The following is a 115,343-nucleotide window of genomic DNA, read 5'->3' as shown; positions in this document are numbered from 1 at the left end:
ACCAGTTGGCCTATGCCATAGACAATGACCAATAATAAAGTGTAATAGGTAATTTGAAGGTGGTTAAACTTCAACTGTAGCAATACTGCGAAAGCGGTGATTACGATGCCCAGTAGCTTTTTGCCATTGAAAGCCAGGTGTACACCTGCCAGTAATAAAGGGACAATACCTATGGCCCAGATCTTGGCATTGTGTCCTGCCTCTAAACTCAAGAAATTAAAGGTGTTGAATGCAAAGGCCCAAGCCCCTATTATGGCAATATAAGGTCGAACTTTGAAACAGATGAGAAGCAAGTACATGGAGACCATTCCGAAGAAGAGGGCACTAATGGGATGTGGAAGCCCGAAGGTCAATACCTTGATTAAGAAATTGGTAATATCCCCTTTTGGGTCTAGGTGAATCAAATAGGCCGGCATTCCTCCAAACATTCGATTGGTCCAAAGTGCCTGTTGCCCGGTGCTATCCTTATAGTCCAATATTTCTTTGGCGGAACCTTCCCATTGAAGGATATCAGTTTGAAAAATCATCTTCCCTTCAAATACAATGGGGGAAAAATAGAGTACAACGATCAGGTAAAAGGAAGAAATCGCTAAAAAATGAGGCAATACATCTGCTTTAAAATCAAACTTCATGGTCTAATCGTCTGGAATTATGTAAGGTTTATATTCAATACGCAAATTAACAAAAAACACCGGATAATAGTAAATGCCTTTAGGTCTGCCTGAGGTTAAAGTTCAATAATTACAAAATTTAGACTTCGATAGAATCGATGGCCCGATATTTAATTAAGGATGGGTCGGTTCTGTAATTAGGATGTCGTGCCAAGTCAATGGTTTTCAATCTTGTTTGATTTATCAATTATTGAATAAAATTGGTCCCATTGTAAGATTTCGTAGTCCTTGCCTGCAATAAAAATATTTTCAGCCATGGATTGGCCCAAAACAGAGACAGGAATTCCCCTGTATTTTCGCAAGTTTCCTATTAAAAATGGTTTGAGTAGTGGGAAAACTTTTAAGACGATTGCCTGAGATATCCCATACCTATTGGTTGGAGTTAAAATCATAGAAGGTTGAAAGATGCTCAATCGGTCAAATGCCAAAGCCTTTAAAGCTGCTACCAACTCACCTTTTGCTCGTAAGTAGAATGAACTAGACTTTGGGTTTATACCCACGGATGCCAATAATTCAAAATGTCGGACGCCACTTTTTTTGCATGCCTTCGCAAACTCCAATACTGCTTCTTTATCGATCTTTAAAAACTCCTCTTTACTAATCTTACTTGGTTCTCCTACACCCAATGTACAGATTGCAATGTCATGACCAGGAATAAATTCTTGGTAGCTATCGGGTTTGCTTACATTTATTTTGTGTTGATAAACATTGTCTTTTTTGATGCCTGAAATGGGAGTTCGCCCAAGCAAGGTCAGTTGGTGTACATTGTTATTGGCCAACAGGGTCTTTAATGCTTCTGAACCTACCGCACCGCTAGCACCTAAAATGACAATCGAATTGGTGTTGGTATTGTCAGTCATGATTTACAAAGTAAAATTGGATCAATGATTTCTTTATTTAGCTATGAGCAATATAGTTATTTTAGAATAGGGAATTTAAGTCGGCCTTAGCCTAGAATACCTAAAAGATAGGTTTTGAATAATTGATTTGGCAATATAACTTTTTCATCTTCCCTAAGTAATTTGATAATGCTCTTTTACTAAACTGTATTTTTTGCTTACCCATTTTGTTTTCTTCTCAATATTTCTATTGATGACATGAGATTATTGGGTGTGGTCGCTTAGGAATAAAGTTCAAACAAGTACCTTATATAATTAGGCTTAGGCGTTTATATAATAAATCCTTCCAAAGGATCGTTGTCAGATTTAATTTATATTGAAGGAAATGAAAATCAAAGGCTTATTCTAGTTGACAAGGATTGGTTAAGATTGTATTAATTGATTATTCCTTGAAAAAACTTCCTGCTTATTGTCAGGTTTTGGTTCATTCGATAGCGCTAAAGTGTTTGCTAGACCTTTGTGACCATTGTTACTGTTGCCTAATTTGTTCTGCAGTACTTTTGGGTATAAATTAATGACATGTTAAAACAATACTTTCCCATATTACAGTGGCTACCGGGCTACAAAAAATCTTATCTTTCCGGAGATATAGGAGCAGGTTTGACGGTAGGTATCATGCTAATTCCTCAGGGGATGGCCTATGCAATGATTGCAGGTCTACCGCCTGTTTTTGGACTTTATGCTTCTTTGATCCCCCAGGTGGTCTATGCCATTATGGGTACTTCAAGGCAATTGGCCGTAGGTCCGGTAGCCATGGATTCTCTTTTGGTTGCTTCAGGCCTTGGGGCACTTGCCCTTTCAGGCATTGACGAATACATTGCCATGGCCATTTTCTTGGCCATTTTTATGGGACTTATACAGTTGGGGCTGGGCTTATTGCGTATGGGGTTTTTGGTGAATTTTTTGTCAAAACCTGTCATTAGTGGTTTTACCTCTGCAGCAGCCATTATCATAGGTTTGAGTCAATTGAAACATCTTTTAGGTACTGAAATTGAGGGAAGTAATCAAATTCATGTTTTATTAAAAAATGCCATAGCTACAGTTTCTGATACCAATTGGATTGCTTTGTCTATTGGTCTCTTGGCCATTGTGGTAATAAAATCTATCAAGCGTTTGAATAGCAGAATACCAGCTGCCTTGGTGGTGGTGGTATTGGGTGTGTTGACCATTTATTTTTTTAATTTAAATGAAGAGGGGGTTAAAATTGTTGGCGATGTCCCCAGTGGTTTGCCATCATTAAAGGTACCTGCGTTTGAAATTTCCAGAGTTTCTGAGCTCCTACCTATTGCCCTGACACTTGCATTGATCGCTTTTATGGAAGCCATATCTGTTGCCAAAGCCATCGAAGAGAAGCATACAGATTATAAGGTCGATTCCAATCAGGAGTTAATCGCCCTAGGGACAGCTAATATTTTAGGATCTTTTTTTCAATCCTATCCTACAACCGGTGGGTTTTCTAGGACGGCTGTCAATGATCAAGCCGGAGCGAAAACAGGCGTGGCACCGATGGTAAGTGCTTTGGTGGTCGGCTTAACGTTATTGTTCTTAACACCATTATTTTATTATTTGCCCAATGCGGTATTGGCCGCCATTATTATGGTGGCAGTTTTTGGGCTAATTGACTTCAATTACCCAATAGAGCTTTTCAAGAATAGAAGAGATGAGTTTTATCTCTTGCTTGCAACTTTTTTGATCACCCTTACTGTAGGAATTAAAGAAGGCATTCTGCTTGGGGTATTAATCTCATTATTGTTGTTGGTTTACAGAACCTCAAGACCACATATTGCAGTTTTGGGTAGAATTAGAAATACGGACTATTTTAAAAACATAGCCCGTTTTCCGGAAGATACCGAAACGTTTAGGGATATTCTAATTATTCGATTCGATGCTCAGTTGTATTTTGGAAATAGGGAGTATTTCAAAAAAGAATTGCAAAATCAGCTTGACCTTAAAGGAGAGGAAGTAAAATACATCATCCTGAATGCAGAGGCGATCAATTATATTGACAGTAGCGCCATTCATATGTTGCGTCAGATTATTCAGGAATTTAATAATAAAGGAATTAAGCTCTTGGTTGCTGGAGCTATCGGTCCTGCACGAGATATCTTTTATAGCAGTGGGCTGATTGAAGCTATTGGAAAGGATAATTTTTTCGTCAAGACCAATGAAGCATTAGAACATTGTAACCCTAAGCATCAAAAATCAGCCATTGAAAACAGGATATCTCTTCAATCTAAGACTTAACTCCGGATTAGGTCTTAGCATTCGAATTGAGGTGAAAATGCAAAGAAGGTTAGGCGATGTTGCATCTGAGCCTAATCTGCAGACAGAAATTTGTTAATGCTGCTTTAGAACTACATCATCTCATGAAACGAAGTAAATTTGCCAAAAAACACTGACTATAAGCGTTATAATGCATTGGTAAACTTGATTTTAATAAAGGTTAAAAATTCCTTTGGGATGGTGAATCAAACCATTTGTTATTTAAATAATACCCCAGAGAAAGCTCATGACTGTTGTTGGTATAATTGCTTTTGCTGTTAAGGTTGAAATCATAGGCATAACCCATTCTGAGTTCTTGGGTAATGAAAATATCCATTAGCAAGGCAAGGGCTTTCCTATTGCTTCCAATATCAGCAATTGCAGCTTTATTTTTTATGAATCCTGACCTGAAAGAAGTGCCTATCCAATAATTTTCTCTTAAAAGAAACATTGCATTTATGTCAAAACTTGTAGGGCCATTCAATTCCTCACGGATTAAAAGTGAAGGTTTAAGAGAAACTCCATCTGACAAGGGCAAGAGTGCTCCCAATTGATAATAAAAATGGTAATTATGGGTGGCAACTGCCAGGTTTTTCTTTTCAAGAATATTTTGCCCTACTAGATTATAAGCACTTAAACCTGTAAAAAACTGAGGTGTATGAAAAAATATACCAAGATTTAAATTGGGCGTGATGGCATTTATTTTACCTTGAGGTATGCCGGGATCACTGGGGTCATCAGGCAGGTATTGACTTGCATCTAGGCCATAAGAAGCAAAACCTGAACTAACCCCCAAGCTTAGATAGCTACTATAGGTCAATTGCACACTGTAGGAGTACGTAAGGAGTAAGTTCTGGATATTACTGGCTCCGAATTTGTCTGAATTAATTTGTATGCCGAAACCCATGGTTTGCTCCATATTTCCGATATCTGCGGCAACGGAAAAAGTTTGTGGAGCTCCTTCAAATCCACTAAACTGACTTCGGTAGGTAGCTTGTACAAAAGGGTCAATTTTGTATCCTGCATAGGCAGGATTAATGTGAAGAGGATTAAATACGTATTGGCTATACTGAGGAAGTTGTTGTGCTTGAGCAGAGGTTAATGCAAAGAGAACACTAACGGTTATAAGAATGCTATGTAAGGTTATTGGTTTCATATTTTATTTAATCACTTGTACCCAGCCCTTGTATTGTTTCTCTTTCTTATCAAAATTTACGCCTTTAACTTGATAATAATATGTCCCTGGCAATAAACCTTCAGCATACCAATCGTTTTGATAGTCAGTGGAAGAAAAAACGATGTCTCCCCATCGATTAAATATCACCAACTCTAGTCGTTCATACCTATGGGAGGCTCTAATTACAAAAGTTTCATTTTTACCATCTCCATCAGGTTTGATTACATTTGGGATAAATAGTGGAAGAATGGTTTTTACTTCAATAGAAGTGTTGTTTTCGGGTAATACATCTTGTCCGTCTGCACTTACCTCAGCTCTATTCCTGATCCTTCCATCAGCAATAGCCTTTACTGTTAGGGTGATGGTGAGGGTGGCACCCACTTCAAATTGGGGTACGTTCCAAACCAATATATCTTCTTCTTGAGAAAAACTAGGGGTAGAAAGTAACCCTTCAGCATTCAACACTGCTGATTCGTAAGCCAATTGTGCCGGTAAAAAGTCCACAATTCGAACATTGTCAGCGGGGTCAGGTCCGTTGTTGGTAACTATTATTTGGTATTCGAAAGAACTGCCATCATTGACTGTGGAATTAAAGGAGGTTTTTTCTATGGCCAAGTCAACCATCTTAGGCCTAACCTGTAACTCTTCACTTCGAATCGTTTGGTCGTAATTTTCTACCTTTATATTGACTTCATTGGTATAGTTTCCATCTATTGTTGGCATTACAGACAATCCCAACTCCACGGTTTCTCCATCGGTAAGATTACTTATTTCCCATGTGTTGGAAGTGCTTAATGAAGGTGTGGAAGAAAGAAGCATCAGCTCTTCAGGTAATAGTTCAGTTAGAATTATGTTTGATAAAGTGAAAGTACTGGTGTTTTTTAACTTAATGATATAATTTACTATATCACCCGGCAAAGCCTGTGTCCTATCAAGCGTTTTTTCTGCATCAATAGAAATTCCTATGATGGTTAAGGTAATATTGGCCTCACTGCAATTGTCAGGAACATCTTTTTGGCAAATGTTGTATCGAATAAAGTAATCTCCCGGCGGGATGTCTTCAGGGAGTTTTATTATACCTTCAGGGTCCAAATTGTAATCCAATGAAACAACATTCCCATCTTGATCAATAATGCTTAAAACGTTGATTTCTACATCTTCAGGGACGATCGGTTTATTTTTCAGGCTGTCATTCAATAAAATTGAAGGCAATGAATGGAACTCAAAGTTTATTAAGGGCCCGAAAACATCATTGTTAGCCATTATAGGTGCAGTGGCCACTTTAATGGTTATTTCATTGCTTATATGATCTCCACATATCTCATCGGAGACAGTTCTCCTAAAATTTGTGGTCTCAATAAGTGGGTTTGGAGAGTAATTCTTTTCTTTGGCATCCTCAATAATTTCCCAGTCTGATCCTACTGTTTTAGCTTCCCATATAAAAGTGAACTTTCCCGAAGCTCCTTGTGGTTCAGTACCAATGATTTCTTCTGGTATTTCCATCTGGTACAAAGACTGTTCACCGGAAATAGTATTATTGCTTACCTGAGAATAAACAAATACTTCTACTGCTAACCTTTCATCCGAAAGGCAAGTACCATTGGATTGGGTGGCATAATAAGTCATGCCGTTTTGTAGAACTGTCTCCTTAGGAAGTGTTTCTTCTCCAAGGGGGGAAGTATGCCATTGGATGTTTGTACCTTCAACTTCCAGAGCAGCCAAGGTGTACTCGCCTGGGCTGCAAAATTCCTGAACAGGCTCTCCTTTTGGGGCCTCAGGAACCTCAGTCAAATTTATAGTAACAACTGTGCTTTTTTCACCTGAGCATATCCCGGTAATTGTGTACTCAAAAGCATAGGTGCCGGTGGGCAGTTCCTCCGATGACCAAACGTTTTCAATTAAATTTCCACTATTGGTGATTTCTTCCCAGCTTCCATAATTGTCATATGGTCCGTTCAGATAATCAAATAAGTTTATAATTTCCCCTTTACAAATATCCACTTCCTGACCTGTTCCTGATTCAGGGTTTAAACTTGCAGCGTCAATAGTAAATTCAAGAGTTTTATTTACACAAGACTCCGGGTTGTTATCACTGATTCTAACATAGTATGTGCCGGAATTGGTTGACAAATTAAAGGAGGGGAAATCAAGACGAGAAGTATTACTTAATATGTTTTCAGGTGCCCCTTCTTTGTACCATTCAAATTGAAGAAAATCCAAATTTTTAACTAAAAGTGCCCCATCTTCTCCTTCGCAGAGATTTTCCGGAATGATTATAGGTAAATTTTCACCTTTTACTTGTACAGAAGTATTAGTTAAATTCCCACAGGCATCTTCCAATTGTAGCTTGTACCTACCGGACTCAAGCCCCTTAAATAAGGGGTCTTCTCCATTGTCAAGGACAAAAGGTAAGCCGTCTTTTTCAACAATTTTATAAGTTATGGGAAGGTAGCCATCTGCATTTACAGAGACCTCATAATTGTCTCCACTGCATTTAAATGTATTGATACTATTAAAGGTACTTTTCTCTTTGATTTCGAAGGTTTTTAATGTCTCTAAACAATAGGTGATTTGGGGCCTGTTGAGCATCATGTCTTCCCCCATTTTCCAGATGTTCAATGATTTTACTAACCTTAATGTTCCAGAATAATTTTGATTTATATTGGTAGCGCCATTGACCAATATCACTGCGTTTTCATTGGTCAATGGTTCCGAAGGGTTATACGTAATACCTGATTCGGGATGTACCCAGTTTCCGGATAATGGGTCAAGTTTCTGGATTCCGAATAAAGGAGATTGTCCATTGGTTGAATTGTCATCATGGTTTAAAAAAATATTGAATGCACCACAATTTTCAATGATGTCAATTTGGTTTTCTATTACCTCAATACCCTCAATCGTGACTTTGGTAAGGTGTGTAGTTTTGCAACTGGTATTAGATGTAAACTCATAATCTCCTTCGGGCAGGTTGTTCATGTAAAACCTTCTGGGATCCACATTGCTGATGTTGTTAGTAACATCTAAAGGCAAAGAACCACTAAAGGAAGATGGAGCTTTGGTTAATTCTACGGAAGTAAATTCAAAATCAAAGCTATTTAATTGGACTGAGCCCATGTCAGGACCACAACCTTTATAAACAGTAGCGCCAGGCCCACTTAATTTGTCCAATAGTTCTTTGGAGATGCTTGCAGAATGTCCACAGGCGTCTTCCAATGTAAATGCATAATTGCCGGTAGGAATAGGCATTTCTGTTGATCCGAAAAAAATATTTTCTTCGGTGAAAGGCCCCGGATATTGGGTGTTGAAAATTTCAGGGTCAAACCCATCGGGAAATTCAGTAAAATTTATAGTAAATGGAGCTGTGAAATTGGAAGGTTTAATGGAAAGTCTTCTTTTTCCACAAGATCCAGCACCCCATAATAAATCATTAGAAATTGTCAATTTTCTATTTATAGAATTACCCTCTAAAGTGGAAATTTGTCCGCAATTATCAGTAATTTTTAAATCATAAGTATATGCTTCGTCATAGAAGAACGGGAGTGTGTTGTAAAAAATGTTTTCTGACGGATCACCTGTACTGATCTCTATGTTAATTTCTTCGGTAGTTCCATCCGGTGTATAAACCAAATAAGTAACTTGTAGGGGGTAAGAAATATTAGCGCCGACGGACTTTACCAAGTGCCCAACATTAATTTCATTACAACTTTTGAGGGTGTTTTCAAACTGCTGAAAATTTTCATCAATGAAAAAGGTGGCTTTTTGAATCTCAAAGGATCGGGAAAGCCTATCTCCGCATTCATCCGTTACAATGATTGTATAAGCCCCTGCCAAAAGGTCTTCAAAAACAGGACTTTCTTGTGGATTCCTTTCTGAAGGGCCTAATAATTCAAACGATGCTGGAGCTCCTTCATTAACGACGACTTCTATATTACCCAATTCATTTTCGCACAGCGTATTTGAAATCACGGTGAAAGAAAGTGGGTTGAAAACAGAACTTAAAGTTTCCTCAATGGAAGTTTCTTGAGGATTATCATCAATTGTATAGTTTGCACTTATTTTATATAAGCCTTCACCAAGGCCTTCGAAGATCCCATTTTGGTTACTAGCTATAAGGTTTTCACTAGGAAGTTGAAATAAGCTGTAGACCAAATTCCCCGCATTGTCCACATTTTGAAGCAATGCTTTGATTTGACCATTTCCTGAACAAGATGGATCTTGTTTCTCAATTTCTAAACGGGGACTTGATTGTGCCATTAAATTGGCATGAAAACCAATACCTAGCAACAAAGAATAAATGAAGAGCACATTTTTAAAATGTGAAATGGTTATTTTAGTAATATTCATTAACACTGGTTTTACCTAGAAGTGTCATTTTGGACTTTATAATCTAATTATTTCAAATTAAACTGGTATTTACTTTTTGCAACAGGGTTAAACTGCATCAATAAAAACAGGTTAATTCATGTTTTGATTCAATGGGAAAGCATTAAATCGAGCTTCAGTTTCTTTGAAGCTCATACATTAACTGATAAGTATGAAGGCTTAATAAATGCGATTTATTTCTTATTTAATAATAACGAAAATAAATCGCATTTGGATTACACTGCTTTACTTTAAATATTTCTTTTCAACATTTATGTCAACACTATTGTTTTGCGAGTTGGTTGGACATTCATCAAAGTGTGTCAACAATTATAAGGCCAATAATAGTAAAAAATAGGGGGTGTTAAGCGAAAAAAGTTCACTTTAATTTAAAATTAGATAATATTGGCGTTAAATTGGGTTAATCTACAATATCTGTGTTAATATATCCGGATAGATTTGTTTTGTCTAAGGAATTAACGATTGCTTTTAATAAGGAAAGTACAAATTTGTCTTTTATTTTTGACTCAAGAAAGGTAGGTCCATAAATAGTTTGAGATCTCAGCAAAACTGTCATTATTTTGCCAAGAGTAACCGTGTCTTGGTCTTTTAATGAGGAAGGGTTTTGATAAAATCTTTCGGCTTCAGACTTCCAAGAGAGCCAATCAAAGAGGGGGACTAACCTTAATTTTAATACGGCGTCTAGTAATCTAACATGAATTCCGTTTAAACCGATACTACTTAATGTTGTGCTGCTTAAATCATGAATTCCATGAAATTTTTCAATTTTATAAAATCTCATTTCCATTTCTTGAATAAGATTTACCAAGGGCATTAGTTTCCTTCCATCAAGGCTGTTACAATGGTCAGAAAAGTTTCCAATAGGAATAAAAAGCGGAGTTTGGTCCTTTATCATTATTTAAATTGTTTGTAGTTTAAATGATAATTGTTTGATACTGTTTGATTTGAGTTTGTAAGTAACAACATTTTTTTGATCAATAAAATACCCTGATCAGGGTATTTTTGTATGTCAAATGCAACAATTTGCCTTTTCATAATGAAAAGCTAGGTTTTTTAATGATTTATATCAGAAAAACAACTTTTAATGAAGGAACGTATTCTTTTGGGGTATTAGATGTATATGCTTAAAAAAAATCTCTATTTTTGTTGATTCTAAACGAAAATGACATGTTCGATAATCTCAGTTTTAAATTAGATAGAGCTTTTAAGACCTTAAAAGGCACAGGAAAGATTACAGAAATTAATGTAGCTACCACTGTTAAGGAAATTCGGAGAGCACTGATCGATGCTGATGTAAATTATAAAGTGGCCAAAGAGGTTACTGACAAAATTAAAGAGGAGGCATTAGGAAGAGATGTGTTGATTGCTGTTTCCCCAGGCCAGTTGTTGGTTAAGATTACTCAGGAAGAGCTGACCAAGTTGATGGGAGGAGCCAAGGAGGAAATCAATCTTAAGGGAGATCCTTCTGTAGTGTTGATTTCCGGCTTGCAAGGTTCTGGTAAAACTACTTTTTCCGGAAAACTAGGGACTTATCTTAAAAAACAAGGTCGTCAAGTTTTATTGGTGGCCTGTGATATCTATCGTCCTGCTGCAATTGAACAATTAAAAACCCTAGGGGAGCAAATTGGGATAGAAGTTTATGCAGAGCCCGGTAATCAAAATGCCTTAGAAATTTCATCAAATGCCATTGAATACGCCAAGAAAACAGGTAAAAAGACTGTAATTGTGGATACAGCAGGCCGTTTGGCAGTGGATGAGGCCATGATGAATGAGATTTCTGCTTTGAAAGAAAGCTTGAATCCTTCAGAAACATTATTCGTAGTTGATTCAATGACCGGTCAGGATGCTGTCAATACTGCCAAAACCTTTGATGAGAGGTTGGACTTTGATGGTGTGGTACTTACCAAATTAGATGGTGACAGTAGGGGTGGTGCAGCTATTTCAATACGCCATGTTGTCAATAAACCCATTAAGTTTATTTCAACAGGTGAGAAAATGGAAAACCTTGACCTGTTTTACCCCGATCGTATGGCCCAAAGAATTTTGGGTATGGGGGATGTGGTTTCCTTGGTCGAAAAAGCTCAACAATCATTTGATGAAGATGAAGCCAAACGGCTTAATGCAAAAATTAGAAAAAATCAATTTGATTTTGATGACTTTCTTTCTCAACTTGATCAGATCAAAAAAATGGGAAATATCAAAGACCTTTTGGGTATGATTCCAGGCATGGGCAAAGCCATAAAAGGTTTAGATATTGATGACGAATCCTTTATTCCTATTGAAGCGATTATTCGAAGTATGACCCCGGATGAAAGAGGAAACCCCTCGATTATAGACGGAAGCCGAAGGAGAAGGATTGCTAAAGGAAGTGGGCGAACCATCCAAGAAGTCAATAATCTTATGAAGCAATTTGCTGATATGAGAAAAATGATGAAACAAATGAATAAAATGGGTGGTGCTCAAAAGGCACTGGGTGCCCTAGGAGGGAATATGAGAAGGAGGTAGATCTCCTAAAAAATATACACAATAAAAAAGGCTGAAAAATATTTTTTTTCAGCCTTTTTTATTTCACCAAATCTTCATTTTCAATGGTTAATAATGAAAAAAGCAGGGCCTAAGCCCTGCTTTTTTATATAGGTAAGCCGGAAAAGATTACTTTTTATAAGTAACAGATTTCACAGCATCAATTGTCCTTTTTACATTTGGAAGCGTTGCTTCAATATAGGTTGGGGAATAACTCAATGGCACGTCCATAGAATTTACACGTATAACAGGTGCATCAAGATAATCAAAAGCTTGTTTTTGGATGTTATAGGCAATATCTGAAGACAAGGCCGCAACAGGATTGGCTTCTTCCACAATTACACATCTGTTTGTTTTCTTTACAGAAGCAATAACGGTTGGGTAATCGATTGGTTTAACTGTTCTGAGATCTATAACCTCTGCATGAATATTGTCTTTTGCCAATTCATCAGCAGCTTGGATAGCTACCTTCATCATTTTACCAAAGGAAACAAGGGTAACATCATCTCCTTTTCTTTTGATTTCTGCAACCCCTAAAGGAAGTAAATATTCACTTTCTGGCACTTCACCCTTATCGCTATACATTACTTCTGACTCCATGAAAATAACCGGGTTGTTATCTCTAATGGAAGCTTTCAATAATCCTTTGGCATCATATGGGTTTGAAGGAACCACAACTTTTAATCCTGGGGTGTTAGCAAACCAATTTTCAAAATTGGATGAGTGGGTGGCGCCCAATTGTCCGGCATTTCCTGTTGGCCCTCGAAAAACGATGGGAACACTGTATTGGCCTCCCGACATGGCGAGCATTTTTGCTGCTGAATTTACCAATTGATCCATTGCTACCAATGAAAAATTAAATGTCATAAACTCTATTATAGGTCTAAGACCATTCATGGCAGCACCTACGCCTAATCCTGAAAATCCAAGTTCCGAAATAGGAGTGTCTAAAACACGGTCCGGCCCAAACTCGTCCAGCATTCCCTGGCTTGCTTTGTACGCACCGTTGTATTCAGCAACTTCTTCTCCCATAAGAAACACGTTTTTATCGCGTCTCATTTCTTCGGACATTGCATCCCGAACGGCATCTCTGAATTGTATTTCTTTCATTTATATACAAAATTTTCTATCCTCGTAAAAATAGAAAGGAATCTTTCAATTAACAAGTTTGGCATCTTTTAAAGGATGTTTTCTTATAATTAAAATTATCGGCCCACAAACTTTGGTAAATTCATAAGTAGCTAACACATTAATTGATAGGTAGGAGAGCGGGAAACAAAAAATAAAAAGTGCTGTTTTTTTATTTTTTTGGAATTTTAATTTTTCTTTCCACGATTTGAAAATTGAGGTTTGTTTTCCAATTTTAATTGTCTTTGCTTTGCTCTTTTAATGAAGATAAAAATTTATATGCTATGGTGAAAATAGCTTTGATTAGTGATACGCACAGTAGCCTTCCTGAAAATGCTATCAAATCTTTGGAAAAAGTAGACGAAATTTGGCATGCAGGGGATGTTGGAGATCCTGAGGTCTTGGAAAAATTGCCTGGAAAGCCACTTTTAAGGGCTGTTTTTGGGAATATAGATGACCCAAACCTTCAGAGAGAACTACCAGAAGAAATGTTTTTTATAAGTGGGGGAGTGAAAGTGTTTATGATACATATCGGTGGGAAACCACCTAGATATGCCAAAGGCGTGAAAGCTAAAATAAAAAAATACCAACCCCATTTGTTTGTATGTGGACATTCACATATATGTAAGGTGGTGCAAGACCAAGAATTGGGTGTGTTGTATATGAATCCAGGAGCTATAGGCAATCACGGATTTCATCAAATCAAAACCATGTTGACTTTTGAATTGGATCAAACTGTCAAAAATCTTAAGGTAATTGAATTTGGAAAAAGAGGAAGGATATAAAAAAACCCGATGTTTTTCGGGCTTCTTTATCTCTTTATTTGCTTGAAGAAAATTCTTTCTTAATTTCTTCTACATCTACATTTTTGAGGACAGGCTGAGCACTCAATAATTTGATTTTTTGTACCCTTGCATTCTGTGCCTGTCTTTTTCTTCTTAATTTTCTTTTTAAAGTAGTAACAGCCATTGTATTGTTTGTTTTTTGTTCTCGCTTGAAATGAAGGGCAAAGGTAAGTAAAATATTAATTAAATACAGAAATTAATTAAAGAAGTTGGGTTTTCCCCTCAAATTGCCCTGATAATATCCTCCAATATACTTTTTAATTTTTTAACTTTGGCCAAAATTCCAGAGGATGAGCAAACAAAAACCAGGAATACCTAAAGGTATGCGCGATTTTGGCCCCAATGAAATGGCCCGAAGAAACTATATATTTAATACCATACAAGCTACATTCAAATTATTTGGGTACCAGCAGTTGGAAACACCAACCATGGAAAACCTAAGTACCTTGACAGGCAAGTACGGGGATGAAGGGGACCAACTTTTGTTTAAAGTACTTAACAGTGGAGCTTTTTTAAAAAAGATAGATACAGAGACCTTTAATTCTGGGGAAAGCAAGGTGTTGCCAAAGATTTCAGAGAAAGGTTTGCGATATGACCTTACCGTACCCTTTGCAAGGTATGTGGTTATGAACCAAAATGAAATAACTTATCCCTTTAAGCGTTTTCAAATGCAGCCGGTATGGAGAGCTGACAGGCCTCAAAAAGGACGGTATAGGGAATTCTACCAATGTGATGCGGATGTGGTGGGTACTGATAGCCTTATATGTGAAACAGAAATCCTTTGCATGATCAAAAGGGTTTTTTTAGATTTTAAGCTTACAGATTATGACATCAAGATCAACAATAGAAAGATTCTTACCGGGATTGCTGAGGTGATTGGTGCCTCTGGAAAAGAGGCTGACTTATGCGTGGCCATTGATAAATTGGATAAAATAGGCTGGGAAAAGGTGAAAGTGGAATTGATAGAGCGAGACTTTTCTGAAGATGCCATTAAAAAATTATCACCGATCTTATCACAAAATGAGTATAACAATGCTGGTTGGTTGCTGTTTTTGAAAAATTATCTTGCAGAAAGTGAGATAGGTTTAAAAGGGATAAATGAGCTTGAAGAGGTGTTTTCTTATTTAGCTAAAATGGGAGAAAACCAAAACCATGTGGTTTTTGATCCTGTATTAGCCAGAGGGCTGTCTTATTATACCGGAGCGATATTTGAAGTGAAGGTCAATGGAGTTAGCATTGGATCCGTAAGTGGGGGAGGTAGATATGATGATCTTACCGGAGTTTTCGGCCTGAAAGGTGTCTCAGGTGTAGGTTTCTCCTTTGGAGTGGACAGGCTATATGATGTGCTCGAAGAGTTGGATCTTTTTCCTGATGATGAAGTGGAGCGAACACAAATAATGTTAGCCTATTTTGGTGAGAAAGAAAAAGAGGCCTGTTTAGGCATCCTGACGGCTTTGAGAAAAGAAGGGATTGCTGCTGAAATTTATCCTGATTTGGTGAAAATTAAAAAGCAGTTTAACTATGCAGGGAAAAAGGGGATTCCCTATGTTGGAGTATTGGGATCTGATGAATTGGAGAATAATACCATCAGCTTAAAAGACATGGCGAGTGGTGAGCAAGAAAGCCTAAGTCTCAATGAAATTGTTAAAAAAATTAAGAACGCTCAATAGACTGCTTACAATTAAAAGAAATCCTTTCCATCATTTTGATAGAGAAAGGTTTGTCATTAATAAGGAGATTTAAGTTATTATAAAAAAGGGAATTAATTAATATAGAAATAAAAAGGGAAGCATATGTTTGACATGATGAATATAATGAATAAGGTGAAGGAGGCTCAAGCCAAAATCAAGACCACCCAAGCTGAATTGGTACATTTGCAGGCTGAAGGTGAAGTGGGAGCCGGCATGGTTAAAGTGATTGTAAATGGTGAAAGGAGAGTGTTGGACATTGAAATTGATTCTACTTTGGTCAATGAAAAAGACAAAGATATGATGAAAGACCTTATTGTTGGGGCTACCAATAAGGCACTGGAAAATATAGATGTAAAAATCAAAGAAAAAATGAGTGCTGCAACTGCAGGTATGATGCCTAATATTCCGGGCATGGATTTTGGAAGCATGATGTAATGAAGGAGGCTGCTATTGTTATTTTAAATTACAATGGAGAAGCCATGCTGCGGAAGTATTTACCTCAGGTAAAAAGCAATAGTATTTATGATATTATTGTCGTAGATAATGGAAGCAATGATGCCTCCATTTCTTATCTTCAAAAAGAATTTCCTGAAATCAGGTTAATTTTACTTAGTGAAAACCACGGATACAGCAAAGGGTATAACCTGGGTTTAGCGCATTTAAAAGATACTTATTCTTATTATTTACTCCTCAACTCAGATGTGGAAGTTACAGGCGGATGGGATCAAACGCTTGTGGGTTATCTATTACAGAATCCGAAAGTGGCAGCCTGTCAACCCAAAGTGCTTTCTCTGGTCAAAAAAGGTTACTTTGACTATGCAGGTGCTGCAGGTGGCTTTTTAGATCAACTAGGCTATCCATTTTGTCGGGGAAGAATCCTTCATTTGCTGGAAGAGGATAAAGGGCAATACAATGATTCAATCGAATTAGACTGGGCCTCAGGGGCTTGTTTTTGTGTCAAATCATCAATTTTCCATGATTTTGGAGGTTTTAATCCGTTTTATTTTTCTCATATGGAGGAAATAGATTTGTGTTGGAGGATGAGAAATGAAGGGTATAAAATCCATCATTGTGGAGCAACCAAGGTGTATCACCTCGGTGGAGGTACTTTGTCTCAGGTAAACCCCTTGAAAACTTACCTTAATTTTAGAAATAGCCTTTATATGCTCAAAGGTAATTTGGAGCTGGATGGTTTTCTAAAAGTTTTCCTTTTGCGAATGATTCTGGATGTCGGGGCTTTAATGCATTTGCTGTTTACCAGGGGAGTATCCCATAGTTGGGCCATAGTAAGAGCCTATTGGGACTTCCTTACAAAAAGTGATGCATTGAAGAGTGGTCAATATAAAAAGGTAAAGCATCATAAATCAGCAAAGCCTCTTGCGGTTTACTCCATCATATGGTCTTATTATCTGAAAGGAAATAAAAAATACTCCGATCTGAATTAATCAAATAAAGCCGGGTTATTCATTCTCCTTAAATAAGTTCTTATTTTCATTAGCATCCCAAGCGTTACATACAGAATGATTGGGGATCCTAGGGTAATAAAAGAACTGTAGATAAAAAACAATCGAATGCTGTCGATAGGGAAATGAAGTTTTTCTCCTAATTTTGAGCAAACCCCGAAGGCTCGTTCTTGGAAGAATAGTTTTATATTTTCCATGTTAATGACCATTTTAGAGTTCTAAGAATTATAATTAAAGCAACTTATTGATAATAAATTGGTTAACCTATGAATATGGTAAAAAAATACATTGCCTTTTTTATCCTTTGTATGACAATTGCAAGTTATTCTTGTAATGTTGTACAAGTTAAAAAAAAAGCAGATAACCAAAAAATTTATTTAGACCCAAATAAATTAGAGCGTTTGGGTGATTCAGTAAGGTTTGATTTAACTGTTGTCCTTCCAAATGCCATGCTTTTAAGCAATGAAACCTATGCTTTATCTCCATATTTCAAGTATGATAAAGAAACGTATTTTTTTGAAAAAAAGTTAAAGGTAAAAGGGGATACACTTGATGTTTATTCAAGTGTGAAACTGACCGAAAGCTTTAGCATGCCTTTCGTCAAAGGAATGGAAAGCGGCAACTTGTATGCCAAAGGAGAGGTTTCAAATAATCAAGGGGCCAGCCAGTATGAAACCCAAGAAGTCCTTGTTTCAACAGGTATTATTACCACTGCCGCGCTATCCCAAATAGGACAGTACCGCGGTCAAGAACAGTATCCTGTATTGGGCTTATGGGTAGAGCCCTATCAAAAAGAGACCGTAGGCATGCTTTTTGAAAACAGTTTGTAAGATTTAAGAGATGCTTTTTCCTCTTACAGTGGAATACCATTTACCGCCAAGTTACCTTTTCTAAAGGTATTGGAAGGCCCGGGAGACTGGACCTATAAATTAAAGAAATTACAAGCCTTGCCCTCTTTTAATAAAGTTCAACGGGAGGTCTTGAATCCCTTCGTCCAAAAGGCAATTATGGCTCCCCGTAACGTTGAAAGCATTGCTGATCTTGAGCTGTCAATTTTGAGTAGAAGCATTCGCAAGGGGAGGGTTCCTGCAGATACCTTGTCTGAAAATGATTATATTCGGGCACTGGAAATGGAGCCGGGATGGAATGAGAAAGAAGAGATTCTAAGGGCCATGGTAGAAGTTTATCCAAGTGCCTTTTCCTTTAATAATCTAGGGGTAGTCTTTGCCAATAAGGCAAATAGAACCAGCAATACCAAGGATAAAAACCAGTTGCTGGAAAATGCGCTTTTTGCATTCAACCGGTCCAATGCTATTTTTGAGAATTCTTTTGCGGTTTATAATCTAGGAATTGTGTTTTGGTTATGGGAAGACAGATTTAGTGCCTACAATAGTTTTTATAGAGCTTATACCCTTACTGAGTTTGATGAAATCAAAAAAGTCCACCAAGCTGCTTTGGGTGCCGTTTCAATATTCAATGGAGATTATAGATTGGCTGTAATCCATTTGAACGATGCCGAAAAAAGCCCGGTCAATCTTTTTAATCAGGGACTAGCGAATGTTTTGTCGGGAGATTATTACAATGCTACGATACAATTTGAAAATAGTGCCATACAAAATATGAGCAATGGCTTTCCTTTTTATGGCCTAGCAATAATTGCTGCAAGAAATGGAGAGGAAACCAAGCTTTATGAAAACCTTAAAAAAGCCATTAGCCGAAACGAATTCTTAAAAGACCGGGCTGCAGCTGACTTTGAATTTGCTGCTTACCATGATAAAGAAGGATTCAAAGAAGTGCTTAGGTGAAAAGAAAAACATTAAAATGAAACAGATTGTTGGTGTAGACATTGGAGGATCGCATATTAGTGCAGGGCTTTTGGATAATCAAAGTTCCAGTATCTTGGATGAGAAGATTGCTAGAAATCCTGTGGATTCTTTAGGTACTATGGAAGAAATCTTAAATGCTTGGACGGACTGTATATCCTCTTTGAAAATCAAAAAGGAGGCTTACTTAGGCATTGCCATGCCGGCCCCATTCGATTATGATCAAGGTATATCCTTGATTTTAGATCAGGGGAAATACAGGGCTCTTTATCAGGTCAATCTAAAAGAAGCCCTTTCTGATAGACTAAACCTTCCCCTAAAAAATATCGCCTTTATTAACGATGCTGCAGCTTTCTTACAAGGAGAGGCTTTTGTAGCAGGCTGGCCCCAACAGGAAAAACTAATGGGAATCACTTTAGGTACCGGACTTGGAGGTTCCTATAAATTTGGTGATAAAGCTGAAGACGGTGCATTTTGGTCAGTTCCTTTTAAAGGGGGTATTGCAGAGGATTTAATTAGTACTTCGTTTTTTGTAAGGTGGGCAAAGAAAGCATTCGGTATTAAAGTGGATGGCCTGAAAGCCCTGCTGGCCATGCCGGAGATGAGACCTTCCACACTAAATGTTCTCAAAGAGTTTGGCCAAAATTTGGCAGAACTAATGCTTTTGCAAATGGAAGGAAAAGCAATTGATAAAGTTGTTATCGGAGGGAATATGGTCAAAGCCGGAGATTTGTTTTTGCCAGAAGTGAAACGGGTTTTGAATGCCAATAATGCCTATCCGGAAATTTTCATTAGCAAATTGGGAGAAAAAGCAGCCATGATAGGGGCCGCAAGTTTGTTTGAGAAAAAACAATAAAAAATCATTATCTTTTGAGCGTAATTTAGAAGAGCAATTTTTAATACTTTGTTTAATTATAGAATAGAATGAAAATAGAGAAAGATTTATCTAAAGCAGCTATTTTTAAAACAGTTGAAGGTTGGTTAGCAGCCGACGGGTTTCAGATTATAAACCAAGATGAAACCAGACCATGGGGTGGTTTTTTTGTCATCGATGAAGATCAAATCAGCAAGTTCAAGGAAAAGTTTTTTCCTGAAGTAAGCTTGTCACCTGAGCAATTGAAAAATAAATTAAGCCCTAAAATATTACTCGTTGGACCCGGGAAAAGATTATCTTGGCAATACCACCACAGAAGGGCAGAGATATGGAAGTTGGTAGAGGGTGAAGGTGGATTGATAACAAGCGAAAACGATACCGAAGGAGCGTTAGAAGAGATGGTTATAGGTGAAGTGCAACGCCTGAAGCAAGGTGAAAGACACAGGTTAGTAGGCTTAAACAACTGGGGAGTAGTGGCTGAAATATGGATGCATACTGATCCAGAAAACCCTTCAGATGAGGAAGATATTGTGCGTGTGCAAGACGACTTTTCCAGAAAATAAGAAGTAAATGGATTAGTAAAGTTTTAACCATGGTCAGAGATCCTAACTTGGATGATTATTAGAAGTAGATCTCATAAAAATGAAATTTGAATAAGCCATTTCGGATCCTGAGCAAAGGGACTGAATGGCTTTTTTACCTTCAGGGACCTTAATGGACTGAAATAAATCCATGTCAAGATTCTGTTATTGGATCAGGTAATAATTTTTATCAGCTGAGGTATGTTTTCCCCAGGTCTTTTAAACTGCTTCTAGAAAAGACGAAATGAGGATCCATTGGCTTAGTTTTTCTTCCTTTATAAACTTGACCTGTATTATAATAAGTGTCTTTACTTTTGCTTTTTTGATATGCTTGATAGAAATTAAGGGCCGAAAACAGTTGTTTTCAAGATAAAGGCTACGGCATTAAGTACTTTATCCTATATTTTGTAGCCTATTATTTAATTTGCATAGTAAACCCATAATAAACTTAGCCTGGATTTAAGGTTGGCCGAAATAGGCAAAGCCAGGTACTTAATTGATGCTTTGGTTTGATCCAATTTTTCCGAGGGCTAGTGAAAATGCATTCATAACTAGAAACTTGATAACTGGTTATTTCTACCAGCCAATAGTAGATAAAGGAGGCTTTGAATCAGATCGTATAGTCTTTTTTAGAAGATACACACAACTAAAAATATCAACAATACTATGACAAATACATTGGACTCCATTAGGCCCTCCACCAGGTATCAATCTTTGGATGTTTTACGAGGACTGACCTTGGCCTTGATGGTGATTGTAAATACACCCGGAGATGGCAGTACCAGTTTTGGTCCTTTAACCCACGCTGATTGGCATGGATTGACACTTACAGATTTGGTTTTTCCTTCATTTTTGTTTGTTGTGGGCAATGCCATGAGCTTTAGTCTCGGTAAATTCAAACAAAAGGGAAGCAATGCGTATTTTGCCAAGGTGTTAAAAAGAACGGTCTTAATCTTTATAATTGGTCTAATTTTAACAGCTTTTCCTTTCTTCAGGATCAACGACAGTGGAATGGTACCCTTTGATTTTGCGAGCATTAGAATCTTAGGTGTATTGCAGCGAATAGCCTTGTGTTATGGGCTTGCAGCTACCTTGATCTACTTCTTGAGTCCGAAAAAGATTTTAATTACTAGTGTTCTTGTCTTGCTTTCCTATTGGTTGGTTATGTTTCTTTTTGGCATTCCGGGTATGGATCCTTTTTCACTTGAAGGCAATGCAAGCGGGCGTTTGGATCTATGGCTTTTTTCTCCGGATAATTTGTATACGATGAATGGGGTACCTTTTGACCCGGAAGGTCTGTTAAGTACCTTTCCTGCAATGGTGAACGTCTTGTTAGGTTATTGGGTAGGTCTGCAGATTCAAAGAAGAGGAGGAGACCTCGAGACTGTACTTTGGTTGGCCATGTTTTCGGTAATTTTACTAGTTGTAGGTTACCTTTGGGATTATGGTTTCCCTATAAATAAGAAGATCTGGACAAGTTCTTTTACTCTCGTTACTGTCGGCTATTCCACACTAACCTTGGCGGTGTTAATGTTTGTTTTGGAGGTGCGGTCGATCAAAGGTTGGGCATATTTTTTTGAAGTCTTTGGCAAAAACCCCTTGGCCTTGTACATCCTATCCGGTGTCTTGGTGAGAACCTTGGGAATGATAAGGATTGAAGGTCAATCCGTACGAAATCTGGCCTATAAAAATCTATTTGAACCGGTTTTCCCTGAAGGTTGGGCCAGTTTATTGTTCTCCATTTCTTTTATGCTCATCATATGGCTGATTGGTTGGTGGATGGACAAGAACCGCTGGTATGTGAAGGTTTAGGTGATTTTATTAGCTCTAACTGGTCCAAGTTTAGCGAAGCGTAACTTAGGCCAGACATGGGGAAAGTTTTCAACTTTTCTTGAGCTGGGTATAGGTTGCTATCATAGCTAAAATTTAAGCAGAATATTCCTTGTTAATGATTGGGCTAAAGCCCCAGATTCGTGAAAACTACCGACATCCCCCAGCTAAAGCTAGGGGCTATTAAAAAAATGGTTTCATTATTTCAATTTCTGAATTCCACCCGAACCCATTGTTCAAAAAAAACAATTCAATAGGAATGGGCTTTAGCCCATTTATAAGATTGCATCGTAGAACCTGGCTTTAGCCAAAACATAGAGGACAGTAGGAGTTTTTAATATATCCCTTTCTCAAAGGGCTAAGGAGTTCTATTTGTTGAACGACACGTGCAAATGATTCGGCTAAAGCTCCAAAAAGGCGGCTAATTTACCATCCCCCAGCTAAAGCTGGGGGTTATTGAAAATAGGATTTCTTATACCTTTCCAAGAATCTAATCTGAACTCATTTCTCAAAGAAAACCATTCAATAGGAATGGGCTTTAGCCCATTTATAGATTAACAATGTAGCAGGTGGCTTTAGCCGAAATTTAGAGTTAAGAAGGTTCTTTTAATAATCTACCTTTCCATATAGATAGTTCTATTTGTTGATCCTTAGGTTGACTTCGACTACGCTCAGACACCGGACTACAATACCGTTGGCTTCGACAGGCTCAGCCAGCGGTGGTGAATAATTGAGATAAAAAAGTTTACAGATAAGTGTTCCTACCAAAAAACGTAGCTATTTAAATATGCGTCTTTTACCTTTCCAATGCCTCTCGGTCCCAGTTTGAGGTATTGGCTGCTGCTTCATAGGTCGTATTTAGAAAATCAAGTAGCATTTTGTCGGGGTCCGAGGCCGATTGAACATCTTCATACTTCAAGAAAAACTCACCCATTTCCGGGCTGTAAAATGCCTGTTCGGGCAATACCTTTTGCTTGGCATAAGCTTCATCTCCTGGATAAGCATACGCGTAATAAACAGGTATGGGGGAGTCTTTTGATCCCGGCCAAAAACCGGCACTACTTACCTCATGAGAATAGGCCTCCTGCATGACTTCCAATGGCATATTCGGAACTCCACCCTGATGTAATGGGGCGGTTCTTCCAGAAAATCGCGTTACAGCCAAATCAAAGGCACCCCAAAAAAGGTGTACTGGGCTGGATTTACCAATAAACCCACTTCGGAATTTATTGAATACACCATTTGACTTGAGCATGGCTTTCCAAAGTAGGTTGGCAGCATGTGGATTGTAAGGACTGATTGCCGTATTTGAGGTAAAGGGTATGGCCGGATCCATTTCGTTGGGTCGACCATGGATTTTGACATTTACCCCTATTTTAGCCAATTTCTCAAAGAGTTTGTGATAAAAATCAGCAACCGTACTTGTTGCTAAAGGGATATGTTGTGTCGGTGCATTGGCACATTTGATTTGTAGTTGGTGGTGTATAAAATCCAGCTCCAATTCAAAGGTGCCACCTTCAAAACAAATAGCATTGGTGGTATAACCTGCGGGAGAAATGTATAGGGTACAATGCCAAGAGTGATTTAACCAAGGCATGGCCTTTAAACGGATCTTTCCAATTATTTGAAGCCATTGATGCATGGTTTCAACAGTTTCCTGCATTGTTGCAAAATCTAATATCGGCCATTCAGTTGATAGGTGCTTACTCATGATTTTCAGGGTTAAATTGTTAGGGTAGGGAACAGCAATGATTCAATAGTTGTCATTTATTATAACAAAGTTGTCAACTAGAATTCAAAATACGGAAAATAAAAAACAATTCCATATTCTGTTTTTATCGATAACCTTTTGAATTTCAGTTCTCCCGGTATTAGAAATGATTGATTTTACAACCTAAGTTCATTGTATAATTCGGAATAATAAAAAATATCTTGATTGTATTTTTCAGGAACATTGCTGGTTATTAAAATGTGGTTTACTGTGTTGGAAAAATTTATTTATCCATAAATTGATGAGGTTTTATGATATAATACCAGTAAAATAGAATATATTATAAGTTTTTTTGTTTAATAAGCCATATTTTTATACATCCGAATAAATACTTCGATTTAAAAATCTTAATAAAATGGAAAACTTTTCTAGTTCAAATCAAAGTAGCAAAGGCCAATGCATTTCCATTTATTTTGTTTGCATTTCCTTGCTGTTAATGGATAGTACTCAGCTTAAGGCGATGGTTTTGAAAGTGAATTTAAGAAATGATTCCACGGGTCTGGAACAAATCGATACGATAAAAAAGACACCTAACTTTATTATCATATTCTGCGACAACTTGGGTTATGGGGACATTGAGCCTTTTGGCTCAAAAGTTATCCGTACTCCGGAATTAAATCGAATGGCCAAAGAAGGACGAAAATTTACTAATTTTTTGGTTACTGCTGGGGTTTGTACACCTTCCAGGGCTTCCATTATGACAGGTTGTTACGCTCAGCGGGTAGGCATGCATGTCAATCCCAGAGATGGTTTAGTATTAAGACCTATTTCACCTTATGGATTAAATCCTGAAGAAGTAACAATAGCCGAAGTACTAAAAAGTATTGGTTACAAAACAGGAATTATAGGGAAATGGCATTTAGGAGACCAACCTGAATTTTTGCCCACCAACCAGGGCTTTGATTATTTTTACGGGATACCCTATAGTGATGACATGACCCGAGAGGTAGGCTTGCGATTGGGGAAAAAGTTTAACGGTGAGAATTGGCCTCCATTGCCTGTGATGGAGAATGAGAAAGTAGTAATGGGAGGTGTTGATAGAAATTTACTGACAAAAGATTATACCGAGAAGGCTTTGGAATTCATAACTGAAAACCAAAATGAACCATTTTTTCTTTATTTGCCTCAGGCAATGCCCGGGAGCACGGCCACGCCTTTTGCTAGCGAGGCTTTCAAAGGGAAAAGTAAAGGAGGACCATGGGGCGACAGTGTGGAGGAGCTGGATTGGTCGGTGGGCCAAATAATGGATAAGTTAGCCGAGTTGGGTATAGAAGAAAATACCATGTTGGTTTTTACTTCAGACAATGGTGCACCAATGACTGAGGATCCAACAAGCATTATTAGGGGGACGAACCTTCCTTTGCAAGGACGTGGATACACAACCGCTGAGGGAGCCTTTAGAGTGCCTACAATTTTTTGGTGGCCGGGTACCATTCCTGAGGGAACGGTTAGTGAGGAAATGGCTACAACAATGGACTTTTTACCCACTTTTGCCCATCTGTCGCGGGCAGAGATTCCTCAGGATAGAATTATTGATGGAAAGAATATTCTTCCATTAATCTTAGGAAACAAAGGTGCCAAAACACCCCACGAGGTTTTTTACTATTATTATATGGATCAACTTCAAGCCATAAGATCTGGGGATTGGAAGTTATTTTTACCCTTAAAAGAATTTGTTCAACATCCTTACTTTAAAACCGGAGAAGAAAATAAACCCATTCTTATCGATGTGGTTAATGACGTTACCTCTTCAAAAAACCTGGCTATCGAAAACCCTGAGGTAGTAGATAGATTGACCGAATTGGCAGCCTTTGCCAAATATAATTTGGGCGATCGTAATAGGACAGGAGCTAACCAACGAAGGCCGGGAAGAATTACTAATCCGCTTCCAGTTATAATGAAGTGATTTGTCTAGGATCAATTCTAATTTCTTTTTAACGTAAAAGACACCTTCCTCTTTTTTGAATGTCACTTATACCAAAACAATTCTGTTGGAGCTTTTTCTATTCATTATGGATTTTTAGCAGGACTTGAAAACCACCGAGATGAGATGGTTTTAGGTATAGAAATTTTTTCTACGCAATTTATTGAATTACACTAATCGTTTATAGACCATTTTAATTGGGCGCTACATTTTTTTAAACCTAGAGTAGGTCTTTTTCAAAAATTCAGTTTTGAATTTGTCTTTCAGGAGAAATAGGTAATCTACTTTTGGTGTGTTGAAATCCAAGATTATTGGTTTGATTGTAAAATGCAAATTAATATAGTTTTGTTTGTAAATGAATTTTTATGGATTCTTTTGTAAATAAATATTAGAAGATGCATTAAAATTAAATCGAATAGTAACCATTCTATAAAATAGTACCTTAGATCTAGTAAAAAGTATTGGATTATCCTTTAGGGAATAATTAAATTTGGTATATAGATTATCGTAGTTCCAGTAGATGTCGCTTTTACTACAGATGATAAAATAATAATAAAAAAGCCGGAACTCATCCTACTGAGCTCCGGCGGTTAATTGATCCTATCCATTTATATCAATTCGCAATCTGAAAATGAATAGGAAATGCAGAAAAACTAAGTTTAATCCACGACCACTAAAGTATGAAAAAATTAATTTACAGGCCACTTACGAGATTATTAAGTTTCTTGTTTTTGGGGATCATGGCACCACTAATTTTTAATGGTCCCGGCTATGCCTCAGAAAGGGAAGGGGCATTAGCTAGTAAGTTCGAGAATCATATTAATAACGTGACATATGTTATTAATATAACAGGGAAGATTACTTCCCAGACTGATGGAATTGGTTTACCGGGAGTGAATATTCTGGTGAAAGGTACCTCTACAGGCACTGTCACAGATGTAGATGGTAATTATAAAATTACCGTACAAGATGAGGCAGAATCCTTAATCTTTTCGTCCATAGGGTTCATTACTCAAGAAGTTCCAATTCTGGGCAGAAGCCTTATTAATATTGCCTTGGAGGAGGATCTTCAAGGCTTGGATGAAGTGGTTGTAGTTGGATATGGTAGCAAGAAAAAAGTGAATTTAACTGGTTCAGTAGCCACAGTAACTAACGAAGCCTTAGAGAAACGGGCTGTTCCTAAATCATCCCTTGCTTTACAAGGGCAGATGAGTGGGATTTCAGTCAGGCAAAATTCGGGTAATCCCGGAAAAAATAGTGCATCTCTATTAATAAGAGGGCAAGGTACTTTTAGCTCAGCTGGAAATAGCCCTTTGGTTTTGGTCGACATGATTGAATCCTCCCTGGATGATGTAGACCCCAATGATATAGAAAGTATTTCCGTTTTAAAGGATGCTGCTTCTGCTGCAATATTTGGTTCCAAAGCTGCAAATGGTGTCGTTCTAATAGAAACCAAAAAAGGCAAATCAGGCACGCCAGTTTTTAGGTACAATGCCTATGTAAGTAGTCAGTCTCCTACGATGATTCCAGAGATGCTGAATTCATGGGAGTATGGAATGGCAGTAAATGAAAATACTCAAAACTTAGGTCAGCAGAGAAGGTATACTGATGATGAGATTGAATTGTTCAGGTCTGGCAATGATCCGGATTATCCCAATTTTGATCATATCGGACATTTATTTGGCTCAGGCCAAGGAACAGAAACCAAGCATGACTTATCTGTAAGTGGTGGTACTGCCGAAACCCAATACATGTTTTCTTTAGGTTATTATGACCAACAAGGGATCATAGCCAAGACTGACGCTGACCGGATTAACTTACGGCTTAATCTTGACAGCAAGCTCAATGATAAATTAAGCATTAGTGTCAAATTAGCAGGTAATAAAGCCAATTATAATGAACCTTCTGGGCCCTATGGAAGTGGAGGTATTGGAGGTATCATAGGAGGTGCCATGAGAAATTCCAATGCTATTCCAGGCTTTACTGCAGATGGGTTGTATGGAAGAAATGAAACTTCCCATCCTGAAGCAGACTTAAACAGTCAATCTTTCGTCTCCGGGGAGGAATCAAATATCTATACCAATGGAAGTATGATCTGGCAGATAACCAATGACCTGAAAATTACCGGACAGGCTGGATATACACAAGGTCATACCGAGAATAAAACCTTTATCGCGACCTACCCAATTACCTCAACTTATGGCATCCAGAGGAATAGTTTACGGACAAGTTGGAATCAAAGTACCGCATTGACCCTTCAGGCTTTTCTTGAATATACTAAAGTTATTGATGACCATTCCTTTCAGGTCCTTTTGGGACGGTCTGCTCAAGCCTACAGCTCCAAATATTTGGGTGCTTTTAGAGACGATTTCCCTAACAATCAAATCTACGAAATTGATGCTGGAGCAACGGTACGTGCTACCAACACTGGAGGAGCGGCAAGGAATACATTGTCTTCCTATTTTGGAAGGTTAAATTATGACTTTCAGGATAAATATCTGCTCGAGGCTAATTTCCGTTACGATGGGTCTTCAAGGTTTCCGGAAGAAAGTAGATGGGGATTGTTTCCTTCCTTTTCCGCTGGATGGAGGGTTGCCCAGGAAGAATTTTTTCAAAATGCCTTTCCTTGGGTAGCAGATTTCAAAGTTAGAGGTTCATGGGGGAAATTGGGTAACCAATCCATAGCCAATTACCCTTATCAAGACCTTATAGCCCTAGGGCAAAATTATCCCTTCGGAGGGTCACTATCTGCAGGGGGTGCAGTGACAACCATTGCAAACAAGCAAATTACCTGGGAGACAACCACCATGACCAATGTAGGTTTGGATTTGGCCTTGTTTGAAAATAGGCTTTCTTTTTCTGGAGAATATTTTATAAAGACAACCAATGATATTCTTTATCCTGTGTCAGTTTCCAGGTTATTGGGAGCCACTCCTTCGGAATCCAATGCAGCAAAAGTTGAGAATAAAGGTTGGGATTTTGATTTAAGTTATAGGAATTCTATTGGTGATTTCACCTTTGGAGCCTCTGCCATTTTCTCTGTGGTTAAAAATAAGGTATTAGAAATAGCCAACCTAGAGAGAGATATATCTAGAGGATTGTTTCTAGGTTATCCCATTGGGAGTAGGTATGGTTTTATGAGTGATGGGTTATTTGTAAGTGAGGCAGATGTTTCAAGTTATGCTACCCAACCTTTCTCCAATTTGGCCATTCCAGGAGGAATAAAATACAAAGACATCAGTGGACCGGATGGCGTGCCAGATGGTGTGGTCAATGCTACCTATGACAGAAGTGTAATAGGAAAACCTTTGCCATTAAGCACTTATGCGCTTATTCTGAATGGGGATTATAAGAATTTTGATTTTAATGTAATGTTTCAAGGTGAAGGAGGAAGAGATGCCTTTGTTACCCTTGGCCAATTCTTCTTCCCATTGGAAAACAACAGTAATGTACAAAGGGATTTCTACGAAAACCGATGGACGCAGGAAAACCCCGATCCCAATGCGGCTTACCCTACTATTATTGCTACCGCCTCGGGTTTTTACAATTCCAATCCGGTTGATTTCTGGAACCGAGATGCAACTTTCGTGAGGTTGAAAAATGTACAGCTGGGCTATACCTTACCTGAAGGTCTTATAGGGTCCACTTTCCTTGACAATGTGCGCTTTTATGTCACCGGAGAAAATCTTTTCACGATCACCAAATTTTATAAAGGTTGGGATCCTGAAATGCAGACAGGAGGAGCAGATTGGTTTTACCCCCTTATCAGGTCTTATGTGGTGGGTGTTAATGTAAGGTTTTAACTATAGATATTCAGATTATGAAAAGATATAAAAAATTAGGCTTGGTAAGTGTTTTGTCGATGCTGGCCTTATTCAGTCAAAGTGGTTGTCAGGATTGGTTAGATGAACAGCCTTTGGTTCAACTATCAGAAGGTAGTTTTTGGAACAGCCAAAGTGATGCCATGCTTGCGCTCACAGGTATTTACAATGGAAGTAATGTAGGCAATAATTCATACAATAATGAATTGCTGATTTTGTCCAGTGCCACAGATGATTCTAGCTATAAATTTGGTTCAGTTGGTAACATTTACAGTGGTTACCTAAGAGCAGCCGACAGCCAGGTAGTATTGGCTATATGGCAAAGGGCTTACAGGACGATTTTCAAGGCCAATTATTTTCTAGAGAATATTGGGCAGGTTGATATGGATCAAAACCTAAAGGCAGAATGGATCGCTGAAGCAAAATTTTTAAGGGCCTATGAATATTTTTACATGTCTATTCTCTACGGTGGAGTGCCATTAATTACAAATGTGATGACCATTGAGGAAGCCAATACCCAAACCCGAAACTCAAAGGCTGAAGTGGTAGATTTCGCCATACAGGAACTTACTGCTGCCGCGGCAGATCTCCCTGCCAGCAGACCGGAAAATGAAAAAGGCAGAATAGTCAAAGCCGCTCCACTCGGTATCAAAGGGAGGTTGCTGATGATTGATGAAAAATGGGCTGAGGCAATGGCTACCTATGAGGAGATTATTGATTTAGAGGTCCATGAAATAGACCCCAGGTACAAGACAATATTTGAAGAGGCAGGAGAAGGAAGTAGTGAAATAATACTTTCCACTAATTGTATCGCAGGGCTGTATGGGAATACGCACAACCAAAGAAATCATCACCCTGAATTTTATGGTGGCTATTCAGAAGTAAACCCTTACCAAGGAATGGTGGATGCATTCTTGATGACAGACGGTCTCCCTATAGAAGAGTCTCCTTTGTTTGATCCTGAAAATCCTTTTGATAACAGGGATCCGAGGCTTTATGCTAGTATTTTTCTTCCCGAATATACAGAATTTCGGGGGAGATTGTTTTTGTCACATCCGGATAATGCAGGAAACAATATTGCTGCTTTGCCGGGAGCGACAGGCTATGGCTGGAAGAAATATGTGACCGAGGACTATGCTGGTGATTTTGGTAATTCAGGAGATGACATCATTCTATTAAGGTATGCTGAGGTGCTATTAAGTTACCTGGAAGCCAAAATAGAAAATGGTGATGGGATAAGCCAAGACCTTCTAGACCTTACGATTAATCAAATCAGAGGAAGAGAAGCGGTAAGTATGCCAATAGTGACGGAGACTGATCCAGCAGCGCTTAGGGAAATTTTGAGAAGAGAGAGAAGGGTAGAGTTTTGTATTGAAAGAACCATTAGGTACATGGATATCAGAAGGTGGGGAATATTTGAAGAGGTAATGAACAAGCAGTTTTATGGAATGAAGCTAACAGATGATCCGGCCAACTATTCGGATTACGCTGTGGAAACTTCTGGGCCTATGAGTGGACACTATAAAGTAATCAATAAAACAGGAAGCATAACAGCAGACATGGCCCTGATCCCGATTCCATTATCAGAAATTGATATCAATTCGGCATTGGAACAAAATCCAGGTTACTAAAACTGTTTTCTTTAAAATAAACAATAACCACTGCAACAAATGAGAGAGGGATATATGCTTGATTTCATCACAGGAAATCAGGCAATATCCGCTCTCAATAGGAGGAGAATAGAAACTAAAACGATAATTAATAATCAAAATGGTCGATAAAAGAATAGTGCGTAGAAATTTTGTGAAAGAACTGTCTTTTGGAGGGCTTGGGTTGAGTTTATTGGGACAGCCAATGTTCTCAATTGCGAAAAACCTACCCAAAGAGGACTTAAAGGTAGGCTTGGTGGGCCTTTCGGTACACAGTGCCGCATTTTCAAAAATTCTTAACGACCCAAATAAGAAGAGTGATCTTAATGGTTGCAAGATGGTAGCCCTTTACCATCCACCAGGAAACCCCGATGTTGATTTCACACCTGAACAACTTAAGAGTTATCAAAAAGATGTGGAGGAGATGGGAGTTGCCATGGTTGATTCCATGGAGCAATTAATTGAGATGGTAGATGTTGTGATGATTGAAACCAATGATGGTCGTCCCCATATGAAGGAAGTCCTTCCAGCATTGAAAGCAGGAAAACCAGTTTTTGTAGATAAGCCCGTCGCCGAGGATTTACAGGGAGTGGTAGACATCTACAAAGAGGCTAAGAAGTATGGAGTGCCCATTTTTTCCTCCTCGGCCTTAAGGTACATGGAGAGTGCACAAAGTATCAATCCATCAGAAGTACTGAGCGCCCATACCTATAGCCCTGCATCATTGGAAAAAAGTCATACCGACTTGTTTTGGTATGGCATCCATGGGATAGAATACCTCTATACAGTAATGGGGCCGGGTTGTGTGGAAGTGCAGCAAGTTCAACATTCCCCAACAGAAGACCTTGTGATCGGACATTGGAAAGATGGAAGAGTGGGTGTGTTCCGAGGAATCAGAGAAGGAAAGCGTGATTTTGGGGGGACTGTTTTTAAAGAAAAGGAAATTGTGACGCTCGGGTCATTTACAGGTTACCGCTCACTTGTTGTGAAAGTTGTGGAATTTTTTCTGCAAAATAAATCTCCGGTTTCTGTAGAAGAAACCTTTGAAATCTATGCCTTTATGGAAGCGGCTCTGGAGAGTAAAAATAAAGGAGGGAAAAAAGTTAGCTTAGAAAAGGTATTAAAGAAAGCTTTAAAATAATCTATTAACTGTTTAATAAAGAGTGAATTATGAAAAAATTAAATGTTGGAATTATTGGTTACGGTTGGGTAGCCACAGCACACATTGCTGCAATTAATGCAGGGGAATTTGCACAGGTTTCTGCTATTTTTTCTTCCAGGAAACATGATGATGGTGAATTAAGCAAGACATGGGGAACGGACATTAAGTCTTATACGGATCTTGATGAAATGCTTAAAGATAGTAGTATAGACGCCGTTTCTATCTGTAGCTATACCTACCAACATACGGAACATGCATTGGCTGCAGCAAAGGCGGGCAAGCACATCATATTAGAAAAACCAATGGCTTTATCCTGGGAAGATTGCCAGGAAATTGAAAAAGCTGTGAAAGCTGCAGATGTCAAGTTCTGTATCTGTTTTGAATGCAGATGGTCCAACCAATTTATTTCCACAAAAGAAGTAGTAGACCAGGGATTGATTGGAGACATTCATTATGGTGAAATTGATTACTTACATGGCATAGGCCCTTGGTATGGACAATTTGAATGGAATGCTAAGAAGACTGGCGGAGGTAGCTCATTGCTCACAGCAGGCTGCCACGCTTTGGATTCCCTATTGATGTTTATGGGTTCTGATGTTGCTGAGGTCACCAGTTACGATACCAAAACCAAAAGTGAGATTTTTGAGCCTTATGAATATACCACTACAAGTGTTACTATTTTGAAGTTTGAAAGTGGGAAAATTGCCAAATGTGCAGCAAGTGTAGATTGTTTGCAGCCTTATTATTTTCATACGCACTTGTTCGGAAGTGAAGGTTCAATTTTGGACAATAAATTCCATTCAAACAAATTGAAATCTGATAAAACGAAGTGGAGCGAATTGTCCATGAAAATGTTGGACTCAGGTGATGTGGCAGACCATCCGTATCAATTACAGTTTGATACTTTTTTCAAATCCATAAATGAAGGGACTGACATGCCTTTGACAGGATTAAAAGAGGCCATGAAAACCCATGAAATTATTTTTGCCGCTGACAAGTCTGCCGCAACAGGGAAAAGTGTAAAGCTTTAATTGATGAATAAAATAGCTATGGCAATTGCAGCGCATCCAGACGATATTGAGTTCATGATGGCTGGTACATTGGTATTGTTAAAGAACGCGGGATATGAAATTCATTACATGAATTTATCTTCTGGCAACTGTGGTAGCACCGAAACAGACGCGACAACTACAGCCCAAATAAGATTGCTTGAAGCACAAAATTCCGCAAAAATTTTGGGTGCAGTGTTTCATCCGCCAATATGTGATGATTTTGAAATTTTGTATGAGGTCGAAACACTGAAAGAATTGACAGGAATTATTCGAAAAGTCAAGCCAAGTATTGTCCTTACCCATTCACCAATAGACTATATGGAGGACCATATGAATGCTTGCCGTTTGGCGGTAACCGCCGCATTTGTGAGAGGAGTGCCCAATTTTAAGGCTTCATTTCCTGCCGCTTCCAATTACAATTGCGCCGTATACCACTCCCTTCCTCATGGTCTATTGGATCCTTTTGGAGCCAAAGTTTGGCCAGGAATATTTATTGACACCACTTCTGTTCAAGCCATTAAAAGGGAGGCCCTGGACGCACATAAAAGTCAAAAAAACTGGTTGGAAGACAGTCAGAAAATGGACTCTTATATAGCTGCAATGGAGGATTTTTCTGTAGAAATAGGATCAATGTCTGAATCCTTTGCTCATGCTGAAGGATGGAGAAGAAGGACTCATTTTGGATTTTCGGAATCCGAATTTGATCCGCTTAAAAGTCTAGGTGATGCTTATTTGCCTTGTAAACAACCTATTAAAGTAAACAATTAAACTAGCTAATTAAAGATATGAGAAAGATAAGTTCAATAGCACCCAATTGGTGGGATTATACCACTTTGGATTTGGGTAGCAAAATTACAGACCAAATTGCAAATATGACTCCGGCCGATATGATAAAATTATCTCGGCCAGGTTTTAAAGTAGTCTTTTATGATACCATTGAGGAGTTTTATTTGGCTGAAGCCTTGGAATACATTACTACTTGGCAAAGAGCCACAGCTGATAATCCCGTTGGGCTTTGTGGGCCTATAGGGCCAACGGAACAATTGCCACTTGTGGCTAGACTGGTCAATGAATTGCAGATTTCCCTAAAACATGCCCATTTCTGGTCTATGGACGAATGGGTGATTGATGGAAAAGAGGTTTCTGCTGATCATTCCTTGTCCTTCAAAAAGGCATTTAATGACCTTTGTTATAGTAGGATAGACAAAAACTTAGCCATGCCAGAGGAGAACATCCATTTTCCCCAAGCTGATACGGCCAAATTTATAGAAAGTTGGAAACATGCCAAGTGCCTTATCATGCAAGGAGGACAGGGCGATGTCAAGCATTGGGCATTTAATGAACCTCCAAAAAGAGAAGGGGCTTATAAAGACAATCCACAATCGGTGGAAGAATATAAAAACCTTCCGACAAGGGTTTTGGATTTGCACCCAATCACCATTCAGCAAAATTCAAGGTTGCATTGTGGGGGAAATGTGCCTTTAATTCCAACTCAAGCTGTAACTGTTGGCCCTAAAGAAACTTGGGAAACAGATCAAGTGTCCATTTGGCATGCTGGGGCCCATGACAATCCTTTCGGCCAAAGATTAACCACATACATGATATCCAATAAAATACCAGATACTTCTGTGCCTATGTCTGTTTTGGCTGATCATCCCAATGTGCAATTTAATTTCTATGCACCGGGTTTAGGAACCTGCTCTGTAGAAATGCACTAAAGAGATTTACATTCTATTAGGTTGGAAAATTAAAATTGGTATTTAAAATAAACAATAAATGATATTATTGACAACTTCGAAAAACCCCAATCATGTGGCTCGTTACCTTTTCCTTTTGGTTAGCTTGCTTTATTTAGAAGCATGTTCTAGTAAAGGTGATTTTTCATTGGACGAAGGGGATAGAATTGCTATAGTGGGAAATTCATTGGCTGAGCGGTTTCAACATGATGGGTGGTTGGAAACTTATCTTCAAACAGCTAATCCGAGTAAAAAATTGGTTTTCAGGAATCTGGGTTATTCTGGAGATCAGGTACACTATAGGCCTCGCGCCCATGAAGGTTTTGGGGATAGCGATAGTCATTTGTCAAAGGTAAAAGCGAATGTGATTTTCTCATTTTTCGGATACAATGAATCCTTTGATAACCAACCTGATACTTTTAAGAACCAGCTTTCTCTATGGATCGATCATGTGCGCAAACAGAAATATGATTCGATAAACGTACCCAAAGTGGTGCTGTTTTCACCAATTGCTCATGAAGACTTGGGTTCTCCCAATTTCCCTGATGGTTCTGAAAACAATCCCCGCTTACAGGCCTATACCCAAGCAATGGCAGAAGTAGCGGAGGAGAAAGGGGTTTTCTTTGTGGATTTGTTTGCTGCCACAAATCAAATGTATGCATCCAACGAAGAACCTTTGACGATAAATGGTATTCATTTAAATGAAAAAGGTAACCATGAAGTGGGGAAATTCATAACTGAAACCCTAGAGGGTAGTACAAGTGAAGATAAAGTAGCATTGGACTCCATTAGGACAACAGTAAAAGACAAAAACTTGTATTGGTTTCACCGCTATCGGGCCATTAGTGGTAATGATGTTTGGGGCACACGCTCCATACAAGATGGAAATTATAAAACATTGCAAAGAGAGTTGGAAATGCTTGATGTAATGGCAGCCAACAGAGATGAGAAAATATGGGCAAGAGCCAATGGTGAAGATTTGGAAGTAGATGACAGCAATCTTCCGTCTCCAGTGATGGTGGGGACACATATTGTTCGAGATTTAACCTATATAGACCCTGAAGAAGCCATTGAAAGAATGACGGTGCCTGATGATTTAGAAGTAAATCTTTTTGCGGCAGAAGATGAATTTCCTGAAATCATTAACCCAGTAGCCCTGCAAGTGGATACCAAAGGCAATATTTGGGTAGCCTCCTGGTCTACCTATCCAAAATGGGAGCCGGGTAGAGAGATGAGCGACCGGTTGGCTTATCTTAGTGATGAAGATGGTGATGGCAAGGCAGATAAGGTGACTACTTTCGCTTATGTACCGCACCCGACGGGTTTTGAGTTTTGGAATGGAGGTGTAATTGTCATTTCTGCTCCGGATGTATGGTTTCTTAAGGACACCGATGGCGATGGTGTGGCAGATTATAAAGAAAGGCTTTTTGGTGGGCTTGGTTCTGATGATTCCCACCATACAGCAAACAACTTGATCTATGCACCCGATGGAAACATCTACTACCAAAGGGGAATTTTCATTCTTGAAAATATAGAAACGCCATACAGGAAAAGTGAAGAATCTGGAAGTCCTGGACTTTACCGTTTTAACCCCAGAACATCGGATTTCTCCTTCATGGTAGAAAATACGCCTAATGCCCATGGGATCAGCATTGATAAGTGGGGAAACCCACTCATTACGGATGGAACAACCGGTAAAGCTTTTCAGGTTTATTACAAAAGAACCGTGACCTCAACAACCGACACCAATGAATTTGATAAAAGGCCGTTGTTCAAGCAAACCATCCGCCCTATTACTTCCAATCAGATTTTGTCAAGTCAGCATTTTCCGGAGAAATACGATAATAATTTCTTGATATACAATGTAATAGGCTTTCAAGGAATCAAGCGCTACCAGTTGGAATACAAAGATTTGGGGGTTGTAGAAGGTGTGGAGGCAGGAGATTTGGTGTTCACAGGTAATGATCCAACTTTCCGTCCTTCTTCCGAAGCTACACCTAGAGTGGTTCCTGAAGGCTATACAGGAGACCCGAATTTCCGTCCTTCCGATGGGGTTATTGGAAAGGATGGGGCGCTATACTTTGGAGATTGGCACAATGCTGTCATCACTCATTCTCCTTATAATCTCAGGGACATAAATAGAGATCAGGCACATGGGCGGATTTATAGAATTACGGCGAAAAATAGACCCTTACAGGAGCCTGTAGCAATTTATGGGGAGCCAATCGAAAAGCTATTAGAATTATTTAAAAGCCCTGTGGATGGTATAAGGCATTCCGTAAGAGTTGAATTAAGTGGAAGAAATACCCAAGAAGTCATTGAAAAGGCGCAGCAATATGCCAAAACCCTAGATCCCCAAAGTAAAGAAGATGCCCTTCCTATGTTGGAGCTCTTGTGGCTTCACCAACAGCACAATGTGGTCAATAATGAATTGCTTAAAACAGTATTGAGATCTCCCGAAGAAAAAGCAAGGATTGCGGCCCAAAAAGTTGCTTGGTTTTGGAGCGATAGAGATTCTCATAGACAGGGAGGGACTACAGCAAATATTTCAGGTATGCAGTTTAGAACATTCTATGAGAAGTTCTGGGAAAATGCAAATGCTACTGATGTGGAAGCTGATCAGGAGGAAATGAAAGACCATGCCAATATGACAACTGCCAAGGAAGAAAATTCAAGTGAAAAACGCAAGTTGGCCTTAGTAAAAGAACCCATTGCCGAGCTAACCATTGTCGCCGAATTGCTGGCATTCGATGTTTCAGAGTTTACTGTGAAGGCAGGCCAACAGGTTGCGCTAACTGTAGACAATCAAGATTTAATGGAGCACAATATAATCATAGTAGAACCAGGGGCGGCTGATGAAATTGCCTCAATGGCCATTGCCTTAGGAGATGATGGGCCGGCCAAACAATACCTCCCAGAAAGTCCTAAAATAGTGGCAGCATCCAAGCTATTGAAAGGCAAATCTTCTGAAACATTGAAGTTTAAAGCACCAACAAAGCCAGGTGATTATCAATTTGTATGTACTTTTCCAGGACATGCGCCTGTGATGAGGGGCATCATGAGAGTATTGCCATAAACCATTGTTTTAAACTATTCCTTAAATTATTCTAAGGCATTAATTCCAAAAAGAAAAAATATACAATGGTAAACCGAAGAATTAGCATAGGTATAATAGGGCTTTCTGTGCACAGTGCTGATTTTACTGAGATTTGGAATGGGAAGAACTCCAGTTTAAATGGTCAAGTTGTGTCGATTTACCACCCTAAAGGTAACCCCGATGTTGAATTCCCCGAAAAACAGCTTCAAAATTTCGCTGAGAGGATTGAAAAGCAAGGAGTGTCCACGGTTAATTCAATAGAGGAAGTCATTGAAAGATCAGATGCTGTCATGCTGTTAACCAATGATGGAAGACCACATTTAGCACAAGTTCTCCCTATTTTAAAAGCTGGTAAGCCAGTTTATATTGACAAGCCCTTGGCTGAAAATTTGGAAAACGTCATGAAGATTTTTCATGAAGCTAAAAAATATGGCGTGAAAATATTTAGCTCTTCAGCACTGCGCTATGGAACCCAAAATGCCTCTATTAAGGAAGGGAGATATGTGGGAGAATTACTGGGAGCTCAGACCTTCGGCCCTGCTCCACTCCAAAAATCCCACGTCGATATGTACTGGGATGGTATTCATGGAATAGAATCGCTTTACAGTGTAATGGGGACCGGTTGTCAAACGGTCTCAAGGACTTCAAGCAACGGAACTGACCTTGTAGTAGGGAAATGGCCAGGGGAAAAGTTAGGTTACTTCCGGGGAATCCGAAAAGGAAAAGTTGGTTTCGGAGGGACAGTATTTGGTACAGACGGAATTAAATCAATTGGAAAATTTGAAGGTTATCAGAGGTTGGTTAGGGCCATAGATGACTTCATTACTACCGGTAAACTTCCGGTAGCCCCAGAGGAAACCATGGAAATTTATGCTTTCATGGAAGCGGCAGATGAAAGTAAAAGACAGGGTGGAAAGCCCATAAACATCAGTGAAACAATTAATAGAGTGAAAATTTAATTCAATCAAACGAAATAACCTTAGTAAATAAAAATAGTATGAAATTAAGTAGAATCAACAGGCTTTTTAACGAGAAATCTGGTAAATGTTTTGATGTGGCCATAGACCATGGCTTTTTCAGTGAATATACATTTTTGAGTGGGATAGAGAATATTTCAGAATCCGTCAAAGTTTTGATTGAGGCAGATCCTGATGCGATCCAATTGACGGTTGGTCAGGCGCATCATTTGCAGTCAGTTCCAGGAAAAAAGAAGCCTGCATTGGTCCTTAGGACAGATGTTGCCAATGTCTATGGCCTTGAATTACAAAAGGTTTTGTACAGCAGAATGATAGAAGAACCGGTTTTGCAAGCTGTAAAATTGGATGCGGCATGTGTGGTAGTCAACCTTTTTAATATCCCTGGAGCTCCTGAAGTTACAGATCATTGCATCCAGAATATCCTTAAACTAAAACCAATGTGTGATTATTATGGGATGCCACTTATGATAGAGCCTTTGGTTTTTCAGCCCAATAATAAAGCAGGTGGATACATGGTAGATGGCAATATTAAATTGATTACCCCCATGGTAAGACAGGCAGCTGAACTGGGAGCCGATTTAATCAAAGCAGATCCAACAGATTATGTGGAGGAATACCATAAAGTAATCGAGGTTGCCGGAGATGTGCCCGTTTTGGTAAGAGGTGGTGGCCGAGCTAGTGATGAGGAAATATTGGAAAGGACCTATCGATTAATGAAACAAGGGGCCAAAGGGATTGTTTACGGTAGAAATGTAGTGCAGCATGTAAATCCCGGCGGGATGACACGGGCCCTTATGGCCATTGTTCACGAAGATGCTACTCCTCAAGAAGTTGCTGGTTTTTTGAAGTCAAATTAAATAGATGAAAACTGTAAATGTAGGCATAATTGGAGGAGGCTTGATGGGTAGGGAGGTTGCAAGTGCACTTGGAAGGTGGTTTGTTCTCAATGATTACCCATTAAAAGTTGTTTTAAAGGCCGTTTGTGACATTAACGAAAAAGCATTGGAATGGTATGAACAGATACCGACCATCGATTTGCTAACCACCGATTACCAAGAATTGTTGGATGCTTCAAATGTGGATGTGGTCTATGTAGCCCTTCCACATCACCTGCACTTGGAGTATTACCTCAAGGTTTTGGAAGCAGGAAAGGATTTGTTTGCCGAAAAGCCATTTGGGATAGATCTAGAAGCTGCTGAGGTTATCAGAAATAAGATTGATGAAACGGGCTGTTTCGTTCGGTGCAGTTCAGAAATGCCTTTTTTTCCGGGTGGGCAGCGGGTAATAAAAGAAATATTGTCCGGAAGACTAGGTGAGATTATTGAAGTTAACGCTGGGTTTTACCACGCCAGTGACTTGGATCCACTTAAGCCAATAAACTGGAAACGCCAGTCTCAATATTGTGGTGAAATAGGTGTGATGGGCGATTTGGGAATGCATGTGATGCATATTCCTTTGAGAATGGGTTGGAAACCCACTAGGGTTTATGCCCAGCTTCAAAAGATCGTGAACAAAAGACCGGACGGGAAAGGGGGCTGGAGTGTTTGCGACACTTGGAACAATGCCCATCTTTCCTCTACAATTTCTATTAAAGGTGTAGAAGTGCCCATGATGTTGGAAATGAAAAGGTTGGCGCCTGGAGAAACAAACTCCTGGCACCTAGAAGTGCTAGGTACAGAAGGTGGTGTCAGGTACAGTACCAAAGATACCAAAGTGCTATGGACTTTCAACCGAGAGAAAGAGCAAGTTTGGCAACGGGTAGACCTGGGTTTTCAAGTGCCTTTTCCTACCATTACCGGAGGGATTTTTGAGCCTGGCTTTCCTGACTGTTTCATGCAAATGTTGGCAGCCTATTTTGCCGAAAGGGAAGGATTTCTAGATGGGAAATTGGGATGTGTAACACCTGAAGAAGCAATCATGAGTCATCAGGTTTTTGCGGCTGCATTAAAATCCCATGAAAATAAAGTAGCAGTTGTTATTTCTTAAACTTAGTAAGGTGAAAAAACAAAATTGTGATTGTAAACATTTCTATTATGCGGGCATTGATCTACTAAAATGATGATAGAAGGCAATAGGATTGGTATACTGGCTGGGGGAAATTGGATTTTGGATTTCATCAAAATGATTGATGTTTATCCAAATGAAAACGCCTTGGCTAACATTCTCAGTCAAAATACCGGCAATGGAGGTGCTCCTTTTAACGTGTTGAAGGCCATACGTAAAATGGAGTTTTCAATCCCCCTTGAAGGTGTTGGTGTGTTGGGTGATGACGAATATGGGGATGATATTTTGGGCCAATGTGAAAGCCTTGGACTTGAAACGAGACAAATAAAGCGCTTAAAAGGGGAGGATACTTCCTTTACCGATGTAATGACTGTTTCCTCAACCGGAAAACGAACTTTCTTTCACCACCGTGGAGCAAATGCCTTACTGGAAGAAAAACATTTTGATTTTGAGGTGTCCAATGCAAAATTTTTCCACTTGGGGTACTTGTTGTTGCTGGATAATTTAGATAAAATCCATTCGGATGGACTTTCCGGAGCGGCTAAAGTACTTAAGAAGGCGAAGGAAGCAGGAATGATTACATCTGCTGACATTGTTAGTGAACAATCGGATAGATATACAGAGGTAATACCACCTTCACTTCCTTATATTGATTGTCTTTTTATTAATGAACTTGAAGCACATAACCTTACAGGAATTCAACTAATGGATGGAGAAGGTAAATTTTTAATACCCAATGGTTTTAATGGAGCAAAAAAAATCCTAGACATGGGTGTTTTGAGTTGGGTAATAATCCATTTTCCTTATGGGGCCTTAGCCATGAATAAAGCAGGAGTTAAGCTTCTTCATCCGTGCGTAGAAATGCCTAAAGCCTTGGTGAAAGGAACAGTAGGTGCCGGAGATGCTTTTGCTGCAGGCGTATTAGCCGGGATGAATGAAGGCTGGGAGATGAAAGCTTCCCTTCAATTGGGGGTCACTGCCGCAGCTACAAGTCTTATGGATAATACTGCTACTGAAGCCATTTTGCCATGGCGAGAATGCCTTCAGTTTGGCGATAAATACGGTTATAAAAAATTGTAAATTTATTTAATAATGTAAAAATTGAAATCCCTATGGAAGAAGGAACTATTGATAATCAAGTAGAAAGAGGAGATGAAGTCAGGTCCAGGCTGCCTCTTTCCAAACGTTTAGGCTTTTGGAGCAATACCTTTATCCTATGGGGATTGGTGCTTACGGTTACCAGTTTGCTAGTGGGAGGCCTGGTAGGCACTCAGCTGGCATTCAAGGATGCAGTAATTGTAATAGCCATGGCAGGCCTTTTCAATAGTCTGGTAGCTATTCTTATTGGAATAATTGGAGCCAGAACAGGCTTCACTAGCGCAATGATTTTTAGGTATTCTTATGGAAATAAAGGGGTATTGCTTCCCAATTTTATTATTGCCATCACCACCGTAATATGGTTTGCAGTGATATTAAACCTTACAAGGGATTCTTTTGTCAGTATAATTGGCGTAAGCAGTGAGAATTCGGTGCTCTTCTATGGAATTACGCTATTAATGGCCATTTTATTCCTTCTTCCTGCTTACAAAACTATGAAATGGATCGCCTATGTGAATTATATGGCTGTACCTGCCATCGTGTTTATATTAATAGTTACAGTTTGGGGAGCCTTAGATGCAGGGGGAGGCTTAATGGCAATTATTGAAAAATCTCCCACAGCCACTGCTTCTTCATTGATTGTTTTTACCGCCGCTGCCGGGGGTTGGTTACATGCGAATACAGTAATTTCTGATTTTACCAGGTTCTATAAAAATGGAAAGCAGGCAGCCATAGGGTTGTTTTTGACCTATGGGATAATGATGGTTTTTCAATATATCGGTGCTACGCTGGGAGCACTTGCAACAGGAGAATGGAATATTTTTCTGATAATGGATGAATTTGGATTGTTAGAGATTTCATTTCTTGCAATTTTCCTTGGATCATGGTCCACCGCCATGGCTGCAATTTATTTCGGTGCCAATATGATGTCTGCTCCCCCTATGCCAAAGTATAAAACAGAAGAGAAAAATAGAAAGCTGGTGTTGCTAATATCATGGTGTATAGCTTTATTTTTTGCCTGGTATGGTCCTGATCAGATATTCAACTTCTTCCTTCAGTTTTTATCCTGGGTGCTAGGCCCCATCGCCATGACAGTAATCATTGATTATTGGCTTTTCCCCGAGAAAAGAAAGATCTATGAAAATCCTGAAGGGAATCCGGATATGGTCATCAACCCTGCAGCTTTTTTGGCTTGGATTGTAGGATTTTTGGTGGGCTATTTTAGTCAGGAGTTTTTCATTTCATTAATCAATGGAATGGTTACAACGGGAATAATTTATTATGCATGGATGCGTCTTGCCCTGAATCAAGGTCTTACACCTGAAACTCAATTAAAAAAATGGTTTTCCTGAAATAGCTAGGTAGGAATATCAATGGGAACCGGTTTACTAGAATTATATACAAGTCATAAACTTACATTTGTAAGGGACTGGCTTTGATGAAGAAGTTGCTATTTCATCTTTAATGTTAATGTAATCCAGTACTTAAGGTCGCGTTTTATAATTGAATGCTTAATAGGTTGTCTCATGTATTTCGGATTAAATAAATCATCCATGAAAAGGTTACTTGTTTATTTTATTATAGGATTTTTGTTGGGTCTTTCTGATTATTCTTTATCTTATCCACAAATGGGGTTAGACTATATGATTTCCAATAAATTGGGATCAAGCAGCACTGATCAAAAATCGAAAATAATTAATTTAGGCAATTCTGTTTCACTTGAGGTGGTATATATTCCAGAAGGTGAATTTCTAATGGGAAGCACACCGGAAGAAAAGGCCTGGGCCACAGGTCCTGAAGGAGGAGCAACTGCAGGTACAGAGCGAGAATCATATGAGGGGGGACATCCTCGACCCATGGAAGTGAAAAATCCATTCTGGATGGGCAGGACAGAAGTTTCAGTAGGCCAATTTCGGCAATTTATAAAAGAAAGTGGATACATTACTGATGCAGAAAAAGAGGGAGGCATGACTCAGGTATTTGATCCGGAGTGGAAAATATCAGGTTTAGCACCACCTCATCCATGGATTAAAGCAGGAGATAAAAGTTGGAGAGATCCAAATTTTGGATTTCCACTAAGGGAGGACTATCCGGTAGTCTGTGTGAGTTGGAATGATGCAAATGCTTTTGGAGAATGGTTGACAGAAAAGGAAAGAGCAGCTGGCAGACTTCCTGTGGGAATGGAATAACGGCTGCCCACTGAGGCAGAATGGGCCTATGCTTGTCGTGGGGGAATTGAAGAGAGTACTTATTATTGGTGGGGGAATGAGCTCAGAGATGGTGAGGGACGTTTAAATATTTCAAGTGTGGATTTTTTACCGGAGAAGAAATAAGACATGGCCTTTGGCTAAAGTGCCATGGAGTGATGGTTTTTCTTTCCTGTCTTCGGTAGATCATTTTGGTGAGAAAGGAAGAAATGGATTTGGCTTGGCAGACATGTTAGGAAATGTTTGGGAAATTGTCTTAGATCACTTTGATCCAAAAGGTGGGCATGAAGAGTTCTATTCCGTTCACCAAAATTATAAACCCGTTTGTCGTGGAGGTAATTATTACGATGTACCGGATAACGCCAGGTCTGCTGTTGGGCTAGGGCTTCAAAATAGGCGTTATTCAGACTCTAGAAATGGTTTTCGAATTTGTCTGGGTAAGATAATCGAACAATAAAATCCCATGGGATAATTTCTCAGGTTTTACTTTGTACAATAAACCATAAAGTGAAATAATTATTACTAGGCTATTTCTGACACCTTCACGGTTCTCTTAAATTGAGTTGGAGTCATGGATTTAAATTTTTTAAACTGCCTATTAAAATTAGCCAGGTTGTTGAACCCACTTTTATAAGCCACTTCCAAAATACTATGATTTTGTTCCATTAGCAATTTGCAGGCATGACCAACTCGAATTGAGTTTAAATACTCAACAAATGTAATCCGATATTGATCCTTAAAAAAAATGCAAAATGTGGAAACTGCCATGTTGGCAATAGATGCCACTTCGGCCAGGCTAATATCTCGATTAAAATTGTTTAGAATATAGTTTTTAATTTTTGAAACCATGTCTGTATCAGGTGGATCCAATTGAGCTACATATACCGGGCTAGCCAGTAATTCATACTCATCTGTATGTGCGAGGATATCAAATATAGATAGCAAATTAGATAACCTTTGGATCCCATTCATATTGATCATTTCTATGATCAGAGGATTGATTAACTCCTTTGTTGCGCCATGAAAGGACATTCCTTGTCTTGATAGCTTTTGAAAGTTTCTAAAAGGTTCCATTTCAGGAAGATTGAGAAATTCACCACCCAGAAAATCTTCTTTGAATTGGATGACAAGTGCATCGGCCTCTTCATTTGCCTGTCCGTTAACATAGATTGGATCATTTGACCACACATGAGGTAAATAGGGGCCGACTAAAACCAAATCTCCTGTTTGAAATTCACCGATATGGTCTCCCACCATTCTTTTTCCGGTACTTTTTAAAACCAACACCAATTCGTATTCGGGGTGATAATGCCATGGGCAAGGAATATATTGTCCTTTCTCTCTAAAAACGATAAAGGATTTGTCAAGATCCTGGGGTAATCTGATTTCTTTGCATTTCATGGTTAAGTGGTTATAGTATTAGGCTTTAATTTATAAAAATACAGTTGAATAAAAAAGGGCCATTGGAGGGAAAGGTTAATATCTCGTTTGATATAATTTTAATTCGTTCCTGATGTTAAATTCAAAATAATTGAGACCGGATAATTGACTGATAATGGTCCAAAGTAAAAGCATCCAAATAATGGTTTTTGAAAATAAATCTGTTCAATAATGAATACTTTATTTTTAGGATTGTCCTTGCCTGATGTAATAGGTGATTGGGTGAATTTTTTGTAGATAGGTTGCTTAGGTTTAGCTCATTTTCATGTCTTCCTGTTTGTTTACAAAAGCTTCGTTGTAGCAAAAGCCTTGATTGCAAAGCCACCAAAAAGAATACTCAAGTTATAAAATCAATCATGCACACCTTTTCATTATATGCCAAAAAGAGCACCTGAACTATGAGTCATTTCCACTTCACACCATAAACAGATGAATTCACGAATAATTAACTGCCATTCACGAATTCTAATTCGCGATTTATTCATTTAACAATACATTTGATTACAGTTATAAAGCGCCTAAACAATAGACTTTGAATGGGTTACGATGGTATTTGTTGTGGGCGGCGCTGTGTTACAATTTAATATAAAAAATGCAAACCCCATACTCAACAAAACTAACTAAATATGAAAAAGTTAAAAATCCTAACCTTTTTGCTACTGATTAGTAGTGTAGCAATAATTGAAAAAGCGAATGCTCAAACAGATAAAGATGGTACATTTTACACCCTGGCAGTAGATCCAACTTTTGGAGGCAAGGGTGTGATAGGTGCAACAGTCCCTCCCGTAGCCTTATATGTAGAACGAGGCATAGCCAACTACATGAGTTTTGGTGTAGCAGTTGGGGCAGATTTAAGAAAGCCGACCTTTACGGATGAAACTTGGATGGCTTTGGGCTTAACCCTAAGAGCTGTGGGCTATGCCTTTCAGGCAGTGGAAGAGTTTTCTGGTGAGGACATTAGTGTTGCAGGATTGGAACCCTATTTTGGCTTTACTTTTGGACAATACTGGCCAACTATTGGTCACAGTTATATAAACTATTTGAGTCATACCAAACTTGGAATTGTAATGGGAACAAGGTGGTACCCGGGTGATAAGAAGAATTTTGGGATCATGGCCGAATTTAGCTCTGCAGGAAATACCGGATGGGGTTCCGGAATCAATCTGGGGGTGACTTTCAGTCGATGATGAGGATTACCAAATTGAAATTATTATCTGCCCTACCATAGCGAGTTGTCTTGGTAGGGCTTAAACCTTGTATAGAATAGGTTTTTTTAGTTATTTTTTTTTTGTCTTGGGTTCACATAAATTTAAATTAATTGCCCTTACCTCTTATAAAAATGCTAGGTTAGTGATTAGCGAAGGGCTGATCGCAATAAAAATAGCTCTCTAATGGAATAAACCATTTTCCATCATCTTGCAGAAATAGGATTAAGATGAGTAGCCTGTTCGATTTTTTTCGAATGTGATAATCGAAAGTTGGAAGGAATAATTTTTATTGGTAACCCTAATTGATATTGGCAGGTTATTCACCCATTTATTCACCGTTTACTTGGTGGTTTGGGTAAGTAAAATAGGGGCTGCTTTGATTTTCAATAAAGCGCTATTATTGGTGTTGTTCTTTTTTCATCAAATGTGATGTTAGGGTTTATTTTTATAAGGTATTCATTGAAAATTGGATCAAGTAAAATGTTGAAAAATTTATTAAACCTAAATAATACTTAATTTGAAAATAGGTAAAATTATGGTGTAAATTTTAATTCATATAGGATTTGTAAAATGCTAATTATATGTTTGACTTATTTAAGAAATTAGGCAATTAAAGTTAAGGTTTTCAAGAAGAGGGATTTTACCCTTATTAGGGTTTTAGTAGTCGTTTCAGAATTCATTTTTAACAAAAAGTGAGGAGAGCTTATGGTAATTTTGGATTTTTCTTGTTTTTACTGGTACGATTAATTTTTTACTAAGAATAATTTAATTTTATCTTGTTTAGATTAATGAAGAATTATTTTTTAATGAAATTAATAAAAAAAAGAGGGTTTTATTTATGTATAAAATATTTGACTTCTTTGCCATTCATAAAAATTATAAAAACTTATTTTTTTAGTTTTGTCAGTATTATAAATTTTTATGATAACTTTTAATCGTGTTTTGAAAGAAATACCAGTTAATTTTTGAAATATGGTATAAAAATTAACGGAAAAATAACCTGCTTACTCTTCCTTTTTCCTTAGGCCTTCTCCGTGATGTTTGACTCGGAAAGATTTAATGGAATTCACAAACCAAAATTTAATGTTATGATAAAAATTCTTACCAAATTTAAAAAGCAAATTGATGCTTTTTCAAAAACTAATTTCCAGCCGGGCAAGGTTAAATTGCATGGGTTGGCTTTTAGTCTGATTGCGATGTTTGGACTCACTTTTATAGGTGTTTCAAACGCTCAGGCACAGAATGAGATCACCGTTACCGGTGTTGTAATGGACGCCGCTTCAAATGAAACATTACCTGGTGTAAATATTCTTTTGAAAGGTAGCGGTATCGGTACCATAACGGATATTGATGGTAGTTATACCATAAATGTACCCAATAGTGAAGCCGTTTTGGTGTATTCATTTATTGGTTTCTTGAACCAAGAAATTACCGTGGGAAACCAAACCACGATTGATGTTCGATTGGCCTCTAGTGCAACAGACTTAAACGAGGTTGTAGTAGTAGGTTATGGTACGCAGAAGAAAAGTGACCTTACAGGTGCCGTAACCCGCGTGGATGCAGCCACTTTTAAGAACCAACCATTGACTCAGGTTTCTGATATGTTGGCAGGAACAGTTGCCGGTTTTTATGGTAACCAAGGAACCTCCGCTTCCGGAGGTACTTCTTTAGAGGTTAGGGGGCCTACCTCTCTAACAGGGGGAACATCTCCATTGATCGTTGTTGATGGGGTGATCTTCTACGGTAGCCTTTCAGATATCAACCCAAATGATATCGAGTCAATTGATATCTTAAAAGATGCGAGTTCTGCTGCAGTTTTTGGATCTAAGGCAGCTTCAGGTGTAGTTATGATCACGACCATTAAAGGTAAATCCGGTGCTCCATCCATTAATTTCTCAGCCAAAACAGGAGTCAATACCTTTACAAACAAAGATTTCGGACCTAGAAATGCTGCACAATATGAGGAATTCAGAAGAGACTTCTTTAGAACTTTGGGTGTTGCTGATCGCCCTGATTATTACTGGGATGATCCTGCTAGTCTTTCAGATGGGGTTTCACTTGATCAATGGAGAAGTGCCAATGCAAATTCGAACTCTGACAACACGTTGGAATACTTGAACAGGCTTAATTTCTTCGATACTGAAATTGAACAATATTTAGCAGGAAACACCACCGATTGGTTGAATGAAGCCACCCGCAATGGCATCCGCCAAGATTATGACTTGAGTATCAGTGGAGGAAATGAAAATTTTCAATATTACTGGTCTTTAGGGTATGTAGACAATCAAAACTATCGGGTAGGGGATGACTTTAGCTCCATCAGATCCAGGCTAAACTTGGACTTTAAGGTAACCGATTGGTTAAATGTGGGTACGAACACGCAATTTTCCAATACAGACAATAGTTCAGTCCCAGCAAGTATGAACTTTAGTCGAATCAGTCCTTATAGTACGGTATATGATGAGGATGGTAGCCTAAGTTGGTATCCTCATGGCTATCCAATAATTCCAAACCCTTTGATCAATTCTACTTATCAAGAAAGATTAAATAAGACGACTGGGATTTTTGCATCCTTGTATGCCAATGTCAAATTGCCATTTGGTATTCAATATAAATTGTCTTACCAGCCAAGATTTAATTTCCAGAAAAACTATAACTTCTGGGGACCGGAAACACTTGAGGGTGGAAGAGACAGGTTAGATGGTTATGGTACCAGAACAGATTATTCCTTGAATGCCTGGATGATAGATAATATCTTAACTTGGAACAAAGAATTTGGAGAACATAATTTCAATGTGACCTTGCTTTATAATGCAGAGCAAACCAAAACTTTCAATTCTTATGGTGAAAACCAAACCTTTCAACCAAATCAGGCTTTAGGCTATAATGGTCTTCAGTTTGGCTCAAGACCTTTGGTAAATAACAATGATACTGAAGCCGGAGGAAATGCCTATATGGCAAGATTAAATTACACCTATAAAGACCGGTATTTGTTAACGACCTCCGTAAGAAGAGACGGTTACTCTGCCTTTGGAGCAGACAACAATGTGGCAACTTTCCCAGCCCTTGCATTAGGATGGATAGTTTCTGAAGAGCCATTCTTTCCTCAAAATACCGCCATCAGCCTATTGAAGCTTAGAGGTTCTTGGGGAGTTAACGGTAACAGAGACATAGGAATCTACTCTTCTTTGGCTCAAATTGGAACCAACTTGTACTATGATGGTACCAGCGTTCAACTTGGATTGTACAACAATACCTTGGCCAACCAAGGCTTACGATGGGAAAAAACGGAGTCTTATAACATCGGTTTGGATCTAGGCTTGTTAGAAAATAGAATTGATATTTCTGCAGAATTCTATGACATGACAACAACTGACTTGTTGATGAACAGGCAATTGCCTGAAATCACCGGTTTCTCTAGTATCACTGCCAACTTGGGTGAATTGAGAAATAAAGGTTTGGATATTACCATCAATACAGTTAATGTAAACCGGCCTAATATATTATGGAAATCCAACTTTGTTTTCTCATTGAACAGAAACAAAATTGTTAGACTGTTTGGTGATACTGAAGAGGTAATTATCGGTGGTGAAACTGTCACTAGAGAGGTTCCTGATTACACCAATCAATGGTTTCCTGGCCAGGCCATCGATGTGGTATGGGATTATAATGTACAAGGAGTTTGGCAATTGGATGAGGCCGATGAAGCAGCCGTTTACAATATGCAACCGGGTGATTATAAATCAGAAGATGTAAATGAAGATGGCGTTTATGATGCTTTGGTAGACAAGCAATTTATTGGGTACACCAGACCTCGGTATCGATTGGGTTTAAGAAATGATTTTACTTTCCTAAAGGATTTTACAGCCACCATTTTCTTAAGAGCTGATTTAGGTCATCAAAGGGAATTTACTTATGCAACGCATGAGTCTTCTACCTATGATCGAATCAATATCATGAACATTCCTTACTGGACTCCAACAAACGGAGAGACTGAATACGCGCGTACCTCTGAGGTTCATGGAGCTTATGGAGGAGGACTAAGAGTGTTTAAGCCTACAGGTTTTTTAAGGGTTCAGGATGTTTCTTTGTCCTATAACCTCCCTTCTTATATCGCAGAAAAGTTGCAAACAAAAGGTATAAGAGTGTTTGTATCTGCAAGAAACTTAGCGACGTTTACGAATTGGCCTGGATATGATCCTGAATCAGGAAATACCCCGATGCCAAAATCGTTTTCTGCAGGTATCAACCTTTCGCTTTAATGTTTAGTACCAAAAAGATTTAAATATTATGAAATATATAAAACAATATTTGTTCCTTTTTCTGGTAGGTTTACTAGCATTTTCCTGCTCAGAAGACTTATTAGAACAAAAACCAAAATCCTTTTTTGCACCCGAAAATGTTTTTATTGATCCATCAGGGTATGAAGCTGGGTTGGTGACCATGAGAAAAGCCCTTACAGAGGGTGTTACTGGTAGTCGTAGACATTATATGGTAGGTGAGTGGTCTTCTTCTGAAGCCGGAACGCCAACCTTTCAAATGGATTGGTTTCAAACTACACCTTTCTTTGACAGGTATTATACCTTCGTTCCACTTTTTTCTGAGTCTTTTGAATTTATCAAGAACGCCAATGTTGTGATTGGTAGAATTGATGATATCGAATGGGAAGATGAATCCACAAGAAATGCCATCTTGGCTGAAGGTTTATGGCACAGGGCCTTCTGGTATTATTGGTTGATCAACTCATACGGTGATGTTCCATTTGTAGGAGAAGAAGTAAGGGGTGTAAGGTTAGATTACCAGACACATAGCCGTTGGGCCATACTTGATAAAATTCAGGCGGATTTGGAATATGCTGTGCAATGGCTACCTGAGACAGCGGTCCCAGGCGCGATTACAAAAGGTGCCGGCAACCATTTGTTGACCAAGGTGTATCTTGCCAATTTGGAATTTGATAAAGCCATAGCATCTTCTTCAGCTGTAATCAATGGTAATTATGCTTTGGTTGAAGATAGATTTGGTTCTGAAGCCGATATTGCTGAGAAAAATGTGATCTGGGATCTTCACCGTCCTGAAAACAAAAATATTGGCGCAAATACAGAAACCATTTTAGCAATGGTGGATAGATTTGAAGCTCCTGCTGGTGCACAAACCGCCGGTTTGTATACCATGAGACATTTCCATGCCTCTTGGTGGCATTCTTCCATTCGTGATAGTCAAGGTTTAAGAGGTACTTTTGATAGTGGTCCAAGATATGATTCACTAGGAAGAGGCAACCCCGATATGATCTCTACTCCTTACGGATTTTATGAAATTTGGGAAGAAAATGGTTTTGATTATACCAATACTCCCGACCTCAGAAGAAGTGATGTCAACTGGGTCGATAAGCATGAATTGGTATATACCAATCCTGAATCTGTAGATTTTGGGAAGCCGATTAATCCCATGTACATGACTGCTCCACAGGATTCTGTTTATAAGCATTTCCCACTTATATTTTATAAAACCTATGCGCCACAACAATCTCCTACAGCTGTGCCTATGGGAGGAAACGGTGACTGGTATATTTATAGACTTGCTGAAACTTACTTGCTACGTGCAGAAGCTTACTATTGGAAAAACCAATTGGATGCTGCTGCTGCTGATATCAATGAAGTGAGAACAAGAGCCAATGCATTGCCAATTGATGCTTCTGATGTGACCATTGAATACATTTTTGATGAAAGAGCTCGTGAGCTTTTCTTGGAAACTCCACGTCATTCAGAATTGGTTCGGGTTTCTTATATCATGGCTTCTCAGAACATTGGAGGCTATAGCCTTGAGTCTTTTGCAGACAACAACTGGTGGTATGATAGAATTATGGAGAAAAACATCATGTATTCCATTAAGCCAATTGTGATTGGAAACACTCCTGCTATTGCACCTTTCCATGTGCTTTGGCCTATTGATAATAATGTAATCACAGCAAATACCTTAGGGACCATTAACCAAAATGAAGGTTATGTGGGTGCTGAAAACAACGTTGCTCCTTTGCAGGTTGTTGAATAATTAATTAATCCCTCTGTTTACCCAAACAGAGGGATTTTTTTCTTAAATTTTGATAAGTAATTGCCCTTTTGGTTCATGATGAAATTACTTGAAAATCAATTAATTTCTAGAATTTTAACAGGATAGGATTAGCCAAGTGAACTCAGGACTCAGTCTGTGCAAATCTAAGTTTAAGGGTAAATCTTATATTTACTATAAATGCCAATTTATATTGCAGTAGTTAAACTGAACGACATTTTCCTACTTTTTTTGCTTAAATAATAAAATTATAACTGCTTAATAATACTGAAATAGCTGTTTTTTTAATTTATATTCATTGACCATCAAATACGATTGTTACTAGTAATCAATAAGTCATGAAACATCTATCCCCAAAGTCCTCTTGCTTCATTTTTTTTGGAATAGCAATATTGCTATTTAATTACCCTTCTTACTCACAAAAATATTCCGGAACCTGGAAAGCAGGCGTAAAGAAAGTTGAAATCACTCCTGAAGGTTCCATCTGGATGGGTGGCTATGCTGCTAGAAAGAAACCTTCAGAGGGTGTCAGACATTCGGTATATGCCAAAGCCCTTGCCATCGAAGATCCTAATGGTAATCTTGCTGTTGTGGTGACCGCTGATTTGTTGGCTTTTAGGAAATTTTTATCTGATAAAATTAGAGATCAACTGAAAGCTAAATATGGTCTCACAAGAGAACAAATAATTCTCAACAGTTCGCATACACATACCGGACCGGAGACGGATCATCCAAGGTTTCAATTCCAACTGAGTAAAAAAGAACACAATAAAATTCAAAATTTTGCTGATCGAGTAGAGAGAGAAATTGTGGAACTGGTAGGACAGGCTTTAACTTCGCTTGAACCGGTTACCTTGTCTTCTGAAAATGGATTGACCCGATTTCAGGTCAACAGAAGAAATAACAAAGAAGCCCAAATAAATGCCCAAACTGAATTAAAAGGCCCCAACGATTATGCGGTGCCGGTGATTAAAGTAGAAGACCCTAAGGGGAATCTAAAGGCAATTCTTTTTGGCTATGCCTGCCATCCAACGGTTTTGTCGGATTATCAGATTTCCGGAGATTATGCAGGTTTTGCCCAGATTGAACTTGAGAAGCTTTATCCCGGGACTACAGCCTTGTTCTTCCAGGGAGCAGGAGCCGATCAAAATCCTTTGCCGAGAAGATCAGTTCCATTGGCTCAGCAGTATGGTAAAGAGCTGGCAGCAGCTGTAGAACGCGTTTTAAATGAAGACATGAATGTTTTGGAAGGAACACTATCAACGGCCTATTCAGAAATTGACCTGACCTTTGCTAAGGCTGTTCCCACCAAATCGGAACTGGAGGATATCATCAGTGGGGTAATTCCAGGTTATCCGGATTACTTAAAAGAATATGCGAAAATCTGGATATCTAGACTGGACAAAGGTGAAAAAATCAAAGACTCCTATCCTTACCCGGTTCAAGCATGGAAAATAGGCAATCAAGCAATTTTTGCTTTAGGAGGGGAGCTTCTTGTTGGGTATTCCCTGGAACTTAAAAAGATTTTTGGCCCGGATATAATTGTGATGGGCTATTCGAATGATGTGATGGGGTATATTCCCACAAAAATAGTGCTCTCAGAAGGTGGATACGAAGCAAACAGGTCTCCACTTTTCACCACCCAATGGGCAGCTTCAATTGAAGACAATATCCTTTCAGAAGCCACCAGACTTGCTGAAAGTATAGGCATTAAAACTGTTGAATATCCCCTAATAGCACCATGAGAAATAATACAGAAAATATAAATGGCCTTAAGTACCTTTCTATTTTGGTACTGTTAGTTGGCCTCATTTTTTACGCTTCTCATTTGTCGGCCCAGAATGCTTCGGCGCATTGGAAAGCCAATGTGGTAAAAGTAGACATTACCCCAAAAGTCCCTATGTGGATGGCCGGCTTTGCTTCCAGAACTGGGCCTTCTGATGGTACTATTCACCCGATATGGTCTAAAGCCCTTGTTATTCAGGATAAAGACAAGAATACTGCGGTCTTGATTACCAATGATCTATCCGGGATGCCCGGAGACATGAGCGGGCGAATCAAAGAGAAAATTAAAGCTCGGTATGCTCTACCTGAGAATGCTGTCCTGATGAATTTTTCCCATTCTCATTCCGGCCCTGTGCTCAAAGATTACTTGTACCATGTATATCCTTTGAGTGAAGGTGAAATTGAAAAGGTAAATACCTACTCGGATTGGCTAGAGGAGCAAATTGTCGATTTAGTGGGTAAAGCCTTGGAAGGATTAGTCCCTGCAAAGATCTCCTCGGAAAATGGAGTTACCAGGTTTCAGGTAAATCGAAGGAACAATAAAGAAGCGGAATTGGAGACCACTACCGCCGTCAATGGCCCCAATGATTATGCTGTACCGGTAATGAAAGTGACCGATTTGGAGGACAATATCATGGCCATTGTTTTTGGCTATGCCTGTCATGCTACCGTATTATCCGTCACGCAATGGTCCGGAGACTATCCGGGATTTGCACAAATAGCATTGGAAAAAATGTATCCCGGTGCTACGGCCATGTTTTTCCAAGGAGCCGGAGCCAACCAAAACCCATTGCCCAGACGGACGATTCCATTGGCACAAAAGTACGGTAAGGAATTGGCAGCGGCAGTAGAAAGCGTTTTAAATGAGGACATGAAACCCTTAGCTGCACAGTTAAAAACGGCTTATTCGGAAATAGCCCTGGATTTAAATGAGCCACCCTCTAATGAAGTCTTGGAGAAAATGATAAAGGAAAGCAGTGGGCATTACCAGCGCTGGGCTGTGATGATGCATGAAAAAGTTAAAAACAATACCGTTGAGCTTTCCTATCCTTACCCCATTCAAATTTGGAAATTGGGAGACCAATTGATGGTGGCACTGGGAGGTGAACCGGTTGTTGACTATGCTGTCAAGCTGAAAACCCAATATGGGAATGATTTATTTGTGCTCGGTTATTCAAATGATGTGATGGCTTATATTCCCTCAAGAACGGTACTTGAAGAAGGAGGCTATGAAGGAGCAACATCTCAAATAGCTTTTGGTCATCCGGGTACTTGGAAACCTACGCTTGAAACAAAAATATTCAAACGAATCAACCGGATGATGGCCGGGTTTTAAACACTGAATTCAATTCAAAGCAATTTCAAAGCCTAAACATGGTCAATAAAACAGCGAATAGAAGGGATTTTATAAAGCAGAGTACGCTTTTGGGCTTAGGTATGTATTTAAGCCCATTTACCCTCTCTTCAACGCCGCATAAATCGTTTGATTACCCGGATACTGAGCAGTTATTGGATTGGTCAGATTGGGAGAAGTACAGACATTCAGTCAGTCACCCTTGCCTTACAATTAAAGAAAACAACCTAGCGGCTGCTAAAGAAAATATAAAAGACCAAGAATGGGCCAAGGTTCATTTCGGCAGGATTCACGGTATTATAAAGAGTCATATTGATAAGATTACCCCTGAATTTCTTAATAGCATGGTGGAGGAAACGACCCCGGGGGATCCGCTTTGGACACCTTGCCCATCATGTAGGGACAAAGGCTTGCCTGTACACCCGCATGGACTGTGGAGTTGGGAGGTAGAAAAACCGGAAGAAATCCAATGTACTGAATGTCATGCAGTGTTCCCGAACAGTGACTATCCGGAAGAAATTGTTTTAACGACCAAATGGGGGAAATCCCAAAAGATTTCCTACTGTGGTGGAGATCCTTTTGTGATCTTTAGGTATAAAGAGGGCAGGCCTAGTTTTACAGCCAATATCAGATCCAGAAAAGTACAGTGGATAGCCGGATTTTGTAAGACTTTGGCAGAGGGTTATTTACTTACAGGAAATGTATCCTATGCTGCCAAATGTAGACAAATCCTCCTTAGGTTGGCCCAATGCTATCCGGAGTGGCTAATACATGTAGGCTATGGTGAATATGCAGACATGGATCCCAAAAAAGCAGCGCTCAATATGATGAACTTGCCTGAACCGGAATTGTGCCCACCTCCAAATGTGCCTGACAATGCCCTATGGACCGGTTTTTGGAGTGCAGGCAGGGCCAGTGGCGTTGGATTGGAATCTGATTTTGTGAAAAAAATTGTGACAGCATATGACCTCACCTGTGAAGCAAGAAAGTCTGATGGTACACCACTTTATAATGCACAAGACAAACATACGATAGAAAAAGACCTGCTTCTTGAAAGTACAATTTTGCTGGTTTGTGACAAGAAGTTAAACAATAAATCTGTTAGTAACCGAACGGCCGTAGCTCTGGTTGGGATGTGTGTAGGGCATCCGGGTTTGGTAAGGTTCGGTTTAGAAGGCTTTAACATGACCGTTGATGGTTGGTACTTGGCTGATGGTACCACCAGTGAATCCCCTTTTTATGGCTTGATGACCTTGGGAGGGATTTGGGACATGGCCCAAGCAGGACAAGGCTATTCAGACCCCGAGGGATATAAGGATAAGTCGGGTCAACGGATAGACGATTTAGACCTTTATCATGAAACCAATTACAAGCTGGTTTGGGAGGCCTTTTTCAAAGGCTTGCAAGGAGACCTAAAATATCCACCCTATGCTGACTCTTTTGAAAATACCACACTGGATGTGGCTTACGTAGAGTTAATGGTCGCCAATTATCCGGAGAAAAAGGAATACCTCGCCTTGTTAAAAGAACTTTGTGGGAATGAACTTATTTTGCATAGTGGATCACCTGTATTTAACAGCGAATTTACAGACAGTGAGGTAGAACCGGTATTGCGACTTCCTTATGACCTTACCAAACCCAATGGCGCTTTGTCATTCTCTATGTATTACAGGAATCCGGGGCTTAAGAATAAAAAAGAGGGGGTTTTAACATTCCCGGACTGGTGTCCTCCAAATTTACAAATAGGTCACCTAAGAACAGGGGAAGATGGAAGAGAAAGTTTATTGCTTTTGAGTGCCAGCCCTTGGGGAACCCATCATGAAAATGATAGTCTTAACCTGTACTATTGGAAAAAAGACACTGCTTTACTTTCAGATTTGGGATACCTATGGGATCACCCCCAGAAGCCCAATAATATCAGGGCCCTGGCGCACAATACGGTGCTCTTGGATGAGCAAAATCAAATAAAAAAAGGCAGGGGCGGTGAGGTTCTTGTATTCAAAACATTTCCTAATGTCAAGGTAATGGAAATGGCATCTACGGCTTATTCCCAGGCTTTGGTTTACAAGCGAACTTCTGTATTGGTAGATCATGGGAATGGGAATAGCTATGTGGTCGATTTCTTTAGGGTACAAGGGGGTGAAATTCAGGATTATGTTTTTCATGCATCCAGTAATGAGCTCACAATAAACGGTCTCTCTCCGGTGGCCAATGCCGGATTGGCACTCTATGATTTTGAGAACATCAAAACAAGTGATGGCAATGGAACCTGGAACAGCGAATGGAAAAATGAAAATGGACTTACGACCCGTGCCTGGTCGCTTGGGCAGGAGGGGGAAGAGATGTTTGTGGGCGATGGCTGGGGACAAAAGGATTGGAAAAATGCTGACATTGGTGCTACTTTACCCTATTTTGTAAGGCGGAAAAGAGGAGACAGGCTCCAGACTTTTGTTTCGGTATTTGAGGGTTTTGAAGAGGGTAAGTCGACAGTGAAAAGTGTGTCCCTTTTGGACAAAACAGGAGTTGTGATGGTAGAGACCCCTTTTGGAAGAGATTATATCATGTCCATGCATAATAAAGGAGAAATGAGCATAAAGCATATGGAGGGCAAGGAGAAAATTAGTGGTCATTTTGCTGCTGCGTCCGTCCGTAATGGTCAAATGATCTGGAAGGAAGTGCTGTCCTGATAAGGCTTTGGATTTGCTAAAAAATTAAGACTTAGTGATAACACTTGCGGCATGATTCAGTTGCCGATTCAATATTGAAAGTATGGCTTTTAAAAAAACAGTTTGAAAATATGAATAGAAGAAAATTCTTTTCCACCAGTGCAGTTTCTGTTTCAGGGATTGCGCTAAGTGCACATTTGACAGGATTTGCCGGTAAAGAAAAACCTGTCGAAGAGAATGACCTGATGAAAGAGGTTATGAAGTACAGGAAGATTGATTCCCATGCCCATGTATACTTTACCGAAGACAGCCCCGAGACACAGATTGGGTATGCAGATAGGCTAGGGATCGATAAAATGGTGATTTCAAGACCGATGAGACCGGGGAGTAAAGGGCTGCCTGAAGAATTTATTGCTTGCAATGATTTGATCCTTAAATCCATGAAGAAGTACCCTGACAGGTTTATTGGTCAGCCAACGATCAACCCTGCATTTCCAAAGCAGGCAATGGAAGAAATCGACAGGTGTATGGATCATGGGATGACGGGATTAAAATTGTACAATCATGTGAAAATAAGTGATCCATTGTTCTATCCTGTGATTGAGAAATACATAGACATGAAGATGATCATCTTGATGCATATGGGCATTGGGAAATCACGGGTTATTTTTGATGCCAGGGAGCCGGAAAATGTATCTACTCCTGATGATTTTGTAATTGCGGCCAAAAGGTATCCGGAAGCAATGTTCCAATTGGCACACCTTGCAGGTGGTGGAGATTGGTTGGATGCCTGTAAGGCTGTGGCGCCTTATCCCAATGTGTTTGTGGATGTATCAGGAAGTAACAATGAGGGAGACATTATTCCTTATGCCATGGAATATGTAGGAGAGGATCGGATTTTCTTTGGCTGTGACAATAGCTTTTTTCAAGGTGTGGGGCATATGATGGCTGCTGAGCTTACAGAGAGCCAACGGAAAAAGCTCTTTTTTGATAATTATAACAATGTACTTAAAAAGTCAGGAAACCATGTGGATAGATAGTAATGCATATATAGGCCACTGGCCCTTTCGTCAGGTAAGAAACAGCAGTTGTAAGGCCCTTATAGAGAGGATGGATGCCAATGGTATTGTTGCTTCTGTTTTAACCAATATCAATGGAATATTTTATAAGGACACCCAGGCTGCGAACAGGGAGACTTATGAGGAAATCAGTTCCAATAGGAAATGGGCCAAGCGATTGATACCTTTTGCAGTGATCAACCCAATTTATTCGGGCTGGGAAAGAGATTTGGAGGAAAGCAGTGGAAAGTTAGGCATGAAAGGGGTAAGAATTTTTCCAAAATACCACCGCTATAGCCCGGATCATCCCTCTTGTATAGCAATGGTGAAAAGGTGCAGGGACATGGGGTTACCAGTTGGCCTAACATTGAGAATGGTGGATAGTCGTCCAAGCTCCTGGTTGGACATTAGCAATGAGTGGAGGCTAAGTGATGTGATGCCCATTGTAAAGGCCGTACCTGATGCCAAGTTTATGGTGCTGAATTTGTCCGGTAGTACACATTTGGAAAAAGAGGATTTGGATTTGTTTAAGAAAGCGGATGTGTTTATGGATACTTCCGGAAGAAATGTCCTTGACTTGGCAGGATTGATGGAGACTTTTGGTAAGGAAAAGTTCGGTTTTGGTACGCATTCTCCTGTTCTGGACTACAAAACCGGAGCATTGAGGATTGCCTCTTTGCGCGAGGATGAAGTAGATGCAAAGACCAGAGAGGACTTGCAGTCAGGAAATATTAAAAGATTTTTAAGGATATAAGGTAGGGGTGATTTTGTCAGCATTGTTGCAGAAAAAAAAAGGCAACAATGCCGCCAAAATCAAGATCATTTAGATTTTCTTGACCACGGGCTTTACCCGTGGCTATAATCCTTTCAGCCCTTCAGGCTTCTTTGAGTCACTTTAATATTCAAGATTTTTTTCCAGGATTAATGTAGGTACTGCTGATTCCCGTAATGTCAATTGAGTAACCGGACCCTGAGCGGAGCGAAGGAGTAGTTCTAACGAATACGCTATCCTAAGGCTTCGACTCCGCTCAGCCACCGGTAAAGAAAATTCGTTTTAAAACCTCATTTCGCAACGCCCCCTTAATCAAAGAAGGATAAGCCTGTCACGACCTTATTCGGGAGGGGATTTACTAAAGACACGGAATCCTTTGAGGAATAGGATTCGTAAGTGTGATTTTGTCAGCATTGTTGCAGAAAAAAAGCAACAATACCGCCAAAATCAAGATCATTTAGATTTTCTTGACCACGGGCTTTACCCGTGGCTATAATCTTATCAGCCCTTCAGGCTTCTTTGAGTCACTTTAATATTCAAGATTTTTTTCCAGGATTAATGTAGGTACTGCTGATTCCCGTAATGTCAATTGAGTAACCGGACCCTGAGCGGAGCGAAGGAGTAGGTTTAACGAATACGCTACCCTAAGGCTTCGACTCCGCTCAGCCACCGGTAGATTGGAAGGCATTCAAAATTCAGGAACTGAAATCCTTTTAAAAAATAACATCAACCAATTACCTTTCAAAGTATACTAGGGCCAAAAAATTCCAAACTATTGCATGAAATCTTAAGGTTTTGGCATGATTATTAAATGATAGTAAGAGTAAAAAAACTTCTTATATCATGAAAAAACAAAACAAAGAATATTTGAAATCATTGGTAATTACCGGAGGAACCATCCTTGGCGCTTTTTTAGTGCGGAAAGGGCTAGAAGAACTGTATGAAAAAAAGACAGGTGAAGAAGCTCCAAAAAATCCTTATCCGGAAAACAATTCCCTAAAAGAAGCTTTACTATGGACCGTAGCCACAGGTGTTGTAGCAAGTGTAACAAAAGTTCTGCTTCGCTATACTTTTACAGCCGGTTCCGAAAAAGCGATAGAAAATTAGATTTGAGGATATAACCTTCTGCCGGGAATCGGTTAAAACTTTCTTGTTTTAGCAGGCCGGGCAAATAATTCCAATTCCCTTGGCTAGTTAAATTTGTGATCAAAGTATATTTTTTACCTTTGTTGAAACCCATTATTTTATGAGATACGAACCTGCCAAAGCATCCCTCTATATCAAAAATAGGGCAAAAGTTGCCAATAAATTGCCGTCCAATTCTTTAGCGGTTTTAAATTCCAACGATATCATGCCCACCAATGCAGATGGGACCATGAAATTTAGGCAAAACAATGACCTCTTATACCTTTGCGGAATCGATCAGGAAGAGACTATCTTGGTGATTTGTCCTGACTTTCCTGATCCGGCATTGAGGGAGGTACTTTTTATCAAACCTACCAGCGAGCATATTGCCATCTGGGAGGGACATAAATTCACCATGGAAGAAGCTGCTGCCCTTTCCGGTGTAAGCACCATTAAATGGACCACCGACTTTGACAGTATCTTCAATATTTTAATGAACCTTAGTAAGCATGTATTTCTAAATACCAATGAACACCTAAGGGCTGTAGTGGAGGTGGAAACCAGGACTGCGCGATTTATAAAAGAATGTAAGGCAAGGTATCCCCTGCACCAATACCATCGTTTGGCGCCCATGATGCACAAGTTCAGGGCGGTAAAAGAAACGGAAGAAATCGATCAGATTCAAAAGGCCTGTGACATCACAGAGGCAGGATTTCGTAGGGTACTGGAATTTGTTAAACCGGGAGTGCTTGAATACGAGATTGAGGCAGAATACCTGCATCAGTTTATCAAAAGTGGTAGCAGGGGTTTTGCTTATGAGCCTATCATCGGCTCAGGTAGGAACGCCTGTGTGCTGCATTACCTGGACAACAGTGTAACCTGCAAGGATGGAGATTTGATTCTTATGGATGTAGGGGCTGAATATGGCAATTACAATGCTGACATGACCAGAACTATTCCGGTCAATGGCCGCTTTACCAAACGACAAAGGCAGATATATGAAGCCGTATTGAGGGTGCAGCGACAAGCCATGACCATGCTAAGGCCGGGAATTGATATACAATCCTATCACAAAGAGATAGGCCTGATAATGGGAGGGGAACTCTTGAGTCTGGGTTTGATTGACCAAACAGATATAAAAAACCAGGATCCCAAAAACCCGGCCTATAAAAAATACTTTATGCATGGTACTTCTCATCATTTGGGACTCGACGTGCATGATGTAGGGACAATGTATGAACCGATTCAAGCGGGCATGGTCTTTACCGTGGAGCCGGGCATCTATGTGTTGGAAGAAGAAATAGGCATTAGGCTGGAAAACAATATTGTGATCAATGAGAAGGGCTTTACCGACCTGATGGGTAATATTCCAATTGAGCCTGATGAAATAGAAAGCCTAATGAATGAAAAATAATTTTTAATTCAACCTTACCGCTACATTTTTCATAGATGGACAATTCATTTAAAGCCGGCCTGAAAGAGACCGTTCTGGCCCTGATGGCTGAGAAAAAAGAAGACCTCAATGCCCAGTTACTTGCCCTGCAGGAAGCCTCCAATGCCGACACCAAAAGCAGTATGGGAGACAAATACGAGACGGGAAGGGAGAGCATCAACCAAAGCAGGGATTTATTAGAAAAGCAAAAGGTTCTCTTGGATCGGGATGAGAAAATAATAGCTCAGACTTCTGTGGATCCTACGGCTACCGTCAGCACCGGGGCCTTGGTTAAGGTTCAACTTGGCTGGCTATGGGTGGCGGTTTCCGTTGGTAAGGTAATGCATGAGGGGCAGGAAGTTCAGGTGGTTTCGGCTGATTCTCCCTTGGTAGCCGCACTGAAAGGAAAAAGGGTAGGAGATAAAGTAGCCTTTAGAGGTAGGTCCACGGAGATTCTGGAAGTGGTTTAACGTATTGTATCGTTTAAATAAACCCTTGAAGGCTTTGAAGCCTTCATTTTCAACTCCACTTTCAATTGATTACAATTCTTTTCAGGAACTAATTGAAGAACTGTTAGAGAAGAACGACTATAAGACTGCAATGTTAATGAAACAAAACTACGGACTCTTGATGTCTTTTGAACCTAAGGAAACTGTTCAATGCCATCATTTCAATATTGATATTTGGCAAGAAAATTTCAGGAGCGAAATGTTTTCAATTTATCCAGAGCGGAAAATATAACTAACCCTTTAAATTGATGGAACTCTTCATTACCCATCTCCAACTGTTGGAATCTCGCAAAGGCGCAAAGGTTTTAAAAACCCCTCTTAGCGACTCTGCGTCCCTGCGAGGAAATTTTTACCGGTATTATAACCCTTGACCTAAGGTAGAACAAGGCTAAGAAAAACTGAAAATTACAATAGGTGCTTATCTATTTGAATAAACCATACTAGTGTCTATATTGTCCGTTTAAAACATTAGATGCCTTATCCTTGGCAATTAATTGAATGAAAATTTGGACGATTCAATCTTTAGAATTTTACAATAATCTGATTTCTGAGGGGGAAATATATTCCTCAGAAGAATTTGCCGAACCCTATTTTAATAATGCTTATAAATGGATGATCAATCAAATGGAAAATAGAATCGGAAATAGACCGAATTCAAATATTTATCCAATATGGGCTTGGTATCAGTTTAAAAATGTAAAATCTAAAAGACCTGATTTAAGAACCAGGGGATTGTTACCGAAAGGAACTAAAGGTGTCCGGATAGAATTTGATAAACCTGACAACCAAATCTTACTTTCTGATTTTGACTTGTGGCATTTTCCTTTGAATTATTTGTATATAGCAGATAGTGAAAAACATGCCGCTGAATTTGACCATCTTCTCACAAACGCAAAAGTTAAATTTAGGGATAAAGAAATGTATCCATCCAAATTAAAAAAGATTTTGGAATGTAGTTGGAACAAAATTTTCGATATGAGCTATGATTGCGAATACGTGGCTGAAAAGTTTAGTGATAAAAAAATTCAAGCAACATTTTGGAATTTAAAAAGGAGTGAAATAACCAAAATTGATTTTTTCAATGCAAAATAACACCATTGTCAACAAATAAGCCTCATTGATGCGATTTAGTGGAAAGGCTTGAACAGTTGTACTCAGTTGGTAGACGAAATATTGGCTGACTGGTTGATACGGCCAATTGGATGGGTTGTTTTTTTAAAATGCAATTCGGGCAGGACGATCAATATTTCTTCCTCAGTTTCTTCTTCTTCCCAATATACGATAAAGTTTACATGTACTGAGGCAAGTTGGTATCCCCGCTTTTCCAGGTCCTCCAGTTGCCCTTTGAATTTTTTCGAAAACTTTAAGATGACTTGGTTTTCTTGGTCGAAGCATGCCCCCTCCTTTGCCTTTAGTTCATCACCACTGATTAAAAGGGAAGTTCTGTATTGAGTATATTTGAAAAAACTCAACCAGACATCTTTATAGCTGAGTTGCATCACCATAATGTCCGGTTCAGGCCAATGGGCGGAATCTGTCACTTTGATCAGATCGTCAACGATAATATTGTCTAGAAAATCTCCTTTTAAATGAATGGACAGCTGCTGTTTGGCCCTTGTCATGGCGACATACAATAGCCTGATGTCCTCATTTTGCAACCGACTTAGGTTTTGCAGGAGTAAAAAGACATTGTCAAACTCCTTACCTTTGGCTTTGTGAATGGTCGAAACCAAGATGGTGTCTCCATTGTCGGATATGAAATCTTCTAGCTTTGACTCCCTGAGGAAGAGTTCCAAATCAGTTTTGTACTTTCTTTTAGGGTGGGAAGCTTCAAATTCCTTAATCAGGTTAATGCATACTTCAATTTTCGAACTTTTTTTGTACTTCCGCCACAACGCCTTTTTGGCTTGGGTCCATAGTTCTTCATGAATCACATATACCTCTTCCGTTAACTCCAAGTGATTGACGAAATAACGAAGCTCCACAAGGTTGTATAAATTAAAGGCATCATTGGACTGAATTAACTTGGCAGGGAACTTGTGCTTGAGCAATAAACCGGTAATTTGCAATGCTTCATCATTTGATCTGGTTAGTACGCAGGTGCTTCCTTTGAGCTCTGTACTCATGATGTCATTTACCAAGGGAGAAATCAGGTGCTGTCCCCGGTGCTTTACCAGTTTTATATTTCCATTTTTTTGAGAAACGGCTTTTATTGGATTGGTTTTTAACCTGTTTTGAAGTCTTCCAATAAACTGATTGGTGAAGTCAACCAGGTTTTCTTGGCTCCTGTAGTTTTCTATCAACTCATATTTAACGGCCTGTTTTTTATGGATAAATTGTTCCAGGTATTTAGCATTGGCACCTCGAAATTCGAAAATATTCTGGTCATCATCTCCCACAGCAATCACTCTCATTTCTTCATTTTGCTCCATCAAGGCCTTGATCAAAGCAAATTCATCGGCATCCATATCCTGAGCTTCATCTATCACCAAAACTGTCTTGGTAATTCGGTTGGCTTCCACTTCTCCACCGGTAATTTTCTCTACAGTTTTTTTGATGATATCGGTCGATTTGTCCAGGTCTCCAATTTTGCCCAGCAAGTCAAAGCAATAGGAGTGAAAGGTTTTTATCTCGATAAAATTGGCCGCATTGCCGATTAGCTTGAGTAGTCTTTGTTTGAATTCTGAAGTCGCTGCCCTGGAAAATGTAACCATAAGCAATTGTTCATGTTTTACATCCTCCATCAGCAGTAAAGAAGCCAACTTATGAACCAAAACCCTGGTTTTCCCACTGCCGGGGCCGGCCGCAACCACGATATTATTGGACTGATTGTCTTTGATTATTTTCAATTGACGGGGAGAAAGTTCGCCAAATAGTTGGCGGAATTTGCCGGGGGTGATGTTTCTTTTGATTTCATTTTGTCGGCTTCCCTTGAAATACTTGTTTAAAAAAACGCTGTAATTCAATTGGAAATAATCTTCGGCAAATTGTAAGGCTTCCTGGTAGTCACTCAGCATTCTTTTGGCATATTCTCCTACAATATGAATCTGCTGTACCTTGTTTTCATAAAATTGATTCAACTTTTGGTAATCATCGACCTTGTACCGTATTTTATTGTCCTGTTCAATTCTCTCAATGGTCAATTGGTTGTAGACCACCATAAACCCACCTTCAATTTTTAGAGCTTCAATTCTCGATAAGTAGAAAAGGGTTTCCTCAATGTCATCAGCTGTGATAGGAAGCTTAAAAAGTAGGGATGAATTTTCGTAGGCCTCCTTTAGTTCCTGCACCGAAAACTCGATCAGGATCTGAGCTTTGTTTTGATCTTCTTCAGGGGCTTTTGATAGGGCTCTTGAATGTAAAAAATTGATGATGAAGACGGCCAGTTCATGTCGTTTTTTTAGTTTTTCAGCTAGTTTTTTCTTTGGCTGAATGCAAATTATTGCCATGTGAGACCGGGAAAAACTCAAGGCCTTCCTTTTGATCCAATTTTTAATTGCCCAGAAATTAATTAGCGTTTTGATTTTATAAGGGCTAACATCTTTACAGCCATTTTCTTCAGCTGCCTCATTCAATGCTTTTATTTGAAAGGGCCTCTCTTCTTCCCGGAAGGTAGAGAGAAGGAAATTTTCAATACGGGCAAAATCTTCTACTATTGCGAGTGAGCGGTTTTTGTTTTCCCCATTTTTTATGAAGGCTGTTAAATCTTTGGAGTCTGCCAAGATGTTTTCTTCCCGGAGTAGGCGGATAATCTGAATGACCTCCCCTTTAACAATCCCCAAATGATCAGAAATATAATCTATGCGTGATTCGGCTTCTTCCTCATTTGAGTGGTTTTTGCTTTTGCTGGAAAAAAGTTTTTTTATTATCCGAATACCGTGTTGTTTCTGTTTGTCCTGAAATTTTTCAGAAGCATTGATTTTATCGATGGCCTCTTGTGCGTTTTTGGCGAGGATACTGTTGGCGTATATTTTTGGAATATTTTGCCCCCTTTTGATATAACCGGCCTCCTCCAATGCCGTAATGGCTGTTTTTACGCGAGTCTCTATTTCTTTTATATTGTCATACCAACCCGCTTTTCTGGCAATCTCCAGGGCGGAATTGGATACTGTTGACCTAAAACGGGTGATGTTTTTAATGGCTCTCCAGACCTGTTGAATTTCTTTTATACTTAATTTGGTCTGGTTGAGTAAGATAAAATGTTTGCTGAGATCCTCTTCATTGAATAGTACAAAGCAGTCTGCTGAGATATTTTCATCCCTTCCTGCCCGGCCGGCCTCCTGTACATAATTTTCAAGTGAGTCTGAAATTTCATAATGGACCACCATCCCAACGTCTTTTTTATCGACTCCCATGCCAAATGCAGAGGTGGCAACCATCACCTGGACTGTTCCATCGATAAAAGCATCTTGATTTTCGGACTTTTCCTGTTTGTCCATCTTTCCATGGTAAGACCTGGCACTAAAACCATCATTGGTTAAGCGCTCTGCTAATACAAAGGCCTTATGGGTTCTGGAAACATAAATAATCGTAGGGCAATCCTTTTCTTCAATTAAACTCCTTACCGTATTGTATTTTTGTTCCTCGTCTTCCCTAGGGAAAACCTTATAATGTAAGTTTGTTCTTGAGGTTTTGGAGCTGAATACCTTCAGCTCTAAGGATAGCTTGTCTTGGAAGTAATAGCAGATGTCCTCAATTACTTTTTGTTTGGCGGTGGCAGTGAAACAAGAAACGGGGATGGGTTCGGCCCTGTTTTTTTTCTTTTGTAGCTCATGAATAAAATCCCCTATATATAGATAGTCAACCCTGAAGTCCTGTCCCCAAGAAGAAAAGCAATGTGCTTCGTCGATTACAAATCGGATGATATTTCTTCCCAGTAAAAGATATTCAATGGATTTAGATCGCAAGGATTCCGGAGAAATATAAAGAATTGAAGCTGCTCCATTTTCCACCCTTTCAAATGATTTGGCCCTTTCGATAGGGTCTAAAAGCCCATTGATGGTAACGGCATCTGTGATGCCATTTCTCTCCAGGTTGTCCACCTGATCTTTCATCAAAGACTGTAAGGGAGAAATTACCACTGTCAAGCCTTTTGCATTTTCTCCTGCCATCAAAGCAGGAACCTGAAAGGTGATGGACTTGCCTCCTCCGGTAGGGAAAACAGCAAGGATGGATTTATTGTCTATTGCGGCTTTTACGGCTTTCTCTTGCAAGGGCTCTTCTCCATAGGTTCTATATGCCTCAAAGCCGAAAAACTTTTTCAATCCCTTATGGATATCCAATGCCTGATCGCAATACTGGCATCCGCTCAAACAAGGGTTGTTTTTCAATAGGTACAAAATACTTTCAATGTCCGGGTAATTTTTTATTACCCAAGGAGGGGTTATTGATAGGCGACTTTTTGTGTTGATTAAAGCCAAGCTATAAGCGAGTGCGATAGGGGAGGCTTCAATGAGTTTAATCAAATTTGCCTCCCGGCAAATATCGTTGTGGAATTCTTCTCTGATTAAGCTTTCTACGTCCCATGTTATTTCTTTGATATCCAAAAAAGTAAAAAAGGCCTTAAACTCCGGTTTATTCCAAAGCAACTTATAATAAATTTTTTGTAGGGGTTTGCTTAGTTGTTGAAAAGCAGCGACTTCATCATAAAATAGGTCCTTGGCTTTTTTGGAGTCATTTAAGGGGTTGTTTTTATCTTCTGTTTGAAGCTTATCGTCTTTTACAAGCGCGTGGTAGGGTCTTTTGGGAAAAAGTAAAGGGGAGAGGTATAAGGTGTCAATAATTTTTGAAGGGTCAAAACTTAGGTCATTGAGCACCCGGCGAATGTATTTTAAATCATGCTTGATAATATTATGTCCACAGATATACTGAGATCCCTTAATAAATCCCATAAAATCGCTAAAGGAAGGGGAATGAAAAACCTCGCCATTGCTTTTAACACTTCCTATGTCAAGCACTTTTTGGGTTTTTACAGCTATTTCAGTATCTATGAAAGCTATTGATTTCATGATTGATTCATCGTAGAAATAAATTTAGGCTATGTTTAGGTCTATTAATGTTTTAGCTAAGATAAGAATATTTACCGGGTTTGGTAAGGATCAGTATTCGGCTATTATTTTCTTGTTAAGTATTGATTTTGTAATGAATTGTTCTGTGAAATGGTTTTGGAGGAATGGGTTGTTTGAAAGGGAGTAGAAAAAAAAGGCCGTAACACAAATGAATCACGGCCCTTATATCATTAAGTTTTAGCTATAGCTTCTCAATAACGGAATTGATTAAATCTGTTGTGGTACTGTAATCTTCATCATTTTCTTTGGCGATTTCTATGGCCTCTTTGGCAACTTTTAGAGATTTTGTGTAATCTCCGGTTTTAAAAAGTAAAGCCGCGTAAGTATCTGTATTGGAATAGTTTTTATCCAGTTCAATGGAGCGTATTATCCATTCTTTTGCCTCTTCCAATTTGCTCTCATCCTCTTCATTTTTGTAATAGGCCCAGGCCAAAGAATTTAAATCCTTTGCGCTGTCCCATACAAAATTAATGTCATCAATGCGGCCTGTTTGTATCATTCGGTAAGGGTAAACGGAATAACTTACCAGTGCATCCGTAATATTTCCATTAACTAAATAAAGTATCAGTGGGGCAGAGCTTACATTGAAGACGTTATCAAAACCTTTTTCATCCTCCCCTATATTAGCATGGAAGTTAAGGGCTTTTCTCCAACTATCGTGGTAGCCTTCATTTAACACTTCCTCTCGATTTTCTTCATTGTCTACATTGATGGTGATAAGGTTCATCATGGACATGTCACAATCCAGGTATCGATTGATTAAGTTGATACAAGGAAAACACCATTTCCCACTCCAGGTAATGACAAGGGTTGGCAACTCTTTGTCCAAATCATAGATTTCATAGATTTCGCCAAATTTGATGGTTTCATCGTTTTCTAGATCTGTAATATTAACATCTATTTGCCCATATAAGGGCTTTGAAACAATTATTAAAGATAAAAACAGAAGTGTAAATGTAAATTTTTTCATAGGTGTTGAATTGTTTATAGGTGATAAAAATTGTTATTATAAGAAAAATTTATCTTAACAATATATAGGCCTATCCAATGGAAAGCCAAATTAAATTGGATCAAAAATATTTACCTGAATCTTAAAAAAGTAAGTTCATGGATGAAGTACAAAAGATTGGCCTTTTCCAATAAATAGGACGCCCATCTAAGAGGGTACAAATTACTATTTTCTATTTATTAGGAAAGTAATTTTATTCAATTAATTCCTCCCCAAGAGAAAATTTTGCACTTAACACCTACTCAATACAATTTTTAACCTAATGTTTTCATGTAGAGCGCCTTTCTTTTAGCAAATTTCCGGGCCCCTAAGCCAAGAAAAACATAAAGCACCATAATGGCCAGCATCTGCTCCCAATTGTTTGTCATTTCATAATACAAAATCATTAAACCACCTATACCAAGTCCAACAATAGAGAGCAGGGTAATAAAGGTGGAGGACTTGGTTTGCTTTCTTATTTTATAATTGGCAATACCCATTAAAAAAGAAACCAATAAGAAAGTTACACTTCCAAACTCCAGAATCAATTGCAAACCACCAATGGTGATTAAGAGACTGGAAATGATGGCCATGGCAATTATGGCATTTTTTGGAATATTATTTTCCCTATGGGACAGGATATGAGGAAAAAAACCATCCTTAGCAATCACAGCCATTTGGCGTGATGAGCCAAAAAGCGTTCCACTAATCGCACTGCTTGTGGCTAGTATGGCCCCTAGTATTACAAGGTTAGCACCTATTTTACCTAAGATAGTTTCAGCTCCGGCCGCAAGGGCAAACTCCTTATTCTTGATAATTTCTTCAGAAGGAATGGCAAATAAAGCCCCCATAGAGATGACTAGGTAGATCAACACCGCCAAGATGATGGCGCTGTAAATTGCTCTAGGGATATTTTTATCCGGTTGATTCATTTCATTTACTGCATTGATAACCAATTGAAAGCCTTCATAGGCGACAAAGGTGAGGGAGGCAACAATAATGATGGAAAATACATTTGCATTTTCAGCGTCTAAAGCCATGATTTCCAAAAATGTTTCCACGTCTGTTGTGCCATGATAAATCAAAACAAAAGAGATTATCGATAAGACGATGAGCTTGGTATACACCATAAAGTCTTCAATTTTCCCCATACCGTTTACACTCCAAACATTGATCAAGGTAAAAAGGCCAATGACTGCAATTGCGACTCCTTTTCGCATGATGATGTTTTCCGCAAAGTCGGTGCTACTTAGGGCGTAAGAAGAAAAAGTATAGGCATACAAAGCCAGGGTACTGATGTATCCAAAGATGATAAACCAACCTATGGCAGATGCAGAAAAATTAGAACCGGGATAAGTCCGTTTAAAAAAGGAATAGGTGGCTCCTTCATCTTTATAATAAGTGCCGAGTTTTACATAGGAATAAGCAGCCAAGCCGGCGATTACACCCCCAACTGCTATTGCAATGGGAGTTAAATTCCCAATCAATGCTACTGAAATACCAAGAATGGTAAAAATACCGCCTCCCACCATGCCGCCCAAGGCTATGGCAATTAATTCAACAAGGCCGAGGTTTTTATTTCTATTTCTATGTTGTGTCATTTTTTAAAAGGAGGCTTTAGGCTATTGGAAAAAAAATAGCTTTTTGATAAAAAGCCTAAATTTAGTAATTCCTAATAGAAGTGAAAAACCCTTTGAATTGATTGGCTGATTATGGAATTGTCACCGTAAAAAAAACAGAAACTGTGAACTATCCTGACTATAATCTCCTTAGCCACGTTGATTTTTGGCTAGGTTATAACTTTTTATATGCTTGCCTTCCTTAAATTCTTTCAGTATCCAAGAATCATCGTTTTCCCCTTGCTCGAGCACCCAATTTCTTTTGGGGTCTGCCAGAAGTTTTTTGATTTTCCTCGGAAATGCATTGGCCGACCGGGCCTTTTCCCAAGTGTTTATAGTTCTAAAAATTTTATACTTTTGCGGACAATTTTCAACCTCTTTTTGATTCAGTTCCAAACTATAGGTAGTGCCAAGTCCTACAGAAATCGCTTGAATATGGGAATATTGTTCAACCGTTGAATTGGCATTGATTGCGAAGTTTCGGCCCATACCAATAGGGAAGAAATTAGCATAGGTAACATCTCTCAGGTCTTTTCCTTGGCTTGTGGTACTTCCCCATTCCCTGGTTTCCACATCATATAGGTTTTTACCACCTCCTACATTCCAAATGCTTTGGTAATGCCAGGAACCCTCAGATAATGTGGCTCCCGTAAAGCGGATCGGAGGAATGCCATGCTCAGTTGCTCGCTCAAACATTTTTCGAAAAAATCTTTTTGCCGAGTAGTAGCCATGCCCATTGTTAAATAAAAATTCTTGCCCATCAAAATCGTAATAGCCTATTCTGTTGATGAAACAGATGTCGGCATAGTATGCAGCTATTTTATCCTGAAGTTCCATATTGGGAATAAGTCCGTCATAACCATAATTTAAGGTAACCTGCAATTTGTAAATGGTGTCATTTTGATTGTGTTGAACCGGTTTGGTATCCCAATAACCACGTTTCACATTTAAAAGCCTATAGGGTTTGCTTTCTGAAACGCCCAAATAATAGATGAGCTCTTTGCCAATTTTTATCATATTTAAATTCTCTGCATGCCCTTCCCAACTCGCAATCTCATCCAAATACCTAGGGTCATCAACAATAATAAGGGTGTCCTCCGGACTGATGGTGTTTACTAACAATCGTTTCTGCTGATAACAAAGACTATCACTTGGGATTGGACTGGCGTCTTTGGTTCCGGGAGCGAGTGCAGTTGTTATTGTGGTTCTACCAATTGTAATCCCATATTTCGCGGCCATTTCAGCAAATTCCTTGTGCGATTTGTTTCCGGAAGTAAGCTGTATTGGCTTTTTTTCAAAATTTTCCCCGTCAATATACCCTTCGTTGCCTCTATCAGGTCTTACAAAACCTTGGTCCCAAAGACTAATAGTTTTGAAGCCCAATTGGGAAGTATAGGAAATAATGCTGTCATTTAAACCTCCATTGGTCATGGCGTCTGGTACAAAAGCCGAAGGATCCTTTACCCATTTATTACCAATGGTAGGGTAGGGCAAGTCCTCTTCCAATACAATATCTTGTATGACCTCCATCAAAGCAATGCTATCTGGGCTTCCCCACAATGCGATAGAAGAACCTATATAATCAATTCCTGGCAAGGGTTGGACTTCAAGATGGTTGGGTGTATTTACTGCCATATTGGGGATCAAGGAATAATAAACTTCTCTCTTTTTTGTTCGGTCCCTTGAGTGGTAATTAATGGATATTCTACCTTGTTCATCAACTGTAGCCGCATTTCCGTACATTATTCTGAAATAGGGCTCTCTGTGGGCATAAAATGCCACATCGTTGATCCCATCTCCGCCAAGTGTGAAAACCTGACCTTCAGCCAAAGAGTCAGGTAAGGGGTAGCGTGAAGGATCCGGTGAGTGGATAATATACTGAAAAGGTGCAGCATCAGCTATGGTTTTTGAAGTACCTCCAAGGGTATTGTCATCTAGGGCGAGCATTCCTATGGCATAATTGACTGCCTCACTGGTGTCCCTTGCCACACCGATGATCTCTCCGAAAAGATTGGTGATATTGGTATGATATGGCCCCCACTGAATGCCTTCAATACCTTCGGACTGTGAAAGGGATTCAAGGCTGAGCTTTAAATATTTATTTTTTTCTTCAAGCCTTATTTTAGCAACTGACCCGTTGGGGAAATCCAGTGTAATTGCTTCGTTCGCTTGATTAAATGTTGCCTTTATAGGTTCAAAATACCGCTCTGATTGACTATCATAAAGGCACATTAATGGAGAAGGTTTATCTACCGGACTGAATTCCTGAGTATGAGACAGCTTCGGATGCTGCATGCTGGTGATAAAGCCTTTGTTATCAATCTTGATTTTAAAATAAGAGGTATTAAAAGTCCCTTGCTCCCTGTTTGTACAATTACTAGATAGAAAAATAAGGAATAAAACTCCGATTAAGTGATAATTATTTTTGATAGGGAAGGTTTGACTAATCATAATGAAATGCTTGATAAATGAAGTAAGGTTGCTTTGAAAAATCGAATTCTTCCAGCTTTGTTTTTGGGGTAGAAGCCAATTTACTTATGGGTAATTTAGGCTTTAAAAAGGTGAATTTAAAGCAAATTAATGGTTGATCAAATGGGCGAAGTTTCTTTTAGTACTTCTTGGATTAATTTCATCTGGAATATGCCATTGTTTTTTTATTGGCTAATAAATCTGTTCTATCTGCCAATTCCTCTCATATAATATTGTTAGCGTTTGACCCCCGATTGCTATTAATTAAATATTGTATTCCTATAAAATTGAGTTGCATAAGATAGGAGAAGAAAGAAAATCACTTAGATAATTAATTAGGTTTTAGCCGAGTGGAGTTTCTGATTAAATCCTAGAGAAAGCCTATTCTTTGACTAAATTAAAATTACCCGTACTATAATATTTTTAATAACTTATTGAGTTAATTATCAATGATATATAAGTTTGTGTTTTTGCAATTTTCAATAAAATTGTGCAAATTAAATTGTGTAACTTAGTTTAGATTCTCAGTTTCCTAGTATAATAAGTTAAGGAAAATCATAGCGTGATTGTGAATAATTAAGGCTGAGATCTAGAGGGAGAGCATGTGTTATATAAACCTGTAAGGATTATTTCTTCCTCATGTGCTATTGTAATTGTCGTCATATTAGTTGACGGGTATTTGTAGATGGAAAAACAACTTACAACCAAAATATTGACCCTTCGACCTGCTAATTTACAAGACAAAAAAAGCATCTACATGTGGTTGGCTCATTCTAACCTGACTGATGAAATGTTGGGGGCGCCAAATTTCCCTGAGGTTCCAATTCCAACTTGGGAGGAATTTAATGAAGATTATAAGGCCCATTATTTTGATGGTTCACATCCATTAAAAGGGCAATGTTTTATCATTACATACAATGGGAATAAGATCGGACAAATAAATCATAATGAAATTGACCCTATTACCCAATCAACAGAAATTGACATTTGGTTGGCAGATCGAGTACTTACAGGTAAGGGATATGGGACTGGGGCAATAAAATTACTTAGTGAATATCTAGTTCAGTATTTTGAATGCAAGACCATCTACATTGCTCCCTCTAAACGTAATTTAAAAGCAATCAGGGCTTATATCAAAGCTGGTTTTAAGGAAACTAAAGAACATCTTGAAAACTTTGTGCCCGATTATGAGGACGCAATAGTAATGGTGAAAAGGCTATTGTAAGAAGGATTTGAAGTGATAACAGCCAAATGATAGCAAAACAGGTTGAATGCTTCAATAAATATGGGCGCATGGTATCGGGGACATAGGTGAGACTGGTTATCAATAGTTTAATTAACATTAATCCCTCAACGATCTTCATGCTTTTCTTTGTTATTGTTTTAGGTACGTATTTAATAAATCAGACTCCGCTATGAAAACCGTTCTTTCTTTATTATTCGCAATTTTCTTAATCCCTACCCTACTAAATGCACAAACATTTACAGGTAGTTTTGATTTAGTTGTAAGGCATCATTACCCTAATGGAAATGAACGCAACGATACGATTTCTTATTTTTTAGGGAAAGAAAAATCAGCAATGATCATTTATGGAAAGAGAAGAGACCCTGACATGCGCATGGTGTTTAATAAGCAAGATTCTACGATTACTAATCTTTTTGAAATGAATGGAAAGAAAGGAGGATATATTTTGCCTATGAATGAAAAACATTGGCCGGGAATGCAATATGCGTTACGCCCTTTTAATTCAGGTCCACGAAAGAAACTGAATTACACCGGAAAGGAAACCACCTTAGAAGGATATCACTGTCGGGAGGTTAAGGCAGAGATTGAAGAATATGCTGCAACAATGATGCTTGCCGAGGACATTAAATTATCCATGTCTAGTGTTTTTAGTTACCAAAGTGTAGGTGCAGGGAAGTCACAGGATGAATCGAATTTATTCGACAAATTTGGTGTCCAGGAATTGCCGTTACTATTAAATTTAAAAAGCAAAGAGGGGAAAGCTGATGTAGTTATTCGAGTAGTAAACATTAAAAAGACTATTCCTGATACGGTTCTTAGTACCGCGGGGCATACATTAAATAGTGTGGAATAATTCCTTACGCTAAAAGCTGAGTCAAATAATAAATCAAAAAAACAGGCTAAAAACTCCCAGAGTATTTTATTAAGGAATCGTATTAGGGAAAGCTTTCGGGTTTTCCTTTTTTCAAGATTTCTTGTTCATTATGGGCTAATTGTATTTCCCATTCGAAGCAAGGGCTTTTCTGATATGGGCCAAATGATGCTTGCAATGCCATGCATAATTCCCAATAGTTTCGGCTAGATTGAATTTTTCACCATGTTCGGGATGTGTATATTCCATCCTCAATTGCTCATCATTAAGGCTTCTGAGGAGGATTACCCATTTTTTATGCAATCCCTGCAATAGGCTCAATGAATTTTCGATATTGTCATCCAAGGAATCAGCCAATGTTGCCCACCTGTCTTCAAAATAGGGTTTAATCGTTGGGGATCTTTCTGTCAGCACCAACTTAAATCGAATAAGGCTGTTCATATGGCTGTCACTGCAATGGTGTATCAGCTGTTTTACTGTCCATCCTTCCGGTCTATACCTCCAGTTGAGTTGTTCAAGGGGAATATTCCGGCATAAGTCTTCGATGCTGGTAGGGAAATCTTCGATCTGCTTGATCCATTGAGTGATTAATTCACTATTTGGGTTTTTATCAGGATTGTATTTTCCTATTGGGAATTTGAGTTTTTGGATATTCATAAAGGCATAAGCAGTTTTGGAATAAAATGGAGAAGCTTAAGTTTTTGAAGCATGCAAATTGTGAATATATTGGTATCGGTTATAAATCCCAAGAAAAGATTTTGTCTGAGTCTTTTTCCCTTACCATATTTTGCCTAAAAATAGGAGAAAAAGCTTTTTATCTTTATTTTTGGTTCAATGGCAAAAGAAGTAGAAAAACAACCCAATAATCCTTTACATGGCATCCGATTGGTAGACGTTTTGGATTATTTGATCAATGAATACGGTTTTAAGGAATTGGGAAGGCGGATTAACATCCGTTGTTTTACCAACAACCCCACACTCAAATCTTCACTAACATTTTTAAGGAAAACGCCTTGGGCAAGGGAAAAAGTAGAGGAACTTTATATTAAGACGAAGCAGCGCAATAGTAATAAAGAAGACTATTGAGTTTGATGGATCAAATTGGAAGGGGTTTTTTTTAAATATTGCCGCTTATTGAAAAATTGAGCTTTTGAGTGGTCAATAAATGCTAAAAATCAGTATTCTTATAGGGATAATAAAATTAAACAGCTAGATTAATAAATTTTAAACCTAAAATAGTTCAATTCACAAAATATGACCATGAAATCATCAAAAAATGAAAATCAGGAAAATTCCAGACGTTCTTTTTTAAAGAATGCTGCGATAGCTTCCTCAATCGTATTCGTGCCCAGACATGTCTTGGGTGGTGTAGGTTTTACTGCTCCAAGTGACCAGTTAAATATCGCAGCCATTGGAGCCGGTGGAAAAGGTGCCAGCGACATCAAAAATGCCTCAGTAAACGGCAGGGAGCGAGTAATCGCATTGTGTGATGTTGATTTTAACGGATCTGCAAAGCGTTCCGTAGAAAATTTCCCTAAAGCCAAGCTGTATTCGGATTACAGGGAAATGCTGGACAAAGAGAAAGATCTTGATGCCGTTACCATTTCTACTCCTGACCACGTTCATGGTCCTGCAGCTTCTTATGCCATGAATAGAGGTGTCCATGTGTATGTACAAAAACCGATGACGCATAACATTCAAGAAGCCCGTATGCTTACAGAAATGGCAAGGGACAAGAAGATTGTTACACAAATGGGTAATCAAGGCGGATCCAATCCATTGTTAAACATGGTTCAAGATTGGATAAATAGTGATAAAATTGGTAAAGTGTCTAAAGTTCAGGTATGGACCAATAGACCCGTATGGCCTCAGGGTATTCCTTTCCCGAAGGCGGAACCATCTAAAAAACCTGACAATTTAAATTGGGACCTATGGTTAGGCCCTGCAGAATATATTCCTTACACACCTAATCTTCATCCATTCAACTGGAGAGGCTGGTGGGATTATGGTACAGGTGCCCTAGGAGATGTTGGTTGTCACTTGATCGATATACCGTTCAGAACTCTAGGTTTGAAGTACCCAACGGATGCAGAAGCCAGTGTGGCGTCAATTTATACAGACATGTGGACAGCGGATTATTTTCCAAAAAGTTGCCCACCTGCTTCATTCATCACGCTTCATTTTGATGAAACTACTAAAAGTAGGTCGCCAATAGAAATGACTTGGAGTGATGGAGGAATTAAACCTTCTCATCCGGACATTATTCCTGCAGACAGTGATATTGGTGGTAATGACAGTGCCAATGGGGTATTGATTATTGGCGAAAAAGGAATCATTTCTACCAATATCAATGATAGTTCTCCACTAATGCCTAAGTTATACTTAAATGACGGAACCACAGAGTTTGGTCCGGAGGTAGAGAAAAATGATGAGCCTGAATATGGCCATCAGCGCAAATGGATCGATGCTTGTAAAGCCGGATTCAATAGCCCTGAACATAAAGCATTGACTTCTTCCTTTGACTATGCGGGCCCGATGACCGAAACGGTCTTGATGGGTAACCTTGCAACAAGGAGTTATATGCTTCGCAGAGAAAATGCTGAAGGAAAAGCAGAATTCTTCGGTAGGAAAAAACTATTGTGGGACGGTGAAAATATGAGAATTACCAACCTTGAAGAAGCCAACCAATTTGTAGGTAGAAATCACAGGGAAGGATTTAAAATCTAATTTTATCCTTTAAAAGAATCCAAACAAAAACTCCGCCCTCCTATTTTAAAAGGCGGAGTTTTTTACGTTTTAGCCTTTCTTGTTTTACCTTTAGAGAGGTAGACAGGCAATGTATGGCTCAATTCAATAACCCGTAATCTCTTTCAGTAGGTTGAAAAAACCTTTTTTCCTTTCCGAAGAAATAGACCAATCCACCGGGACACTTTGGTAACCTTCTTCAAATGCTTCTCCCTTTTTACGGAAATCAAAATAACCCCAGGATGCGTAGGTGGAAACCGAAGCAATTAGATTGTTGAAGTCTTTGTCAAAATCAAAATGATCGTCTTCATTAAAGATGATAGGCATTTTTTGATATCCTTCCACTGATTTGGTTTGAGCAACCATTTCCACAATTTTTTCAGGTTCTGCCACACCGTTTCCATGAATTAAAATAAAGTCCGCGGCCTTGACTACGTTGGGCAGAGGAATAAACCCACCACCATAACTGGTGCTTACATAATATCGGAAACCATTTCTTTCAATGGATTTTGCTCTTACAATCAATTCATGAATTCTTTCCGGTTGGAGGATTTTGTGGGTATACCTTACATTGCATTCATTATTAATCTCTATAAGCACATTTTTATACTTGTGGTCATGCAGCCAATTGATAGCATTATCAACGGCTTTGGTAACGGCTACTTCGTTTTCGAGTCTATGGTCTTGGCCAAAATAAAACAAACCTAAAATAGGAACCATTTCCAATCTTTCTGCTTCATCGAGAATTTTCTCCAACCTTGCCATATAGGCAGGCCTGAGCTCACCTGAAGCAGTGAAAGCAGAATTGTGCCAAGGTTGAACCTTACTGTAGCCTTCAGGGCTTCCTCCTTGCAGGTTGATGGTAAAGGAGAGCATGCCATGCGCTTTCCAATGGGCCATATTTGCTACAAATTCATCGGTGTTTCTATTCGCATCCCATTTTCCCGTATCCGGGTATTTCCATCGGTCAACAGTTTCAGGATTGAGGTCATCAAACACTCCTTGAACCAAGCGTGCATTCATTAGCAAACCTTCAATGGTATGGCCTTTCCATTCTTGCCCCGCATAAGTGGGTTGACCATTGATAAAGAATTTTTCTCCTTTTATTTGGACCTTGGTTTGCCCGTATGATTGGGAAATACAAACCACTACCAAAAAACCTATTAACAAGCAAGTGGTTTTTCTAATGGAGGGGTAAATCAATTGGTTTTTCATACCTCGTTTGGTTCCGGGTGGATAAATGGAGCTCTGTATTTTCTTGTCAATAAGCGGGTAGCTTCTTCGTCCCCGATAATTTCTCTCTTCTTAGGATCATACGATAAAGGCCTACCTAACTCCATTGACATATTGGCCATGATACAGCTGGCTGTGGAAATATGCCCTTCTTCAATATCAGCCACAGGTTTTCCACCTTGTTCTATCGCCTGAATAAAATCTATCATATGTGCTCTGGTAGCCGGGGCAGCTTGGAGTTCTATGTCTTTCTCCTTAAGGTCTTCAGGGTATTTTTCTTTTTCAAAAACAACATCTCCGGTAATCTTTTCACCTTTTCCCTGTGGAATAAACTCATACTTCATCACAGATGCCTTTAAAGTACCTTTGTCCCCATAGATCTTATAGGCCCAAGGGTATTCAGGATCTTGGGGCGTGCCCCAAGAGCGATGGTTCCAAACACAATCCAAATCATCATAGTGAAATGTCGCTGTTTGGGTGTCTGCAATGGTAGATTTTCCTCCTTTTTGAACATATATCCCACCGGTAGCAAATACGCTTTTTGGCCAGCCCAATCCAAGTGTCCATCGAACAGCATCAAACATATGCACGCACATGTCACCGGTTATTCCATTGCTGTATTCCATCATGGTGCGCCACCACCTTCTATGAGGAAGGCCATCATAGGGTCTCATTGGACCGGGGCCTACCCATAGGTCATAATCAAAAAATTCTGGAACAGGTTTGATTTCAGGACTGCCATTGGCTCTCATATGGTAGTAGCAACACATTTCAGCATGGGAAACTTTTCCCAAAAGTCCTTTGTCAACAATGTTTTTCTTGGCTTCCACCAAGTGAGGAGTACTCCTTCTTTGGGTACCTATCTGTACTACTTTATTGTGTTTCCTTGCAGCTGCCAAGATGGCTTCACCTTCAATTACATCTACACTAATTGGTTTTTGCAGGTAAACATGAGCACCTGAATGAATGGAATCAATAGCATGGAGAGCATGCCAGTGGTCGGGGCTACCCACCAAAACAATGTCAAGATTGTTTTCATCAAGCATTTGTCGGTAATGCTTGTATTTTTTTGGGGTTCTACCGGATTTTTGCCTTTGGCTGATAAGTTGGCCTGCTTCTTCCAGTAGGTGGGAGTCCGGGTCAGCAATCCCCACAACTTCGATATCTGCTACCTGGATAAGCCTGAATAAGTCACTTTTACCATACCACCCTGTGCCTATTAACCCAACATTGTATATTTTATTTGGGGAGGAGAAAGCCATTGATGGCACTCCTACAGTTGCCAAGGTGGCCATGGCAGTACTTCCTTTGATAAATTTTCTACGGTCTAATTTTAATGGGTTCATTTATTTATATGGAGTTTGTCTACATTAAAGATTCAATATATAAAAATTATACCTCAGAGGAAGTCTTTCTTTCTTGAAAAATGAATTTTCGATGAATTTTCTTTTAAAGAGTAATTTCTTGTGGTAATTTTCAGGTAGATAAATAAAACCCACCGATGAGCCAAATATTAATGAAACGAAACCCGAATTTATTCCTTCTTTTTTTGATAGTTTTTTTAATTAACCAAAGCTTGTATGGTCAAGAGAAGGACGCTTTTTTAAACCCTCCTAAAGTATTTTCCTTGTCCGATTATAAAGATTGGCACCAAGTTGAAAATCGAAAATTTTCAGGAATATCCAGTTTGGCTGTTCAAGAAGAAAAAGGGGAATTTTGGGCGGTATGGTACGCAGGCATTAGTCCTAATGAAGATGAAAACAATTATGTAGTGCTTTCCTCTAGTAAAGACAATGGAGAAACTTGGAAGGAAGCCTTGGTGGTTGACCCGGACGGTGGAGGCATGGTAAGGGCATTTGATCCTGAAGTTTGGGTAGACCCTTCAGGAAAGGTGTGGGTTTTTTGGGCTCAAGCCGTTGACAAAGATGCTAAAATTGGTGGTGTTTGGGCCATTATAGGAGAGACTTCTTCTGACGGAACTACCAGCTGGTCCGCACCGAGAAGGCTTACAGACGGAGTGATGATGTGTAAGCCTATGATATTAAACAATGGCGATTGGGTTTTACCTGCCTCAACTTGGCGTGAGACGGATCATTCGGCCAGAATGGTGGTTTCAAAAGACCAAGGAAAAACATGGGAAGTAGTTGGAGGTGTTCATGTACCCAAAGAATTCAGATCCTTCGATGAGCATCATTTTGTGGAGAAAGAAGATGGTAAATTATGGGCGCTATTAAGAACCAATTATGGAATTGGAGAAAGTTATTCAAGTGATTCAGGAAAGACATGGTCTGCTCTAAAAGAATCATTTATTGCTCATCCTAGTGCCAGATTTTTTATTCGTCGTTTGCAGTCCGGGAATTTACTTCTTGTAAAGCACGGCCCCATTGCGATTAAAACAGGTAGGAGTCATATGATGGCATTTATCTCTAAAGATGATGGCGCAACCTGGTCAAGAGGACTGTTGTTAGACCAAAGAAAAAATGTTTCCTATCCGGATGGACAACAAACTGCTGATGGCACGATTTACATTACCTATGACCGAAATAGAACAGGTGACCAAGAAATATTGATGACCCACTTTACAGAAGATGATATACTATATGCTTCCTATGATGAGCAAATGGTTAAAGTTTTCAACAATAGAAAAATCATAAGTAAGAAGAAAGACTAGTCAAATGATGGGTACAAATACATGGCTTTGGTGTGGACTATTCTCCATAACAGTACTGGCTCCGGATACAGTTTTAAGCCAAAATAGGGCTAGTTCGGTTTTTGACGCGCCTTGGCCCCGTCATACCATAGACGATTCTTCCTTGGGTTCGGACGGGACAAAATTTTCAGATGTCAATAATGACGGAAAATTTGACTTGGTTACGGGCTGGGAAGAAGGAGGGGTTTCACGTATTTACTTGCAGCCGGAAAACCCCAAAAAGAAATGGCCATTTATTGAATTACCTTCGCCGGATGTGGAAGATGCTTTTGTTTCGGATTTAAACGGTGATGGATATTTGGATTTGATCACCTTGTCTGAAGGGAAACACCAACGGGTAACCATCCATTGGGCACCAGCTGATTCTGAGGATTATTTGGATCCACAAAAATGGCTTACCCAAGACATACCCGCCACCATTGGTAAAACAAAGTGGATGTTTGGGCGACCAATTGATTTGGATGGAAAAAACGGAATCGATCTGGTGGTAGGCTCCAAGGACCCCAATGGGACTTTAGGCTGGCTAGAGGCGCCTGAAAATCCAATGATAATGGAGGACTGGGAATACCATGAAATTACTCAATTAGGTTGGGTAATGTCCATTTCGTTATTGGATATGAATAGCGATGGAGAGATGGACATAGTAATTACCGACCGAAAAGGAGATTTACGAGGCTTGAGATGGATGGAAAACCCGGGGAAAGATGCTTTACAAGGAAAGTGGACGCATCATTTATTGGGTATCAGAGATGGAGAATCCATGTTTATGGATTATTTTGACAACGGCACAGGTAATAAGGAACTTAATTTTATTGTTCCGGTGGTGCAGCATGGTTGGGAGCATTTTGAGAGGAAGGATGGTCTTTGGAGTAGTCAAAAGATTGATTTTCCAAACTTCGTTGGTGATCGAGCGAAGTCGGTAAAGGTAGGGGATATCAATCAAGACGGATTACTTGACCTCACAGCTACCTTTTCTCAGGCTTTAGGTAAATCCGGAGTAATTGCCATGATGAGTTTCCAGTCGGATAATCCTTACTTTATAGATATAAGTGGTAAAGAAGGCGTCAAATATGACTTCATACTGCTTAAGGACATGGATGCTGATGGTGATTTGGATCTCATTACTTCGGAGGAAACCGCAGCCGATGGTTCAAAGAAAGGCTTGGGTGTAATCTGGTATGAAAACCCGATCAAATAAAAAGATGACCGCTCCATTAATTTTTTGATTTTTATAGGCCTGATTAGGGAGAATTCAAGTAATACTCCCAATAGTTAGATTAAATTTATTGAAATAAGAATAAAACCAAATAACTAAAATACTGACTGATAATGAGTAAAGAGATATACCTGATTGCCAGTGGCGATTTGAGACTTCCTGCCAACCAGACTTGTTGGCCTGCACAAAAAGAAATGGAAGATAGCCTGCAAGGCGTTTTTGAAGGTCTGGGAATAAATGTGATTAGGGCTCATAAGTTTGATGAAGAAAAGGGCCATGGCTTTATCGATTCTCAGAAAATGGGGATGGAAGTTTTTAGGGATATTGACCCTGAAAAGCCTCTAATTGTGGCCGAAAGTGTCTGGCAATTCTCGCACCATGTATTGGCAGGACTGACCACTCACAAAGGGCCTATTTTAACCATAGCCAACTGGAACGGACAGTGGCCCGGTCTTGTAGGTATGCTTAATCTCAATGGCTCCCTGACCAAAGCCGGAGTATCTTATTCCACTATTTGGAGCAAGGAGTTTGATGACGAATTCTTTTTGAATGGATTTAAAGAATGGTTAGAAACAGGAAAAATAACCCATGACTTGCGTCATGTTCGGGCTTTTGAAACGAAAGATGCCCCGGCCAAAGCTTTGGAAGCAGGAATTGCACTTGCTAAAGAGTTTAGACAAAACAAAGCCATTATGGGGGTGTTTGATGAAGGTTGTATGGGCATGTTCAATGCCATTATTCCTGATCATTTATTGCATAAAACGGGCTTGTTTAAAGAGCGTCTAAGCCAATCAACCTTGTATGCAGCCATGCAAAATGTTGCAACAGAGGAAGCCGAAGAGGTTTTGCAATGGCTACTCGATAAGGGTTTGACTTTTAATTGGGGCACTAATCCTGAAACTGAGCTGACAAGAGAACAAACCCTTGAGCAATGCAAAATGTATGTAGCTGCCTTAAGATTAGCCAATAAGTTTGGCTGTGATACCATCGGTATACAGTACCAACAAGGGCTGAACGAATTGTGTCCGGCCAGTGATCTAGTGGAAGGTTTGTTAAACAACACCGAAAGGCCACCGGTGAAAGACGAGCAAGGGAATGAAATTCTAGCCGGCAAAGCCCTGCCACATTTCAATGAGGTGGATGAGTGTGCAGGATTAGACAGCTTGATTACTTATAAGTTGTGGGACCAGCTAGGTTTGGTCGGTGACAATACACTTCATGATTTGAGGTATGGAGAAAATTTCACGGTTGATGGTAAAGAAGAGTTTGTGTGGGTATTCTTGATTTCAGGAGCAGCGCCACCGTCCCACTTTTCTGGAGGATTTAAGGGTGCAAGTAGTGATAGACAACCGGCCATGTATTTCCCCCAAGGCGGAGGAAGTTTAAAAGGTGTAAGTAAACCGGGACATATTGTATGGAGTCGTGTTTATGTAATGGATGACCAATTGCACTGTGATTTAGGTACCGGTAAAGTGGTGGAACTGCCTGAAGAAGAAACCAAAAGAAGGTGGAACATGACCACCCCAGAGTGGCCGATTATGCATGGTGTGCTGGATGGGGTAAATCGCGATCAGATGATGGCCAGACATAAGGCAAACCATATTCACGTGGTTTATACCACGGATAAAGACAGTGCCCTTGAAGCTTGCTATGCCAAGGCCGCAGCAATGAATGAATTAGGAATTAAAACGTCACTTTGTGGTATTTAAAATGAGAAAAGTTACACTTTCAATGCTCGCAATAACTGCCGGTTTGATGTTGAATTCTTGTGGTGGGGCTAATGATAAAAAAGCCGAAACCCAAGAAGATACGCAATTGGCACCTAATGACATTACAGGAAACTATCACCTGCCCGAAAAGCAAAAGGTAGGAGAAGGGGCCCTTGTCCATGCTGAACTTATTTACCCGCTTGACGACAGGCCTACACCTCAGGTTCATGCATCAACTTTAGTTGAAACACCCTCAGGGATCGTAGCTGCCTTTTTTGCAGGAACCCATGAGAAAAATCCTGATGTGGGAATATGGGTAAGTCATTTGGCAGATGACCAATGGACCAGACCGGTAGAAGTGGCCAATGGGGTCCAAAATGAGGGCTTAAGGTATCCAACTTGGAATCCGGTCTTGTTCCAACCCAAAGAAGGCCCATTGATGCTCTTTTATAAAGTAGGACCAGACCCCAGAGGATGGTGGGGCATGCTTATGACCTCAGATGATGATGGCAAAACATGGTCTGAGCCAAGGAAATTAGGTGTAGATCCGGCAGTAGGACCATTGTTAGGGCCTGTGAAGAACAAAGCCGTTCAGCTTGAAGACGGGACGATTATTGCCCCAACAAGCATTGAAAGAAAACACGATGACGATACCTTTTGGATGGTTCATTTTGAAATCAGCAAAGACAATGGAAAAACCTGGGAGGTTGTTGGGCCAATCAATGATGGAGTTGAATTTGATGCCATTCAACCAAGTGTTTTGTTTCACAAAGACGGTTCTCTTCAAATCTTATGCAGGACCAGACAAGGTGTGATTTCAGAGAGTTGGTCTACAGACAAAGGGCAAACCTGGTCTCCGATGAAGGCGACTTCCCTTCCTAACCCTAACTCCGGTACGGATGCGGTTACTTTAGCAGATGGTAGACAACTATTGATTTATAATCATTCCACTAAAGAAGGAGAAGAGCCTAAGGGAAGAAATATCCTCAACTTGGCGATTTCTGATGATGGGAAAGAATGGAAACCTTTTATGACTTTGGAAAACCAGCCTAACGAATCAGGTTATAGCTATCCGGCCATCATACAAAGTAAGGATGGTATGGTCCACATGACCTATACTTATGACAGAAAAACTGTAAAGTATGTGGTGGTCGATCCAAGTAAAATATAAAAACAATTAATACTAGAATGTCGCAGGTGATAAAACCACACTTGTATACACGATAAAGAAATGCATAGAGATTTAAAAAAAGAGCCGTTAAGAGGAGTAATTCCTCCCATGGCCACACTATTGCTGGATGATGACCATCTGGACAAAGAAGGAACAATCCAATTGATAGAACACTTGATAGCCGGAGGGGTACATGGTATTTTTATTTTAGGAACTACCGGAGAATGCACCAATATTTCCTATAAGTTACGTAGAGAACTAATTTCATTAACCTGCGAAAAGGTTGATGGGAGGGTGCCTGTTTTGGTAGGGATTACAGACACCTCTCTTGAAGAAAGTCTGTCCTTAAGCCGCCTGTCAAAAGAGGCGGGTGCCACTGCCGTTGTTGCTGCCCCACCTTACTATTATGGTTTGGGAGAAAGTGAACTAATTACCTATTTCAAAAAGCTTGCAGATGCTTTGCCCCTTCCATTGTATCTTTACAACATGCCTTCACACACCAAAACAATGATGAGCCAAAAAGCTGTTTTGGAACTGGCAAAGCATCCCAATGTATATGGGCTGAAAGATAGTTCGGGTCAAGCCGTGTTTTTCAATGCCATGATTTATGCCTTCAGGGATAGACCAGATTTCACCTTACTCGTTGGTCCTGAAGAAATGATGGCTTCTACAGTCTTGATGGGTGGAAATGGTGGCGTAAGTGGTGGTGCCAATATCTTCCCTAAACTTTTTGTAGATCTTTTCAATGCTGCTGATAAAGGGGATTTAAAAGAGGTTACAAGACTTCAGGAAATGGTGATGGAATTGGCTGATGAAATTTATGCCATGGGGTCTTATGGCTCAAGTTTCTTGAAAGGTTTAAAAGCCTCTATGTCCATTTTAGGTATAGGGATTGGCTATTTAGCCACACCATTATCGGCCTTCGAAAGTGATCAAATTGAAGCCATTAAGGAAAAATTAACCGGCCTTAAAGCTTACGAACAATACGCATAACCACGATTGCCAGGCATTTTCAGATCCATCTACAATCTATTTACAGAGGCAGATAAGAAGATCAGGTACTTGGCATGCTTAAGCCTGAAATAATCATTTAAAATAATAAAAAGAATGGATTTATCCCTTATTGATTTAGTTGTATTTTTGTCCTATATGTTGGCCATCATTCTATTTGGGGCCTCCTTTTATTTCAAAAAACGTTCTGCAAATGACTACATTACCGGAGGGGGTAGATTGCCCTCTTGGGCCATAGGAATGTCCATTTTTGCTACTTTTGTAAGTAGTATCAGTTTTTTAGCCCTTCCGGGAAATGCTTATTTGTCCAATTGGAGTGGGTTTGTATTTAGCTTATCCATTCCAATTGCGGCAATTTTGGCGGTTAAGTTTTTTGTTCCTTTATACAGGGGGATAAAAAATCCTTCGGCGTATTATTATTTGGAAACCAAATTTGGTGCTTGGGCCAGAACTTATGCATCCATTTGTTATTTGTTGACTCAATTGGCACGAATGGGAGCCATCATGTATCTTTTGGCCTTACCAATGAATGTGATGTTTGGCTGGAGTATCCCTGTGATTATTGTAGTTACTGGGGTTAGCGTACTGATTTACTCCATTATGGGAGGCTTTGAGGCCGTGATTTGGACGGATGCCATCCAAGGTATTGTGCTTATCTCAGGTGCATTGGCATGTTTATTAATCATAATGTTCTCCATGCCAGAGGGACCCGGACAAGTATTTACCATAGGGGCAGAACATGATAAGTTTAGTTTGGGAAGTTTGGGCTTTAGCCTTTCTGAAGGCACATTCTGGGTGATTTTGATTTATGGATTATTTATAAATCTGCAAAATTTTGGTGTAGACCAAAACTATGTACAGCGTTACTTAAGTGCCAAATCTGACAAGGAAGCAGTGAAATCCACCTTATTGGGAAGCTTATTATACGTCCCGGTATCGCTTCTGTTTTTCTTTATTGGTACTGCGCTTTTTGCTTATTATCAAGCGATGCCGGAATTGTTACCTGAAAAATTTAGTGATCTGTCCCAAGCGGATAAAGTTTTTCCTTATTTCATTGTTAGTGGTTTGCCTGTAGGGATGACAGGGTTACTTATTGCTTCTATTTTTGCGGCAGGAATGAGTACAATCTCCACCAGTATCAATAGTTCTGCCACCATAATCCTTACAGACCATTACAAAAGATATATAGCTCCTGATGTGAATGGGAAGTCAGAAATGAGAGTATTGCTTTTCTCCTCCTTTGTGATGGGTTTATTGGCGATTATTGTAGCCATTGCCTTCAATGGGGTGGAAAGTGCTCTGGATGCCTGGTGGGCTTTGTCGGCCATATTTAGTGGAGGTATTCTGGGCTTGTTTCTGCTTGGATTTATCGGTAAAAACATCAAACAAAAATATGCCGCCATAGGCGTTGCTTTAGGAGTATTGGTGATTGCTTGGATGAGCTTGTCTCCGGTAATTCTGGAAGAAGGCATGAGGTTCAGAAGTACCTTTCATGCCAACCTTACCATCGTTTTCGGTACCATTGTTATTTTCTTGGTAGGGTTTTTACTTTCTGCATTAGCCAATAAAAAGAATGAATAAAATTAGTTTTGATTAATCTGAAATTCCTCTTGAAGAGTAGATCAACATGCTGATGATGATTAGCAGGATAAACAGTACGGCATATTCAAATTGTAACCAAATGTCTGATCTGGCTTTGATACGGTAACTCAAGTTGGTGAGTTTTTCTCCTTCAGAAAGCTGGATTTTAGAAAGCTCTCTTAAATCATTAAAAACACGCTCGAAGTCCGAATTAAATCTTTGAACGCTGTTTTCATAGTTGTTTTCTGTAGCTACTTGGTTGCTGAAATAACTTTGTATCTCAAGTTTTTCTGAAACCAAATGCTTAAAGTCATTGAGGTATTTCTCTTCTTTGGGGGTCAGGTATGTTCTTTCAAAGCCGGAAATAATAGCCAGAATTTGTTCGTGATAGTCTATTACCTGGGTTTTAACGGACATGTATTGGTCCATAGATTCGGTATTTGCTACCAGTAATCGCATTCGAAAAAGTAATTCAGTAATATTGAAAATATAATCCTGCACGACCAATCGGTCTTCATAAACGGTTACAAATGAAGCCTCCAATTCGTCTACGTTGCTTTTATCAACCAAACTTTTAGCGAAAATGAGAAACAATACGAGAATTAATGCAATGGCTATTTTTGTCTTGAAAGCTAAAAACGTTTTTCGTGTCATTTTTCATTAATATTAAATAATTGCTAAAATTTTAAATTGATCTTCAAAGGACTAAATGGAAAATCTTTTTGATATCGTATTACTAAACCGGTCTATTAATGATAGCCATTTTTAATTGTGCTTCTCTTTTTTTATTTAGGAGAATCCTATTTTTGGGATTATTATTACTGAATTGCTGTATAATTTAATGATTAATTAAAGCATTAAATTTTGATTTATCAACTAAAGGGTACAATATTTCAGAGGACAAGATTTCTTTCCTTCAAAAGTGTGCTGACGGGATGGTGAAAGTGAATGTGGTCCCTTTACCGGGCTTGCTGATTACATTTATCTCCCCTCCATTTTTTTCAATAAAATCCTTCGTTAAATGTAAACCCAGACCAGTTCCTTTCTCACCTTCTGTGCCATATTGTTGCTTATTGGCCAATTCTTTTGAAAATACATTTTTTAATATTTCTTCATTCATGCCTATACCGTTGTCTTTTATTGAGATTTCCCAAAAACCCTGGTTTGATTTTTTACTTGAAATAATAATTTTACCTCCTTTTGGAGTGAATTTCAGGGCATTGTTTAGCACATTTCTTAAAGCCAAGCTTATTTGATCCCTATCGGCATAACAAATCGTGTTTTCCTCTAATTGGTTTATAATTTCAATGTTTTTGTTTTTTGATATCGGCTTGTTTAAGCTAATGTTTTGTTCTACCAACTGGTGCAAGGATATGTCGGCAGGCGCTGTTACTATTCCTTTCATTTGACCTTTCGCCCAGTTTAATAAATTAACGAGCGTGAAATGAACTTGTTCAACTTCATTTCGCAATTGTTTGGATACCAATAAAAATTCCTTTTGTTCTAAATTTTCATCTACCACATATTGCATTAGCCCTTTTAAACTAGTGATCGGACTTTTGAGGTCGTGTCCAACGATACTGAAGATTTTGTCTTTCGTTTCATTTACCTGAAACAATTGCTTGGTTATTTTTTCATTCTCATTTTTCTGATGTAATAGTTTTTTATTTAATTTCTCAAATTCATTCCTTTGCTTGGTTACAATTACTTTGGCTTTTGTCTGAGCTTTAATTGACCGAATAGCGATTATAAAAGCGATCAATAAAATGACAAGGATGATCGAAACCCCGTTTCGAATATTTTGGGCCATCCTGTTTTCATTCAAGAGATCTTTCTCTTTTTGTTGTTGAAGAAACTCTGTTTCTTTTTTTTCAGATTCGTATTTTGCATTAATTTCCTGAATTTGCTCATTTATTTCTGAACTCATGATACTGTCTTGGTACAGTTTATGCAATTTAAAATGATGTAGTGCTTGAGCATAAACATTCATTTCCTCATAAATCCTACTAAGCAACAAGTGACTTTTGTCAATATTACTATTGATATCACTTTCAACAAAAATCTCAAGACTTTCTTCAATGTTTTGCTTGGCTTCATGGAGTTGGTTCATGTTTAACCGGGCTTCTCCCATGCCAAGTAAATCGTAACCTATTCCGACACGGTCATCCCTTTCTTTATCCACAACATAGGCCTTTTCAAAATTTACATATGCGTTTTGGTTTTCTCCCTGAATAAGAAAAAGTTCACCCAAATTAAAATAACTTACAGAAATCAGTTGCTTATTGTTCATCTTTATGCCTAGCTCAAGAGTAGCTTCTAACTGTGTCATTGCCTTTTTCAATTCCCCTTTTTCCTTGTAAATTAAAGCGATGTTTATTCTTGATGAAGCGATGCCTGTTTGGTCGTTATAGACTTCTCGGATTTTTAGTGCGCGAGTATGGTATTCCAATGCCTTTTCAATATTTCCAACATCCATGAATACTAAACCTAGATTGCTTAAAGTTTTGCTTTGCTCAAATTCCGACAAATGTTCTTCTTTGATTTTAAGGGCTTGTAAATAATGGGTCACTGCCTTCGTATAATTTCCCTTTTCGTAAGCATTTAGCCCCATACTATTGTAGAGATTCGCTAGACCTAGCCAATACTCTTCCTTTTCAGCGAGATTTAAGCCTTCTTCAAAATAACTTAAAGCTTGAGTGTATTCTCCTTTAAGATTGTGATAGGCTCCAATGTTTCTATAAGCATCTATTTTGCCGATGGTATAGTCTATCTGCTCGCTTGCTTTTAGACTTTTCATGGCCAATAAGTAAAGACTGTCCGGGTTTCTATGGTAATAAATTTCACCCAATCGATTCAATTGGTCAATATAATCAGCTGTAGGGAAAAAGTTTTCTCGATTTTCTAATGTCTGTAATTGATCAATTTGGGATTGAATGGTGTCGGTTTGAGCCCATAAGGAATGCGTTGCAAACATCACTGACAGCATTGCAGTAATGGGAAAAATGATTTTATAATTACATAACGCAGCCAAAGGTTATTGTTTGTTTAAGTTATAAACAGAATAGTTAATCGTGTACAGTAATAAACAGTTGTATGAAAATTCGCGCCTGAGGAATGTTTTTTAACTAGAATAATGGTAAAGAAAGTCAATGTTAATTAGTATAGTTATACTTCACCATTCTTAGAGTAAAAGCCGGTATATATGCCAAATAGCGATTGGTACCAAATCCTCAATTCCTGTTTATTAACCTTGAGTGAATAGTAATGTTTTACTATTCCTATCTTATCTGCTTCTTGATCTTATTTGTCCTTCTTTAGTTGGTTTGAAGAGCTTTTTTGTTGTTCAAAAGAACGACAAAGTTATTGTTAAAATATTAATTATTAAATAAAATTTAAGGGGTTTTAAAGTTTTCACCTTATTTACACCATATAGATTTTGTAGTTTATTAATGGATGAGATTTAAATATTTCCAAGTCTTTTCTCTTTAAGGTAACTTTTTAAAATAGATTAAGAAAGGGCTCAGTTGAATTTTTAAAACATAAGGCTGCTTTTTTATGAAATTGGTATTGTTTAAGAGAAATTTACATACCAATTGTACAGCAAATCAAGCAGGTGAAATTAATTTGAATTTTAGGATAGCCACGTGAATTAACAATTCACTGAATTACTTTTTTAATTGCTTGAATTTTATTTTTAGCTTTAAGGTTCAAAATTGAATTGATGACACGATGAAAAATACCAACCCCACCTCAACAGCAGCTTGGAAAAGTTTGTCTGGAGCTGCTAACACTCCAATTGATATAAAATCTTTGTTTGAAGAAGATCCCAATCGATTTAGAAAGTACAGTGTTCGCTTCAAAGACATTTTACTTGATTATTCAAAAAATGGAATAAATGAGAAAATTTTCTCTTCACTTATAGATTTGGCCAATCAGACAAATTTAAAAGAAGCCATAGAGGATATGTTTTCCGGTAAACCAATCAATGCTACCGAAGGTAGGGCAGTTTTACATACTGCTTTGAGAAACAGATCAAATGATCCGGTCTACGTTGATGGAAAGGACGTTATGCCTGATGTCAATGAAGTATTGGAAAAAATGAAGGTTTTTTCTGAAAAGGTATCTAAAGGAGTATGGAAAGGATATACAGGAAAGCCTATCGAATCCCTTGTTAATATTGGTATTGGTGGGTCAGATCTTGGTCCTGTTATGGTGACAGAAGCACTTAAACCTTACCAGCACCCTCATATCAAAACTTATTTTGTGTCTAATGTAGATGGTTCCCATATCACAGAGGTGCTTAAACAAGTGAATCCGGAGACTACGATGTTTTTTATCGCATCCAAAACTTTTACGACTCAAGAAACCATGACCAATGCCCATACGGCCAGGTCTTGGTTTTTGGAACAAGCCCGTAATGAAGTTGAGGTGGCCAAACATTTTGTAGCCCTTTCGACAAATGGTAATGCAGTTAGAGCGTTTGGTATCGACCTTAACAATATGTTTGAATTCTGGGATTGGGTAGGAGGAAGGTATTCCTTATGGTCAGCCATAGGCTTGACTGTTGCCTGTGCTGTAGGTTTCGATAATTTCAGGAAACTACTGGAGGGAGCACACGATATGGACAAGCATTTCAGGTCAGAATCATTTGATAAAAATTTGCCGGTTTTGCTGGCCCTAATAGGGATCTGGAATACCAACTTTTTGGGAGCCACTTCAGAAACCATTCTGCCTTATGACCAATACATGCACCGTTTTCCTGCTTACTTTCAGCAAGGGAACATGGAGAGCAATGGGAAATACATCGATAGAGAAGGAAACAAAGTAAACTATCCTACCGGGCCTGTCATTTGGGGAGAACCGGGTACCAATGGACAACATGCTTTTTACCAATTGATACACCAAGGCACGCAAATGATACCTTGCGATTTTATCGCTCCCGCCCAAACACATAATCCTGTTAGTGATCATCATGCCAAATTAATGTCAAACTTTTTTGCACAAACAGAAGCATTGATGAATGGTAAATCATTAGAAGAGGTAAAAGAGGAGATGAAGAAAGAAGGTAAGTCTCCGGAAGTTATCAATAAAATTGCTCCTCACAGGGTTTTTGAAGGAAACAGGCCTACCAATTCTATCCTTGTGAAAAAGATCAATCCATCGACCTTAGGGGCTTTGATAGCCATGTATGAGCATAAAATTTATGTGCAAGGTGTAATATGGAACATCTATAGTTTTGATCAATGGGGAGTTGAGCTAGGAAAGGTAATGGCCAAATCAATTCTACCTGAGTTGCAGTCCGATGAAGAAATAGCCTCCCATGATTCTTCTACCAATGGCTTGATCAATGCTTTCAAGGATTTTCGAAAAAGTTAAGAAATTTCCACCGTTGATTGACCCTAAGAATCTATAAGGTATATGCAATTCCTGACGCAGCTACAACCTGCTGCGTCAGGATTTTTTTTATAAGTTGAAGGCTTTTTCCACCAAAGCAGATGTCTCCTACTGTATATTGGTCATTTTCCTTCCCAATTGTTTATTGTATCTATTATGGTAGAGATTTCATTATCACGCAATTCAGGGTGAAGGGGGATGCTTATAATTTCTCGATGAATTTTTTCTGTTAAGGGCAATTTTCCAAAATTTACTTTCTGGTAAGCCGGTTGAAGATGGGGTGGAATAGGATAGTGGATGGCAGTTTCTATTCCATTCTGAGATAAGTATTGAATCAATTTCTCCCTCTTTTCTACCAGTAGAGTAAACAAATGCCAGGTGTGAGAAAGGACCTGGTTTGGGCCAGTTTTCATAGGTAATGTCACGTGTTGAGGATCAATTCCTTTGAGGTAGGCATCAGCAATTTCAGTCCTACGGCGATTGGACTTGTCTAAATGAGGTAATTTTACATTCAGTACACCAGCTTGGATTTCGTCCATCTTCGAATGGGTGCCTATATATTCGAATTTGTACTTTTCCTTGCCACCGTAATTGGTGAGGGCTCGAATGATACTTGCCAATTCGGGCTCGTTGGTTGTGACGGCTCCGGCATCACCTAAGGCCCCTAAGTTTTTTGTAGGGTAAAAGCTGTGGGCAGCAACATGTCCCAACGCCCCGGTTTTAACACCCTTAAATATACAGCCCACTGCCTGGGCATTGTCCTCAATAAGCTTAAGTTGATGCTTGTCAATAAGTTGTCTTATCTCTTCGCTATAAGCATTCCTACCGAAAAGGTGGACCAACACTAAGGCTCGAGATTTTCTTGTAATTTTTTGTTCAAGGGATCTGGAGGAGATATTGAAACTATAAAGCTCAGGTTCCACTGCCACCGGTTTTAGCCCTTGATTGGAAATTGCCAAAAATGTGGCAAAGAAAGTATTGGCAGGAACCAGAATTTCATCCCCCTCCTTTAAATGACCCATGATAAGGTAAGCCTGAAGGATAAGTTCCAGTGCATTGGTCCCATTCCCTAGACTAATACAGTGATTTGTTCCAATATAGTCCGCGAAATTCTTCTCGAATGTTGTAGAGATTTCTCCATTGACATACTGACCACTCCTGCTTATTTGTAATAAGGTGTCTGAGAGTTCAGGTTCAAATGCCTTATTAATGGCTTTTAAGTCTAAAAACTTTATGGGAGAATTGTCCTTCATTTGTATCATTCATGAATTAGGATACGAAAATAATTAACAAGTGAGAATAGATACCATATATTGGAAGAAACTCAATAAAAAACCACTATTATTATTTCCTTGGGCCCAAAGAATGGTCTACTATGGTAGTTATCACGTATATTGAAAAAAAGGCGATATGATGCGATTGTTCATTTATGCTTTTCTCTTTGTTTTGTGCGAATCCTGTTCCTTAAGGGGAATTACAGTTACAGAAAATGTCACCTATATGGAGGAAGGTTATTTGGGAGAATTACCTGAAAAAAAATTAAACATTTTCCGGCCAAAAAAGATTAAAGAAGCCCTTCCTGTCTTGGTATTTATCCATGGCGGTAGCTGGAGATCAGGATCCAAAGAAAAATACAGTTTGATTGCCAGAAGGTGGGCCAGAAGAAACATAGTTGCTGTAATTATTGATTACCCCTTGAGCCCGGAATATAAAATCCACAGCATGGCTATAGCTTCTGCCAAGGCGGTGAATTGGGTGGATGAAAACATCACTGAATATGGTGGTGATCCGGAGAAAATAGTGGTGTCCGGACATTCTGCCGGAGGGCACTTAGCAAGCCTGATTTCCATTCGAGAAGAGTATTTTGATAGTCTTGGTGTTAAAAGCCCAATTGCTGCGGCCGTTTTAAATGATGCCGCAGGCCTAGATATGTACCATTACCTCAAAGAGAAGAACTATGCTCCGGGTACTTCTCATTTAAAAACTTTTACTGATTCACCCCAGGTGTGGAAAGATACTTCCCCAATCTACTTTCTGCATGAAGACATGCCACCCATGCTTTTCATGATGGGTGGGAAAACCTATGAGAGTATTTTAGTAGGTACCGATAGGTTTATGAAAGAATACAAGAAGTTTGTTCCAGAGCCTAATTTCAAAATTCAGAAAAATAAAAGGCATATTCCCATGATGCTTCAAATGGTCTACACTCCCGGTAGGGGCTTTCGATGGGTTATTGATTTTGTCAAAGCTGTAGGTGAATGATTAGGGCATTAGCTGGGAGGAAATCAAGGTATTTTCAGCTCTATTTATGCCGACAAGGCCTCCGTTTAATGGATCCAAAGCAATTCCTTGTCCTGTAAAGGGTGCTTTATACTTTTCAATAAAGTTTAAGGTTTTACCCGTTTTAGGCAAAATTAGATAATAAAGTTTCTTTTCATCGTGCCCGGTAACCAAAAAGCCTTCTTTCCAAGGCACACCACCGGAAATGCTCATTTTGCCCATCTCCTCTATCATTTTTTTAGGAAATGTCCATTTACCTATTATTTCCCAATTGTTATTCATTTTGGCTAGATAAGTAAGGTGATTGTCCTTACCGTAATAGGCAAAAAGGGCATACCAATGTTCTTTGTTTTTAACAATCCAGGTAAGGCTTCCTTCTGACTCTCCCAAATTAATTGTCTTTGTCAGAATTAAGTTTTCAGGATCAATTATTCGAATACTACTACTATCCGGCTGGTTTGGGTAGTTGGAATGGGCGCAATAGAGAAGGTCCTTATAAAAAAAGCCGCTGTTTAAATGTTTGGTATTAGGAAGATTTTTTGTCACGATCAAGTTACCGGTAGCCCTTTCATATTTACTTATGGTATGGTTGTTTATGGCATAAATATAATGTTCATTGGCGGCGGCTGCTTGTCGGGCGTCAGGTGAAGCCCAAGCCTGCATTTTTTTCCAAGTTGAAAATTTTGTACTGTTATTGGAGAATAAATCGATGTTGGTATTCCTTTCCAATTGGTAAGGCGCTGCTGCCAATATTAGTGTCCCTGAATCTGAAATGTTTAAACCTGCAGCAGCTTTAAAATCTACACCTTTGGAAGTATTAAAAACTTTCGAACTTAATTTTTTGACTTTATGTGTAGCGGGTTCTAGCTGTAATTCAAACAAGTCAGCTATTTGCTTTCCATCCTTATTTTTTGCTGTACCGACCATAAACAGTTGCTGACTCTTATCAGAAAATAAATTCAAATTTTGGTAGGACTCCCATTTGGGATCTGACCATTCATCAGTAGATTGTTTTTTGACCTCTATGGAATTTTTTAGCGTAAAAAGTCCTTTCCCATCATAAAAATCCTGCTGGGGGCAGGAATAAAAGTCCAGTACCCGACTGTCCCAATTGGCAACCAAAATCAATATATCACCTCTAAAAGCGGTAATGCCCACCGCTCCGGCTGTAACCCGTTCAAAATCTCCTTTTCTTTCTATGGTATAAATGGGTTGGTCAAAGGGAGCCTGAGATTCTAAATCATAGATTTGAAGATAAGCAAGGTTTCGCTTTTTGTTGTCTTCAATTCCTACTGCCAGGTAATGCTCAAAAATTTGAAATCCGCCTGCATGGCGGAGAGGTGAATGCATCAAGGTGTCAATCGCCATTACTTTCGATTGACCTTCAAGGTTTATTTTTACTATATAACTCAATTCTTCAGAGCTCCCGCTTAGATAGATAGTATTTTCTTTATACAATTGGATGCCTTGAAGGTGGCCTCCTTTGGATTCAAAGGGTATGTAATTTATTGTTGATAAGGAGTTAGATCGGGTATTTAAATTTTCAAATGCTAACACAAAATCATCAATTTTGACGGAATTGGTTGGCATTAATGATAAAGGCAAGTGCAAAGCTATAAGCCATTGAAGTAGGAACGTTATTACTATGAACATCTCAAGTTTTTTATTTTAGCTTAAAGTAAGGGCTTTGATAGACAATCACAATCAAAATAGTCACATTGTTTGCTCAAAGGATGATTACATTAATCCATTATAGCATAACTGTTCGTATATAGATTGATCATAATAATGAAACGTAGATTAAAATCCGTTTCAATAAAATCAATCTTCGTTAAGAAATGGATTTATATTACAATTAATAAGATAGGAACATGAACTGGAAAAAATGCTGGCTTCTCCCATTTGTATACTTGCTCTTAGTTAACGATTTATCCATTCAAGATCTTGCATTTCAAGAAAAAGTCAACGCTAAGGCTCCATTCGCACTAAAACCTTTTCCAGTAAGGGAAAATGAGAATGCAATTGACTTTGATTCGAATTTTGTATGGGGGTTTTTGGCATGTGAATATTGATGGGAATACTTTTAAAGCAGATTTTTTTGCACGATTTGGCTAGGTTGAATTATTAAAAAATGCAATTCAAATTTTGGATTAATGTTTGTGGTTAGTAGAACAGTCAATACCATATAAAACTAAAAATCCTATGAAATCCTTTCAATTAAAAATTTTAGAAAAAAGTAAGGCAACGCATGATACTTTTGTTTTCAAAATAGAAAAACCCAAAAGCTATTCTTATGTGCCCGGACAGGCCACAGAATTGAGTTTATTGAAAGAAGGTTGGGCGGATGTTAAGCGTCCTTTTACTTTTACCAGCCTTCCAGAAGATGATTATTTGGAGTTTACCATTAAAACTTACGATGATCATGAAGGAGTTACCAAAAGATTAGGGAATGCACAGGTGGGTGATGAAGTTGAAATAGGAGATGCCTGGGGAGCAATTGCCTACAAGGGCGAGGGTGTGTTTTTAGCAGGAGGGGCAGGAATCACACCTTTTATTTCGATTTTACGCGATTTGCGTCAAAAAAATAAAATTGGCAACAATCAGTTGATATTTGCCAATAAAACAAACGATGACATCATTTTATTTGAAGAATTGAAGACCATTTTAGGGCATAAATTCCAAAATATCATTGAGAATCAAGAAGATTCAGCCTATGATCGAGGAAGGATTGATAAGAAATACCTGATGGAGAATATCAACGATTTCAAGCACCAACATTTTTACGTTTGTGGGCCTGAGGGCTTTATAAAAGCGGTAAATGGAGCATTGAAAGATCTAGGGGCAAATCCAGAGGCTCTGGTGTTTGAGAAGTAATGACTATTATCGAAAAGGAGACTCCCATTAGGAATCTCCTTTGTTTTTACCTTACTGCTTCAACTGCTTTTGCGAGCTTTTCTTTTACTTCTTTGGCCAGGGGTTTGATTTCCTCTTTGCCAACCGGTACCATGGCCGCCTCGGGATCGATGGCGGAGACCTCTATATCACCATTCTCAAGTTCTCTAATGGTGACATTACAAGGCAACATGGCCGACATATTTGGGTCTATGGTCAAGACCTTGTCTGCAAAACCGGGATTGCAAGCGCCCAATATTACTGTCGGTAAATAATCCTTATCCAGTTTCTTTTTCATGGTGGCCTGAATATCTATTTCCGTAAGCACACCAAATCCTTGCTCTTTTAAAGCAGCAGTTACCTTTTCTTTTACTTCTGAAAAGGATTGTGGTTCGAGTGTTTTATTTATATAATATTTCATAACGGTTTCATTTATTGGTTCAACTATAAAACTACACATAGATCGAGCCAAAGAAAGTGACCTTTGTTACAATGTGATGGTTTTCGCTATTATATTGACAAGTTTATAGGTTTGAAATCTTCCCGTAAATTTAAATAACCATTGGGCGATAAAATCTTATTGTTCTTCTATTACTAAATTAAGCTTTAAAAGTGTGGAATAATCCAGTTCAACTTCGGCGTTTTTATTAGCCCTGTCCCATCATTTAATATCAACCTATCAGATCTTTGGCTAAGATTAATTTTCTGATGTTATCAGAAACACAATCGCTATAAAATGCAAAACCGTCCCGCCAAGAACAAAAACATGCCAGATGGCGTGGGCGTAAAGCATTTTTTTATTGGCATAAAAAATAGTACCTAAAGTATAGGTCAAACCCCCGGCAGCAATCAGGTAAATGATTTCTGTACTTAGGTTGGCCACTAGGGGCTTTATTAGGAGCAAGGCCATCCAGCCCATGCATAGGTACAATAGGAGGGATAGTTTTTCAAATCTCCCAATAAAAAATATTTTAAAAACCAATCCAAATACGGTAATGGTCCATACAATTCCGAAGTATACCCAGCCTAAGGTGCCACCCAAACCAAGTAACAATAAGGGAGTATAGGTTCCGGAAATTAAAAAATAAATGCTAATATGATCAATGCTCCGCAATAGGGGTTTTAATTCCGTAGATTGTATGGCATGATAAAGGGTAGAGGAGGTATAAAGCAATAACATGGTGGCCCCAAAGATGCAGCAACTGACTACATGCAAGGCAGTGCCATTCAATACAGAAAAAACGACCAAAAGAGATATGGCCACAATACTAAAAAGGATCCCAATCAAATGAGTGAGTGTATTGGCAAACTCTTCTTTTAGTGTCTGTTTTCTTTCTACCTGTCCGGCCATTGTAGTCAATTAATAGTATAATCAGTAAATATCGGGTTTTTGCCTCAATATTTCCGGATGGATAGTAGGTTAATCAGCATTTTAAAAAATAGAAATGGAATAAAAAGAAAAAGGCCTCGATATGGATCGTGGCCTTTTAAAAAATTACAAGGAGTAATAAAAAAATTGTCGCTGTATTACTGATTCAAAAGTAGGCTTTTCCTGAATTATAAAAGCCTTTTGAAGATTAAGGATTCTTTACATAATAACGCAGTCTTTAATAATTAAATAACATTTAGCTAAAGGTGAGATGTATAGAATGGTTGTCAGGGTAATTTTGTACTTTTGCAGGAAGATATGAAAGCAAGAACCTTAAAAAAAGATAAAGTCAATATCATCACCATGGGTTGTTCCAAAAACCTCGTGGATTCCGAAGTGCTATTAAGCCAACTGAAAGGAAATGGTATTGACGCCAGGCATGAATCAAATGCTGAGGACAATAATATAGTGATTATCAATACTTGTGGCTTTATTGACAATGCCAAGCAGGAATCTATCAATACTATTTTAGAGTATGCTACCGCCAAGGATCAAGGTTTGGTAGACAAAGTTTATGTGACAGGCTGCCTTTCTCAGCGCTATAAGGATGATTTAGAGGATGAAATTCCTCAGGTAGATGCCTTTTTTGGAACCAGGGAATTACCTGCATTATTGAAGAAATTTAAGGCTGATTATAAGCATGAGTTGGTAGGAGAGCGGTTGCTAAGCCACGCTTCGCATTATGCCTACATGAAAATTTCTGAAGGTTGTGACAGACCATGTTCTTTTTGTGCCATTCCGCTTATGAGAGGTGGGCACGTATCTCGCCCAATAGAGGAATTGGTAAAAGAGGCCAAACACAAAGTGGCCGGAGGAACCAAAGAAATACTTTTGATCGCTCAGGATTCTACCTATTATGGTTTGGATCTCTACAAAAAAAGAAGACTTGCGGATCTATTGCGAGCCCTTTCGGATGTAGAAGGGCTAGAGTGGATAAGGTTGCATTATGCTTACCCTACAGGTTTTCCTATGGACGTGTTGGAAGTGATGGCAGAAAGAAACAATATTTGCAATTACTTGGACATACCTCTGCAACATGGGTCTACTGAGGTGTTAAAAACGATGAGACGGGGAACTACCCGTGAAAAGCAGGAGGCGTTGATCAATGAAATCCGAAATAAAATCCCGGATATAGCGATTAGGACCACGCTTATCACAGGGCATCCGGGAGAAGGAGAAAAGGAGTTTGAAGAGATGGTAGATTTTGTGGAACGCATGCGATTTGAGCGCTTAGGCGTTTTCACCTATTCCCATGAGGAAGATACACATGCCTATGGCTTGGAGGACAGCGTGCCTCAGGTAGTCAAACAAGAGAGGGCCAATCGCCTGATGGAAATACAAGAACAAATTTCTTTTGAACTCAATCAGGAGAAAATAGGGAAGGAATACAAGGTGTTAATTGATAAAAAAGAAAATGGCCGTTTTGTAGGGCGTACAGCTTATGATTCTGTGGAGGTGGACAATGAGGTGCTGATAGATGCCAGTAAGTTTTATTGTAGATTGGGGGATTTCGTCAATGTTAAAATTACTGAAGCTACCGAATTTGACCTTTACGGAGAAATCATTTAGCCTTTCCTCAGGTCTATTTATCAAACCAATGTTAAAAGATTAAAAATAGTAGTTTAATTCATGCATTTACAGGAAGTCACCACCCCGGCACATCAAAAAGAATTTTTTCAAATGGCCGTCAGGCTGTATAAAAACGAAAAAAATTGGATCAGACCCCTGGATAAAGATATAGAAGATCTTTTTCACCCGGAAACCAACAAACTATTTAAAAGTGGAGGCAAATCCATTCGGTGGTTATTATTAGATGATCAAGGCAACACCATCGGTAGGAATGCCGCCTTTATCAACCCAAAATGGAAAGAGAAAATCCCAACGGGAGGGATGGGTTTTTTTGAGTGCATCAATGACCAGAAGGCAGCTTTTATGTTGTTTGATGCAGCAAAGGACTGGTTGGAGGCACAGGGTATGGAGGCCATGGATGGCCCTGTGAATTTTGGGGAAAGAGACAAATGGTGGGGATTATTGGTAGATGGCTTTTCTCCGGCTAATTATAATATGCATTGGAATTTTGGGTATTATAAAGATTTTTTCGAGGCCTACGGTTTTCAAATCTATTTCAAGCAATTTACTTACAGTAGAAATGTCAAAGGCGTTGTAGTAGATCCAAAAATTGAAAAGCGCGCATCCATTATTGCTAAGGATAAAGATTTTGAATTCAGGTACCTTAAAGGAAAAGAGCTTTGGGATAAATTTCCTGAATATTTTATGACGGTTTATAACAAAGCCTGGGCTGCGCATTTGGGGAAAACAATTTCTGAAAGAGAAGCCAAATTGATGCTTTCTTCGATGAAACCAATCATTGACCCGCACCTTGTTTATTTTGGCTTTTATAAAGGGGACCCTATTTGCTTTTTTATTAGTATTCCTGAAATTAATCAACTATTCAAATATGTTGATGGAAAAATGGATTGGATAGGAAAGCTTAAATTTTTATGGAATAAAACTTTTAACCCACCAAACAAAATGTTAGGACTGGTATTTGGCGTAGTGCCTGAATTTCAAGGAAAAGGAGTGGAAAGCGCCATGGTTACAGAGTTTAAGGACAATATAGCAGAGAAAAAATTAGCCTATCAAACCATTGAAATGAATTGGGTGGGAGACTTTAACCCTAAAATGATGCGGGTATGTGAACAGTTAAATGCCTCCATATTTAAAACGCACCATACTTACCGGTATATTTTTGATCGGACAGTTCCTTTTGAAAAACATAAAGTGTTAAAATAAAATCTTATCAATTTAATTAGGAAGCAAAAACCGCTATTTGGGCTTGCTTTTATTAAATCTAGATCCTTCGCATTTAAGATGGTGTGGTTAGGCCGATCAATTAATTTTAATCTATAGGGTAGACAAAAGAACGCATAAAAAAAAACCGGCAGTAGCATTGCATGTATCGCACCGTTACCACCGGTTTTTTTTAAATCTTTAACAAGGCTTAGGTAATAGGTTTTCCTAAACTTTCTTAAGAAGTGTTGTAACCACTTTAAAATCATGCCGATTTAAAATGATTTCAGCACCTAATTGATTGTCTATTGCCTGCTTAGGAGTTAAATTTTAGAAATCTCTTGGCTTACTTCTTTATAAATTTTTGTTGTCCCTCAAAATCCGAATTTTCTAATCTGATCAAGTAAGTCCCATTTCTTAAATGACTTAGATCCAATTCCATAGCGGGATAAAGTGCCTGAAGGTAGAAGGTTTCGATTTTCAATCCATCCAACCTAAAAATAGATACCTTTGTCGGTGTGGTGAATACTTCGGCCAACCTCAATACACATTTCCCTTGGGTTGGGTTAGGGGACAAGGTGAATTTATGTGGGATGTCTATGGATACACTATTGGTCGCTACTTGTTCTTCTCCCAATATTGCTTGTGCATTATAGCTACCGGCATCAAGTTCGCTTAAATCACCCTTCCAGAGTAGCGGAGACTCTTGCACCCAATGAATAGCTGTATTTGATATCGTACCTGATCCATTGGTCAATTGAATATCCTCTGCACTAAGCAAGGGTGTTGAGGTGTTTAGCTTTAGTTCAATGGCCTGATCTTCTTCTCTTATCACCCTTAGTTGTCCTTCCATAGGTACTGAGGTATATTGAATAGAGTCCCCTAAGTGAATTAAAAGAGGTTTGGAGGACAGAGGAAGCGTCAGTTGACCATTTGCATAAGAAAGATCGACCTCCTCTCCATTCGGGGATATTCCTGACAAATACCATGCATTTTGGGCCGGATATGCGGCTGGAATTTGGAAATTAACCGTCAAGCTATCATCCCCTGAAACCGGACGCCAGGCAACGATATGTGATAAGTTACCCTCTTCATTGCGTAGTTGGTAAATATATGCATGCTCATCTTCTCTGATTACATCTTCAAAAAAGAGATTTCCCATTCTATTTTGCATGGCTTCAGCAGCGGTAAAAGCTCGCTTTTCCTTAAAATCATAGTGCAAAGATTCTGTTAAACCAGATCGCTGATAATTTATGGGGTCTATTCCGGCAAGGGTATCTACGTTGGCAAAAAAGTACCAATGGGCTTTGTCTACCCCCATTCGGCTAAGCCAGAAAAGGCCTCTCAAAGCATATACAGCCTGTGAAATAGGACTAACGGCCTCGGAATTTATCGCAGCTTCATTTTCGCTGGAAGCATCCCAACCCCATTCTGTAACATGTACTTCTTTGCCTGGCATATTGGTGTCTCTAAAGCGCAGGCCGGAAAATAAAGCCCTCATTTCAGAGGCAGGATGTTCGGGGTGAACGGCAATCCTAGCTCCTTCATCGTTTCTGTAATAGCTGTACAGATGTAAATTAATTCCATCAAGGTAGGGTGCGGCTGCTTCATGTAATTTGGTACCCATATAATTTTTATGTCCTGTACTGGTTACCGGGTGAGATGCTTGTAAAGCCGCCGGTAATACCTTTAACAAGGGGTCAGCAGTTTTGAGTCCCTGGGCAGTTCCTTCCAGAATTTTTCTGTAAGTTGAGTCACTATAACTCCAGGGCTCATTGCCTACTTCAACCGTGCGAATTAAATTTTCATGACTTGGGCCAAAGACACTGCCAAAGGCATGGCCAAGTCCATACCCTGATGAGAAGGGTTGGTCCCAAATAGATTCAAGGAACCTATCAAAAGTGAATGTAGCATCTACTTCGAAACCTTTGTCAATCCAGTCTTGATACTCTCTGGTCCACTGTGTCCAAGGGCGCAATACATCCGGGTTTTCTCCTCCATAGGAAGGGGTGATGTCTGGATCTGCAGTATCCCAATGAATGTTGTGGTAATTTCTTGCTTGGCTTGCTGCTCTAATAAATTTTTGAGCCCCTTCATCTGGTCCTTGTAGATTGGGGACTTTCTTGGTGCCCCAAGCCCATACCGTGTTGACCCCAAAGAGCTTCCCAAAACTAGAGTTCTGAGGCTTAGGAGCAGGAGGCGGGCCATAATTGCCAAATTGATCGTATACGGTTAACTCTTGAACTGAGGCTTTTTTATAATTTATGTCTACCAATTGCTGTTCTAACCTTATATATCTGGTTCGGCTATTTACTGGAAGCTCTATATTATGAATATCTAAGGAATTGGGGTCTAATTCTGCAAGTAAAGTCAAGCTATCCAAGTCCGGGCCAACCCATAATTTAGAAGTAATGGCAGTGTTGTTTCCGTTCCATTGTTTGGCAGCAATCCACGATACAGGTTTGATTTCACCAAGATCCAATGTGATGTATTCAGATAATGGGGCTGAATAGGCAGCCAATTCTTGAATGCTAAATGCTGCACTTGAAGTCAAACTTACCTTTGTTACTTCCTCCATTTCAATAGGGAAGCGGATATGGCCGGCATCGCTGGTGCTATAGGTTGTCCGAAGAGTATCGCCCTGTTGATTGATCACTTGGATGTTTACAGGTTCTGTATGGTTGTTTACCAATCGCAAGCCTAGCCTATGTATTGAAACCGGGGCTAAATCTAAAGTAAAGCCGGCTTCACCACCAATAGGTGTTATGGAAGGGGTGCTATTCCCAAGGCTTCCATCTGTAGCATTTTCCATAGCTGCACCATTGGAGGCTACACCTACTTTATTCAAGAAAATGTTTTGCCGCTCATTGCTAACATAGCCATCTGGCAGGGGGTTGGTAGATAGCCATGCGGTTGCATTGTTGTCATCTATTACCGCTTCCGGAGCATTCTGAGAAATATTGGCAGAAGAGCTGGCAGTTACAGTTGCATTTTTTGACAAGGCATCATACAATCCTGCATCCGGGTCCCAAGTGATTTCAGGTTCCGGCTCAGGGTCAATTGGAATTTCACTGACAAGACTGTCCCCATAGGCTTCAAATTCAAAAACTGTAACTTTCTTATAATCTTGAGGGACAACCTGGTGTTCAATTCGGAGATACCTGGCTTCTATGGCTTCGGGGAATATAGTGCTGATATAGGCCGCTTCATTTGGCTGCAATTGTGCAACTTGCACCAAGCTATCCAAATGGTTTCCCGCCAATAGTTGTGTTGAAAGCGAATTATTATTTCCCGACCAATGTTTCGTTTTTACTTCACTGACCAGATAACTGTCTCCTAAATCCAAAGTGATGTATTCTTTGGGGCTGCTTTCCAAAACCGCGATGTTACCAATGGAAAATGCGGAAATGCTATTAAATTTTATTTTTACAATATTTTGAAGGTTGACTTCAAACCTAATGTTATGGTATTGCTGTTCCGGCAAGTATTCTTTTACGGCAATAACTCCCGTGCTGTCTAAAAATGAGATGTTTACCTTTTCTTGCAAGTTATTAAGTTTTAATCCTAATAAATAGATGCTTGTCGGCGTAGAGAAATCTATAAAGGCCTCTGCCGAGTTGGTATTGTTTGGTTGGAAGGAATTGATTGTTTCCGGGTCTATATTACTACTTTGAATACGGCCAGATTGAAGAAGCAGGTTTTGGTAGTCATTCTTATAAAAATTCGTAGGGAAGGGATGTGTTGACAACCAAGAAGTGTTAAGCATTCCATCTACTGCTTTTTCTTCACCGGATGGAGAGGCACTTGAACTCGAGCTGATGGATCCTTCAATCTTTTGTTTTTCTTCTTGCGCGTAAAGCGTAAAATTTGAAAAAAAGAAAATAAAAATAAGGATAGAACTTTTGGTAAAGTGAAATGACATAATTTAATAGTTTATTTCCATTAAACTGGGCTTTTAAAAATTACTCTTATTGGGTAATCTGGTGATTTAATAGTGTAATTAAGCAATAAAAAACACCAAGATATTTAATAGATAAAAATGTGATATTCTTCCAATTTAAAATGATACGGCAATTTATAAATATAACAATATAAAGAGCAAAAAAAATTCCTTATTTTAAAAAAAAAAGGTTTCCAACCTTGGTTGGAAACCAAAAGTGGAGGATAACGGATTCGAACCGATGACCTCTACACTGCCAGTGTAGCGCTCTAGCCAACTGAGCTAATCCCCCGAAATGGAGTGCAAATATAGATAGGTATTTTAAATCATCAAATTATTCTGTGGAATATTTTATACGCGTCAGAATACTTCTGCCTAGCGTAATTTCATCTGTATACTCTAATTCGCTCCCTACTGGGATGCCTCTGGCGATAGAAGATACTTTTATGTTTTTATCTTTTAATTTCCTGGTGATAAAAAAGGAAGTAGTGTCACCCTCCATGGTAGCAGGAAGAGCCAATATTATTTCATTGACAGGGATTTCACTTGTTGGAGAATCAATGCGTTTAATGAGAGATTCAATTTTTAGTTCTTCAGGTCCGATTCCTTGAATAGGGGAAATCACACCTCCCAAAACATGGTAGAGCCCTGTGTATTGGTTGGTGTTTTCTATGGCCAATACATCAGGGAGGTCTTCCACTACGCAGATTACACTTTTATCCCTTTTATTTCCATTGCAAATGCTGCATATGGTACTATCGGAAATATTGTGACAAATTTCGCAATACTGAATATTTTTGCGAAGGTTTATTAATGAGTCTGTAAGCGAGATGGTTACAGGTTCTTTTTGTTTGAGCAAGTGTAAGGTAAGTCGTAAGGCTGTTTTTTTTCCAATGCCGGGAAGTCGACTTATCTCTGTTACAGCATCTTCAATTAATTTGGAAGGAAAGTTCAATTAGCGTTTGATTTAAACAATTGTTGCCTGAATGCCTGCTTCAAGAATGGATTCACACATTGGTTTAAGTTTACTCACACTTCCTTTTTTAACAGAGCATTTTCCTTTATAATGTATGATCATCGTACATTGTTCCGCCTGCTCCTGTGAATGCTTACAAACTTTAATTAAAACCTTGGAGACATGATCAAAAGTGTTGATATCATCGTTGAAAACCACCAAATCATGTTCTTCCTTGTCTACAAGTTCTTCTACTAGTAATTCTTCTTCGGATTCAAATAAATGTTCTAAAGGTTTCATTTTGCAAAGTTAATAATTAATCCCAATTTTATTGCCCTTTAGCGGAAAGCATTATGGATTCAAATCTTGTATTGATTGTAATAACATTTTATTTTTTACTGTTGTTCCTTATTTCTTGGCTTACTTCAAGGGATTTAACGTCCGACACTTTTTTTACGGGTGATAGAAAATCACCTTGGTTTTTGGTGGCTTTCGGGATGATCGGTGCCTCGCTATCAGGTGTCACTTTTATTTCAGTTCCCGGAGAAGTAGGCAATAGTAATTTCTATTATTTTCAATTGGTGTTAGGTTATACTGTAGGTTATGCAGTAATCGCTAAAGTGCTCCTTCCTCTATATTACAAGTTTAATTTAGTCTCAATATACGCATACCTTGAAGGTAGGTTTGGATTTTGGTCCTATAAAACCGGAGCCTTCTTTTTCATTCTTTCTCGCACTTTAGGTTCATCCATTAGGGTATTTTTGGTGGCAGGGGTTTTGCAAATAATTTTATTTGATCATTGGGGGATTCCTTTCTGGGTTTCTGTTTTAATTACGGTCACTCTTATTTGGTTGTATACTTTTAGAGGGGGGATTAAAACTGTGGTATGGACAGATACTCTGCAAACGTTCTTTATGCTTTTGGCAGTATTGGTTAGTATTGTTTTGGTATCAAAAGAACTTAGCATCGCTGACGTAGGTGATTTGATGATCAAGGTAGCTGAACAGCCCCATTCGAAAATTTTTAACTGGGATTGGAAAAGCGGGACTAATTTTTTCAAGCAGTTTTTTTCGGGGATGTTTATTGTCATTGTGATGACCGGATTGGATCAGGATATGATGCAAAAAAACCTTACATGTAGAAACTTAAAGGATGCCCAGAAAAATATGTTTTGGTTTACCAATATTTTGGTCTTGGTAAACCTGATCTTTTTGGCCTTAGGAGTACTGTTATACATGTATGCCGAAGCCAATCAAATCGCTATCCCTGAACGAACAGATGACTTGTACCCATTATTGGCTACTTCTCATTTTTCAACTTTTGCCGGAATTGTTTTTGTATTGGGGATTACCGCTGCAGCTTACAGCAGTGCAGACTCTACCCTTACCGCACTTACTACCTCTTTTTGCTATGATTTTCTTCAAATAGATAAAAATCCCGACAAAAATAAGGCTTTGTCTATCCGGAAAGCAGTACATCTTGGGTTTACCTTTTTAATGTTTTTTGTAATCTTGTTATTTCGTTGGCTAAACGATCAAAGTGTTATCAATGCTGTTTTCTTGATTGCAGGCTATACTTATGGACCATTGTTAGGGCTGTATTCATTTGGCCTTTTTACCAAATACAAAGTAAAAGATGCATGGGTGCCATATTTAGCAGTAATGGCCCCAATGATTTCTTTTTTCCTTTCCTCTCAGTCAGAAAGATGGTTTTGGGGGTATACCTTTGGCTTTGAATTGTTGATATTGAATGGGCTTTTAATGTTTATTGGCTTATGGTTGGTTAGGATTAAGTCAACCCACAAACGAATGAAATTGGATTGATCTCGGAAATCCCCAGTATTTCTTTATTATAGGTTATTTGGGGGCTGAGCTGGGTGCGTGAGATGTTCTTGAATTGAGGTACTTGAAAATAAAAAAAAATAAACCAAAATCTAATAAACCTCATCCTTACTTAAAAGCAATGAAAAGATGGTCCAAATAATGATTTTCACATCCAATATTGGCGACCAATTGTTAACATAAAAGATGTCTAACTTACATCTTGAATAGATGTCGTAAAAATCTTTTGTTTCACCTCTAAATCCTTTTGCCTGTGCCAATCCTGTAATGCCCGGTTTGACGGTATGGCGAAACATAAAATTGTCAATTTCTGCTGAAAATTTATAATTCATGGGCATGGCATGGGGACGCGGACCTACAATAGACATCTCACCTCTGATTACATTGAAAAATTGTGGTAGTTCATCTAAACTGGTTTTTCTTAAAAACTTTCCTATCCAAGTAATTCTAGGGTCATCTTTAGTCGCCTGCTTGGTGTCTGCCTGATCATTGATATACATAGTCCTGAATTTATAACAATAAAAAGGAACATTGTCTTTCCCATGTCTCAATTGTTGGAAAAAAACAGGCCCTGATGAGTTTAGTTTAATTAATAAACCAATTAAAGGAAATAGCCACGAAAAAATTACAACCGTCAATAATAAACTCAACGTAACATCAAAAGTTCTTTTTAGTAGTTGTTGAGATTCATTAAAAATTGCAACAGGGATTTTTTTTAAATATTGTCCCCTTGATGTGGTTGGTCTAGATGTGTGCTTCCTCCTAGAGGTAGCAGGTTTTCTTTCAGTGATTGTTGTGGACATAAAATATTTAAATTTCGCTATTCAAAAGCTGATGTTTCAATTAACCATTATCGTGCCATAATAGTTGCTTAAAACATTTGGTATTTTGATAATTGTATTTCAAATCTAAAATAAAGGTTTTTAATCACCTAGTAAATGGGAGGTTTTGTTGAATTTTATTAGTGAAATTAATGTATTGTTAATTTTTTGGTAATAAAAAGTCTAATTTTTTATGAAAAGTGTATTCAAGTAGAGAGTAGTTTTATAGACTAAATATTGTTTTGTGTACGATACAGTAAATACCTTTAGTCCAATTATAGTTCCAAGGCTTTGGCAGGATCCCAAAAAAAGTTTTCAAAATTAATAATGGTGTTGTTCTCAACTGTTACTCCCTCTTTTTCCAAAAGGGCTTGCATCAAGTTTGGAGAAGAAAAATGGTTTTTTCCTGTAAGGAGGCCATTTCTGTTCACCACCCTATGGGCCGGAAGATCTTTCATGCCGTGAGAAGCATTCATTGCTCATCCAACCATCCGTGCGCTGCCTTTGCTACCAAGGTAAGAAGCGATGGCGCCATAAGTGGTAACTTTACCCAATGGTATAAGTTTTACAACCTGGTATACTTGTGCGAAAAAGTTGTCATTTGATTTCATCACCGGAGATCTTTATGATGGATTGATTGATAATGCGCCGAATTTTTCTTTCAGATTCTTTGGACCGGTTATTAAGTTGAACTTGTAGTTTCATTTTTACAATATCCTTAAGAATACTCATCGTTTTGAGAGAAAGACTTTCACTAACTACTTCCTTGTTATAGGGTTCTATGATTGACCTTAGTTTTCTTTCCATTTCGTCCACATTCAACGATGAATGGTTGGTGGTTTCGAAATCGAAGGTTAATTTCCTAATGTTTTGCCTACTGTAATTCACTACATTGGCTGTGAGCATTAGGCTATTGGGTATCATTACCAAATCATGATCTTCATTTAGCAGCACAACATTCAATAAGGTAATGTCTTTGATCCGCCCTTGATGTTCACCTACACTTATGTAATCACCTAGAGTGATTTGATCAGAAAACATGATTATCAATCCATTGAGCATATTGATAATATAATCTCTGGATAATAAGGCTATGGCTGCAGCTACTATAGTGATGCTTGATAGAAATTCTTTGGGATCGATTTCAAAAAATATCATCGTAGCAATCAATAAGATGATCACATTTAGCAGGCGAGCAATTCTATTGATTCCCAAAACAAAATTATTATGAAGGGAGCTTGTTTTGGTTTTTCTCAAATAGAACCTTACCAAGAATATTCTACCAAGAGAAACAAGGATGTTTCCGGCGAGCAGAAAAGTCAGGGCATCTGCTATATTGTAAATCCGGGAGTACAATAAGTTTTTGCTAGGTTCTATTGTTTCTTGTAATACCAGAAAAGCAAAGTAAGCAAGCACCTTCAAAACAAATATAATCCGCTTTCTACGCTCATTTACCTCTATACTGCTTTTTTCAGTTTCCATTATTATTTTAAAAATAAAGCTTACTTTTATGTTTTATCCACTATTCGGACAAAAATACCGCATAAAAACCAAACAAAATAATCACATGAATAGAAATATAATCATCACGGGAAGTGCCGGCAATTTGGGGAGTGCTGTAGTGAATAAATTTAAAAGAGAGGGCTTTAAAGTTATTGCTATTACTATTCCGGGAAGTGATCAGGAAGTAGAAGAGGCTGATGATGTCTACCAGGTAGATGTGACCGATGAACAGTCTGTTAAAGATTTTAGTAGGGAGTACCAAATGCAGTACGGGAGCCTGGAATGCATGGCTTTATTGGTAGGAGGATTTGCTATGGGGAGCATTGAGCAAACTTCCAGCAAAGACATGGAAGATATGTTTCAACTGAATTTTTTCAGCGCATTCAATATGGTGAAACATTTTTTACCGTTAATGAAAAAGTCCAACAATGGAACCTTCTTATTTGTAGGGGCGAAACCAGCGTTAAATCATGCCGAAGGAAAAGATGTTTTGGCATATGCTTTGAGTAAAAGTATGGTGATGAATTTGGCAGATTTTATAGCCAATGAAACTGCCGATTCAAAAATCAGATCTCATGTTTTTGTCCCAAGTATAATTGATACACCTCAAAATAGAGCATCAATGCCCGATTCGGATTTTACAAACTGGGTGAAACCTTATGAAATTGCAGAAGCCATGCATTATGCAGCCACCAATGCCGCTTTAAGGAACATGACCTTTAAGTTATACGGTGGCGTCATTTGATTATCTAAAAAAAATTGAATTATGAAAACGACTATTTTATCCTTACTGATGGT

At 38.9% G+C, this 115,343-nt stretch carries 83 protein-coding genes, 1 tRNA gene and 2 pseudogenes (2 of these 86 running past the window's edge); 56 read left to right on the top strand and 30 right to left on the bottom strand.

All coding sequences use genetic code 11. From position 1 onward, the window contains the following. Positions 1–632: the start of a YfhO family protein gene (locus tag ACYVHJ_RS03530; protein ID WP_460512611.1), read on the bottom strand. Its footprint begins 1,819 nt before the window's first position; 632 of the gene's 2,451 nt are visible here — the first part of the coding sequence; its start codon is at positions 630–632; its stop codon lies off the left edge, out of view. A 194-nt stretch (positions 633–826) separates the two neighbouring features. Then, a complete protein-coding gene (locus ACYVHJ_RS03525; RefSeq protein WP_460512609.1) occupies positions 827–1,531 on the bottom strand; it encodes a Rossmann-fold NAD(P)-binding domain-containing protein in 705 nt (234 codons plus the stop codon). 558 nt (positions 1,532–2,089) lie between these two features. On the opposite strand from ACYVHJ_RS03525, the gene ACYVHJ_RS03520 reads away from it, so the two are divergent. Beyond that, a complete protein-coding gene (locus tag ACYVHJ_RS03520; protein WP_460512607.1) occupies positions 2,090–3,814 on the top strand; it encodes a SulP family inorganic anion transporter in 1,725 nt (574 codons plus the stop codon). A gap of 199 nt (positions 3,815–4,013) precedes the next feature. Here ACYVHJ_RS03520 and ACYVHJ_RS03515 read toward each other — a convergent pair whose 3' ends face one another. From ACYVHJ_RS03515 to ACYVHJ_RS03505, 3 genes are all read right to left on the bottom strand, one after another. Continuing rightward, on the bottom strand, positions 4,014–4,988 hold the full coding sequence (locus ACYVHJ_RS03515; protein WP_460512605.1) for a PorP/SprF family type IX secretion system membrane protein: 975 nt from the start codon (positions 4,986–4,988) through the stop codon (positions 4,014–4,016). A 3-nt stretch (positions 4,989–4,991) separates the two neighbouring features. Further along, complete coding sequence (locus tag ACYVHJ_RS03510; protein ID WP_460512603.1) at positions 4,992–9,353, bottom strand: T9SS type B sorting domain-containing protein; 4,362 nt, start codon at positions 9,351–9,353, stop codon at positions 4,992–4,994. 439 nt (positions 9,354–9,792) lie between these two features. Continuing rightward, entirely contained in the window at positions 9,793–10,287 is a 495-nt protein-coding gene (locus ACYVHJ_RS03505) for a DUF6508 domain-containing protein (RefSeq protein ID WP_460512601.1), read from the bottom strand. Positions 10,288–10,559: 272 nt separating this feature from the next. Here ACYVHJ_RS03505 and ffh point away from each other — a divergent pair, with 272 nt between their 5' ends. Beyond that, the gene (ffh, locus tag ACYVHJ_RS03500; protein WP_339905174.1) at positions 10,560–11,897 is read left to right on the top strand and encodes a signal recognition particle protein; all 1,338 of its coding nucleotides are present in this window, start codon (positions 10,560–10,562) and stop codon (positions 11,895–11,897) included. Between the two features lie 147 nt (positions 11,898–12,044). Here the strand turns inward: ffh and ACYVHJ_RS03495 are convergent, their stop codons facing one another. Next, the gene (locus ACYVHJ_RS03495; protein ID WP_460512599.1) at positions 12,045–13,025 is read right to left on the bottom strand and encodes an alpha-ketoacid dehydrogenase subunit beta; all 981 of its coding nucleotides are present in this window, start codon (positions 13,023–13,025) and stop codon (positions 12,045–12,047) included. Positions 13,026–13,327: 302 nt separating this feature from the next. Between ACYVHJ_RS03495 and ACYVHJ_RS03490 the strand changes: the two genes are divergently transcribed. After that, complete coding sequence (locus tag ACYVHJ_RS03490) at positions 13,328–13,828, top strand: metallophosphoesterase family protein (RefSeq protein ID WP_339903532.1); 501 nt, start codon at positions 13,328–13,330, stop codon at positions 13,826–13,828. A 34-nt stretch (positions 13,829–13,862) separates the two neighbouring features. Here the strand turns inward: ACYVHJ_RS03490 and ACYVHJ_RS03485 are convergent, their stop codons facing one another. Beyond that, positions 13,863–14,012: a hypothetical protein gene (locus tag ACYVHJ_RS03485; protein WP_014018505.1), complete on the bottom strand. Its 150-nt coding sequence runs from the start codon at positions 14,010–14,012 to the stop codon at positions 13,863–13,865. Positions 14,013–14,178: 166 nt separating this feature from the next. On the opposite strand from ACYVHJ_RS03485, the gene hisS reads away from it, so the two are divergent. From hisS to ACYVHJ_RS03470, 3 genes are all read left to right on the top strand, one after another. Continuing rightward, on the top strand, positions 14,179–15,558 hold the full coding sequence (hisS, locus tag ACYVHJ_RS03480; protein WP_460512597.1) for a histidine--tRNA ligase: 1,380 nt from the start codon (positions 14,179–14,181) through the stop codon (positions 15,556–15,558). Positions 15,559–15,681: 123 nt separating this feature from the next. Further along, positions 15,682–16,014 carry a YbaB/EbfC family nucleoid-associated protein gene (locus tag ACYVHJ_RS03475; RefSeq protein ID WP_339903530.1) on the top strand — a complete coding sequence of 111 codons (333 nt, stop codon included), beginning with the start codon at positions 15,682–15,684 and terminating at the stop codon, positions 16,012–16,014. After that, the gene (locus tag ACYVHJ_RS03470) at positions 16,014–17,024 is read left to right on the top strand and encodes a glycosyltransferase family 2 protein (RefSeq protein ID WP_460512594.1); all 1,011 of its coding nucleotides are present in this window, start codon (positions 16,014–16,016) and stop codon (positions 17,022–17,024) included. The genes ACYVHJ_RS03475 and ACYVHJ_RS03470 overlap by 1 nt, the downstream gene beginning before the upstream one ends. Here the strand turns inward: ACYVHJ_RS03470 and ACYVHJ_RS03465 are convergent. Next, complete coding sequence (locus tag ACYVHJ_RS03465; RefSeq protein WP_014018501.1) at positions 17,021–17,239, bottom strand: PspC family transcriptional regulator; 219 nt, start codon at positions 17,237–17,239, stop codon at positions 17,021–17,023. The genes ACYVHJ_RS03470 and ACYVHJ_RS03465 overlap by 4 nt on opposite strands. A 69-nt stretch (positions 17,240–17,308) precedes the next feature. Here ACYVHJ_RS03465 and ACYVHJ_RS03460 point away from each other — a divergent pair, with 69 nt between their 5' ends. The 5 genes from ACYVHJ_RS03460 (at position 17,309) to ACYVHJ_RS03440 (ending at position 22,132) form a co-directional block, all read left to right on the top strand. Next, the gene (locus tag ACYVHJ_RS03460) at positions 17,309–17,872 is read left to right on the top strand and encodes a hypothetical protein (RefSeq protein WP_460512593.1); all 564 of its coding nucleotides are present in this window, start codon (positions 17,309–17,311) and stop codon (positions 17,870–17,872) included. Between the two features lie 177 nt (positions 17,873–18,049). After that, on the top strand, positions 18,050–18,847 hold the full coding sequence (locus tag ACYVHJ_RS03455) for a TPR end-of-group domain-containing protein (protein WP_460512591.1): 798 nt from the start codon (positions 18,050–18,052) through the stop codon (positions 18,845–18,847). 16 nt (positions 18,848–18,863) lie between these two features. Beyond that, complete coding sequence (locus tag ACYVHJ_RS03450; RefSeq protein ID WP_460512589.1) at positions 18,864–19,721, top strand: ROK family protein; 858 nt, start codon at positions 18,864–18,866, stop codon at positions 19,719–19,721. Positions 19,722–19,789: 68 nt separating this feature from the next. Further along, positions 19,790–20,302 carry a cupin domain-containing protein gene (locus tag ACYVHJ_RS03445; RefSeq protein WP_460512587.1) on the top strand — a complete coding sequence of 171 codons (513 nt, stop codon included), beginning with the start codon at positions 19,790–19,792 and terminating at the stop codon, positions 20,300–20,302. A 684-nt stretch (positions 20,303–20,986) separates the two neighbouring features. Next, positions 20,987–22,132 (top strand): acyltransferase family protein, encoded by a 1,146-nt coding sequence (locus ACYVHJ_RS03440; protein ID WP_460512585.1) that lies wholly within the window; start codon positions 20,987–20,989, stop codon positions 22,130–22,132. Positions 22,133–22,946: 814 nt separating this feature from the next. Here the strand turns inward: ACYVHJ_RS03440 and ACYVHJ_RS03435 are convergent. Further along, positions 22,947–23,861 carry a DUF5996 family protein gene (locus tag ACYVHJ_RS03435; protein ID WP_460512583.1) on the bottom strand — a complete coding sequence of 305 codons (915 nt, stop codon included), beginning with the start codon at positions 23,859–23,861 and terminating at the stop codon, positions 22,947–22,949. Between the two features lie 415 nt (positions 23,862–24,276). Here ACYVHJ_RS03435 and ACYVHJ_RS03430 point away from each other — a divergent pair, with 415 nt between their 5' ends. The 15 genes and pseudogenes from ACYVHJ_RS03430 to ACYVHJ_RS03360 all read left to right on the top strand — a co-directional run bounded on the left by ACYVHJ_RS03430 (position 24,277) and on the right by ACYVHJ_RS03360 (position 45,105). After that, complete coding sequence (locus tag ACYVHJ_RS03430; RefSeq protein WP_460512581.1) at positions 24,277–25,827, top strand: sulfatase family protein; 1,551 nt, start codon at positions 24,277–24,279, stop codon at positions 25,825–25,827. Between the two features lie 698 nt (positions 25,828–26,525). Continuing rightward, positions 26,526–29,648: a SusC/RagA family TonB-linked outer membrane protein gene (locus ACYVHJ_RS03425; protein WP_460512579.1), complete on the top strand. Its 3,123-nt coding sequence runs from the start codon at positions 26,526–26,528 to the stop codon at positions 29,646–29,648. A gap of 17 nt (positions 29,649–29,665) precedes the next feature. Next, on the top strand, positions 29,666–31,297 hold the full coding sequence (locus ACYVHJ_RS03420; RefSeq protein ID WP_460512575.1) for a RagB/SusD family nutrient uptake outer membrane protein: 1,632 nt from the start codon (positions 29,666–29,668) through the stop codon (positions 31,295–31,297). Positions 31,298–31,436: 139 nt separating this feature from the next. After that, complete coding sequence (locus tag ACYVHJ_RS03415; protein WP_460512573.1) at positions 31,437–32,456, top strand: Gfo/Idh/MocA family protein; 1,020 nt, start codon at positions 31,437–31,439, stop codon at positions 32,454–32,456. Between the two features lie 29 nt (positions 32,457–32,485). Next, positions 32,486–33,508, top strand: a complete 1,023-nt coding sequence (locus ACYVHJ_RS03410; RefSeq protein ID WP_460512571.1) for a Gfo/Idh/MocA family protein — start codon at positions 32,486–32,488, stop codon at positions 33,506–33,508. A gap of 3 nt (positions 33,509–33,511) precedes the next feature. Next, positions 33,512–34,297 carry a PIG-L deacetylase family protein gene (locus ACYVHJ_RS03405; RefSeq protein WP_460512569.1) on the top strand — a complete coding sequence of 262 codons (786 nt, stop codon included), beginning with the start codon at positions 33,512–33,514 and terminating at the stop codon, positions 34,295–34,297. A gap of 17 nt (positions 34,298–34,314) precedes the next feature. After that, complete coding sequence (locus tag ACYVHJ_RS03400; protein ID WP_460512567.1) at positions 34,315–35,247, top strand: sugar phosphate isomerase family; 933 nt, start codon at positions 34,315–34,317, stop codon at positions 35,245–35,247. A gap of 58 nt (positions 35,248–35,305) precedes the next feature. Continuing rightward, complete coding sequence (locus tag ACYVHJ_RS03395) at positions 35,306–38,341, top strand: PVC-type heme-binding CxxCH protein (protein WP_460512565.1); 3,036 nt, start codon at positions 35,306–35,308, stop codon at positions 38,339–38,341. 65 nt (positions 38,342–38,406) lie between these two features. Then, positions 38,407–39,321, top strand: coding sequence for a Gfo/Idh/MocA family protein (locus tag ACYVHJ_RS03390; protein ID WP_460512562.1), 915 nt, complete (start codon positions 38,407–38,409; stop codon positions 39,319–39,321). 38 nt (positions 39,322–39,359) lie between these two features. After that, complete coding sequence (locus ACYVHJ_RS03385; RefSeq protein ID WP_460512560.1) at positions 39,360–40,196, top strand: class I fructose-bisphosphate aldolase; 837 nt, start codon at positions 39,360–39,362, stop codon at positions 40,194–40,196. 4 nt (positions 40,197–40,200) lie between these two features. Then, positions 40,201–41,325, top strand: a complete 1,125-nt coding sequence (locus ACYVHJ_RS03380) for a Gfo/Idh/MocA family protein (protein WP_460512558.1) — start codon at positions 40,201–40,203, stop codon at positions 41,323–41,325. Positions 41,326–41,394: 69 nt separating this feature from the next. Further along, on the top strand, positions 41,395–42,423 hold the full coding sequence (locus ACYVHJ_RS03375) for a carbohydrate kinase family protein (protein WP_460512556.1): 1,029 nt from the start codon (positions 41,395–41,397) through the stop codon (positions 42,421–42,423). A 32-nt stretch (positions 42,424–42,455) separates the two neighbouring features. Continuing rightward, a complete protein-coding gene (locus ACYVHJ_RS03370) occupies positions 42,456–43,793 on the top strand; it encodes a purine-cytosine permease family protein (RefSeq protein ID WP_460512554.1) in 1,338 nt (445 codons plus the stop codon). Between the two features lie 174 nt (positions 43,794–43,967). Beyond that, positions 43,968–44,774 (top strand): annotated as a pseudogene (locus ACYVHJ_RS03365) (formylglycine-generating enzyme family protein). Continuing rightward, complete coding sequence (locus tag ACYVHJ_RS03360) at positions 44,746–45,105, top strand: SUMF1/EgtB/PvdO family nonheme iron enzyme (protein ID WP_460512552.1); 360 nt, start codon at positions 44,746–44,748, stop codon at positions 45,103–45,105. Before ACYVHJ_RS03365 ends, ACYVHJ_RS03360 begins: the two are co-directional and overlap by 29 nt. Before the next feature lie 65 nt (positions 45,106–45,170). Here ACYVHJ_RS03360 and ACYVHJ_RS03355 read toward each other — a convergent pair whose 3' ends face one another. Further along, positions 45,171–46,049, bottom strand: a complete 879-nt coding sequence (locus ACYVHJ_RS03355) for an AraC family transcriptional regulator (protein WP_460512549.1) — start codon at positions 46,047–46,049, stop codon at positions 45,171–45,173. Between the two features lie 665 nt (positions 46,050–46,714). Between ACYVHJ_RS03355 and ACYVHJ_RS03350 the strand changes: the two genes are divergently transcribed. From ACYVHJ_RS03350 to ACYVHJ_RS03295, 12 genes are all read left to right on the top strand, one after another. Beyond that, positions 46,715–47,275 carry a hypothetical protein gene (locus ACYVHJ_RS03350; protein WP_460512547.1) on the top strand — a complete coding sequence of 187 codons (561 nt, stop codon included), beginning with the start codon at positions 46,715–46,717 and terminating at the stop codon, positions 47,273–47,275. Between the two features lie 1,109 nt (positions 47,276–48,384). Next, positions 48,385–51,558 (top strand): SusC/RagA family TonB-linked outer membrane protein, encoded by a 3,174-nt coding sequence (locus tag ACYVHJ_RS03345; RefSeq protein WP_460512545.1) that lies wholly within the window; start codon positions 48,385–48,387, stop codon positions 51,556–51,558. A gap of 28 nt (positions 51,559–51,586) precedes the next feature. Then, the gene (locus ACYVHJ_RS03340) at positions 51,587–53,344 is read left to right on the top strand and encodes a RagB/SusD family nutrient uptake outer membrane protein (RefSeq protein ID WP_339902787.1); all 1,758 of its coding nucleotides are present in this window, start codon (positions 51,587–51,589) and stop codon (positions 53,342–53,344) included. A gap of 356 nt (positions 53,345–53,700) precedes the next feature. Further along, complete coding sequence (locus ACYVHJ_RS03335) at positions 53,701–55,107, top strand: neutral/alkaline non-lysosomal ceramidase N-terminal domain-containing protein (RefSeq protein WP_460512542.1); 1,407 nt, start codon at positions 53,701–53,703, stop codon at positions 55,105–55,107. Further along, positions 55,104–56,483, top strand: coding sequence for a neutral/alkaline non-lysosomal ceramidase N-terminal domain-containing protein (locus ACYVHJ_RS03330; protein WP_460512540.1), 1,380 nt, complete (start codon positions 55,104–55,106; stop codon positions 56,481–56,483). Before ACYVHJ_RS03335 ends, ACYVHJ_RS03330 begins: the two co-directional genes overlap by 4 nt. 38 nt (positions 56,484–56,521) lie before the next feature. Then, positions 56,522–59,188, top strand: a complete 2,667-nt coding sequence (locus ACYVHJ_RS03325; protein WP_460512537.1) for a hypothetical protein — start codon at positions 56,522–56,524, stop codon at positions 59,186–59,188. Positions 59,189–59,298: 110 nt separating this feature from the next. After that, a complete protein-coding gene (locus ACYVHJ_RS03320; protein WP_460512535.1) occupies positions 59,299–60,207 on the top strand; it encodes an amidohydrolase family protein in 909 nt (302 codons plus the stop codon). After that, the gene (locus tag ACYVHJ_RS03315; RefSeq protein WP_460512533.1) at positions 60,194–60,979 is read left to right on the top strand and encodes an amidohydrolase family protein; all 786 of its coding nucleotides are present in this window, start codon (positions 60,194–60,196) and stop codon (positions 60,977–60,979) included. Before ACYVHJ_RS03320 ends, ACYVHJ_RS03315 begins: the two co-directional genes overlap by 14 nt. Before the next feature lie 861 nt (positions 60,980–61,840). Next, positions 61,841–62,104 (top strand): DUF4235 domain-containing protein, encoded by a 264-nt coding sequence (locus ACYVHJ_RS03310; RefSeq protein WP_460512531.1) that lies wholly within the window; start codon positions 61,841–61,843, stop codon positions 62,102–62,104. Positions 62,105–62,243: 139 nt separating this feature from the next. Continuing rightward, positions 62,244–63,536 carry an aminopeptidase P family protein gene (locus tag ACYVHJ_RS03305; RefSeq protein ID WP_460512529.1) on the top strand — a complete coding sequence of 431 codons (1,293 nt, stop codon included), beginning with the start codon at positions 62,244–62,246 and terminating at the stop codon, positions 63,534–63,536. 35 nt (positions 63,537–63,571) lie between these two features. Beyond that, positions 63,572–64,024, top strand: a complete 453-nt coding sequence (locus ACYVHJ_RS03300; protein ID WP_339903013.1) for a hypothetical protein — start codon at positions 63,572–63,574, stop codon at positions 64,022–64,024. 537 nt (positions 64,025–64,561) lie between these two features. Further along, positions 64,562–65,155: a DUF3841 domain-containing protein gene (locus ACYVHJ_RS03295; protein ID WP_460512526.1), complete on the top strand. Its 594-nt coding sequence runs from the start codon at positions 64,562–64,564 to the stop codon at positions 65,153–65,155. 62 nt (positions 65,156–65,217) lie between these two features. Here ACYVHJ_RS03295 and ACYVHJ_RS03290 read toward each other — a convergent pair whose 3' ends face one another. The 4 genes from ACYVHJ_RS03290 to ACYVHJ_RS03275 form a co-directional block, all read right to left on the bottom strand. Beyond that, entirely contained in the window at positions 65,218–70,071 is a 4,854-nt protein-coding gene (locus tag ACYVHJ_RS03290; protein WP_460512524.1) for a RecQ family ATP-dependent DNA helicase, read from the bottom strand. Positions 70,072–70,312: 241 nt separating this feature from the next. Next, positions 70,313–71,101 (bottom strand): hypothetical protein, encoded by a 789-nt coding sequence (locus ACYVHJ_RS03285; RefSeq protein WP_460512522.1) that lies wholly within the window; start codon positions 71,099–71,101, stop codon positions 70,313–70,315. A 293-nt stretch (positions 71,102–71,394) separates the two neighbouring features. Next, positions 71,395–72,720 carry an APC family permease gene (locus ACYVHJ_RS03280; RefSeq protein ID WP_460512520.1) on the bottom strand — a complete coding sequence of 442 codons (1,326 nt, stop codon included), beginning with the start codon at positions 72,718–72,720 and terminating at the stop codon, positions 71,395–71,397. Positions 72,721–72,888: 168 nt separating this feature from the next. After that, positions 72,889–75,033: a hypothetical protein gene (locus ACYVHJ_RS03275; RefSeq protein WP_460512518.1), complete on the bottom strand. Its 2,145-nt coding sequence runs from the start codon at positions 75,031–75,033 to the stop codon at positions 72,889–72,891. Between the two features lie 859 nt (positions 75,034–75,892). Here ACYVHJ_RS03275 and ACYVHJ_RS03270 point away from each other — a divergent pair. Continuing rightward, positions 75,893–76,432: a GNAT family N-acetyltransferase gene (locus tag ACYVHJ_RS03270; RefSeq protein ID WP_339901602.1), complete on the top strand. Its 540-nt coding sequence runs from the start codon at positions 75,893–75,895 to the stop codon at positions 76,430–76,432. 190 nt (positions 76,433–76,622) lie between these two features. Continuing rightward, positions 76,623–77,306 carry an alpha/beta hydrolase family protein gene (locus ACYVHJ_RS03265; protein WP_339901604.1) on the top strand — a complete coding sequence of 228 codons (684 nt, stop codon included), beginning with the start codon at positions 76,623–76,625 and terminating at the stop codon, positions 77,304–77,306. A 135-nt stretch (positions 77,307–77,441) separates the two neighbouring features. On the opposite strand, the gene ACYVHJ_RS03260 is transcribed toward ACYVHJ_RS03265, so the two are convergent. Further along, positions 77,442–77,981 carry a metal-dependent hydrolase gene (locus ACYVHJ_RS03260; RefSeq protein ID WP_460512515.1) on the bottom strand — a complete coding sequence of 180 codons (540 nt, stop codon included), beginning with the start codon at positions 77,979–77,981 and terminating at the stop codon, positions 77,442–77,444. 177 nt (positions 77,982–78,158) lie between these two features. Between ACYVHJ_RS03260 and ACYVHJ_RS03255 the strand changes: the two genes are divergently transcribed. Next, complete coding sequence (locus ACYVHJ_RS03255; protein ID WP_339901608.1) at positions 78,159–78,410, top strand: VF530 family protein; 252 nt, start codon at positions 78,159–78,161, stop codon at positions 78,408–78,410. A gap of 174 nt (positions 78,411–78,584) precedes the next feature. After that, positions 78,585–80,051 carry a Gfo/Idh/MocA family protein gene (locus ACYVHJ_RS03250; protein ID WP_460512513.1) on the top strand — a complete coding sequence of 489 codons (1,467 nt, stop codon included), beginning with the start codon at positions 78,585–78,587 and terminating at the stop codon, positions 80,049–80,051. A gap of 123 nt (positions 80,052–80,174) precedes the next feature. Here ACYVHJ_RS03250 and ACYVHJ_RS03245 read toward each other — a convergent pair whose 3' ends face one another. Together ACYVHJ_RS03245 and ACYVHJ_RS03240 are read right to left on the bottom strand one after the other, a co-directional pair. Next, positions 80,175–81,284, bottom strand: a complete 1,110-nt coding sequence (locus ACYVHJ_RS03245; protein ID WP_460512511.1) for a hypothetical protein — start codon at positions 81,282–81,284, stop codon at positions 80,175–80,177. Next, positions 81,281–82,648, bottom strand: coding sequence for a Gfo/Idh/MocA family protein (locus ACYVHJ_RS03240; RefSeq protein WP_460512509.1), 1,368 nt, complete (start codon positions 82,646–82,648; stop codon positions 81,281–81,283). The genes ACYVHJ_RS03245 and ACYVHJ_RS03240 overlap by 4 nt, the downstream gene beginning before the upstream one ends. 155 nt (positions 82,649–82,803) lie before the next feature. Between ACYVHJ_RS03240 and ACYVHJ_RS03235 the strand changes: the two genes are divergently transcribed. The 6 genes from ACYVHJ_RS03235 to ACYVHJ_RS03210 all read left to right on the top strand — a co-directional run bounded on the left by ACYVHJ_RS03235 (position 82,804) and on the right by ACYVHJ_RS03210 (position 90,700). Further along, positions 82,804–83,973, top strand: coding sequence for a sialidase family protein (locus tag ACYVHJ_RS03235; protein ID WP_339901615.1), 1,170 nt, complete (start codon positions 82,804–82,806; stop codon positions 83,971–83,973). 4 nt (positions 83,974–83,977) lie between these two features. Continuing rightward, positions 83,978–85,210 (top strand): FG-GAP repeat domain-containing protein, encoded by a 1,233-nt coding sequence (locus ACYVHJ_RS03230; protein ID WP_460512506.1) that lies wholly within the window; start codon positions 83,978–83,980, stop codon positions 85,208–85,210. A gap of 131 nt (positions 85,211–85,341) precedes the next feature. Continuing rightward, positions 85,342–86,937, top strand: coding sequence for a fucose isomerase (locus tag ACYVHJ_RS03225; protein ID WP_460512504.1), 1,596 nt, complete (start codon positions 85,342–85,344; stop codon positions 86,935–86,937). Position 86,938: 1 nt separating this feature from the next. Beyond that, on the top strand, positions 86,939–88,108 hold the full coding sequence (locus ACYVHJ_RS03220) for a sialidase family protein (RefSeq protein WP_460512502.1): 1,170 nt from the start codon (positions 86,939–86,941) through the stop codon (positions 88,106–88,108). A 60-nt stretch (positions 88,109–88,168) separates the two neighbouring features. Continuing rightward, positions 88,169–89,101, top strand: coding sequence for a dihydrodipicolinate synthase family protein (locus ACYVHJ_RS03215; RefSeq protein WP_460512500.1), 933 nt, complete (start codon positions 88,169–88,171; stop codon positions 89,099–89,101). Positions 89,102–89,215: 114 nt separating this feature from the next. After that, on the top strand, positions 89,216–90,700 hold the full coding sequence (locus ACYVHJ_RS03210) for a sodium:solute symporter family protein (protein ID WP_460512498.1): 1,485 nt from the start codon (positions 89,216–89,218) through the stop codon (positions 90,698–90,700). A gap of 12 nt (positions 90,701–90,712) precedes the next feature. On the opposite strand, the gene ACYVHJ_RS03205 is transcribed toward ACYVHJ_RS03210, so the two are convergent. Beyond that, entirely contained in the window at positions 90,713–91,354 is a 642-nt protein-coding gene (locus ACYVHJ_RS03205; RefSeq protein ID WP_339902210.1) for an MCP four helix bundle domain-containing protein, read from the bottom strand. Between the two features lie 262 nt (positions 91,355–91,616). Next, positions 91,617–93,731, bottom strand: a complete 2,115-nt coding sequence (locus tag ACYVHJ_RS03200; protein WP_460512495.1) for a tetratricopeptide repeat-containing sensor histidine kinase — start codon at positions 93,729–93,731, stop codon at positions 91,617–91,619. Between the two features lie 698 nt (positions 93,732–94,429). On the opposite strand from ACYVHJ_RS03200, the gene pgi reads away from it, so the two are divergent. After that, the gene (gene pgi, locus ACYVHJ_RS03195; protein WP_339902212.1) at positions 94,430–96,076 is read left to right on the top strand and encodes a glucose-6-phosphate isomerase; all 1,647 of its coding nucleotides are present in this window, start codon (positions 94,430–94,432) and stop codon (positions 96,074–96,076) included. Positions 96,077–96,216: 140 nt separating this feature from the next. Here pgi and ACYVHJ_RS03190 read toward each other — a convergent pair whose 3' ends face one another. Then, positions 96,217–97,347 carry a DegT/DnrJ/EryC1/StrS family aminotransferase gene (locus tag ACYVHJ_RS03190; RefSeq protein WP_460512493.1) on the bottom strand — a complete coding sequence of 377 codons (1,131 nt, stop codon included), beginning with the start codon at positions 97,345–97,347 and terminating at the stop codon, positions 96,217–96,219. A gap of 157 nt (positions 97,348–97,504) precedes the next feature. Between ACYVHJ_RS03190 and ACYVHJ_RS03185 the strand changes: the two genes are divergently transcribed. Continuing rightward, entirely contained in the window at positions 97,505–98,356 is an 852-nt protein-coding gene (locus tag ACYVHJ_RS03185; RefSeq protein ID WP_460512491.1) for an alpha/beta hydrolase, read from the top strand. Here the strand turns inward: ACYVHJ_RS03185 and ACYVHJ_RS03180 are convergent, their stop codons facing one another. Further along, a complete protein-coding gene (locus ACYVHJ_RS03180) occupies positions 98,357–100,027 on the bottom strand; it encodes a hypothetical protein (protein ID WP_460512489.1) in 1,671 nt (556 codons plus the stop codon). It abuts the gene before it with no gap. A gap of 549 nt (positions 100,028–100,576) precedes the next feature. On the opposite strand from ACYVHJ_RS03180, the gene ACYVHJ_RS03175 reads away from it, so the two are divergent. Next, positions 100,577–101,248: an FAD-binding oxidoreductase gene (locus ACYVHJ_RS03175; RefSeq protein ID WP_339902216.1), complete on the top strand. Its 672-nt coding sequence runs from the start codon at positions 100,577–100,579 to the stop codon at positions 101,246–101,248. 46 nt (positions 101,249–101,294) lie between these two features. Here the strand turns inward: ACYVHJ_RS03175 and ACYVHJ_RS03170 are convergent, their stop codons facing one another. Both ACYVHJ_RS03170 and trhA read right to left on the bottom strand, forming a co-directional pair. After that, positions 101,295–101,687 carry a DUF302 domain-containing protein gene (locus tag ACYVHJ_RS03170; protein WP_460512487.1) on the bottom strand — a complete coding sequence of 131 codons (393 nt, stop codon included), beginning with the start codon at positions 101,685–101,687 and terminating at the stop codon, positions 101,295–101,297. A gap of 276 nt (positions 101,688–101,963) precedes the next feature. Next, the gene (gene trhA / locus ACYVHJ_RS03165; RefSeq protein WP_460512485.1) at positions 101,964–102,617 is read right to left on the bottom strand and encodes a PAQR family membrane homeostasis protein; all 654 of its coding nucleotides are present in this window, start codon (positions 102,615–102,617) and stop codon (positions 101,964–101,966) included. Positions 102,618–102,953: 336 nt separating this feature from the next. On the opposite strand from trhA, the gene rimO reads away from it, so the two are divergent. Together rimO and ACYVHJ_RS03155 are read left to right on the top strand one after the other, a co-directional pair. Then, positions 102,954–104,264: a MiaB/RimO family radical SAM methylthiotransferase gene (gene rimO / locus ACYVHJ_RS03160; RefSeq protein WP_460512483.1), complete on the top strand. Its 1,311-nt coding sequence runs from the start codon at positions 102,954–102,956 to the stop codon at positions 104,262–104,264. Between the two features lie 60 nt (positions 104,265–104,324). Beyond that, a complete protein-coding gene (locus tag ACYVHJ_RS03155) occupies positions 104,325–105,488 on the top strand; it encodes a hypothetical protein (protein ID WP_460512481.1) in 1,164 nt (387 codons plus the stop codon). A gap of 343 nt (positions 105,489–105,831) precedes the next feature. On the opposite strand, the gene ACYVHJ_RS03150 is transcribed toward ACYVHJ_RS03155, so the two are convergent. From ACYVHJ_RS03150 to ACYVHJ_RS03135, 4 genes are all read right to left on the bottom strand, one after another. After that, the gene (locus ACYVHJ_RS03150) at positions 105,832–109,407 is read right to left on the bottom strand and encodes a T9SS type A sorting domain-containing protein (protein ID WP_460512479.1); all 3,576 of its coding nucleotides are present in this window, start codon (positions 109,405–109,407) and stop codon (positions 105,832–105,834) included. A gap of 236 nt (positions 109,408–109,643) precedes the next feature. Next, a tRNA-Ala gene (locus tag ACYVHJ_RS03145) sits at positions 109,644–109,717 on the bottom strand. A 42-nt stretch (positions 109,718–109,759) separates the two neighbouring features. After that, positions 109,760–110,380 (bottom strand): recombination mediator RecR, encoded by a 621-nt coding sequence (recR, locus tag ACYVHJ_RS03140; protein ID WP_460512477.1) that lies wholly within the window; start codon positions 110,378–110,380, stop codon positions 109,760–109,762. Between the two features lie 12 nt (positions 110,381–110,392). Continuing rightward, on the bottom strand, positions 110,393–110,680 hold the full coding sequence (locus tag ACYVHJ_RS03135; protein ID WP_339903680.1) for an ATP-dependent Clp protease adaptor ClpS: 288 nt from the start codon (positions 110,678–110,680) through the stop codon (positions 110,393–110,395). A gap of 53 nt (positions 110,681–110,733) precedes the next feature. Here ACYVHJ_RS03135 and ACYVHJ_RS03130 point away from each other — a divergent pair, with 53 nt between their 5' ends. Then, positions 110,734–112,203: a sodium:solute symporter gene (locus ACYVHJ_RS03130; RefSeq protein WP_460512474.1), complete on the top strand. Its 1,470-nt coding sequence runs from the start codon at positions 110,734–110,736 to the stop codon at positions 112,201–112,203. A 110-nt stretch (positions 112,204–112,313) separates the two neighbouring features. Here the strand turns inward: ACYVHJ_RS03130 and ACYVHJ_RS03125 are convergent, their stop codons facing one another. From ACYVHJ_RS03125 to ACYVHJ_RS03115, 3 genes and pseudogenes are all read right to left on the bottom strand, one after another. After that, positions 112,314–113,024, bottom strand: a complete 711-nt coding sequence (locus ACYVHJ_RS03125) for a sugar transferase (protein WP_460512472.1) — start codon at positions 113,022–113,024, stop codon at positions 112,314–112,316. Between the two features lie 293 nt (positions 113,025–113,317). Next, a pseudogene (locus ACYVHJ_RS03120) lies at positions 113,318–113,653 on the bottom strand (MGMT family protein). Beyond that, entirely contained in the window at positions 113,640–114,524 is an 885-nt protein-coding gene (locus ACYVHJ_RS03115; protein WP_460512469.1) for a mechanosensitive ion channel family protein, read from the bottom strand. Before ACYVHJ_RS03115 ends, ACYVHJ_RS03120 begins: the two are co-directional and overlap by 14 nt. A gap of 85 nt (positions 114,525–114,609) precedes the next feature. Between ACYVHJ_RS03115 and ACYVHJ_RS03110 the strand changes: the two genes are divergently transcribed. Both ACYVHJ_RS03110 and ACYVHJ_RS03105 read left to right on the top strand, forming a co-directional pair. Further along, complete coding sequence (locus tag ACYVHJ_RS03110) at positions 114,610–115,290, top strand: Rossmann-fold NAD(P)-binding domain-containing protein (protein WP_460512467.1); 681 nt, start codon at positions 114,610–114,612, stop codon at positions 115,288–115,290. Between the two features lie 21 nt (positions 115,291–115,311). Next, on the top strand, positions 115,312–115,343 hold the 5' end (the start) of the coding sequence (locus ACYVHJ_RS03105; protein WP_460512464.1) for a head GIN domain-containing protein. Its footprint extends 649 nt past the window's final position; only the first 32 of its 681 coding nucleotides appear in the window; the start codon lies at positions 115,312–115,314; the stop codon falls past the right edge of the window.

The sequence above is a fragment of the Cyclobacterium sediminis genome (genome assembly GCF_054781075.1).
This window is presented reverse-complemented; position numbering and strand designations above follow the sequence as displayed.

What these genes read in the sequence shown, in the direction of transcription:
- ACYVHJ_RS03525 (WP_460512609.1), bottom strand. Translation starts at nt 1,531, where the DNA reads ATGACTGACAATACCAACACCAATTCGATTGTCATTTTAGGTGCTAGC.
- ACYVHJ_RS03520 (WP_460512607.1), top strand. Translation starts at nt 2,090, where the DNA reads ATGTTAAAACAATACTTTCCCATATTACAGTGGCTACCGGGCTACAAA.
- ACYVHJ_RS03515 (WP_460512605.1), bottom strand. Translation starts at nt 4,988, where the DNA reads ATGAAACCAATAACCTTACATAGCATTCTTATAACCGTTAGTGTTCTC.
- ACYVHJ_RS03510 (WP_460512603.1), bottom strand. Translation starts at nt 9,353, where the DNA reads ATGAATATTACTAAAATAACCATTTCACATTTTAAAAATGTGCTCTTC.
- ACYVHJ_RS03505 (WP_460512601.1), bottom strand. Translation starts at nt 10,287, where the DNA reads ATGATAAAGGACCAAACTCCGCTTTTTATTCCTATTGGAAACTTTTCT.
- ffh (WP_339905174.1), top strand. Translation starts at nt 10,560, where the DNA reads ATGTTCGATAATCTCAGTTTTAAATTAGATAGAGCTTTTAAGACCTTA.
- ACYVHJ_RS03495 (WP_460512599.1), bottom strand. Translation starts at nt 13,025, where the DNA reads ATGAAAGAAATACAATTCAGAGATGCCGTTCGGGATGCAATGTCCGAA.
- ACYVHJ_RS03490 (WP_339903532.1), top strand. Translation starts at nt 13,328, where the DNA reads ATGGTGAAAATAGCTTTGATTAGTGATACGCACAGTAGCCTTCCTGAA.
- ACYVHJ_RS03485 (WP_014018505.1), bottom strand. Translation starts at nt 14,012, where the DNA reads ATGGCTGTTACTACTTTAAAAAGAAAATTAAGAAGAAAAAGACAGGCA.
- hisS (WP_460512597.1), top strand. Translation starts at nt 14,179, where the DNA reads ATGAGCAAACAAAAACCAGGAATACCTAAAGGTATGCGCGATTTTGGC.
- ACYVHJ_RS03475 (WP_339903530.1), top strand. Translation starts at nt 15,682, where the DNA reads ATGTTTGACATGATGAATATAATGAATAAGGTGAAGGAGGCTCAAGCC.
- ACYVHJ_RS03470 (WP_460512594.1), top strand. Translation starts at nt 16,014, where the DNA reads ATGAAGGAGGCTGCTATTGTTATTTTAAATTACAATGGAGAAGCCATG.
- ACYVHJ_RS03465 (WP_014018501.1), bottom strand. Translation starts at nt 17,239, where the DNA reads ATGGAAAATATAAAACTATTCTTCCAAGAACGAGCCTTCGGGGTTTGC.
- ACYVHJ_RS03460 (WP_460512593.1), top strand. Translation starts at nt 17,309, where the DNA reads ATGAATATGGTAAAAAAATACATTGCCTTTTTTATCCTTTGTATGACA.
- ACYVHJ_RS03455 (WP_460512591.1), top strand. Translation starts at nt 18,050, where the DNA reads ATGGCTCCCCGTAACGTTGAAAGCATTGCTGATCTTGAGCTGTCAATT.
- ACYVHJ_RS03450 (WP_460512589.1), top strand. Translation starts at nt 18,864, where the DNA reads ATGAAACAGATTGTTGGTGTAGACATTGGAGGATCGCATATTAGTGCA.
- ACYVHJ_RS03445 (WP_460512587.1), top strand. Translation starts at nt 19,790, where the DNA reads ATGAAAATAGAGAAAGATTTATCTAAAGCAGCTATTTTTAAAACAGTT.
- ACYVHJ_RS03440 (WP_460512585.1), top strand. Translation starts at nt 20,987, where the DNA reads ATGACAAATACATTGGACTCCATTAGGCCCTCCACCAGGTATCAATCT.
- ACYVHJ_RS03435 (WP_460512583.1), bottom strand. Translation starts at nt 23,861, where the DNA reads ATGAGTAAGCACCTATCAACTGAATGGCCGATATTAGATTTTGCAACA.
- ACYVHJ_RS03430 (WP_460512581.1), top strand. Translation starts at nt 24,277, where the DNA reads ATGGAAAACTTTTCTAGTTCAAATCAAAGTAGCAAAGGCCAATGCATT.
- ACYVHJ_RS03425 (WP_460512579.1), top strand. Translation starts at nt 26,526, where the DNA reads ATGAAAAAATTAATTTACAGGCCACTTACGAGATTATTAAGTTTCTTG.
- ACYVHJ_RS03420 (WP_460512575.1), top strand. Translation starts at nt 29,666, where the DNA reads ATGAAAAGATATAAAAAATTAGGCTTGGTAAGTGTTTTGTCGATGCTG.
- ACYVHJ_RS03415 (WP_460512573.1), top strand. Translation starts at nt 31,437, where the DNA reads ATGGTCGATAAAAGAATAGTGCGTAGAAATTTTGTGAAAGAACTGTCT.
- ACYVHJ_RS03410 (WP_460512571.1), top strand. Translation starts at nt 32,486, where the DNA reads ATGAAAAAATTAAATGTTGGAATTATTGGTTACGGTTGGGTAGCCACA.
- ACYVHJ_RS03405 (WP_460512569.1), top strand. Translation starts at nt 33,512, where the DNA reads ATGAATAAAATAGCTATGGCAATTGCAGCGCATCCAGACGATATTGAG.
- ACYVHJ_RS03400 (WP_460512567.1), top strand. Translation starts at nt 34,315, where the DNA reads ATGAGAAAGATAAGTTCAATAGCACCCAATTGGTGGGATTATACCACT.
- ACYVHJ_RS03395 (WP_460512565.1), top strand. Translation starts at nt 35,306, where the DNA reads ATGATATTATTGACAACTTCGAAAAACCCCAATCATGTGGCTCGTTAC.
- ACYVHJ_RS03390 (WP_460512562.1), top strand. Translation starts at nt 38,407, where the DNA reads ATGGTAAACCGAAGAATTAGCATAGGTATAATAGGGCTTTCTGTGCAC.
- ACYVHJ_RS03385 (WP_460512560.1), top strand. Translation starts at nt 39,360, where the DNA reads ATGAAATTAAGTAGAATCAACAGGCTTTTTAACGAGAAATCTGGTAAA.
- ACYVHJ_RS03380 (WP_460512558.1), top strand. Translation starts at nt 40,201, where the DNA reads ATGAAAACTGTAAATGTAGGCATAATTGGAGGAGGCTTGATGGGTAGG.
- ACYVHJ_RS03375 (WP_460512556.1), top strand. Translation starts at nt 41,395, where the DNA reads ATGATGATAGAAGGCAATAGGATTGGTATACTGGCTGGGGGAAATTGG.
- ACYVHJ_RS03370 (WP_460512554.1), top strand. Translation starts at nt 42,456, where the DNA reads ATGGAAGAAGGAACTATTGATAATCAAGTAGAAAGAGGAGATGAAGTC.
- ACYVHJ_RS03355 (WP_460512549.1), bottom strand. Translation starts at nt 46,049, where the DNA reads ATGAAATGCAAAGAAATCAGATTACCCCAGGATCTTGACAAATCCTTT.
- ACYVHJ_RS03350 (WP_460512547.1), top strand. Translation starts at nt 46,715, where the DNA reads ATGAAAAAGTTAAAAATCCTAACCTTTTTGCTACTGATTAGTAGTGTA.
- ACYVHJ_RS03345 (WP_460512545.1), top strand. Translation starts at nt 48,385, where the DNA reads ATGATAAAAATTCTTACCAAATTTAAAAAGCAAATTGATGCTTTTTCA.
- ACYVHJ_RS03340 (WP_339902787.1), top strand. Translation starts at nt 51,587, where the DNA reads ATGAAATATATAAAACAATATTTGTTCCTTTTTCTGGTAGGTTTACTA.
- ACYVHJ_RS03335 (WP_460512542.1), top strand. Translation starts at nt 53,701, where the DNA reads ATGAAACATCTATCCCCAAAGTCCTCTTGCTTCATTTTTTTTGGAATA.
- ACYVHJ_RS03330 (WP_460512540.1), top strand. Translation starts at nt 55,104, where the DNA reads ATGAGAAATAATACAGAAAATATAAATGGCCTTAAGTACCTTTCTATT.
- ACYVHJ_RS03325 (WP_460512537.1), top strand. Translation starts at nt 56,522, where the DNA reads ATGGTCAATAAAACAGCGAATAGAAGGGATTTTATAAAGCAGAGTACG.
- ACYVHJ_RS03320 (WP_460512535.1), top strand. Translation starts at nt 59,299, where the DNA reads ATGAATAGAAGAAAATTCTTTTCCACCAGTGCAGTTTCTGTTTCAGGG.
- ACYVHJ_RS03315 (WP_460512533.1), top strand. Translation starts at nt 60,194, where the DNA reads ATGTGGATAGATAGTAATGCATATATAGGCCACTGGCCCTTTCGTCAG.
- ACYVHJ_RS03310 (WP_460512531.1), top strand. Translation starts at nt 61,841, where the DNA reads ATGAAAAAACAAAACAAAGAATATTTGAAATCATTGGTAATTACCGGA.
- ACYVHJ_RS03305 (WP_460512529.1), top strand. Translation starts at nt 62,244, where the DNA reads ATGAGATACGAACCTGCCAAAGCATCCCTCTATATCAAAAATAGGGCA.
- ACYVHJ_RS03300 (WP_339903013.1), top strand. Translation starts at nt 63,572, where the DNA reads ATGGACAATTCATTTAAAGCCGGCCTGAAAGAGACCGTTCTGGCCCTG.
- ACYVHJ_RS03295 (WP_460512526.1), top strand. Translation starts at nt 64,562, where the DNA reads ATGAAAATTTGGACGATTCAATCTTTAGAATTTTACAATAATCTGATT.
- ACYVHJ_RS03290 (WP_460512524.1), bottom strand. Translation starts at nt 70,071, where the DNA reads ATGAAATCAATAGCTTTCATAGATACTGAAATAGCTGTAAAAACCCAA.
- ACYVHJ_RS03285 (WP_460512522.1), bottom strand. Translation starts at nt 71,101, where the DNA reads ATGAAAAAATTTACATTTACACTTCTGTTTTTATCTTTAATAATTGTT.
- ACYVHJ_RS03280 (WP_460512520.1), bottom strand. Translation starts at nt 72,720, where the DNA reads ATGACACAACATAGAAATAGAAATAAAAACCTCGGCCTTGTTGAATTA.
- ACYVHJ_RS03275 (WP_460512518.1), bottom strand. Translation starts at nt 75,033, where the DNA reads ATGCAGCATCCGAAGCTGTCTCATACTCAGGAATTCAGTCCGGTAGAT.
- ACYVHJ_RS03270 (WP_339901602.1), top strand. Translation starts at nt 75,893, where the DNA reads ATGGAAAAACAACTTACAACCAAAATATTGACCCTTCGACCTGCTAAT.
- ACYVHJ_RS03265 (WP_339901604.1), top strand. Translation starts at nt 76,623, where the DNA reads ATGAAAACCGTTCTTTCTTTATTATTCGCAATTTTCTTAATCCCTACC.
- ACYVHJ_RS03260 (WP_460512515.1), bottom strand. Translation starts at nt 77,981, where the DNA reads ATGAATATCCAAAAACTCAAATTCCCAATAGGAAAATACAATCCTGAT.
- ACYVHJ_RS03255 (WP_339901608.1), top strand. Translation starts at nt 78,159, where the DNA reads ATGGCAAAAGAAGTAGAAAAACAACCCAATAATCCTTTACATGGCATC.
- ACYVHJ_RS03250 (WP_460512513.1), top strand. Translation starts at nt 78,585, where the DNA reads ATGAAATCATCAAAAAATGAAAATCAGGAAAATTCCAGACGTTCTTTT.
- ACYVHJ_RS03245 (WP_460512511.1), bottom strand. Translation starts at nt 81,284, where the DNA reads ATGAAAAACCAATTGATTTACCCCTCCATTAGAAAAACCACTTGCTTG.
- ACYVHJ_RS03240 (WP_460512509.1), bottom strand. Translation starts at nt 82,648, where the DNA reads ATGAACCCATTAAAATTAGACCGTAGAAAATTTATCAAAGGAAGTACT.
- ACYVHJ_RS03235 (WP_339901615.1), top strand. Translation starts at nt 82,804, where the DNA reads ATGAGCCAAATATTAATGAAACGAAACCCGAATTTATTCCTTCTTTTT.
- ACYVHJ_RS03230 (WP_460512506.1), top strand. Translation starts at nt 83,978, where the DNA reads ATGATGGGTACAAATACATGGCTTTGGTGTGGACTATTCTCCATAACA.
- ACYVHJ_RS03225 (WP_460512504.1), top strand. Translation starts at nt 85,342, where the DNA reads ATGAGTAAAGAGATATACCTGATTGCCAGTGGCGATTTGAGACTTCCT.
- ACYVHJ_RS03220 (WP_460512502.1), top strand. Translation starts at nt 86,939, where the DNA reads ATGAGAAAAGTTACACTTTCAATGCTCGCAATAACTGCCGGTTTGATG.
- ACYVHJ_RS03215 (WP_460512500.1), top strand. Translation starts at nt 88,169, where the DNA reads ATGCATAGAGATTTAAAAAAAGAGCCGTTAAGAGGAGTAATTCCTCCC.
- ACYVHJ_RS03210 (WP_460512498.1), top strand. Translation starts at nt 89,216, where the DNA reads ATGGATTTATCCCTTATTGATTTAGTTGTATTTTTGTCCTATATGTTG.
- ACYVHJ_RS03205 (WP_339902210.1), bottom strand. Translation starts at nt 91,354, where the DNA reads ATGACACGAAAAACGTTTTTAGCTTTCAAGACAAAAATAGCCATTGCA.
- pgi (WP_339902212.1), top strand. Translation starts at nt 94,430, where the DNA reads ATGAAAAATACCAACCCCACCTCAACAGCAGCTTGGAAAAGTTTGTCT.
- ACYVHJ_RS03190 (WP_460512493.1), bottom strand. Translation starts at nt 97,347, where the DNA reads ATGAAGGACAATTCTCCCATAAAGTTTTTAGACTTAAAAGCCATTAAT.
- ACYVHJ_RS03185 (WP_460512491.1), top strand. Translation starts at nt 97,505, where the DNA reads ATGATGCGATTGTTCATTTATGCTTTTCTCTTTGTTTTGTGCGAATCC.
- ACYVHJ_RS03180 (WP_460512489.1), bottom strand. Translation starts at nt 100,027, where the DNA reads ATGTTCATAGTAATAACGTTCCTACTTCAATGGCTTATAGCTTTGCAC.
- ACYVHJ_RS03175 (WP_339902216.1), top strand. Translation starts at nt 100,577, where the DNA reads ATGAAATCCTTTCAATTAAAAATTTTAGAAAAAAGTAAGGCAACGCAT.
- ACYVHJ_RS03170 (WP_460512487.1), bottom strand. Translation starts at nt 101,687, where the DNA reads ATGAAATATTATATAAATAAAACACTCGAACCACAATCCTTTTCAGAA.
- trhA (WP_460512485.1), bottom strand. Translation starts at nt 102,617, where the DNA reads ATGGCCGGACAGGTAGAAAGAAAACAGACACTAAAAGAAGAGTTTGCC.
- rimO (WP_460512483.1), top strand. Translation starts at nt 102,954, where the DNA reads ATGAAAGCAAGAACCTTAAAAAAAGATAAAGTCAATATCATCACCATG.
- ACYVHJ_RS03155 (WP_460512481.1), top strand. Translation starts at nt 104,325, where the DNA reads ATGCATTTACAGGAAGTCACCACCCCGGCACATCAAAAAGAATTTTTT.
- ACYVHJ_RS03150 (WP_460512479.1), bottom strand. Translation starts at nt 109,407, where the DNA reads ATGTCATTTCACTTTACCAAAAGTTCTATCCTTATTTTTATTTTCTTT.
- ACYVHJ_RS03135 (WP_339903680.1), bottom strand. Translation starts at nt 110,680, where the DNA reads ATGAAACCTTTAGAACATTTATTTGAATCCGAAGAAGAATTACTAGTA.
- ACYVHJ_RS03130 (WP_460512474.1), top strand. Translation starts at nt 110,734, where the DNA reads ATGGATTCAAATCTTGTATTGATTGTAATAACATTTTATTTTTTACTG.
- ACYVHJ_RS03125 (WP_460512472.1), bottom strand. Translation starts at nt 113,024, where the DNA reads ATGTCCACAACAATCACTGAAAGAAAACCTGCTACCTCTAGGAGGAAG.
- ACYVHJ_RS03115 (WP_460512469.1), bottom strand. Translation starts at nt 114,524, where the DNA reads ATGGAAACTGAAAAAAGCAGTATAGAGGTAAATGAGCGTAGAAAGCGG.
- ACYVHJ_RS03110 (WP_460512467.1), top strand. Translation starts at nt 114,610, where the DNA reads ATGAATAGAAATATAATCATCACGGGAAGTGCCGGCAATTTGGGGAGT.